We start from the raw sequence: 115,343 nt of genomic DNA on the forward strand, positions 1-115,343 counted from the left end.
GCCCCCCCGCCCGGATGGCGGGGCCGCCCGGGCGCGGGTTCAGCCGCGGCGGGCCGGGCTTCAGTTTTGGCGGGGGGGGGGCCCCCCCCCCCCGGGCCCCGGGGGGGGGGGGGGGCCCCCGGGGGGCCCCCCCCACCACTGCTTTTCCCGGACCTCTCGGCTCGGCGCCGGTCCTCCCGGACCCCTCAGCGCCAGCGCCAGGCGTGGTCGACCGGCCCGATCCCGGCGCCCAGCGCGAAACCCCCGGCGATCGCGCCGGTGATGTACTCCTTGGCCGAGCCCACCGCCTCCGGCAGCGCCTCGCCCTTGGCCAGGCCGGCCGCGATCGAGCTGGCCAGGGTGCAGCCGGTGCCGTGGGTGTGCCGGTTGTCGTAGCGCGGCGCCCGGTACCAGTGCGCCTCCCCCGGCCCGCCGTACAGCAGGTCGGCGGCCTCGCCCTCCAGGTGGCCACCCTTGACCAGCACCCAGCGCGGCCCGAGGTCGAGCAGCGCCTTGGCGGCGTCCAGCATCTGCCCCTCGTTCTCGACGGTCCGGCCGGTGAGCTGCGTCACCTCGTGCAGGTTGGGGGTGGCCAGGGTGGCGACCGGCAGCAGCTTCTCGCGGAGGGTGCCGACGGCCTCGGCGACCAGCAGCGCGTCCCCGTGCTTGGAGACGCCGACCGGGTCGACCACCACCGGGGCGTCCACCCCGGCCAGCAGCCCGGCGACGGTCTCGACCAGCTCGACCGAGGCGAGCATGCCGGTCTTCACGGCCTGCACCCCGATGTCGTCCACCACGCTGCGGAACTGCGCCCGGACGGCTTCGGCGGGCAGTTCCCAGTAACCCTGGACGCCGAGCGAGTTCTGCGCGGTGACGGCGGTGATCACGCTCATGCCGTGGACGCCGAGGGCGAGCATCGCCTTGAGGTCGGCCTGGATGCCGGCGCCGCCACCGGAGTCGGAACCGGCGATCGTGAGCACGCGGGGAGGGGCCACGCGGGGAGGATGGGCAGTCGAAACCATGAGGTCAACCTACCCCTGACGGTTCACAGCACGGCTTCGGACTCCGCCCAGCGGTCCGGCGGCACCGTCTTCAGCCGGGTCACCGCGTCGCCGATCGGCAGCAGCTCGATCCCGGTCCGGCGCAGCGCGGTGAAGTGCCCGAACGCGCCCTGGTGGACGGCCTCCACCGCGTGCCAGCCGAAGCGGGTGGCGAGCACCCGGTCCCGGGCGGTCGGGGTGCCGCCGCGCTGGGTGTGGCCGAGGATGACCGGGCGGGCCTCCTTGCCGAGCAGGTTCTCCAGCTCGTGGGCGAGCCGGTTGCCGATTCCGCCGAAGGTCCGGTGGCCGTACTGGTCGACCTCGCCGTGGTCGAAGCGCATGGTGCCGGGCATCGGCGTGGCGCCCTCGGCGACGGCGATGATGGCGAACTTCTTGCCGCGGGCGAAGCGGTCCTCGACCATCCGGGCCAACGCCTCGATGTCGAAGGGCTTCTCCGGGATCAGGATGCCGTGCGCACCGCCGGCCATGCCCGCGGTGAGGGTGATCCAGCCGGTGTGACGCCCCATCAACTCGACCACCATGACCCGCTGGTGGGACTCGGCGGTGGTCTTCAGCCGGTCGATCGCCTCGGTGGCGACGTGCACGGCGGTGTCGAAGCCGAAGGTGACGTCGGTGGCCTCGATGTCGTTGTCGATGGTCTTCGGCACCCCGACCACCGGCAGTCCGGCGTCGCTGAACTGCTGGGCGGCGGTCAGCGTCCCCTCGCCGCCGATCGCGATCAGCGCGTCGATGCCGATCTCCCGGGCCAGCACCTTCGCGTTCTCCACCGCCCAGGCGATCCGGTCGCGCCGCACCCGGGCCGAGCCCAGGATGGTGCCGCCGAGGGTGAGCAGGCCGGTGACGTCGTCGTGCGAGACCGTCCTGGTGCGGCTCTCGATCAGGCCGAGGAAGCCGTCCAGGATGCCGACGATCTCGTCGCCGTGGACGTCCGTGCCGCGATGGACCACCGAGCGGATCACCGCGTTGAGGCCGGGGCAGTCGCCGCCGCTGGTCAGTACACCGATGCGCATGTCAGCTGTGCTCCCGCTCGCAGGGTTCGGGCCGCCCGCGCCGGACGGAGTGCGTGAGTGGCGGGCGGGCTCGGATGCCGCAAGCCTACGCAAAACGCACCCTCGAAGCCCGTCCGCCGCACGCCCGGACCGTCATGCGTCGCCGCGGCGTCCAGGGCCCATCGGCCGTACTCCGTAGGCTATTCGGCGAAGTGGTCCCAGCCGCCGACCCGGTCCCAGGGCGCGCCGTCCACCGTGACCCGGCCGCTGCGGCTGCCCGTCGGGCGCCCGGTCACCTCGCCCACCACCCGCCAGCGGGCCGGGAGTTGGATGCCGCGCGGGAAGGTCGCGACGATCGCGTGGTCCTCGCCGCCGGAGAGCACCCAGACCAGCGGGTCCACCCCGACCGCCTGGCCGATGTCCGCCATCTGCGCCGGGACGTCGAAGTCCGCGGCCTTCAGGTCGATGTCCACCTCGCTGGCCCGGGCCACGTGGCCGAGGTCGGCGACCAGCCCGTCGCTCACGTCGATCATCGAGGTCGCGCCCAACTCGGCCCCCGCCGGGCCCGCGTGGTACGGGGGCTCGGGCCGGCGGTGCGCCTCGACAAAGGCGCGCGGGGAGCGGAAGCCGCGCTGCAGCACGGTCAGCCCGGCGGCCGACCAGCCCAGCCAGCCGGTCACCGCGACCACGTCGCCGACCTGCGCACCGGCGCGCGTCACCGCCGCACGCCCCTGCAAGTCCCCGAGCGCCGTGATGGCCAGCGTGACGGTGTCGCCGCGCACCACGTCACCGCCGACCACCGTCGCCCCGGCGACCTGGCACTCGTCGCGCAGCCCGTCCATCAGCTCGGTCGCCCACGTGGTGGGCAGGTCGGCGGGGGCGACCAGGCCGAGCAGTATCGCGGTCGGCACCGCCCCCATCGCGGCCACGTCGGCGAGGTTCTGGGCGGCGGCCTTGCGGCCCACGTCGTAGGCGGTGGACCAGTCCCGGCGGAAGTGCCGGTGCTCGATCAGGACGTCCGTGGTCGCCACCACCCGACCGTCCGGAGCCCGCACCACCGCGGCGTCGTCTCCCGGGCCGAGGTCGACCGCGTCGGTGAGCGGTACCCGGGCGGTCAGCTCCCTGATGAGGCCGAACTCGCCGAGCTCGCCCACGGTCCCCTGCATCTGCCGTCCTCTCGCGTTTTCATCCGATCCGGTCCCCGTCGCGCTCCCCCGCGCGCAGCGTACGCCCTTCGGGGGTGCAGAAGTCTCCCCTCCCCGGCCCGCTGCGCGGTAGCGTGGTGATCAGACTGCCGGTGAGCCCGTTTCCACCCCCCGACGCCTGACCGGGCGATCACGGCGGCGATCCCCGTAACCGGCCGCCGGAGGTCCCCGTGGTACAGGCATACATCCTGATCCAGACCGAAGTAGGGAAGGCCACCGCGGTGGCCGAGCTGATCACCAAGATCCCCGGCGTACTCACCGCCGAGGACGTCACCGGCCCCTACGACGTGATCGTCAAAGCCGAGGCCGAGACGGTGGACGACCTGGGCCGCATGGTGGTGGCCGAGGTCCAGAAGGTCGACGGCATCACCCGCACCCTCACCTGCCCCGTGGTCCACCTCTGAGGCCCGGCTCCCGGTAGCGCCCGGCCTCGGTAGCGCCCGGCCTCGGTAGCGCCCGGCTTCGGTCGGGCCCCACTGTCACCGAGGCCCGGTTCCGAGGCCCGGCTACCATCGGCGGGTGGCCAGAGAACTCCGCGTCCCCGAGGCGCTGACCGCCCTGCCGGCGCCGATCCGCTGGCTGGCCGTGCCCGTCGCGCTGACCTGCACGGTCGTCGTGCTGGTCGGCAGCTGGGGGTCGGACGACCGGAAGATCGAAGTCCCGCACCCGAGCGGCAAGGCGGCCGACTACTGCCGGGCCCTGGCCGCCGCGCTGCCGCAGGAGCTGCTCGGGCACGCCCGCAAGGACCCGTCGCCCGCCACGCCGTACGTGGCCGTCTGGGACAGCTCGCCCCGGACGGTCCTGCGCTGCGGCGTCGACCGGCCGGAGGAGCTGGACGGGGAGCACGCCAAGGACCTGTCCCCGACCGTCGACGACCTCACCTGGTGGTCCCAGAAGCTGGACGACGGGAGCTACCGCTTCGTGGCGACCATGCGCGCGGCCTACGTCGAGGTGGTCGCACCGCCCGGCGTCTACGGCAGCCCGCTGGACCCGGCGGCCGCGCTCACCCCGCTGGTCAAGGCCAACATCCCCGGCTGAACCGGACGTACCGAGGGCGGACCGGGAGCTTCCCGGCCCGCCCTCCGCCGTACGGACCGGCTAGCGCAGCCCGGTCGAGCGCCGCAGCGCCGTCTGCAGCAGCCGGTCGATCAGCTCCGGGTACGAGACCCCGCTGGCCTCCCACATCTTCGGGTAGGCCGAGATCGGGGTGAAGCCGGGCATGGTGTTGACCTCGTTGATCATCCAGGTGCCGTCCTCCAGCAGGAAGAAGTCCACCCGGGCGAGGCCCTCGCAGCCGAGCGCCTCGAAGGCCTCGATCGCCTGGCGCTGGATCTCGGCGAGCTCCTCGGCGGTGAGCTTCGCCGGGATCTGCACGTCCGAGGAGTCGATGTACTTGGCCTCGAAGTCGTAGAAGTCGAAGCCGTCGCCGACCAGGATCTCGCCGGCCACGCTGGCCCGCGGGCCGTCCTCGAACTCCAGCACGCCGCACTCGATCTCGCGGCCGGTCACGCCCGCCTCGATGATCAGCTTGGGGTCGTGCCGACGGGCCTCCTCGATCGCGGCGTCGAGGTCGGCCAGGTCCTTCACCTTGGTGATGCCGATGCTGGAGCCGGCCCGGCAGGGCTTCACGAACAGCGGCAGGCCCAGCTCGGCGGCCCGCTCGCGCACCGCGGCGCGGCCCGCCTCGGTCTCCCAGTCGCGCGGGCGCACGATGGTGTAGCGGCCGACGCCCAGGCCGTGCGAGGCCAGGATCCGCTTGGCGAACTCCTTGTCCATGCCGGCCGCGCTGGCCAGCACGCCGTTGCCGACGTAGGGGACGCCGGAGAGCTCCAGCAGGCCCTGCAGGGTGCCGTCCTCGCCCCACGGGCCGTGCAGCAGCGGGAACACCACGTCGACCTCGCCGAGGGCCTTGGGGGCGCTCCCCGGCTCGCTCAGCAGCACCTCCCGGTTGCCCGGGGCGACCGGCAGCGCCACCTGCGCGTCAACGGACTCGGCGACGTGCGCCACGTCCGGCAGCCGGCCGTCGGTGATGGCCATCCGGGCCGGCTCGTCGCTGGTCAGCGCCCAGCGGCCCTCGTGGGTGATGCCGATCGGCAGCACGTCGTACTTGTCGCGGTCGATCGACCTGAGCACACTGCCCGCGGTGGAGACCGAGATGGCGTGCTCGGAGCTGCGCCCGCCGAAGACCAGCGCGACGCGCGGCTTCGGGGCGGACGGGTTCGGGGAGGACTGTTCGATGCTCATATCGGGTTTGAGACTACCGTGCGACGTGTTTCCGGGACGTCAACCGCCCCGGCGACCACGCCTTCCCTGGCCGTCAGCGCCGCCGCTCCGCCTTCGCCGAGCGCGACATCAGCGTCTGCAGCGCCTCCTGGGTCGGCCGTCCGTTGTGCACGACGTCCACCACGGCCTCGACGATCGGCATGTCGACGCCGTTGCGCCGGGCCAGGTCCAGCACCGACTCGCAGGACTTGACGCCCTCGGCGGTCTGGCGGGTCGCCGCGATGGTCTCGGCGAGCGACATGCCCCGGCCCAGGTTCATGCCGAAGGTGTTGTTGCGGGACAGCGGCGAGGAGCAGGTGGCGACCAGGTCGCCCATCCCGGCGAGCCCCGCGAAGGTGTGCGGGTCGGCCCCGAGCACCTCGCCGAGCCGGGTGGTCTCGGCCAGCCCGCGGGTGATCAGCGTCGCCTTGGTGTTGTCGCCGAGCCCCATCCCGGCCGCCATGCCGACCGCCAGGCCGATCACGTTCTTGACCGCGCCGCCGAGTTCGCAGCCCACCACGTCGGTGTTGGTGTACGGCCGGAAGTACGGCGTGTGGCAGGCCGCCTGGAGCCGCTTGGCGACCGCCTCGTCGGAGCAGGCGACGACGCTGGCCGCGGGCTGCCGATTGGCGATCTCCTTGGCCAGGTTGGGCCCGCTGACCACCGCGACGCGCTCCGGGCCGACCTTGGTGACCTCGTCGATCACCTCGCTCATCCGCTTGGCGGTGCCGAGTTCGATGCCCTTCATCAGGCTCACCAGGACGGTCTGCGGCTCGATCAGCGGCGTCCAGGCGGCCAGGTTGTCGCGCAGCGTCTGCGAGGGCACCACCAGCACCGCGAAGTCGGCGCCGGCCAGCGCCTCGGCGGCGTCGGTGGTGGCCCGCACCGTGTCGGGCAGCCGGACGCCCGGCAGGTAGTCCGGGTTCTCGTGCGTGGAGTTGACGGCGTCCACCAGCTCCTGGCGGCGGGCCCACAGCACGACCTCGCAGCCCGCGTCGGCGAGCACCATCGCGAACGCGGTGCCCCAGGAGCCGGTCCCCATCACGGCGCAGCGGGTCACTTGCCGGCCTCCTCGACGCCCGTGCCCGGCGCGCCCTTGGCGCGCCGGCGCTCGGCCAGCGCCGTCGCGGCGCGCTCCCGGGCGGCCTTGCGCATGTCGTAGCGCTCGGCGGGCGGCTCCTCCTCGCGGACCTCGGCCAGCACGGCGGTGATCGCCGTCATGATGTCCTCGGTCGCGTCGGTGAGCACCTGGGTGGTGAGCTCCTGGCCCTGGTACTTGCTCAGGTCCACCGCCGGACCGGCCGCGACGGTCACCCTGTGGCGCGGGAAGAGGTTGAACTTGCCCTTCCCGAAACCGGGCCGGCCGTACGGCGGGATGATCTCGTGCGCGCCCCAGTGGGCGACCGGGATGACGGGCGCGCCCGTCATCAGCGCGACCCGGGCGACGCCGCTCTTGCCGGTCATCGGCCACAGGTCCGGATCCCGGGTGAGCGTTCCCTCCGGATAGAACTGGACGCACTGGCCGCTGTTGACGGCGTCGATCGCGGCCCGGAACGCCTGCGCGGCGTCGGTCGACTCACGGAACACCGGAATTTGGCCGGTCTTGCGCAACATGAATCCGATGAAGGGAATCGAGAACAGCGAGGACTTGCCGAGAATGCGCGGCGGGCGACCGCTGTTGTACTGCCAGTGCGCGTAGATCACCGGGTCGATGATCGAATTGTGGTTCACCGCGGCGATGAAGCCGCCTTCCTTCGGAAGGTGCTCCCAGCCCCGCCAGTCGGGCTTCACCAGGGCGGTCGTCACCGGCTTCACCAGCACGGCCGCGAAGCGGTACCAGATGCCGTAGTCGGCGTTGCCGAACTTGGCGTACGAGCGGCGGGCCACCCCAGCTCCTTCTCATCCGATGCGGCACCCGGAGTGCCGCGGTCATGGCCTCCCGGTGCCGTGCACCGGTGCCAGCGGTGCCCGGGCCACGGGCGCGGAACAGTGTCGCCCGCCCGCTCACCGGCTGTCGAGCGGGCGCGCCAACCCGCCGGGCGGGCGTGATCAAACGCACGTCCGCACAGTTCGGACGGCCTGGCGAGGGCTCCGGGACCGGCGACACAATGACGCCGATGACCCAGGACACCGTACGCCCCAGCGGCCCCGCCGCGCCCGCCGCACCCAGCGCCGGCTGGTCGCTGGTGCTTCCGCTCAAGCCGCTCGCGCTGGCGAAGAGCAGACTCGCCCCGTACGCCGGGCCGCACCGGGCCGACCTGGCGATGTCCTTCGCGCTCGACACCGTCACCGCCGCGCTGGCCACCCCGGGCGTCGGCCGCGTCCTGGTGGTCACCCGCGACGCCGAGGCCGGTGTCCGACTGGCCGCGCTGGGCGCGCTGGTGGTCGCCGACGAGCCCGGCGGCGGCCTCAACCGGGCGCTGGCGCACGGCGCGTCGACCGCCCTGGCGCTCGCCCCGGCGGCGCCACTGGCCGCCCTCTCGGCGGACCTGCCGGCCCTGCGTCCGGCCGAACTGGCCCGGGTGCTGGGCGCGGTGCCGCCGGACGGCCGGGCCTTCCTGCCGGACTCCCCCGGCCTCGGCACCACCCTGCTCGCCTGCGCCCCCGGCCGTCCGCTCTCCCCCGCCTTCGGGGACGGCTCGCGGGCCCGGCACGCGGCCGGCGGGGCGCTCGAACTGCGCCTCCCGGACGTGGAGTCGGTGCGCCGGGACGTCGACACCGGTGCCGACCTCGGCGAGGCCGCTGCGCTCGGCCTCGGCCCGCACACCGGTGCGCTGTTCGCCCGGCTGAGCCTGTCCTGACCCCGGCTCGGGGCTGTGCCCGGGACCGGGCCCGGTCCCGGGCCGGGTCCCGGGGGTGTGCCGACCCGCTCGCTATGCTGCTGACATGCAGGCCACCGCGTTCACCTTCGACCCCGCCACCCGGGCCGGCTCCGTGCTGCTCGACGACGGGACCCCGGTGCCGTTCGACGCGGCCGCCTTCGACGCCGGCGGCCTGCGGCTGCTGCGGCCCGGCCAGCGGGTCCGGATCCGCACCGAGGGCACCGGCGAGGCCCGCCGGGTGGTCTTCGTGACGCTGCAGACCTTCCCCGACCCCGCCGAGGGCTGAGCCCTCGCGGGGCGGCTGCCCGCAGGCCTCCTCCGACCACGGACCATCCGTTCCCCGCGCACGCCGTCGAATCCTGACTAAGCGCCCGGAAATCGGAAGAGCCGCGGCGACCGGTCTCCGCGAATTCACGGAAGGGGTGCCGCGGCTCTTGGCCGAAGGCCGTCCGAGGACGGTCGCGCGGGACTTACTTGGCGGAGGTCTTGCGCGCGGTGGTCTTGCGGGTGGCGGTCTTCTTCGCCGGAGCCGTCTTCTTGGCCGTGGCGGTCGCCTTCTTGGCGGTCGCCGTGGTCTTCTTGGCGGCAGCCGTGGTGGTCGCCTTCTTGGCGGCGGCCGTCTTCTTGGTCGCGGCAGCCGTGGTGGCCGTCTTCTTGGCGGCGGCGGCGGTGGTCTTCGCGGCGGTCTTCTTGGCGGTGGTCGCCTTCTTCGCGGCGGTGGCCGTGGTCTTCTTGGCGGCAGCCGTGGTGGCCGTCTTCTTGGCGGCGGCCTTCTTGGTGGCCGGGGCGGCGGCGGCCGCAGCGGTGGCGGCACGCTTGGTGGCGGCCCGCTTGGCGGCCGGGGTGGCGGCCACACCGGTCTTGCCCGGGGTGAGGGAGCCCTTGGGGGCCTTCTTCACCGAGGGGCCTTCCTTCGGCAGCTTCTTGCTGCCGCTGACCAGGTCCTTGAAGCCCTGGCCGGGGCGGAAGCGGGGCACCGAGGTCTTCTTGACCTTGACGCGCTCGCCGGTCTGCGGGTTGCGGGCGAAGCGCGCGGAGCGCTCCACCTTCTCGAAGGTGCCGAACCCGGTGACCGAGACCCGGTCACCGGCCACGACGGCACGGACCATGGTGTCGAGCACTGCGTCGACGGCCTCTGCGGCAGCCTTGCGACCGCCCAGCTGCTCGGCCACCGCTTCGACAAGCTGAGCCTTGTTCACGTCTTCCCCTTCGGAAACGGGCGCCGGATGATTCCATCCGTTCTTTTCGCACGTTAGGTATGTATCTGCGGACTTTCAATTACCAAACGCGCGAATCACCCTAGTGTCGCAATGGATTTGCGCGTCGGCGACCTCAGCCGAGCGGCGGGCGCCCCTCGTCGAGGTCATGTACAAAGCGACTCAACCGCCTTGCCGCCTCCGGAAGATCGCGCTTGGCGGTCTCGGTGACGATGAGGAGTTGACGGGTGAGAGCGGTCTTTGCATCGGCAGACACGTTCAGCGCATGCACGCGGGCGTGAGCTTGCTTCAACCGCTCGGCCACAAGCGCGTAGAGCGCTACGACTTCCTGGTCGTCCGGCCCCTCAGCTGGCGCGGAGGTGACGTCCGGCCGATCGTCAATTCGGCGTTCGGATGGCCGGCCCATGGAGTCCTCAGCCGCGGGTTCGCCGCCCGCGTACGGAGGTTCATGGTGCCGGTGCATGTACTGATTGTGCCATCTACCCGCAGTTGTACTTGCGCGGGGCCCTCTCCCGCAAAGCCAAATGGGCAATCCGGGGCGGGCCGCGGCGCTAACTCGTGCTCCGGAACGACGGATGGCCCGGCCCCCCCGAGGGGGGCGCGGGCCATGCGGCGGATCGTCAGAATGCTTGTTCTGAGGGGAACTCAGGCGACCGGCAGAGTACGGGGCTTGAAGGCCGGGCGGGTCGTCTCGAAGGCCGCGATGTCGGCCTCGTTCTGCAGCGTGATGCTGATGTCGTCCAGGCCGTTGAGCAGCCGCCACCGGACGTTGTCGTCCAGTTCGAAGGCCGCGGTGACGCCCTCGGCCCGCACTTCGCGGGCTTCCAGGTCAACGGTGATCTCGGCCGAAGGGTCACTCTCGGTGAGCGCCCAGAGCCGTTCCACGGTCTCCTGCGGCAGGACGACCGTCAGCAGGCCGTTCTTCAGGGAGTTGCCGCGGAAGATGTCGGCGAAGCGCGACGAGATGACCGCGTGGAAGCCGTAGTTCTGCAGCGCCCAGACGGCGTGCTCGCGGGAGGAGCCGGTGCCGAACTCGGGGCCGGCCACCAGAACCGTGGCACCCTGCCGCTCGGGCCGGTTGAGGATGAACGACTCGTCCTTGCGCCAGGCCTCGAACAGTCCGTCCTCGAAACCGGACCGGGTGACCTTCTTGAGCCAGTGGGCCGGGATGATCTGGTCGGTGTCCACGTTGCTGCGGCGCAGCGGGACGGCCCGGCCGGTGTGGGTGGTGAACTTCTCCATGGCTCAGGCCTCCACGGCAACGTCGGGGTTCGCCGGCTCGGCGGCGTTCAGATCGGCGGGGGAGGAGAGGCGGCCCAGCACCGCGGTCGCGGCGGCGACCTGCGGGGAGACCAGGTGGGTGCGGCCGCCCTTGCCCTGTCGGCCCTCGAAGTTGCGGTTCGAGGTGGAGGCGCAGCGCTCCCCCGGGGCCAGCTGGTCGGGGTTCATGCCCAGGCACATCGAGCAGCCCGCGTGGCGCCATTCGGCGCCGGCCGCGGTGAACACCTTGTCAAGGCCCTCCTCGACGGCCTGCAGCGCGACCCGGACGGACCCGGGAACCACCAGCATCCGTACGCCGTCGGCGACCCGGCGGCCCTCCAGCAGGGCGGCGGCGGCCCGCAGGTCCTCGATCCGGCCGTTGGTGCAGGAGCCGACGAAGACGGCGTCGACCTTCACCTCGCGCAGCGGGGTGCCGGCCTCCAGGCCCATGTACGCCAGGGCGTTCTCGGCGGCGGCGCGCTCCTGCGGGTCGGCGAAGGAGGCCGGGTCCGGCACGTTCGAGCCCAGCGGGGCGCCCTGGCCGGGGTTGGTGCCCCAGGTGACGAACGGGCTCAGCTCGCTCGCGTCGATGAAGATCTCGTGGTCGAAGACCGCGTCCTCGTCGGTGCCCAGGGTCTTCCAGTACGCGACGGCGGCGTCCCAGTCCTCGCCCTGCGGGGCGTGCGGGCGGCCCTGCAGGTAGTCGAAGGTGGTCTGGTCCGGGGCGATCATGCCCGCCCGGGCGCCGGCCTCGATCGACATGTTGCAGATGGTCATCCGGGCCTCCATGGACAGGCTCCGGATCGCCGAACCGCGGTACTCCAGGACGTAGCCCTGGCCGCCGCCGGTGCCGATCTTCGTGATGACGGCCAGGATCAGGTCCTTGGCGGTGACGCCCTCGGGCAGTTCGCCCTCGACGGTGATCGCCATGGTCCGGAACGGGGCCAGCGGCAGGGTCTGGGTGGCCAGCACGTGCTCGACCTGGCTGGTGCCGATGCCGAACGCCAGCGCGCCGAAGGCGCCGTGGGTGGAGGTGTGGGAGTCGCCGCAGACCACGGTCATGCCGGGCTGGGTCAGTCCGAGCTGCGGGCCGACGACGTGCACGACGCCCTGCTCGACGTCGCCGAGCGAGTGGATCCGGACGCCGAACTCGGCGGCGTTGCGGCGCAGGGTCTCCAACTGCACCTTGGACACCGGGTCGGCGATCGGCTTGTCGATGTCCAGGGTGGGGGTGTTGTGGTCCTCGGTGGCGATCGTCAGATCGGTGCGGCGGACCGGGCGCCCGGCCAGTCGCAGTCCGTCGAAGGCCTGCGGGCTGGTGACCTCGTGGAGCAGGTGCAGGTCGATGAACAGGAGGTCGGGCTCGCCCTCCGCACGCCGCACGACGTGGTCGTCCCAGACCTTCTCTGCGAGTGTCCGTCCCATCGGATTCCCTCCAGCCGGCCGCGTTGCCGGCCTTCTCGTGTCGTCGAGGTCGCTGCGTGCGCCGCCCCCTGCGGGGACGCGTTCGCGAGACCTGCACGCCGGATCGCTGTCCACGATGCGGACACTCGGACGAGGCCCCATCCTGGATGTCTCCCGGGCTGCTGCATCCAGAGTGGCGCTTTTCTCGGAAGATTGAACTTGCGTCTCGCGGAATGAGACTGCAGTCTTAGGGCATGGACAACACTAGCGGCGTCGGCGTTCTCGACAAGGCCGCTCTGGTGCTGAGCGCACTGGAGTCGGGCCCCGCCACGTTGGCGGGGCTGGTCGCCGCCACCGGTCTGGCGCGCCCCACGGCCCACAGACTCGCCGTCGCACTCGAACACCACCGTCTGGTCACCAGAGACATGCAGGGACGCTTCATCCTCGGTCCCCGCCTGTCCGAACTCTCCGCCGCGGCGGGCGAGGACCGACTGCTCGCCACCGCGGGCCCGGTCCTGACCCACCTGCGCGACGTCACCGGCGAGAGCGCACAGCTCTACCGCCGCCAGGGCGAGATGCGGATCTGCGTCGCCGCCGCCGAGCGGCTCTCCGGTCTGCGGGACACCGTCCCGGTCGGCAGCACCCTGCCGATGAAGGCCGGCTCGGCCGCCCAGGTCCTGCTCGCCTGGGAGGAGCCCGAGCGGCTCCACCGCGGCCTGCAGGGCGCCCGCTTCACCGCCACCGCGCTGAGCGGCGTCCGGCGGCGCGGCTGGGCCCAGTCGATCGGCGAACGCGAGCCGGGCGTCGCGTCCGTCTCCGCGCCCGTCCGCGGTCCCTCCAACCGCGTGGTCGCCGCCGTGTCGGTGTCCGGCCCGATCGAGCGCCTGACCCGCCACCCGGGGCGCCTGCACGCCCAGGCCATCATCGAGGCCGCGAACCGGCTCACCGAGGCCCTCCGCCGCAGCTGACCCCCGGCCGCCCGCGGGAAATCCCCCACCCCCTCCCCCACCGAGAATCCGAAAGGGCCCCGCTCGAAACCGAGCGGGGCCCTTCGCTGTCCACTGTGCGGGAAAAGTGTGCGGGAAAAGCAAAAAAGACCCCGGGAACCGGGGTCTTCCTTTTCTGGCTGGGGTACCAGGACTCGAACCTAGACTAAATGAACCAGAATCACTCGTGCTGCCAATTACACCATACCCCAACACAAAGCAAGGGCCGATGGGCGAACCCACCGGCTTCCTGCCCTGAAGTACCCCCGACCGGATTCGAACCGGCGCTACTGCCGTGAGAGGGCAGCGTGCTAGGCCGCTACACAACGGGGGCTTCCTGGCGATCCCTTGCGGGATCCGTACCCCCGACCGGATTCGAACCGGCGCTACTGCCGTGAGAGGGCAGCGTGCTAGGCCGCTACACAACGGGGGCTTTCCAGGTGATCCCTTGCGGGATCCGTACCCCCGACCGGATTCGAACCGGCGCTACTGCCGTGAGAGGGCAGCGTGCTAGGCCGCTACACAACGGGGGCTTGATCTTCATTTGTACTGCTGTACTTGCGTACTGCGCTGGGGTACCAGGACTCGAACCTAGACTAAATGAACCAGAATCACTCGTGCTGCCAATTACACCATACCCCACCAGAGTTGAACCCTCGTCGGGATCTTCTCAGGCGTTGCGCCTCTCGTTCGGTCCCGGCGGGGGGCTTTCGCTCCCTCGTCCGTTCCCTCCCGGGCGGCGCAGAAAGAACATTACCCGACGTCTGCCCTGGCTCCAAAATCGATAACCCCAGGCAGCCGCCGAGCGGCCGTCCGGTGACCTCCGGGTACGCCGCGGGCCCGGCACGGAGCCGGGCCCGCGGTGTGCTCGGCGGCCCGGTCAGGCAGCCGGCAGGGCGTCCAGGGCGGAGCGCAGACGGCGCAGCGTCTCGGGCCGGCCCAGCAGCTCCATGGACTCGAACAGCGGCGGCGAGACCCGGCGGCCGGTGACGGCCACCCGCAGCGGCGTGAAGGCGAACTTGGGCTTGATGCCCAGCCCGTCCACCAGCGCCTCGCGCAGCGCGGCCTGGATCGGCTCCGGGGTGAAGTCCGCGAGCTCCTCCAGCGCCTTGATGCTGGCCGCCAGCACCGGGCGGGCGTCCGCGGTGAGCACCTTGGCGGCGTCGTCCGGGTCGACGGCGAACTTCTCCGGCGCCACGAACAGGAAGCCGGCCATGTTCACGATCTCGCTCAGCACGACCATCCGCTCCTGGGTGAGCGGCGCGACCTTGGCGAGCACGTCCAACTGCTCGGCGGTCGGCTCGGCCGGCAGCAGCTCGGCGGCCTGGAGGAACGGCACCAGGCGCCGCGCGAAGTCCTCCGGGGCCAGCTTGCGGACGTGCTCGGCGTTGATCGCCTCGCACTTCTTCAGGTCGAAGCGGGCCGGGTTGGCGTTCACCTTCGCGATGTCGAAGGCGGCGACCATCTCGTCGATGTCGAAGAGGTCGCGGTCCTCGGCCAGCGACCAGCCCAGCAGCGACAGGTAGTTGAGCAGGCCCTCGGGGATGAAGCCGCGCTCGCGGTACAGGTTGAGCGAGGCCTGCGGGTCGCGCTTGGAGAGCTTCTTGTTGCCCTCGCCCATCACGTACGGCAGGTGGCCGAAGCGCGGGGTGGTGCCGTCGCCGACGCCGATCTCGGCGAGCGCGGCGTACAGCGCGACCTGCCGCGGGGTGGAGGACAGCAGGTCCTCGCCGCGGAGCACGTGGGTGATGCCCATCAGGGCGTCGTCCACCGGGTTGACCAGGGTGTACAGCGGGGCGCCGTTGGCCCGGACAATGCCGTAGTCCGGCACGTTCTCCGGCTCGAAGGTGAGCGTGCCGCGCACCAGGTCGTCGAAGGAGATGGTCTTGTCGGGCATCCGGAAGCGCAGGATCGGCTCGCGCTTCTCCAGCTTGTAGACCGCGACCTGGTCGTCGGTCAGGTCCCGGCAGTGGCCGTCGTAGCCGGAGGGCTTGCCGGCCGCGCGGGCGGCCTCGCGGCGGGCGTCCAGCTCCTCGGTGCTGCAGTAGCAGTGGTAGGCGTGGCCGGCCTCGTGCAGGCGGCGGGCGACGTCGGCGTAGATGTCCATCCGCTGCGACTGGCGGTACGGCTCGTGCGGACCGCCGACCTCCGGGCCCTCGTCCCAGTCGAAGCCGAGCCAGCGCATGGCGTCGAGCAGCTGACCGTACGACTCCTCGGAGTCGCGGGCGGAGTCGGTGTCCTCGATCCGGAAGACCAGCGTGCCGCCGTTGTGGCGGGCGAAGGCCCAGTTGAAGAGGGCGGTGCGGACCAGGCCCACGTGGGGGTTGCCGGTCGGGGACGGACAGAAGCGAACCCGGACGGCCGGGTCAGTGTTAGCCACGCTTGATCACCTTGTTGGCGAGAGTGCCGATGCCTTCGATGGAGACGGCGACCTCGTCGCCGACGTTGAGGGGGCCCACCCCTGCGGGCGTGCCGGTGAGGATGACATCGCCGGGCAGCAGCGTCATGGCCTCGGAGATGTGGACGATCAGCTCGGCGACCGAGCGGACCATCAGGGAGGTGCGGCCGGTCTGGCGGAGCTCGCCGTTGACCGTGCAGGTGACGGCGAGGTCGCTCGGGTCGAGGTCGGTCTCGATCCACGGACCCAGCGGGCAGGAGGTGTCGAAGCCCTTGGCCCGGGCCCACTGGCCCTCGCGCTGCTGGACGTCCCGGGCGGTGACGTCGTTGGCGCAGGTGTAACCGAGGATCACCTCGGGCACCCGGTCCAGCGGCACCTCGCGGCACATCCGGCCGATCACCACAGCGAGTTCGGCCTCGTGCTGGACGTCCGAGGAGAATGGCGGGTACGCGATGCTCTCGGTCGGGCCGATCACCGCGGTGGACGGCTTGAAGAAGGTCAGCGGGACGTCCGGGACCTCGTTGCCCAGCTCCTGCGCGTGCGCCGCGTAGTTGCGGCCGACCGCCACGATCTTGTTCGGGAGCATCGGGCTGAGCAGCCGCACGTCCTGGAAGCGGTAGCTCTCACCGGTGGGCTGGGGCTGGCCGAACGGGTGGCCGGCCAGCGCGTGGACGACCAGCGAGTCGGGCTGGGAAGGGTCGCCCTCCACCACGCCGAAGGAGACGCTGCCGGCGGCAGGGCTCCCTTCCCGGACGGAAAACCTGGCAATGCGCACGGCTGGGATACCCCTCGCTTCGTCGGCCGCCCGGGGCGCGCCCGGGCGCTGGTGGGCGCCCCGCCCGCAGTGGGCGCGGCCCCGTCAATCGGCCTCCAGGCTATCGCGTGGGGCCCCGGCCGACCGCTTAGCCCCTGTTCGGTGCGGTTGGGGCGGGAACGCCGGAGGGCGCCGCCGCCACGGGTGTGACGGCGGCGCCCTCCGGGGAGCGCGTACGGGGTCAGTCGGCCACGACGACGGCCGGGGCGACCATCAGCTGGACGCGGCGCGGGTTCGCGGTGCTGTTCGGCAGCTCGGTGGCGTAGGTCACGACGTCCTCGGGCTTGCGGGCGCCCGGGATCTTGCTGAAGTCCTCGACCGAGGCCAGCGTCGTGCGGCGCGGGTTCGCCGTGGAGCCGCAGGACAGCGTGGACTTGGTGGCCTTCTTCGCCTGGGACATCGAGAGCACCTCGTGGTCGTGGCCGGGCGGATCCGCGGCGGATCGGCACCGGCCTGAGTGATTCCGATTGATTCGGAGGGGTTCTGGGCAGGCTGATCGGTGCCGTGCTCCGGAGACAGCCAAGATTACGAGATCTCTTTCCATAGAGACCGTGACCAAAGCTACACATTGACCTGTGATTTTGCTCACAAAATGCCGAGCAAAACTCAGATATCCGACATATCGTCGCACCGGAATTTTCCGACATTCAGCCCGTAACGGGCATTCCGGAAGGTCTGTGACTCTTGTCGATCTAGGGTCGGGTTGGCATGTATCCGGCGAGTGTCCGAAAAAGGCGGTATTCCGGTCCGGTTACCGCACAGTCAGTGAGATCGCACAAGCACTCGGTAGTGTCGGACGCCTGCTTCCTGCGGCCCTTGTTGGGATTCCCCGGCTGTGCTGGAATGCGACGGACCGTGGGTAGGGAGTGGTCCACCCCGGTGACCCGCTCGCCCGGACCGGCCGGGGAGCGGATGGAAACTCGACACCGTCCAGGCCGTGGCAACACGGCGGGACGCCCGGTCCAGAGGTTGCGACGCCAGTGCAGGGACGTTTCAAAAGGGGTAGCGGCGCCGCGGGAAACCCGGAGTCGCGCGAGCCTGTGGCAGCCCCCCAGCAGGCGGCGGCGCCCGGCGGCCCGGCCGAGCCGATCACGCCCGAGACCGTCGGCCGCCCCGAGGAGGACGGCCAGGAACGGAAGTCCGCCCGGGACAAACTCCGGACCTCCCTGACCCGGCGCCGGGCCACCGGTCTGAACCGGCTCGCGATGCGCAACTGGCGCATCCGCACCCGGCTGATCGCCCTGCTCGCCCTCCCCGTCCTGGTCTCGCTGGTCCTCGGTGGCCTGCGCATCCAGACCTCGATGGAGAACTCGCAGCAACTCGCCCAGATGGCCAACCTGTCCGACCTGGCCAAGAAGGCGACCAACCTCGCGGACTCGCTGCAGACCGAGCGCGACATCAGCGCCGGCCCGATCACGCACGAGCCGAACGCCCAGCTGGACGACGACATCGTCGCCGCCCGCAAGGCCACCGACGACCTGAGCCGCACCTTCACCGCGTCCTCCGACAAGTTCGAGAACCTCGAACTGTCCGGCGGAAAGGCGCTGCTGCTGCAGATCCGCAAGGACCTGAACTCGATTGCGGACACCCGCAGCCTGCCGTACCAGAACAACCAGAACATCCAGTCGACGATCACCGCCTACGACGTGATCATCCGCGACCTGCTGTCCATCACCCAGGACATCGCGCTCGCGTCGAACAACAAGGACCTGGTCGTCTCCACCCGCGCGCTGCAGCAGTTCTCGCTCGCCAAGAACGCGACCTCGCAGCAGCGGGCCCTGATCAGCGCCGCGCTCGCCAACGTCAAGGGCCCCGACCTCAGCCCGAGTGACGAGTCCTTCGGTATCCGCCTGCGCCTGTCGTACGACAACGCGATCGCCAGCTTCAACAACATCTACACCGCGCACGACCTGGACAACCTGCGCAGCCAGCTGAGCTACAACGGCGTGGTCGCCGACGCCGACCGCTACTCGCAGACGATCCTCACCCAGGGCGGGATCCACCAGACCGAGCCGGTCACCTACAAGGACTGGTACGAGAAGGCCAGCGCCAAGATCACCGCCGAGCGCCGGATCGAAAGCAAGCTGATCGAGAACCTCGACGGCAAGGCCCAGGACCTGCAGTCCCAGGCCGACACGGACGCCCTGATCATCGGTGTCGCGGTCGCCCTGGTGCTGCTCGTCGCCCTCGGTGGCGCCGGTCTGATCGCCCGCTCGATGGTGCGCTCGCTGACCCGTCTGCAGAACGCGGCCGAGGACGTCGCCGAGCGCCGGCTGCCCGAGCTGGTCAAGATCCTCTCCGAGAGCGACCCGCACGACGTCGACACCACGGTCGAACCCGTCGCCGTCGACTCCGCCGACGAGATCGGCCACGTGGCGCACGCCTTCGACATGGTGCACAGCGAGGCCGTCCGCCTCGCCGCCGAGCAGGCCCTCCTGCGCGGCAACATCAACGCGATGTTCACCAACCTCTCGCGCCGCAGCCAGGGCCTCATCCAGCGCCAGCTGTCGCTCATCTCCGAGCTGGAGAGCCGCGAGGCGGACCCGGACCAGCTGGCCAACCTCTTCAAGCTGGACCACCTCGCGACCCGCATGCGCCGCAACGGCGAAAACCTCCTCGTCCTCGCCGGTGAGGACCCGGGCCGCCGCTGGACCCGCCCCGTCCCGCTGGTCGACGTGCTCCGCGCCGCCGCCTCCGAGGTGGAGCAGTACGAGCGCATCGAGCTCGCCGCCGTGCCGTCGGCCGAGGTCGCCGGCCGCGTCGTCAACGACCTCGTCCACCTGCTCGCCGAGCTGCTGGAGAACGCCACGTCGTTCTCCAGCCCGCAGACCCGCGTCCGGGTCACCGGCCACGCGCTGCCGGACGGCCGCGTGCTGGTCGAGATCCACGACACCGGCATCGGCCTGAGCCCCGACGACCTCTCCGAGATCAACGAGCGCCTCGCCAACCCGCCGACGGTGGACGTCTCGGTCTCCCGCCGCATGGGCCTCTTCGTGGTCGGCCGCCTGTCGCTGCGCCACGGCATCCGCATCCAGCTCCGCCCCAGCGACTCCGGCGGCACCACCGCGCTGGTCATGCTCCCGGTGGACGTCACCAACTCCGGCGACCGCCGCGGCGCCGGCCGCCCCGGCCCCGCCCAGGGCAAGCAGCAGCGCGGGGTCGCCCCCACGCCGCGCCAGCAGCGCCAGATGCCGCCCGCCCGCCAGAACGGTCCGGCCGCGCTCGGCCAGAGCCCGGCCGGCGGCGCCCCGCAGGGCGGCCGCCCGCAGCTCGGCCAGGGCGGCCCGACGGGCCCGCAGGCCGGTCCCGGTGCCCAGGCCGGTCCGGGTGCGCCCGGCGGCCGCGCCGGTGGTCTGCCGACCCGCCAGGTCGGCAAGGCGCTGCGCGAGACCGCGGTTCCGCAGGGCCAAGGCAAGGGCCAGCACCAGGGCCAGCAGAGCCCGGGCCGGCAGCCCGCGCAGCCGCAGCGGGCCCAGCAGCCGCAGCGGGCCCAGCAGCCGCAGCAGCCCCAGCAGCAGTCGCAGCAGCAGCAGTCGCCGCAGGGCGGCCTGCCGCAGCGCGCCCCGGGCCGCCAGGGTCCGCCGCAGGCCGGGCCGAACGGCCTGCCCCGCCGCGGGCAGCAGCAGCCGGGCCAGCAGCCCGGCCAGCCGCAGCCCGGTCAGGAACGGCCGCGCCCCGGCGGTGACTTCGACGGCGGTCCGGGTCCCCGGACCGGCGAGCAGCCCCAGCACGGCCGCCCCGGCGGTCCCGGTGCTCCGCAGCAGGGTGCCCGTCCGGGCAACCGTCCGCAGGACGGCCTGCCGCAGCGCGCCCCCGGCCGTCAGGGCCCCGGTGCGCCGGGTGCCCCCGGGCGGCCCGGTGCCCAGGGTCCGCGCCGTCCGCAGCGCCCCGGCCCGGACGCGCCGCAGCGCGACCGCCAGCCGCAGCTGCCGCAGCAGGCCCAGCAGCAGCCCCAGCCGCTGCCGTCGGCCGAGCCGGCGCCGGTGGAGAGCACCCAGCAGTTCGCCCGCCCGCGGTTCGAGGCCAGCCAGATCGACCCGCGCGACCCGCTGGGCCTCGGCCTGGTCGAGCCGGTGCTGCCGAACGTGCCGAACCCGGCGCGTCCGGAGCCGGTGCGCCAGGAGCAGGGCCCGCAGCAGCCGCAGCCGCTGCCGTACCAGGAGCCGATGGCGCTGCCGACCGGCCCGTCCGCGGCCACCGGCCGGCAGCCCGGCGACCAGCAGGCCGCCGACCAGCAGCCCTGGTACCCGCAGGGCGACGCCCAGCAGGCGCGGCCGCGGTCCTACCAGCCGCGTCGGCCCGGCACCGCTGCGCCGGAGTTCCAGGAGCAGGGCCACGCCCAGCAGCCTCCCCGGCAGCAGGCCCCGCAGCAGCAGCCCCAGCCGGCTCCCCAGCAGCATGCCCAGCAGCCGCAGGCTCCGCAGCAGCAGCAGGCCCAGCAGCCGGGCGAAGGCGACGCGCCCTGGCGCCCGTCCGCGAACGACGAGCGCTGGCGCCGCGCCGAGCAGGTCCGCGAGCCCTCGACCAACGGCGTCACCATGTCGGGCCTGCCCCGGCGGACCCCGCAGGCCAACCTGGTCTCCGGTACCGCCGAGTCGTCGCCGCTGACCGGTCCGCAGGTCTCCCGGGCCCCCGAGGAGGTCCGCGGGCGCCTGACCAACCTGCGCCGCGGCATCCAGCAGGGCCGCCGGGCCGGGGCCGAACAGGCCGCCAACCAGCCGGGCTTCCCTCATGGTGCCCAGCAGCCCGGATTCGATAGTTTCGGTGGCCGGAGCGACGGCAACGGCGCAGATCACCAGGAGCGTTGAGTTGAACCAGATGAGCCAGGCCGCACAGAACCTGAACTGGCTGATCACCAACTTCGTGGACAACACCCCCGGGGTGTCCCACACCGTGGTGGTCTCCGCGGACGGCCTCCTCCTGTGCATGTCCGAGGGCTTCCCCCGGGACCGGGCCGACCAGCTCGCCGCCGTCGCCTCCGGCCTCACCTCCCTCACCTCCGGCGCCAGCCGGATCTTCGAGGGCGGCGAGGTCAACCAGACCGTGGTCGAGATGGAACGGGGCTTCCTGTTCCTCATGGCCGTCAGCGACGGCTCCGCCCTCGCCGTCCTCGCCGCCCCCGACTCCGACATCGGCCTCGTCGGCTACGAGATGGCCCTGCTCGTCGACCGCGCCGGCGCCGTCCTCACCCCCGCACTTCGCGCGGAACTCCAGGGCAGTCTCCTGCACTGACCGGAACCCGTGCGGATCCACCCACCCGTCCCACCTCCCCGCCGGGTCCGACCCGACCGGACCCGGCGTCTCACTCTCAGCTACCCTCAGGCAGCTGATCCCGCCTCAGCTGGCACCGCCCCAGCTGGAACCGGCTGCTCAAGGCTGCAGCACAAGGAGGACCCATGACCCCGCCCTCGACACCCGCCGGCTCGTACGGCAGCGGGTACGGCAGCGGCTACGGCGGGCAGCAGTCCGACGGCTACGAGCAGCAGCCGCTGGTCCGTCCGTACGCGATGACCGGCGGCCGGACCCGTCCCCGCTACCAGCTCGCCATCGAGGCCCTGATCTCCACCACCGGTTCCGCCGAGCGGACCGGCGGGCTGCTGCCCGAGCACGCCCGGATCGTCAACCTCTGCCGTGAGGTCAAGTCCATCGCGGAGATCTCCGCACTGGCCGGTGTCCCGCTCGGTGTCGCCCGCATTCTCGTCGCCGACCTCGCGGAGGCCGGTCTCGTCGCCATCCACCAGCCCGCCGCCGCGGGCGAGTCGGGCGGAACGCCCGATGTCACGCTGCTCGAAAGGGTCCTCAGTGGACTTCGCAAGCTCTAACGGACCCGCCCGTGCCACGACGTCGGCGAAGATCGTCGTCGCGGGCGGCTTCGGTGTCGGCAAGACCACGCTCGTCGGCGCCGTCTCCGAGATCAACCCCCTGCGCACCGAAGCCGTCATGACCTCGGCCTCCGCCGGCATCGACGACCTCAGCCACGTCTCCGGCAAGACGACCACCACCGTCGCCATGGACTTCGGCCGCATCACCCTCGACGAGGACCTCATCCTCTACCTGTTCGGCACCCCCGGACAGGACCGCTTCTGGTTCATGTGGGACGACCTCGTCCGCGGCGCCATCGGCGCCGTCGTCCTCGTCGACACCCGCCGCCTCGCCGACTGCTTCCCCGCCCTCGACTACTTCGAGAACAGCGGACTGCCGTTCGTCGTCGCCCTCAACGGCTTCGACGGACACCAGCCCCACACCGCCGACGAGGTCCGCGAAGCCCTCCAGCTGGGCCCCGACACCCCCGTCATCACGCTCGACGCCCGCCGCCGCGACAGCGCCAAGAGCGCCCTCATCACCCTCGTCGAACACGCCCTGCTCGCCCGCCTCCGCTGAGCGAGCGGGACCGGGCCCGGGTGGCCCGCCGGACTCCGTACGAAGTCCGGCGGGCCACCGGCGGGTCGCAGGCCGACTACTCGGTGGGCTCCAGCCCGGCGCGGATCAGGCCGTAGGTGTACGCGTCCTCCAGCGCCAGCCAGGAGGCGGCGACCACGTTGTCGGCGACGCCGACGGTGGACCAGGTGGACGTGCCGTCGGTGGACTCGATCAGCACCCGGGTCTTGGACCCGGTGCCGTGCTGGCCCTCCAGGATGCGGACCTTGTAGTCCACCAGCTCGAAGGTGGCCAGCGGCGGGTAGATCCCCTCCAGCGCGGTGCGCAGCGCCTGGTCCAGCGCGTTCACCGGGCCGTTGCCCTCGCCGACGGCGATCCGGCGCTCGCCCTTGGCCCAGAGCTTGACGGTCGCCTCGTTGCCGGAGACCCCGTTCGGGCCCTGCTCGCTGATGGTCCGCCAGGACTCGAGGGTGTAGAAGCGGTCCCGGCTGCCGCGCACCTCGTCGCGCAGCAGCAGCTCGAAGGAGGCGTCGGCGGACTCGTAGGTGTAGCCGAGGTTCTCCTGCTCCTTCACCTTGGCCACCACCCGGCCGGCCAGGTCCCGGTCGGTGGACAGGTCGTAGCCGAGCTCCTTGCCCTTGAGCTCGACGGAGGCCCGGCCGGCCATGTCGGAGACCAGCATCCGCATGGAGTTGCCGACCCGCTCGGGGTCGATGTGCTGGTACAGGTCCGGGTCGATCTTGATCGCGGAGGCGTGCAGGCCCGCCTTGTGGGCGAAGGCCGAGTAGCCGACGTACGGCTGGTGGGTGGAGGGGGCCAGGTTGACCAGCTCGGCGATCGCGTGCGAGATGCGCGTCATCTCGGCCAGCCGGCCCTCGGGCAGCACCCGGCGGTCGTGCTTGATCTCCAGCGCGCCGACCACCGGGAACAGGTTGGCGTTGCCGACCCGCTCGCCGTAGCCGTTGGCGGTGCACTGGACGTGGGTCGCGCCGGCGTCCACCGCGGCCAGGGTGTTGGCGACCGCGCAGCCGGTGTCGTCCTGGGCGTGGATGCCGAGCCGGGCGCCGGGCCGGTAGGTGTCGCAGTACGCGCGGACGTCGGTGACGATCTCCCGGACGTCGGCCGGCAGCATCCCGCCGTTGGTGTCGCACAGCACCACCACGTCCGCCCCGGCCTCGTGCGCGGCCCGGACCACGGCGAGGGCGTACCCGCGGTTCGCCCGGTAGCCGTCGAAGAAGTGCTCGCAGTCGATGAACACCCGGCGGCCCTGGGAGCGCAGGAACTCGACGCTGTCCCGGACCATCTCCAGGTTCTCGTCCAGGGTGGTGCGCAGCGCCAGCTCCACGTGCCGGTCGTGGGACTTGGCGACCAGGGTGACCACGGGGGCGCCGGAGCCGACCAGCGCGGCCAGCTGCGGGTCGTCCGCGGCCCGGCCGCCGGCCCGGCGGGTGGCGCCGAAGGCGACCAACTGCGCGTGCTCCAGCTCCAGCTCGGCGGCGGCGCGGGCGAAGAACTCGGTGTCGCGCGGGTTGGCCCCGGGCCAGCCCCCCTCGATGAAGCCGACCCCGAACTCGTCCAGGTGCCGGGCGATGGCCAGCTTGTCCGCCACCGTCAGGTTGATGCCCTCGCGCTGGGCGCCGTCGCGCAGCGTGGTGTCGAACACGTGGAAACTGTCGTCGGTACGGCTGACCTCGGTCATGACCCCTGGTTCTCCGTTCGGGGAGGCTCGTACTGCTCTGGCCGGATTTCTGGTCCCGGCTCCACTGTCCAGGATCTCGCGCGCGGCCCGGTCTCCCCGAGCCCTTCGTGGGGGCTCTCGGCCGGTCCGGGTGGCTTCGCTCGGTGGGGCGGCGCCCAGGGTGTGGGGCGGGCCGCGCCGCAAAGCAAAAGACCCCTCGCGGGTGCGAGAGGTCTGCGCGCGGGTCTGGACGCTCGTGGTCGCTCCGCATCGGGTCCTGCGGAAGCGGTCACTGCGGACCGGCGCGCCTGCTGCCGATAATCAGCGAAAGCGAGGACACATCGGCAGTCTGGCACAGCGCCCGGGATCCGGCCCACCCGTCTCGCGATGCGGAACGTGGCAGGCCGGAGCCGGTGTGCGCGTTCCGGAATCAGACGATCTTGTGCAGCCAGCCGTGGGTGTCGGGGGTCTGGCCGCCCTGGATCGACAGCAGCGCCTTGCGCAGCTCCATGGTGACGGGGCCGGGCTCGCCGGTGCCGACGGTCCAGTCGGCGGCGGCGGACTTCACCGAGCCGACCGGGGTGATGACGGCGGCGGTGCCGCAGGCGAAGACCTCGGTGAGGGTGCCGTCGGCGTTGCTCTGCTGCCACTCGTCGGTGGAGATCTTCCGCTCCTCGACGGCGTAGCCGAGGTCGCCGGCGAGCCGGAGCAGCGAGTCACGGGTGATGCCGGGCAGCAGGGCGCCGGACAGCTCCGGGGTGACGATCTTCGCGTCCTTGCCCTCGCCGAAGACGAAGTACAGGTTCATGCCGCCCATCTCCTCGACCCACCGGTGCTCGGCGGCGTCGAGCCAGACCACCTGGTCGCAGCCCTTCTCGGCGGCCTGCGCCTGGGCGACCAGCGAAGCGGCGTAGTTGCCCGCGCACTTGGCGGCGCCGGTGCCACCGGGCGCGGCCCGGACGTACTCCTTGGAGAGCCAGACCGAGACCGGCTTGATGCCGCCCTGGAAGTAGGCGCCGGCCGGCGAGGCGATGATCATGAAGAGGTAGGAGTTGGCCGGGCGGACACCCAGGCCGACCTCGGTGGCGAACATGAACGGACGCAGGTAGAGGCTCTGCTCCGGCTCGTTCGGGACCCACTCCTGCTCCTGCTGGACCAGCAGCTCCACGGCCTCGACGAAGGTCTCGACCGGCAGCTCGGGCATCGCCAGACGGCGGGCCGAGGCCTGGAAGCGGGCGGCGTTGGCCTCCGGACGGAAGGTGGCGATGGAGCCGTCGGCCTGGCGGTAGGCCTTCAGGCCCTCGAAGATCGCCTGGCCGTAGTGCAGGGTCATGTTCGCCGGGTCGATCTCCAGCGGCGCGTACGGCGCCAGCTGGGCGTCGTGCCAGCCCAGGCCCTCGGTCCAGCGGATGGTGACCATGTGGTCGGTGAAGACCCGGCCGAAGCCGGGGTTGGCCAGCCGGGCCTCGCGCTCCGCTGCGGGCAGCGGGTGGGCGGAGGGCTTGAGGTCGAACGTGATGGGCGCCTGGGTGGGCGTGCTCATGGCTGTTTCCTTCACCGTGGGGTTGGTCCGGGCCGCCACCGCCGCAGGGACGTTTCAGCGATCGAACGCCGGAACGGACGCACAGCGACACGGCCCACTGTCGATACTCGCATCCAGAGGGCCGTGCCGAACAGCTGCCCGCTCCTTTGAGAGCTGCAAGCTGCGGTTATGCGGTCCGGCCCACCTGGCCGGAAACCTTGTCGGATCCGGCCCGTCGGCCGGAAGTCCGCTCCTGGATCCGGCCCGTCAGCCGGCGGATACTCGGCCGGCGAGCGCGTCGCCGACCTCGGAGGTGCTGCGGGTGCCGGAGCGCTCGGCCAGGTCCGCCGCGACGACGGCCTCGACCTTGGCGGCCTCGGCGGCGAAGCCGAGGTGCTCCAGCAGCATGGCGACCGACAGCACGGTGGCGGTCGGGTCGGCCTTGCCCTGGCCGGCGATGTCCGGCGCCGAGCCGTGCACCGGCTCGAACATCGACGGGAACTCGCCGCTCGGGTTGATGTTGCCGCTCGCGGCCAGGCCGATCCCGCCGGTGACGGCGGCGGCCAGGTCGGTCAGGATGTCGCCGAACAGGTTGTCGGTGACGATCACGTCGAAGCGCTCGGGCTGGGTGACGAAGAAGATCGTCGCCGCGTCGACGTGCAGGTAGTCGGTGGTGACCTCGGGGAACTCCTTGCCGACCTCGGCGAAGATCCGCGTCCACAGGTGCCCGGCGTGCACCAGCACGTTGTTCTTGTGCACCAGGGTGAGCTTCTTGCGCGGCCGCGCCTGGGCCCGGCGGTAGGCGTCGCGCACCACGCGCTCGATGCCGTACGCGGTGTTCAGGCTGACCTCGGTGGCCACCTCCTGCGGCGTCCCGGTGCGCAGCGAGCCGCCGTTGCCGACGTACGGGCCCTCGGTGCCCTCGCGGACGACCACGAAGTCGATGTCGGGCGCGCCGGCCAGCGGGGACGTCACCCCGGGGAAGAGGCGACCCGGACGCAGGTTGATGTGGTGGTCGAAGGCGAAGCGCAGCTTGAGCAGCAGCCCGCGCTCCAGCACCCCCGACGGCACACTCGGGTCGCCGATGGCACCCAGCAGGATCGCGTCGTGCGACTTCAGTTCCGCCAGCACGTCGTCCGGCAGCGTCTCCCCCGTCCGGTGGTAGCGCCGGGCCCCGAGGTCGTACTCGGTGGTCTCCAGCTTCACATCGGCGGGAAGCACGGCGCCCAGGACCTTGAGGCCTTCGGCCACCACTTCCTGGCCGATGCCGTCACCCGGGACAACTGCGAGACGAATGGTGCGAGACATGCTCGGACCCTACTCCGGCGTCCCAGGAGCTGACACCTGGCGTCCACCATCCGGACGGGTCAGGTCGGCACGGGTCAGGTCGGGGCGGGTCGGCTCAGGTCAGCTCAGGTCAGGTCGATCTCGACCGGGAACGGCTGATCGACCTTCAGCTGCTTGTGGTGGATGCCGGTCAGACCGTAGGCCCTGGTGGCCGGGTCCAGCTCGTACACGTAGACGATCGGGCGGCCCTCGTCGTCACCCTCCACCCGCCAGAAGTGCAGGATGCCGGCCGCAGCGTACTTCCGGGGTTTGGTGTCACGATCCCGCTCCTGCGACTCCTGGGACACCACCTCCACGGCCAGCAGCACGTCCTCCGCTTCGCACATCGTCTGCCTCGGCCCGGTATCGCCCCGCTCGTCGACCACGATGAGGTCGGGCTCGGGCCGGTCGCGCCGGTTCAGCTTGACCGTCATCTCCCGCCACACCTCCCACCCCGCCGGGACAGCGCCCTCCAGCGCCCGTTCCAACCTGCGCAACGTCCGCATGTGGAACTTCGTCTGTGCGCTCATGAAGATCAGGCTCCCGTCGAGCAGCTCGGTGTGCGGCGGGAGATCAGGCAGCCGGTCCAGGTCCTCGGCGACGTAGCCGCTGACAGGAGGCCGGATCCAGTCGGGGTACGGCGCGACGCTCACGGTTCCTCCCATACGGGCATCCTGACGGCCCTCTCAGGCTACTCGGCCAAGCCTTCCCGGACGCCACTCCTTTGAAGGAGCGCGTACGTCGGATCCCGCGCCGGGGGCGCGCTTAGGGTGGCGAAGTCCGGGGTCACTGGCAGAACGGGGCGCGTGGGTGAGGGGCGAGCGGCGGCGGGAGGTGCTGGTCTGCGGGGGCGCGGCCGGGCTGGCGATGGCCGGGTACGCGCTGGCGGCCGGACTGCGCGGGCGGTGGCCCGCCGGGGCGGAGGCGGTCGCGGTGCCGTACCACGCCCACCTGTGGGACCTGCTGCACGGGGAGACCCCCGGGGACCTGCTGTTCAACTGGAACAGCGGGTACGGCGTCCCGTTCCTGGCCGACTTCTTCGCCTACCTGATGAACCCGTTCTCCTGGCTCACCGCGCTCCTCCCCCGCGACCGGGGCGAACTCGCCGTCCTCCTGGTCACCCTCGCCACCATCGGCCTCGGCACCGCCCTGATGGCCCACCTGCTCGGCCGCCTCCACCCCGGCCCGCACCGGCTGCGGGTGCTCGCCGCCGTCGGGTACGGGCTGTGCGCCTGGGTGCTGGACGTCGGCGGGGCCGCGCCGATGTGGCTCTGGGGCCTGGTCTCGCTGCCGCTGCTCGGCCTCGCCGCCGACTGGTGCCTGCACGAGCGGCGCTGGGTGGCCGGCGCCCTCTGCGTCGCCCTGGCCTGGGCCGGCAACCTGTACACCGCCGCGCTGGCCACCCTGGCGGCCGGACTCCTCTTCGCCGTCCGGCTGGCCGCCACCTCGAGGCCGTTCCGGCAGCGGGTCCGGGCGACCGGCCGGGCCGTCACCATGGCCACGGCCGGGGTGCTGCTCGCCTCCCCGGTGCTGTTCGTCGCGGTCCTGGCCGCGCGGGGCGCCCAGCCCGAGTCCCCGGTCCAGCCGCTCGGCCCGTCCGGCCTCGGCGGCCACCTCGCCCAGCTGCTGCCCGCCACCCACGGCGGACGGGCACTGCCGGACGTGGCGATCGGCCTGTTCGGGCTGCTGCTGGTGTGCGGGCTGCCGTTCAACCGGCGGGTGCGGCCGCGCGAGCGGGCGGCCTGGTGCGCGGCGCTGGTGCTGGTGGTGCTCGGCTTCTTCTGGACCCCGACCGTCCTGGTCTGGCACGGTCTGGCGATCCCGGCCGGCGGCCCGTACCGGGTCGCCTTCGTGCTCAGCGGGCTGCTGGTGCTGGCCGGCTGGGTGTCGCTGGCGCACCGGCCGGACCCGCTCACCCTGCTGGGCGGCGCCGCCGTGGTCACGGTGATCGCCGCGCTGGCGGCTACCCGACAGTCGGTCCGCCCGGCCACCTGGGTGCTGCTGACCGTCGGCGGCACCGTCCTGCTCGCCGCGCTGTGGATCCTGGACCGCCGGCACCCCGACCGCCGGGCGAACACCCTCGCCACCTGGGTGATCGGCGGCGCGGTGCTCGGCAACGCCGTCTGGTCCGGGTACGCGGCGCTCGGCGCGGCCCCCTCCGACAGCGTCCCCCCGGCGGCGGTGCGGGCCGGGCACGCGGCGGTCCGCACCGCCGACGACTGGCCGCACGGCCGCAGCGACCCCGGCCCGCACACCTTCACCACCAACGACCCGCTGCTGCTGGGCGGCCAGGGCGGCGGCTACTTCAGCGGCTACCTGCCGACCGTCACCGCCCTGCTGCTGCACGACCTCGGCGCGGGCTGGACGGCCGGCGGGCGGCAGACCGCGAGCGTCACCGACCCGGTCGGGCAGGCGCTGTTCGCTGTCCACGCCCACCTGGACGACGGTCCGCCACCGTACGGCTTCGCCCCCGGCCGGGCTGCCGCACCGCCGCTGGTCACCGTTTTGGCGCCGACCGCCCGGCCGGACACCTCCTCGGTCTGGTCCCGACAGGAGTCGCTGCTCGGCAGCCAGGTGTACGACGCCCCGCTGCCCGTCCCGGCCGGCGGCCCGGCGCCCACCCTGCACGGCACCAGCGGCTGGTCGGTGCCGCCCGGCGACGAGGGCACCGTCCTCACCGCCGCCTGCACACCCGGCTCGACGGCGTTCTTCCAGGGCGTCTGGTACCGGGGCACGGTCAGCGGCCTCGGCACCAGCTACCGCAGCGACGGCGAGCAGCCCACCACGGCCGTGGCGATCCACCGGCTGGGGACCGTCCCGGCGGACGGGGTGGTCCGGGTGACGCTGCGGTCCGACACCGTCAGCCAGGTCCCCGCCCGCCCGATCGGCTGCCTGCGCACCGGCGCCCTGGACGCCGCCGTCGCCCGCCTCACCGCCACCGGCGCCACCCGCGTCGACGCCGACGGGCACACCCTCTCGGCCGCCCTCCCGGCGGGCTCCACCGGCACCGCGCTGCTCTCCGTCCCCGCCACCGAGGGCTGGACCTGCGCCGTCGACGGCGGCCGCTACGCCGCCCCCACCCCGGTCCTGGGCATGATCGGCGTCCCCCTCGGCCCCGGTGCCTCCCGGATCGCCTGCTCCTTCCGCCCGCCCGGCCTCACCGACGGCCTCACCGTCACCTCCGCCACCGCCGCCGCCCTCGCCCTGGTCGCCGTCTTCGCCCGCCTCACCCGCCGCCCCACCCGCACCCCCCGCCGGGACCGCCGCGCCGCCCAGGCGGCCCCGAACCCCGAGGAGGCCCCGAACGCGTAGGGGCGGCCTGCCGTGGTCGGCGGGCCGCCCCTGCGGTCGGGTGCCGGGGGTCAGGGCAGGGTCAGCACCTGGGCCCGCCGCTCGCCCGGGTTGAGGTGGTGCAGCAGCAGGAGCCGGGAGCTGTCGCCCGGCGTGCGGTGCACGTCGAGGACGGTGCCCGGGCCCACGGGGGCGAGCACCGCAGGGGGGCCGATGAGGCCGGCCCGGGCGGCGAGGGCCGGGTGCAGGACGTCCAGCGGGACGACCGGTCGGGTGCCGCGCAGGCCGATGGCGGCGTAGGCCTCGGCCGGGTCCGGTGTACCGGAGGCGGCGACGCCGGTCCAGACGCCGTAGTGGACGGTGCTGTGGCCGGGGCCGACGCCGGGCAGGGCGCCCAGTCGGACGGGCAGGACGAGCACGTCGCTGTCCAGCAGCGCGGTGTCGGTGTCGCCCCAGCGGGCGTTCAGCGGCTGGACGTCGAGCTCGGCTCCGGTGCGGGCGTCGAGGGCGCGGGAGACCAGGACATCGCTGCCGCGCAGCCGGTCGGCCTTGAGGATGACGTCGGTGCTGCCGTCCCCGTCGGTGTCCAGCCCGACCCGCACGCCGTACAGCCCGACCGGGGTGGCCGCAGGGGCCCACAACTGCGCTCCCACGTACAGCAGTTCGTGGTCGACGGCGGCGCCGACCGCTCGCAGGTTCGCGGACCGTTCGCCGGGGTGCTCGACGCAGACGTCCTGCGCGGGGCCGGTCTCCTCCCCCGCGTCCTCGGGCCGGATGCCCGCGCCCGGCCCGACGGCGGCGCCGCTGCCGGGCGGGCAGTCGGCCCAGCGCGCTCCTTCGCCGCCGAGGGCGAGGGCGGTGACCAGTCCGGGCGTGGCGCCGGGCGCGGCGCTGCCGCCGACCGTGACAAGGGTGCCGTCCCGGGCGGTCCGGACGGTGGCCGTCGCCGCGAGGTCGCTCGCGGGCCGTGGGGCGGCGAGCACCGGGATCCGCAGCCGGGGCAGGGTGTCGTTCGCGAGCGGCGTCAGCAGCACCCGTCCCGAGAGCTCGCCCCGGTAGCTGCGGGCCCTGCCGCCCTGCACGGTGTCGATGGTGGGGTCGGGCGCGCGGCCCAGCTCCCCGGGGACGGAGAGCGTCACCCGTACCCGTGCGGTGCCGCCCGCGGGGACGTCGACCCGGGCCGGGGCCACCTCGAAGGAGGCGCCGGGCAGTTCGGTGGCCGCCGCGTAGCCGGTGCGGTAACTCAGCGGCGAGTCCGCGTGGTTGCGGACCTCGATGTCACGTACGAGCGCCGTCGGCCCGCCGACCTCGACCGGCCCGAAGGAGATTCCGACGCCGCCCTCCTCGGTGCCCTCGCCCGCCGAGTAGGCGACGACGGGCGTGCGGACCGCCCGGTCCGCCTGGACCCGGCCGGCCCCGGTGCGCTCGGGCCCGTAGACCGGCCCGCTGTGGTCGTCGCCGAGGTAGGTGTCCGTGGCGGTGTTCATCAGCGCGGCTTTGAGCTGCTCGACCGGCCAGTCCGGGTGCGCGGCACGGACCAACGCGGCGAGCCCGGCGACGTGCGGGGCGGCCATGGAGGTGCCGTTCTCGCGCTGGCCGCCGGTGCCGCTGCCGACCAGGGCGGACCAGATGGTCTCGCCGGGGGCCGCCAGGTCGGGCTTGACCACGCCGGGCACGCCGATGCCGCGGGAGGTGAAGTCGGTGAGGGTGTCGGCCCGGGCGGGCTGGTTCTGCACGACGGAGCCGTGCAGCGGGTTGGCGGGGGCGGCGAGCCGGACCCGGACCGGCCCGGCGGCCGCGGCCTGCCGCAGCCGCTCGCCGTCGGCGTGGGCCAGCAGGACGGCCGGGATGCGGTCGTTGCCCGCGATCTCGGCGAGGTGGTCGGTGTCGGCGGCGTACAGCGCGCCGATCGCTCCGGCGTCGGCGGCGTGGTCGGCGCGCGGGCCGGAGTTGCACGGCCGGTCGGCCTCGCTGGTCTTCCAGGCGAGTAGGGCGATCTTCCCGGCCAGCCGCTGCCGGTCGGCTTCGCTGAAGGCGGTGCAGCCGTCCGACTGGTCGGCGGGCAGGGCGAGTTCGCCGCTGACGTCGGCGGTGGCCCAGCCCCGGTAGCGCTCGCTCCAGTGCGCCGGGACGACTCCGGCCGTGGCGGCGGGGTCGAGCACGGTGATGCCGTCCACGTCGGCGTGCCCGTGGACGGAGGCGGCGACGGTGATCGCCCGGGCGGCGGTGCCGGGGCTGCCGCCGATGCCGTACACGTCGCCCTCGTTGCCCGCGGCCGCGACCACGGCGGTGCCCAGCGCGGCGAGCCGGTCGACGGCCAGCGCGTCGGTGTCGTCGGTGCTGCCGAAGCGGCTGCCGAGCGAGAGGTTGACGACGTCCAGCCGGTCGCCCAGGTCGCCGTCGCCGTCCGGGTCGGCGGCCAGGTCGAGGGCTTGGGCGAGGCGGTCGGTGGAGCCGTCGCAGCCGAACACCCGGATCGCGTACAGCTGGGCGCCGGGGGCGGCGCCGGGGCCGACCTTGAACGAGGCCGGGTCGAGCCCGGGGCCGTACGGACCGGCGTAGGGCCGGCCGTCGGCGGTGACGCCGTACCCGGCCGCGGTGCCGGCGACGTGGGTGCCGTGCCCGTTGCGCACGCAGTCGATCGGGTTGTCGCTGGGGTGCGGCACGGGCTGGTGGTGCGGGGAGGCCGGGTCGGGGTCGTAGTCGTCGCCGACCAGGTCCTTGCCGCCGACCACCTTGGCGTTGGGGAAGAGCGCGGGCGGCGCGGGCTTGCCGCGCTCGACCGAGCGGAACGCCTCCTCGGTGCCGGGGCCGCCGAAGTCCGCGTGGGTGTAGTCGATGCCGCTGTCGATGATGCCGATCCGCACGCCCTGCCCGGTGTTGCCGGCGGGCGCGGAGTCACCGGCCCAGACCTGCGGGGCGCCGGTCAGCGGGACGGAGTAGGCGTTGTCGCGCCGCTTGTTGACGATCGGGTGGACGGCCCCGACGCCGGGCAGCGCCCGCAGCGCGGGCAGCCGGTCGGCGGGCGCACTGACGGCGAGGCCGGTGAGCAGGGTGCGGGTGCGGTAGAGCTCGCGGGCGGCGGGCGCCGCCCGGTGGACGGCCCCGGCGAGCCGGTCGAGCGCGTCCCCGGCCCGGCCCCGCTGAGCGGCGCCGGCCTGCGCGGCCTCCCGGCGGACGGCCTCCGGGGAGCGCCGCTCCCGCCGGGCCCCGTCGGCGGCGCGCCGCCAGGCGGGGCCGGCCGCCTCGGTGGTGAGTTCGAGCAGGACGGAGGCCGTTCGGCCGACCCCCGGCGGCCCGGCGGCTGGCGGTCCCGCGGTCGGTTGGCCGCCGGCCGCCGGGGTGGCGGCGAGGACGGCGCTCCCGGCCAGCAGGGCCAGGGTGAGGCCGATCCGGGCGACGGGTCGGTGGACGGGTGGCAGACGCACTGGGCCCTCTCCCCCGGCCGGGGGACTGATCCGCACCGCGTGCCGCTGACGCCCGCCCGCGCGGACGTCGATCACCCTTCCGGGGGCCCCAAATTAGGATGATCGCGCCAGCCCGGGCGAGCAACGTCCCTCGAACGGGCCGGGGTTGCACCCGACGGGGTGACACACCGTCAATCCGTTCGGCCCAGTAGGCCGATGAACGCCACCCGCGGTGCCGCTCAGAGGTGGCCGGTCGCACCGCCGTTGTCACGGCGGTCCAGCGAGCGCTGCAGGGCGGCGGCCGCGAAGGTGTTCCGCTCGGCGGACCGGCGGCGGCGCGGGGCGCGGACGGAGGTGGCGGCGGGGGCGGGAGTGGCGTGGCGGTCGGCGGTGGAGGGCATACCGGGCTCCTTGGAAGCGGCGCGCTGGAGGACGCGACAAGAGGGTGGAGACGGAGGTGCCGCACGGCGTCCCAAGAGGGGTGGCGGCAGGTGGCGGGAGGGAACGCGCGGGAGCAGGGATCGCCTGCCCGTGAGGGCGCACGCGCACACGGGCCGCGGGCCCTGGCTACAGGGGCGGCACACCGTATGGCTCTTCCACGGTAAGGCCCCGCCCCGGCCGTGTCTGCACGAATACTTGGATTTCCTAGTATCTGAGACGGGACCCACCCGGGAGAACGCAGCAGGGCCCGGACCACCGTACGAACGGCGGTCCGGGCCCTGCTCGGGCCGGAAGGATCAGCCCAGGTCGACCGAGCGCGCGAAGCGGGCGCCGATCTCGGCGGCGATCACCGACAGCACCTCCTGCGGGATCTCGCTGTCCACGGTGATGGAGGCCAGCGCGCCGCCGCCGTCGCGGGCGACCTGCATGCCGGCGATGTTGATGCCGGCGTCGCCGAGGTGGCGGCCGAGCACGCCGACCACGCCGGGGCGGTCCTCGTACTTGAAGAAGGCCATGTGGTCGGTGAGCGCCACGTCCACGTCGAAGGCGTCCACGCCGACGATCTTCTGGGTCTGCTTGGGGCCGGCCAGCGTGCCGGAGATGGCGATCTCCTCGCCGTTCCCGAGCGTGCCGCGCACGGTGATCACGTTGCGGTGCTCGGGGCTCTCGCTGGAGGTGGTCAGGCGGACCTCGACACCGCGCTCCTGGGCGAACAGCGGGGCGTTGACGTAGGACACCGTCTCCGCCACCACGTCCTCGAACACGCCCTTCAGCGCGGACAGTTCGAGCACCTTCACGTCGTGCTGGGTGATCTCGCCGCGGACCTCGACGTCGAGCCGGACGGCCACCTCGCCGGCCAGCGCGGTGAAGATCCGGCCGAGCTTCTCGGCCAGCGGCAGGCCCGGGCGGACGTCCTCGGCGATCACGCCGCCCTGGACGTTCACCGCGTCCGGTACGAGCTCGCCGGCCAGCGCGAGGCGCACCGACCGGGCGACCGCGATGCCGGCCTTCTCCTGCGCCTCGTCGGTGGAGGCGCCCAGGTGCGGGGTGGCGACCACGTTGTCGAAGCCGAACAGCGGGGAGTCGGTGCACGGCTCCTTGGCGTACACGTCCAGGCCCGCGCCGGCCACCCGGCCGTCGCGCAGGGCGCTCGCGAGCGCCTCCTCGTCCACGATGCCACCGCGGGCGGCGTTCACGATGCGCACGGTCGGCTTGACCTTGTGCAGCGCCTCGTCGCCGATCAGGCCGATGGTCTCGGGGGTCTTGGGGAGGTGGACGGTGATGAAGTCCGAGGCCTCGAGCAGCTCCTCGAGGGTGACCAGCTTGACGCCCATCTGCGCGGCGCGGGCGGCCTGGATGTAGGGGTCGTACGCGACGATCTTCATCCCGAACGCGGACATCCGCTGGGCGACCAGGACGCCGATCCGGCCGAGGCCGACGACACCGAGGGTCTTCTCGCTGAGCTCGACGCCGGTGTACTTGTTGCGCTTCCACTCGCCCTGCTTGAGCGCGGCGTTGGCCGGCGCGATGTTGCGGGCGACGGAGATCAGCAGGCCGCAGGCGAGTTCGGCGGCGGTGACGATGTTGGAGGTCGGCGCGTTGACGACCATCACACCGGCCTTGGTGGCGGCGGCGACGTCCACGTTGTCCAGGCCGACGCCGGCGCGGGCGACCACCTTGAGCTTGCGGGCGACGGCCAGCGCCTCGGCGTCCACCTTGGTGGCGGAGCGGATCAGGATCGCGTCGACGTCGGCGATCGCGGTGAGCAGCTCGGTGCGGTCGGCGCCGTTGCAGTGGCGGATCTCGAAGTCGGGACCGAGGGCGTCGACGGTGGCGGGCGACAGCTCTTCGGCGATCAGAACGACGGCGGTCTTGGATGTCACAGTGCTCACGACAGTGTGTCCTTAACTCTGCGGTTCCCCCGGCACGAAGGTGGCGTGGAAGGGCGGGGGAAGGTGGCATGCCGCGTAGGTAGACGCACGACGCTGTGGGCCTGACGCGCACTCGGAGTGTATCGACGGGCTGGGTGCCAGGCTGCTCCCGTCCGGCGAAATCACCCGGACGAGAGCAGCCTACTTGTACAAGGAAGTTACGAGATCGGGCCGCCGGAACGACCCGGAAATGCTCAGGCCTTGTCGTCGACCCAGCTCATCAGCGAGCGCAGCTTCTTGCCGGTGGTCTCCAGCAGGTGGCCCTCGTCGGCCTTCTTGTACTCGTGGTACTTGGGCAGGCCCGCCTTGTACTCGGCGATCCAGGTGTTGGCGAAGGTGCCGTCCTGGATCTCGGCGAGGACCTTCTTCATCTCGGCCTTGGTGGCGTCGGTGATGATCCGCGGGCCGGTGACGTAGTCGCCCCACTCGGCGGTCTCGGAGACCGACCAGCGCATCTTCTCCAGGCCGCCCTCGTACATCAGGTCGACGATGAGCTTCAGCTCGTGCATGCACTCGAAGTAGGCGATCTCCGGCTGGTAGCCGGCCTCGACCAGGGTCTCGAACCCGGCCTTCACCAGGGCGGCGGTGCCACCGCAGAGGACGGCCTGCTCACCGAACAGGTCGGTCTCGGTCTCCTCGGTGAAGGTGGTCTTGATGACGCCGGCCTTGGTGGCGCCCAGGCCCTTGGCGTACGACAGCGCCAGGGCGAAGGCCTTGCCCGAGGCGTCCTGCTCGACGGCGACGATCGCCGGGACGCCGCGGCCCTCCTCGTACTGGCGGCGGACCAGGTGGCCCGGGCCCTTCGGGGCGACCATGCAGACGTCGACGTCCGCCGGGGGCTTGATGAAGCCGTAGCGGATGTTCAGGCCGTGGCCGAAGAACAGGGCGTCGCCGGCCTTCAGGTGCGGGGCGATGTCCGCCGCGTAGACGTCGGCCTGGATCGGGTCCGGGACCAGGATCATGATGACGTCGGCCTCGGCCGCCGCCTCGGCCGGGGTGACGACGCGCAGGCCGGCCTCCTCCGCCTTGGCGCGGGACTTGGACTCCGGCTTCAGGCCGACCCGGACGTCCGCGCCGGAGTCGCGCAGGGACAGCGCGTGGGCGTGGCCCTGGCTGCCGTAGCCGATGACCGCGACCTTGCGGCCCTGGATGATGGACAGGTCGGCGTCGTCTTCGTAGAACAGCTCGGCCACGGGGGCACATCTCCTTGCGTGATGGGTGCCGGGTACGCGGTGCCTACCGTATTCGCACCCGGCGGGGGTATGAGTCTTTGCTCGAGGGGTGCCGCGCGTCGGCGCGCCGTCGGAAGGACGGTGGCGGGCGACGGGCGGGTGGGACGCGCGGGTTACGCGCTGCGGTCCAGGGCGCGCAGCGACCGGTCCGTGATCGAACGGGCGCCGCGGCCGATCGCGACCAGGCCGGACTGGACCAACTCCTTGATGCCGTAAGGCTCCAGCATCCGGAGCATGGCCTCCAGCTTGTCCGAACTGCCGGTGGCCTCGATGGTCACCGCGTCGGGCGACACGTCGACGGTCTTGGCACGGAACAGCTGGACGATCTCGACGATCTGCGACCGGGTCTCGTTGTCGGCGCGGACCTTCACCAGGACCAGTTCCCGCTGGATCGCAGCGGCCTGGTCGAGTTCGACGATCTTTATCACGTTCACGAGCTTGTTGAGCTGCTTGGTGACCTGTTCCAGCGGGAGGTCCTCGACGTTGACCACGATCGTCATCCGGGACACGTCCGGGTGCTCGGTCGGGCCGACGGCGAGGGAGTCGATGTTGAAGCCCCGACGGGAGAACAGCGAGGCGATGCGGGCGAGCACGCCGGGCTTGTTCTCGACCAGGACGGAGAGGGTGTGCTTGGACATGTGGTTCCTCAGTCGCTCTGGATGGGGGCGGTTCAGTCGTCGTCGCCGAAGTCGGGACGGACGCCCTTGGCGAACTGGATCTCGTCGTTGCTGGTCCCGGCCGCGACCATCGGCCAGACCATGGCGTCCTGGTGGACGATGAAGTCGATGACGACCGGGCGGTCGTTGATCTCCATCGCCTGCTTGATGACGGCGTCGAGGTCCTCGGGGCGCTCGCAGCGCAGGCCCACGCAGCCCATCGCCTCGGACAGCAGGACGAAGTCGGGGATCCGGGTGCCCTGGGCCGGCGGCTCGATGCCGTCGTGGCCCGGGCCGGCGTGCAGCACGGTGTTGGAGTAGCGCTGGTTGTAGAACAGCGTCTGCCACTGCCGGACCATGCCCAGCGAGCCGTTGTTGATGACCGCGACCTTGATCGGGATGTCGTTCAGGGCGCAGGTGACCAGTTCCTGGTTGGTCATCTGGAAGCAGCCGTCGCCGTCGATGGCCCAGACCGGGGTCTGCGGGCGGCCGGCCTTGGCGCCCATCGCCGCGGGGACGGCGTAGCCCATGGTCCCGGCACCGCCGGAGTTGAGCCAGGTGCCGGGCTTCTCGAAGCGGATGAACTGCGAGCTCCACATCTGGTGCTGGCCCACGCCCGCCGCGTAGATCGCCTCGGGGCCGACCAGCTTCCCGATCCGCTCGATGACCTGCTGCGGCGAGAGCTCGCCGCTCGGGGCCGGCTCGTAGCCGATCGGGTAGGTCGTCTTCCACTCGTCGAGCTTCTCCCACCACTCGGCGTAGTCGCCCTTGTGGCCGGCGTCGAACTCGGCCTGGACGGCGACGATCAGGTCGGCGAGCACCTCGCGGGCGTCGCCGACGATCGGCACGTCGGCCGGGCGGTTCTTGCCGATCTCGGCCGGGTCGATGTCGGCGTGGACGACCTTGGCGTACGGGGCGAAGCCGTCCAGCTTGCCGGTGACGCGGTCGTCGAAGCGGGCGCCGAGGGTGAACAGCAGGTCGGACTTCTGCAGGGCGGTGACGGCCGGGACGGAGCCGTGCATGCCGGGCATGCCCAGGTGCTGCGGGTGGCTGTCCGGGAAGGCGCCGAGCGCCATCAGGGTGGTGACCACCGGGGCGCCGGTCAGCTCGGCGAGGATCCGCAGCTCGGCGGTGGCCTGCGCCTTGATGACGCCGCCGCCGACGTAGAGCACCGGGCGCTTCGCGCCGACCAGCAGCTTCGCGGCCTCGCGGATCTGCTTGGCGTGCGGCTTGGTGACCGGGCGGTAGCCGGGCAGGGCGGTCTCGACCGGCCAGCGGAACGTGGTGGTCGCCTGCAGCGCGTCCTTGGCGATGTCGACCAGGACCGGGCCGGGGCGGCCGGTGGCGGCGATGTGGAACGCCTCGGCGATCACCCGGGGGATCTCGGCGGGGTCGGTGACCAGGTAGTTGTGCTTGGTGATCGGCATCGTGATGCCGCAGATGTCCGCCTCCTGGAAGGCGTCGGTGCCGATCGCCTTGGAGGAGACCTGGCCGGTGATGGCGACGATCGGCACGGAGTCCATGTAGGCGTCGGCGATCGGGGTGACCAGGTTGGTCGCGCCCGGGCCGGAGGTGGCCATGCAGACCCCGACCCGGCCGGTGGCCTGGGCGTATCCGGTGGCGGCGTGGCCGGCGCCCTGCTCGTGGCGGACCAGGATGTGGCGCACCTTGGCGGAGTCCATCAGCGGGTCGTACGCGGGAAGGATGGCCCCGCCCGGAATGCCGAAGACGGTGTCCGCGCCTACGGCCTCCAGCGAGCGGATGAGCGACTGGGCGCCGGTCATGGTCTCGACGACGTGCTGGGGAGCGTTGGCGGCCGGGTTGTCCCCGCGGCGGGGGGATGCGGCGTGCTCGGTCATCTGCCTGTCTCTTCTCGGGTTTTGCCGACCCGGCTGCGGGCCCCGGTGCTGCGAGGTGGGGTCCCGGTCCGGGTCGATCGCCGGCTCTGCCTCAATCGTCCCGCTCATTCCGACGAGTCGGAGGTTCTCGGGGGGTCGAGGCCAGGGGTCTTGCGGGGTGGAACAGCGTCAGTGCAACAAAAAACCCCTCGTGCCCAAGGGCATGCGAGGGGTGGCGCGTCGGTCTGTCACGAGCAGGGCGAGCGAGCCCTGTCAGCCGACGCGCCCGCCAAGTACGAGAATTCGGGTGCGCATGGCAACGACCATCCTCCCGTCCAGGGTGGCGTGTCAAGCAGGTGGGATGACCGTCTCGCCATGCGGACCACCTGCCGGACCAGTAGTGGCCCGGTGTTCGGGCAGGTCAGCGCCCCCGTGGTGACGTACGACACGTCCCGGCGCGGAGTCCGGGCGGCCACTCGTCCGGGTGTCGGCGGCCGGGTATCCGCGCCGGGCGGAGAGCGGGCCGAGCGGCTTCGGCAGCGGGTAGCCGCGGCGGGCCAGCGCGCGGCGCAGCCGGGGTTCGTCCAGCGTCGGCGCGAAGGCCGAGCCCTGGGCCTGCCCGCAGGCCAGCTCCTGCAGCACGGCGACCTGGCGGGGCAGGTCCACCCCCTCGGCGGCGGTGGCCATCCCGAGGTCGCGGCCGAGCCGCAGGGCGTGCCCGGCGAGCGTGCGGGCGAGCGAGGACTCGCCGAGGTCCTGGACCAGGGTGCGGTCCAGCTTGAGGCCGTCCAGGGGCAGCCGGGCGAGGGCGCCGAGCGAGCCGCTGCCGGCGCCGTAGCCGGCCAGCCAGGTGGAGACGCCGAGCCGGCGCAGCGCGGCCAGCCGGCGGCCGAGTTCGTCGGCGAGCGAGTCCGGTCCCATCCGGGCCACCTCGATCACCAGCTCGCCGGCCGGCAGGCCGCTGTCGCGCAGCGCGGCGGCCACCGTCTCGTACAGCCCGGGCGAGCAGAGCCGCTCGGCGGAGAGCCGGACAGCCACCGGGACGGGTTCCGGTACGCCTCGGCCGCGGCCCAGGCCGCGCCGGGCGGCGGCCGCGGTGACCGCCTCGTGGACCAGCCAGCGGGAGAACCGGGTGGACGCGTCGCCGTGCTCGGTGGAGCGCAGGAACTCGGCCGGGGTGAGCAGCAGGCCGCCCGCCGAGCGCCAGCGGGCCTGCGCCTCGACACCGGCCACGGTGCCGTCGGCGAGGTCCACCACGGGCTGGTGGAGCAGGGTGAAGCCGCCCTCCCGGACGGCCAGTCTCAGCCGTTCCTCCAGCTCGGTGCGGCGCTCCAGGTCGGCCCGCATCGCGGGGGTGTAGAGCACCACGCGGCCCTTGCCCTCGGACTTGGCCCGGTACATCGCGAGGTCGGCGTTGCGCATCAGTTCGTCGGCGGCGGCTCTGGGGTCGCCGGCCGGGCCGCGCTCGGGGGTGCCGAAGGAGATGCCGATGCTCGCGGCGACGCCGAGTTCGGCACCGCCGATCCAGTACGGCTCGGAGAGTGCGACGCGCAGCCGTTCGGCCAGCTCCTGGACCTGGAGGCGGCCGAGCGGGCCGCAGACCAGCGCGGCGAACTCGTCGCCGCCGAACCGGGCCACGGTGTCCCCGCAGCGGACGGCGCCCTGCAGCCGGCGGGCGGCCTGCACCAGCAGCTCGTCGCCGACCTGGTGCCCGGCGGAGTCGTTGACCGCCTTGAAGCCGTCCAGGTCGAGGAAGAGCACGGCGATCCCGGCGCCCGCCTCGCCCTGCTGGCCGCGGGCGCCGAGGGCGGCCCGCAGGCGCTGGGTGAACAGGGCCCGGTTGGGCAGGTCGGTGAGCGGGTCGTGGAAGGCGTTGTGCTGCAACTGGGCCTGGAGCATGACGCGTTCGGTGACGTCCCGGCTGTTGAGCAGCAGCCCGTCGCGGTGCCGGCTGACCGTGGACTCGACGTGCAGCCACTCGCCGCCGCCGGAGCTGATCCGGCACTCCACCCGGGCGGAGGGTTCGGCGGTGCCGGGGACGCGGTGGGCGGTGAGCCGGACCCGCGCGAGGTAACGGCGGACCTCGGAGAGCACCCGGTCCACGTCCTCGGGGTGGACGAGGTCCAGCAGGTTGCCGCCGACCAGCTCCTCCGGGTCCCGCCCGTACACGCCGAGCGCGGCCGGGGAGACGTAGGAGAGCACGCCGTTGCCCCCGGCGATCATGATGACGTCGCTGGAGCCCTGCACCAGGGAGCGGAAGTGCGCCTCCTTGTGGGCGAGTTCCTGGGCCAGCGACAGGTTGTCGAGCAGCATCACGCCTTGCCTGAGGATCAGCGCCAGCCCGACGGTGCACGCGGCCGCGGCCACCACGCGGTCCAACGCACGCCCGCCGAGGGCGTTGTAGAGGATGCCGGCGGTGCAGACCGCGGCGGCCGCGTACGGGGTGAGCACGCTGAAGGTGGTGGCCACCCGGCGGCGCGGCAGGCCGCCGGCCGAGGGGTGCTCGCGCAGTGGGCGGCGCCAGCGCTGGGACCACGGCGCCCAGGCCAGCAGCAGGCTGCCGGAGAACCAGCCGGCGTCCAGCAGTTCGCCGGAGTGGTAGCTGCTGCGCAGCTCCGGGGAGGTGAACAGGGCGTCGCACAGCACGGTGACGGCGAGCGCCAGCATCGCGGTGTGCACCGCCGCCCGGTTGCCGTCCCGGCCGCCGAAGCGCAGCCCGACCACCAGGCTGACCAGCAGGATGTCCAGCACCGGGTAGGCCAGGTTGAGGGCCAGCCGCAGCGGGGAGCCGTCCTCGCCGGCCGCGATCCGGCCGAGCGCCAGGCTCCAGCTGAGGGTGAACAGCGAGCCGGCGATCAGCCAGCCGTCGAGCAGCAGGCAGAGCCAGCCGGCCGCGGAGCGCGGGCGCTGGGCGAGCACCAGGACGCCGGTGATGGCAAGCGGGGCGAACAGCAGGAAGGCGTACTCGGCGAGCGAGTCCTGGGGCAGCGGGGTGCGCACGACCAGCTCGTACCAGCCCCAGGTGCCGTTGCCGAAGGCGACCATGAGCGAGGAGAGGCCGAACAGCAGCCAGGCCGGGCGGGCGTGCCCGCCGACCGTGCAGCCGTACACCAGGCAGGACAGCGCGGCCGCCAGGGCCGCCGCGGCCAGGCCGAAGTCGCCCATGAAGATGGACAGTCGGCGGGATCCCCAGCCGGCGGCGGCGCCCATGGCGTAGGCCAGGCAGAGTGCGCCCAGGACGAGCCCGGGCAGCGTGCGGCTCTCCAGGAGCCGGCGCAGCGGGCCGCGCCGGGCGGGCGCGGGCATGTCGACGGCGGACGTATCGGCGGGCGGCGCGCCCGGGCGTCCGGCTCCGGGCAACACCGTATCGGTGGAGCTCACTCGGCCTCTCCCCCTCCGGCCCGGGGCCTCGCGCCCCGGCCACGGGCCACCGGACGCGCACCTCTCGGCCGTACGCGGTGACCTGGCGCCCCGTCAGGACGGTGGCCCAGGGGGTGGGCGGCCTGCCGGTCGCCGCACCGCACCGATGCTCCCAAAATGGACCCTACACCAAATCCGTCACTCAATGACACACACACTCAACTTAGAGTAATGGCGCAAGGGTGGGGAAATGCCCTCGATTCCGACGGATCGGCCCGGTTGGCGGCGGCGCGCGGGCGGGGGCTCACGCGGCGCGCACGGGATCACACGGGAGCACACGGCAGCGCCCCGCGGCCGGGACCGGACCGCCCTCGAGCGGTCCGGCCCCGGCGGCGGGGCCGGGTCTCAACGGCCGGACGGTGCCGGATCGTCCGGGAACAGCCGCAACCGGTGTGCCAGCGCGGCTGCCTCGCCCCGGCCGCCGACCGCGAGCTTGCCCAGGATGTTGGAGACGTGCACGCTTGCGGTCTTCGGAGAGATGTACAGCTCCTCGGCGATCTGCCGGTTGGTCCAGCCGCGCGCGAGCAATCGGAGCACGTCCCGCTCACGGGGGGTCAGGTTGAAGGAGTCCCCGACGGACGCGGCCGGAGCCGGCTCCGCCGCCGCCCGCTCGGCGGGGGCCAGGCTCAGCCCGGCCCGCTCGGCGAGGCCCGCGATCTGCGCCCCCAGCGTCCGGTCGTCCCGTACGGCCGCCAGTTCGGCCGCCTCGCGCAGCAGTTCGGCCCCGGCCTCGCGCCGCCCGGCCAGCACCTCGGCCTCGGCGGCCCGCAGCAGGGCGAGCGCCAGCGGGAACGGCAGGCCGGTCGGCCGCAGCGCCTCGAGCGCGGCGCCCCACAGCGCGGGGGTGTCGGCGCCCTCGGCGCGGGCCAGTTCGGCCTCCAGCAGCCGGGCCCAGCCATGGTGCAGCGGCGCCCTGGGCCGCAGCACGGCGGCCGCCTCCCGGATCGCGGCCAGCGCCTCGGCCCGGCCCGCCGCGGCCTGCGGCAGGCCCCGGATGTCCGCCTCCACCCCGGCGGCCTCTGCCAGCAGCGGGTAGACGTCGGACTCGTGGCCGAGCCGTCCGCCCTCCGCCAGCGCGGCGAGCAGTTCGGCCCGGGCTTCCAGCGGTCGGCCGCCGAGCGCGGCGAGCCGCACCGCCAGCCGGCTGATCGGCACGCTGTGCTGGACCTGGCCGACCCGGTTGGCCGACCGGGCCTGCGCCAGCATGGTCGCCGCGGTGGGCAGGTCGCCCTGCAGCAGGGCGAGTTCGCCGCGCATCCGGTCCAGGAACTCGGCGTGGGTACCGCTCAGGCTGGTCAGCTCGCAGGCGGCGAGCACCTCGGCGGCCTCCCCGACCCGCCCGAGGTCGGTCAGCGCCTCGACCAGGTTGCCGGTCAGGATGGTGCCGACGTTGCGCAGCAGGCCGTTGCCGTCCGCGAACTCCAGGCCCTCGCGGGCCAGCCGGACGGCGTCCTCGGCCCGGCCCAGCCCGCGCTGCATGCTGGCCAGGTTGTTGATGCCGCGCAGCAGCAGGTCGGGCACGCCCAGCCGGCGGGCCCGCTCGACCGCCCCGGCGAGCTCGGCCAGCCCGCCCTCGGCGTCGCCGTGCACGTCGTAGCGCAGGCCGCCGAGGGTCATCCGGGCGTGCACCTCGACCGCGTGCGCGCCGACCTGCTCGGCGATCCGGATCGCCCGCTCGGCGAGTTCGAGGTGCTCGGGCCCGGGCTGCTTGAGCATCGCCGAGCCGGCGCCGAGCGCGAGCACCTCGGCCTGCACGGCCGACGGCGGCAGCGGTTCCACCAGCCGCAGCGCGTGGCCGATCTCCGCCTCGTCGCCGGAGCGGCGCAGGCTGCCCAGCATCCGGGCCCGGTTGATCCGGAACCAGGCCGCGCGCACCGGGTGCACCGTCTCGTCGACCAGCCGCACCCCGCGCTTGGCCAGGCTCAGGCCGCGCTCGCGATCGCCGCAGCGCCGGGCCGCGACCACCGCCTCGGCCAGCACGTCCTCCAGCTGGATCCGGTCGCACTCCTCGTCGGCGGCGCTGTGGTCGCAGGAGCCCGGCGGGTAGGTCTCGGCCCAGTCGTAGGGGCGCAGGGTGTGCGCCAGTACCTCCTCGGAGACCATGTCCCACAGCTCCAGGGCCCGTTCCAGCATGCCCAGCTGCTCGGCGAAGGCGTTGCGGCGGCGGGCCGCGCGGGCGGCCTCCAGGGCGGTCGGCAGGGCGCGGGCCGGGTCGTGCGCGTGGTACCAGTAGTTGGCCAGCCGGGCGGGCAGCGCGTCGCAGGAGACCAGTTGCGGCTGGGCCTCCACGGCGAGCGCGAACTTGCGGTTGATCCGGTGGCGTTCGCCGGGCAGCAGGTCGTCCGAAACCGCCTCGCGGACCAGCGCGTGCCGGAACCGGTAGCCCTCGCCCTCGCTGTCCGGACGCAGGATGTTGGCGCCGACGGCCGACCGCAGCGCCTCGATCAGCGCCTCCTCGTCGTCGTCCAGGACGGCGGCCAGCAGGGCGTGTTCGACGTGCGAGCCGCCCTCGGCGGCGATCCGCACCACCCGCTGGGCCTCCTCGTCCAGGCCCTCGACCCGCACCAGCAGGATGTCCCGCAGCGAGTCGGTCAGCCCGGCGCCGCAGCCGTCCTCGAAGGCGGTGGCCAGCTCCTCGACGAAGAAGGGGTTGCCCTCCGAGCGGCGGTGGATCCGGTCCACCAGCTGGCGGTCGGGGGTGGCGGTGCCGAGGATCCCGGCCAGCTGGGCGGCCACCTCGCGGCGGACGAACCGCGCCAACTCCAGCCGCTGGACGGTGCGCAGCCGATCGAGCTCGGCGAGGAAGGGGCGCAGCGGGTGCCGGCGGTGCAGGTCGTCGCTGCGGTAGGTGGCGACCAGCAGCACCCGGGAGCGGTGCAGGGTGCGCACCAGGAAGGCGAGCAGTTCGCGGGTGGAACGGTCGGACCAGTGCAGGTCCTCGACGGCGAGGACGAGGGTACGCTCCGCGCCGAGCCGTTCGAACAGCCTCGCGGTGTGCTCGAACAGCCGGGCCCGGCCGTACTCGTCGTTGGGTTCGCCGTCGGCCTCGCCGAACTCGGAGATCAGGCGGGCGAGATGGCCCTCGCTGCCGGCCGCCGCGGCCTCGAACTCGGCGCCCAGTGAGCGGTGCAGCCGGCGTAGTGCGGCGGCCAGCGGCGCGTAGGGCAGGCCCTCGGCGCCGACCTCCAGACAGCTGCCGAGCGAGGTGACCGCGCCCCGGTCGGCGGCACGCTGCAGGAACTCCTCCAGCAGCCGGGTCTTGCCGACGCCGGCCTCGCCGCCGATCAGCACGGCCTGCGGGCTGCCGGTGCCCGCCCGGCGCAGCGCGTCGGTCAGTTCGGTGATCTCGCTGCCACGGCCGACGAAGACGGGGCTGACCGATATCTGCTGCATGGAGGCGAGCATGCCATAGCCGGTGGGGACCGGCCGAGGGGTTATCTCCCCTGGCGAACGCCCGGAGGGGGAGACGCTCACTCGCAGCGTCTCCCCCTCCGTAACTCCGTCGGCACCGCCCTGGTGCCGCACCGTCAGCATTCGGGCTGACGCACGGGGCGCCGCTGGAAGCGGGTGGCCACCGGACGCTGCCGCAGGCGGCGCGCCTCCTTGGCCTCGCGCACCAGGCGCTCGTGCTCGGCGCGGGCCACGAGCTCGTGGGCGTGTTGCTGGAAGGTCTGGTACTCGATCACTTCAGGTCCCCTTTGTGGGTTCTCACTGCTGTCTTGCTGACAGGTAAGAGCTTCCTCTCCCAGTGGGGGGTGCGGCATCGGGAGCGTGCCCGATCTTCGGGGGCCCGGAGGCCTTAGATCGGGCGCCGGGAAAGGTTTAAGGCCCGGCCTCACCCCATTACGGGGGTGAGACCGGGCCTTAGACCTTACTTAGAGGGCCTTAGATGCCTTAGGCGCCTTAGGAAGGAAGGGTCGACAGCCTAGGTGCCCTGGGAAGAAGCCGCTCAGGCGGAGCCGCCCGGCTTCTCCAGGCCGTGCTTACTGTCCTTCCACGCCCAGCTTCTCGAGGATCAGGTCCTTCACGCGGGCGGCGTCGGCCTGGCCGCGGGTGGCCTTCATGACCGCGCCGACCAGCGCGCCCACGGCCTGGACCTTGCCGTCGCGGATCTTGGCGGCGATCCCCTCGTTCTCGGCGATCGCCTGGTCGACGGCGGCGCCCAGCGCGGAGTCGTCCGAGACCACGGCCAGGCCGCGCTTCTCGACGATCTCGTCCGGCTCGCCCTCGCCGGCCAGCACACCCTCGATGACCTGGCGGGCCAGCTTGTCGTTCAGCTTGCCCTCGGCGACCAGCGCGGCGACCCGGGCGACCTGCACCGGGGTGATCGGCTGCTCGCTCAGCTCGGTGCCGGTCTCGTTGGCACGGCGGGCCAGCTCGCCCATCCACCACTTGCGGGCCTGGTCGGCCGGGGCACCGGCCGCGATGGTCTCCTGGATCGGCCCCACCGCACCGGCGTTGAGGACGGACTGCATGTCCTTGTCGGACAGCCCCCACTCGGCCTGCAGCCGGGCGCGGCGCACCCGCGGCAGCTCGGGCAGGGCGGCGCGCAGCTCCTCGACCCACGCGCGGGCGGGGGCCACCGGCACCAGGTCCGGCTCGGGGAAGTAGCGGTAGTCCTCGGCGTTGTCCTTGATCCGGCCCGAGGTGGTGCTGCCGTCGTCCTCGTGGAAGTGACGGGTCTCCTGGACGATGGTGCCGCCGTCGCTCAGCACGGTGGCGTGCCGACGGATCTCGTACCGGGCGGCCCGCTCCACGCTGCGCAGCGAGTTGACGTTCTTGGTCTCCGAGCGGGTGCCGAACTTCTCGGTGCCGTTCGGGCGCAGCGACAGGTTGACGTCGCAGCGCATCTGGCCCTTGTCCATCCGGGCCTCGGAGACGCCGAGGGAGCGGATGACCTCGCGCAGCTCGGCGACGTACGCCTTGGCGACCTCGGGGGCGCGCTCGCCGGCCCCCTCGATCGGCTTGGTGACGATCTCGATCAGCGGGATGCCGGCCCGGTTGTAGTCGAGCAGCGAGTGGGTGGCGCCGTGGATGCGGCCGGTCGCGCCACCGACGTGGCTGGACTTGCCGGTGTCCTCCTCCATGTGGGCGCGCTCGATCTCCACGCGGAAGGTCGAGCCGTCCTCGAGCTGCACGTCGAGGTAGCCGTTGAAGGCGATCGGCTCGTCGTACTGCGAGGTCTGGAAGTTCTTGGGCATGTCCGGGTAGAAGTAGTTCTTCCGGGCGAACCGGCACCACTCGGCGATGTCGCAGTTCAGCGCCAGGCCGATCTTGACGGCCGACTCCACGCCGACCGCGTTGACCACCGGCAGCGAGCCCGGCAGGCCCAGGCAGGTCGGGCAGGTCTGGCTGTTCGGCTCGGCGCCCAGCTCGGTCGAGCAGCCGCAGAACATCTTGGTCTTGGTACCGAGCTCGACGTGGACCTCAAGGCCCATCACCGGGTCGTACGACGCCAGAGCGTCCTCGTAGGAGACCAGGGTCATGACGCTCACAGCGTCCCTTCTCAACTAAAGACTCGGGAGGTACGGGCCCGGCCGCCGCTCGCGCGGAGCCGGGCCTGGGCGCTCGGCTCAGCCCAGCAGCACGTCGTCGGAGCCCAGCCGGCGCAGCTCGCGCACCAGCAGGGCGGTGCCGGTGATCAGCGCGGCGGCGCCGACCAGGGCGTTGACCAGCTTGAGGGTGTCGCTCTCCTCGCGGGCCTTGCGGACGTCCTTGGCGATGGAGACCGCGCCGAAGGCGCTGGTGCCGATGGACAGCCACAGGCCGGGCTTCGAGTGCTTGAAGCCCTTCAAGGAAGTCGACTGGGCCTTCGCCTTCTCGATCTTGCTCACAGTGCCGGTGCCTCCTCCAGCAGGGTGTGCCCCCACTTGTCGTTGAGTGCGGCCTCGACGGCGCCGCCCACGCGGTACAGGCGGTCGTCCGCCATCGCGGGTGCGATGATCTGCAGGCCGACCGGGAGATTGTCCTCCGGCGCCAGGCCGACCGGCAGCGACATGGCCGCGTTGCCCGCCAGGTTCGACGGAATCGTGCACAGGTCGGCCAGGTACATCGCCATCGGGTCGTCGGCGCGCTCGCCGATCGGGAAGGCGGTGGTCGGCGTGGTCGGCGAGACCAGCACGTCCACGCCGGCGAAGGCCGCGTCGAAGTCCCGCGAGATGAGCGTGCGGACCTTCTGGGCCGAGCCGTAGTAGGCGTCGTAGTAGCCCGAGGAGAGGGCGTAGGTGCCCAGGATGATGCGGCGCTTGACCTCGTCGCCGAAGCCGGCCTCACGGGTCAGCGCGGTGACCTCCTCGGCCGAGCGGGTGCCGTCGTCGCCGACCCGCAGGCCGTAGCGCATCGCGTCGAAGCGGGCCAGGTTGGAGGAGCACTCGCTCGGCGCGATCAGGTAGTACGCCGGCAGCGCCAGGGTGAACGACGGGCAGGAGACCTCGACGACCTCGGCGCCCAGCTCGCGCAGCAGCTCCACCGACTCGTTGAAGCGCTCCATCACGCCGGCCTGGTAGCCCTCGCCGGCGAACTCCTTGACGACGCCGATCCGCATGCCGCGGACGTCGCGCATCTTCGCGGCCTCGACCACGGCCGGGACCGGCGCGTCGATCGAGGTGGAGTCCAGCGGGTCGTGCCCGGCGATGGCCTCGTGCAGCAGCGCCGCGTCCAGCACGGTGCGGGCGCACGGGCCGCCCTGGTCCAGGCTGCTGGAGAAGGCGACCAGGCCGTAGCGGGACACCGAGCCGTAGGTCGGCTTGACGCCGACGGTGCCGGTGACGGCGCCGGGCTGGCGGATCGAGCCGCCGGTGTCGGTGCCGATCGCCAGCGGGGCCTCGAAGGCGGCCAGCGCGGCGGCCGAACCGCCGCCGGAGCCGCCGGGGATGCGGGTGAGGTCCCACGGGTTGCCGGTCGGGCCGTAGGCGGAGTTCTCGGTGGAGGAGCCCATCGCGAACTCGTCCATGTTGGTCTTGCCGAGGATGACGACGCCGGCGTCCTTGAGACGGGAGGTCAGCGTGGCGTCGTACGGCGGGATCCAGCCCTCGAGCATCTTGGAGCCGCAGGTGGTGGGGACGCCCTTGGTGGTGAAGACGTCCTTCAGCGCGAGCGGGACGCCGGCCAGCGGGCCCAGCTCCTCGCCCTTGGCACGCTTCTCGTCGACGGCCTTGGCGGCGGCCAGCGCGCCCTCGGTGTCGACGTGCAGGAAGGCGTTGACCTTCTTGTCGACGGCCTCGATGCGGTCCAGGTGCGCCTGCGCGACCTCGACGGCGGACACCTCGCCCTTGGCGATGGCGCCCGCGGTCTCGGCGGCGGTGTAGCGAATCAGCTCGGTCATCTCGGTCAGTCCTCCCCGAGGATCTGCGGCACACGGAAACGCTGCTCTTCGGCGGCGGGGGCGCCGGACAGCGCCTGCTCCGGGGTGAGCGAGGGCCGCACCTCGTCCGCGCGCATGACGTTGGTCAGCGGCAGCGGGTGGGAGGTCGGCGGGACGTCCTGTCCGGCGACCTCGGAAACGCGGGCGACCGCGCCGATGATCACGTCGAGCTGCTCGGCGAAGTGGTCCAGCTCTTCGGGCTTCAGCTCAAGACGCGACAGCCGGGCGAGGTGGGCGACCTCCTCGCGCGTGATGCCAGGCATGCAGCGATCCTCAGGGTGAGTTCTGGTGAGACCCGGCGGTGCCTTGCGGGCGGTGCCGGGCCCGGGCAGGAGCAGCCGGGTTCGGCGCTCCGTCCTCATGGTCTTTGGACCCATCCTATGGGGCCCGGCCCGGCCACCGGCCAACGAGTGAGCCGCGGCGCCCGTCACCGCCGAGCCGGCGCCCCCACCGCCGCGTCCGTCACTGCGACCGGAAGCGGGCCCAACTCTGCGCGCTCGGCGCCTTGATCTCCATCTGCGCGGCCTGCGCCGCCTGGACCACCGGCGGCAGCACGGGGGGCATCACCGGCGGCAGCACGGGCGGGAGCGTCGGCGGCAGCACGGGCGGGATGGCCGGCTGGACGATCGGCTTGCCCTGGACCGGCATGCCCTGGACCGACTGGAAGCCGGCGCGCAGCTGGGGCGGCGCGCCCAGTCGCTCCACCGGCGGGGCGCCGGTGCGGTGCACCAGCAGCCAGGCGGTGGCCTGCTCGGCCGGCATCGCGGCCGACACCAGCCAGCCCTGGACGGCGTCCACGCCCATGCAGTGCAGCCGCTCCCAGGTCTCGTCGTCCTCGACGCCCTCGGCGACCACGGTCAGGCCCAGCGAGTGGGCGAGCTCCACCGAGCAGCGCACCACCGCCGCGTCGTGGTCGTCGATGACCATGCGGGAGACGAAGGAGCGGTCGATCTTCAGCTCGCCGACGGGCAGGCTGCGCAGCCGCACCAGCGAGGAGTGCCCGGTGCCGAAGTCGTCCAGGGACATCCCCACGCCGTAGCCACGCAGTTCGGCGAGGGTGTCGGCGGCCCGCCGGGAGTCGTCCAGCAGCAGCCGCTCGGTGATCTCCAGCTGGAGCGCGTGGGCCGGCACCTGGTGGCGCACGAGGTGGCCGGCGACGCGCTGGGCGAAGCCGGGGTTGAGCACGTCCCGCGGCGAGACGTTGACCGCGACCTGCACCTGCAGCCCCTGGTCGCGCCAGTAGGCGAGCTGGCCGACCGCGGCCTCCAGCACGTAGTCGGTGAGCCGGGGCATCAGGCCGCTGGACTCGGCGAGCCCGACGAACTCGTCCGGCGAGACCCGGCCCTGGCCGGGGCGGTCCCAGCGCAGCAGGGCCTCCAGGCCGACCACCCGGCCGTCGAAGGCCACTTTCGGCTGGTAGTGCAGCTGTACCTCGCCGGTCTCCAGGGCCCGGCGCAGGTCCCCGAGCAGTCCGATCCGGTAGGGGGTGTCGGCGTCCTGGGTCTCGTCGTACTGGGCGACGCCGCTGCAGCCGCGCTGGGCGTGGCCCATCGCGACGTCCGCGCGGCGCAGCAGCGACTCGGCGTCCTGGGCGTGCTGCGGGTAGACGCAGACGCCGGCGCTGGCCTCCAGGACGAGCAGCAGCCCGTCCAGCCGGATCGGGGCGGCCAGTTCGGCGATCAGTGCCTTGGCGACACGTTCCAGGCTGTCCGGGCAGTTGATGCCGGGCAGCAGGACGGCGAACTCGTCGCCGCCCATCCGGGCCACCATCGGGCGGCCGCGCCGGTAGTGCCGGGGCAGCCCGGCGAAGACGTCGTCGATGGACTCCCGGGTGGCGCTGCCGGCCGGTCCGCCGGAGCGCAGCGCGCGGTGCAGTCGGCGGGAAATGTGAACCAGCAGGCGGTCACCGGCCGTATGACCAAGTGTGTCATTGAGTGATCGGAAGCGGTCGAGGTCAAGCAGGATGAGACCGACGCTGAAGCCCGGGTCGCATTCGGCGATCGCCTCCTGGGCGGCCAGCAGGAGGGCCTGACGGTTGGGCAGGTCCGTCAGCGGGTCGGTCAGTTGGTCGCGGGCGCGGTCCCGGGCGATCCGCCAGGCCGCGACCAGCACGGCCAGGGGCACCGCGAACAGCGGCAGCAGCTCGGGTTCGTACCGGTAGACCAGGACGGCCAGCGGGATGAGCGGCGCAGCTCCGGCCAGCAGCACGCCGAGCAGCAGGACCGCACCTGCCACCCCCTGCGGCGGGCGTGTGGGCGCACCGCCGGTCGTACGATCCATAAGCCCTGTCCTCCGTCGGGCCCGCCCCGTCAGGCCGCCTTACGGTGAGGCACCGTGCCGGTACCGACAGCTGCCGGGCATGGAGCGACCCCGAGGAGCACCGGCACAGCCGGTGCCCCCACCCCTGCTGACATTCTGTTGCGCTCCAGGGTATGCCGGGGTCCACCCGGTGGGCAGACTTTCGGACAACCGGAAACGCGCTGACCCGCCCGAGTGTCACACAGTGACACAATGCCCGCTTTCACTGCACGGCACCCGGTGACGTTGCATCAGGACGATAACAACACGGATTCGGCCACCCGCCGCTCGGGTCGGCCCCGGGTCAGCCCTCGGCGGGCGCCTCCGACGGCTCGGCGGCCTCCTCCGGCTCCGGAAGTCCCAGGTGGGCGCGGGCGGCGGCCGGTCCGCCGGCCAGCAGTGCGGCGAAGCCCGCGTCGTCCAGGACCGGCAGTCCGAGCTGAACAGCCTTGTCGTACTTGGACCCTGGGTTGTCACCAGCGACCACAAAATCGGTCTTCTTCGAAACCGAACCGGTCACCTTCGCTCCGCGCGAGGTCAGCGCCTCCTTGGCGCCGTCCCGGGTGTGGCCGGCCAGGGTGCCGGTCACCACGACGGTCAGACCCTCCAGCGGGCGCTCCGCCTCCTCCTCGTCCGCGAACTCCTCGACGAAGCGGACACCCGCGGCACGCCACTTCTCCAGGATCTGCCGGTGCCACTCCTCCTGGTACCACTCGACCACCGACCGGGCGATGATCGGCCCGACCCCCTCGACCGCGGCCAGCTCCTCCTCGGTGGCCGAGAAGATCCGGTCCAGGTCGCGGAACTCCCGGGCCAGCTCCTGGGCCGCGACCGGCCCCACGTGCCGGATCGAGAGACCGTTGAGGAACCGCCAGAGCGGACGTTCCTTCACCTTCTCGAGGTTCTCCAGCAGGATTGCGGCGGTCTTCTTGGGCTCGCCCTTCTGGTTGGCGAAGAAGGTGGCCTTCTTCTCCTTGCCGGTCCGGTCGTCCAGCTTGGGCATGCCGGTCTTCTGGTCGCGCACCAGCACCTGGATCGGCAGCAGCTGCTCCATCGTCAGCCCGAAGATGTCACCCTCGTCCCGCACCGGCGCCTCCGTCGGCTCCAGCGGCTGGGTCAGCGCGGTGGCCGCGACGTAGCCGAGGCCCTCGACGTCCAGCGAGGAACGGCCGCCCAGGAAGGCGATCCGCTCCCGGATCTGTGCCGGGCAGAACTGGGCGTTGGGGCAGCGCAGATCGATGTCCCCCTCGGCCATCGGGCGCAGCTCCGCCCCGCACTCGTGGCAGTGCGAGGGCATCACGAACTCCTGCTCGGTGCCGTCCCGCAGGTTCTCCACCGGGCCGAGGATCTCCGGGATCACGTCACCGGCCTTGCGCAGCACGATCGTGTCGCCCAGCAGCACGCCCTTGGCCTTGACGACCTGCTGGTTGTGCAGCGTCGCGTACTGCACCATCGAACCGGCCACCTTCACCGGCTCGGCCAGCACCGCGAACGGCGTCGCCCGGCCGGTGCGGCCGATGCCGACCCGGATCTGGGCGAGCCTGCCGGTGACCTCCTCCGGCGGGTACTTCCAGGCGATCGCCCAGCGCGGGGACTTGGAGGTGGCGCCGAGCCGGCCCTGCAGGGCGATCTCGTCCACCTTGACCACGACGCCGTCGATCTCGTGCTCGACCGAGTGACGCTGCTCGCCGAAGTGCCCGATGAAGGCCCGCACCTCGTCGAGGGTCTTCACCACCTTGTTGTGCCGGGCGGTGGGCAGGCCCCAGTCGTGCAGCAGTCGGTAGGCGTGCGACTGGTTGTCGATGTCGAAGCCGATCCGGGCGCCGATGCCGTGCACCACCATGTGCAGCGGGCGGGAAGCGGTGACCAGCGGGTCCTTCTGGCGCAGCGAACCGGCGGCGGCGTTGCGGGGGTTCATGAACAGCCGGATCATCGCCCGGGGCCGCTTGCCCTCCTTGGCGCGCTCCTCGTTCTCCAGGCGGCGGCGCTCGTTCTCCGCCACGAACGAGGCGTTGAGCGCCTCGAAGGCCTCGGTCGGGAAGTAGACCTCGCCGCGGATCTCCACCAGCTCGGGGATGTCGTCGCCCTTGAGTTGGTGCGGGATCTCCTTGATGGTGCGGACGTTGGCGGTGATGTCCTCGCCCACCCGGCCGTCACCGCGCGTCGCCGCCTGCACCAACTGGCCGTTCTCGTAGGTGAGGTTGACGGCCAGGCCGTCCACCTTGAGCTCGCACAGGTAGTGGTAGTCGATGCCGTGCAGCTCGCTCGCGACGCGCTCGGCCCAGGCGGCGAGCTCCTCGTCGTCCATCGCGTTGTCGAGGCTGAGGAGGCGCTCGCGGTGCTCCACCTCGGCGAACAGCTCGGTGGGGGCGCCGCCGACCTTCTGGGTGGGCGAATCCGGGGTGGCCAGGGCCGGGTGCTCGGCCTCCAGCGCCTCCAGCTCGCGCATCAGGGCGTCGAACTCGGAGTCGGTGACGACCGGCGCGTCCTGCTCGTAGTACCGGACGCGGTGGTCGGTGACCTCCTGCGCCAGCTCGGCGTGCCGCCGCCGTACCTCCGCCGGGACGTCCTTGCCCTCGACAGCCGTCACCGCAAGCCCTCCTACGTTCTCATTCCGGGTTGTCCACCAGGCTCTGCGCCGCCCGCACGCTCTGGGACAGCGCCTTGCGCGCGTACGCCGGGGAGGCCCCGGCCAGCCCGCAGGTCGGCGTCACCAGCACGCGACGGCCCAGCAGCTCCGGGGCGAACCCGAGCCTGCGCCACAAGGTCCTGACACCCTGGACACTACCGGCCGGGTCGGACACCGCCTGGTCAGTGGAGGGGACGACACCGGCGAGGATCATCGTGCCCGCCTCCACGGCCTCGCCGAGGTCGTCGTCGGACCGCTCGGTGAGGAGCGCGAAGTCGAGGGAGACGCCGGCCACCCCGGCGCGGCGCAGCAGCGGGATCGGGACCTCGGGGGCGCAGGAGTGCACCACGACCGGCGCGTCGAGGTTGGTGATCACCTCCCGCAGCACCTCCTCGGCCACCTGCCGGTCCACGGCGCGCAGCCGCTGGAAGCCGCTGGCGGTCTTCACCGAGCCGGTCAGGACGGCGGGCAGCGAGGGCTCGTCGAGCTGGAGGACCACCTGGGCACCGGGTACGCGCTTGCGGACGTCCGCGAGGTGGCGGCGCAGGCCCTCGGTGAGCGAGCCGGCGATGTCCCGGCACGCGCCGTGGTCGGAGAGCGCCTTCTCGCCGTACTTCAGCTCGATGCTCGCCGCCAGCGTCCACGGGCCGACGGCCTGGACCTTCAGCGCGCCCTGGTAGCCCTGGGTGAACTCCTCCAGGGCGTCCAGGTCCTCGCCGAGCCAGGAATGGGCGCGCTTGGTGTCCCGGCCGGGCCGGTCGGTGAACCGCCAGCCGCTGGGCTCGGTCTGCGCGAACAGCTCGACGAGGAAACCGGCTCCGCGCCCGATCATGTCGGCGCCGGGGCCGCGCGCGGGCAGCTCGGGCAGGAACGGCAGGTGCTCCAACGCGCCGGTGGCCGTCTTGGCGGCCTCACGGGCGTCGACACCGGGCAGCGAGCCGACACCGGTGGCGGCGCCGCGCAGGTCGGGGAAGGGGTGGGGAGTGCTCACCCGTCCGAGCCTAGTGCGCGGCGCCTGCCGGGTCGGTCAGTACCCGGGGCGGACGGTGATGTCCGTGATCTCCGCGTCCCGGGAGGTGTCCAGGGCGGCCAGGACCGCCTTGGCCACGGACTCGGGCTCGATCCAGCGCTCGGCGTCGTACTCCTTGCCCTCCTGCTGGTGCACCTTGACCTGCATCGCGGTGGCGGTGCGGCCGGGGTAGACCGAGGTGACCCGGACGCCGCCCGCGTGCTCCTCGGCGCGCAGCGAGTCGGCCAGCGCCTTCAGGCCGTGCTTGCTGGCCGCGTACGCCGACCACTCGGCGTGGGCGTTCAGGCCCGCACCGGAGTTGACGAAGACCACGTGGCCCTTGACGAGGCGGAGGGAGGGCAGCAGGAGGCGGGTCAGCTCGGCGGGGGCGACCAGGTTGACGTTCAGCGTCTCCTGCCAGGCCTTCACCGGCAGGTCGCCGACCGTGCCCAGCTCGACGACGCCCGCGACGTGCAGCAGGGAGTCCAGCTCGATCGGCAGCGCCTGGTGCCCGAAGGCCCAGGACAGCTTGGCCGGGTCGCCGAGGTCGCCGACCAGGGTCTTCGCCCCGGGGAAGCGCTCCCGCAGCTCGGCGGCGCGGCGGGCGTCGCGGGCCAGTAGCCAGAGGTCGTCCCCGCGCTCGGCGAGCTTCCCGGCCAGGACGGCGCCGATGCCGGAGCCGGCGCCGGTGATCAGATGTGCAGCCATGGCTCCGATCCTCTCAGGCCTTGAGCTGCGCAAAAACCTCGGCGGGCGTGTCGGCGAAGGTGATCAGCTCGGCGAGCGGCCGGGGCAGGAAGCCCTCGGCGTCCATCCGCTCCAACTGCGTCCGCAGGCCCGAGTAGAAGCCCTCGGTGTCCAGGACGACCACCGGCTTCTCGAACATCCCGTGCTTCTTGAGCTCCAGCACCTCGGTGACCTCGTCCAGCGTGCCCAGCCCGCCCACCAGGACGACGATCGCGTCCGCCCGGGCCGCCAGCTCGGCCTTCCGCTCGGCCAGGTCGCCGGTCATGACCAGCTCGTCGGCGCCGACGTAGCCCTTGTGCTTCAGCATCTCCACCATGACCCCGACGAGCTTTCCGCCGGCCGCCTTCACCTCGTCGGCCAGCAGGCCCATCAGGCCGGCGTTCGAGCCGCCCCACACCAGGGTGTGCCCGCCCTCCCCCAGGAGCCGGGCGAACTCGGCGGCGGGGGCGGTGTAGCGGTCATCGAGCGAGTACGCGGAGCAGAAAACGCAGATATTCATAGTGCTGATTGGTCTATCACGCCCCGGCGCCCCCGCTCACCGGCATTACGGCGACCACGGGCAACCCCTGAGGTGCTGCGCGTGCGCCACCTTGAGATATCCGATCTGATCACGGCCGTGGATCCGTGCGACGGCCGCCGGCTCCCGGTCTCTCGCGACGAGGTCGTCCGGCGGCTGCGCGAGAACGGGGACCGACGCGCGGCCCGGGTCGTCGCCGGGCTGCCCGTCGACCGGGACGGCGCACTCGACCCCGTGGCGGTGGACCGGCTGCTCGTCAGCGCGCGTACGAACTCCAGCGGCTGAGCGCGGCGGCGGTGCTGCTCTCGCTCGCCGCCTACATCACCCTGCCGTTCCGCGCCGGCACCCTGGCGATGGTCATCGGCCTCGGCCCGCTGACGCTGCTGCGGCCGGCCGCCGTCGCCACCGCCTGCGTCGGTGCCCTGCTGAACGGCGGCGGCGCGGCGGCCCTGCTGGTCGGTGTGGTCGCGGGCGCGGCGGTGCTGTGCGTCGAGCCGTTGGTGCACCGGCGCTGGTACCGCGAGGTGCAGTAGAGCCCGGCTCCGGAGCTCAGTCCTGGTACGGAACGAGCTCCGACAGGCTCAGCGTGAAGCCGAACGGCTCCGGAATGCCGATCGCGTCGCCGAACTTCCGGTCGCTGCGGGTGTGGTACCGGTCGTGGTTCGGATCGGAGAACAGCGTCACCGTCTGCTGGCGCGGGTCCACGATGAGGTAGAGCGGGATGCGCATCGCCGCGTAGTCGTACAGCTTGTCCATCCAGTCGTTCCCCGGATTGGACGGTGAGACGATCTCCACGGCGATCAGGGCTTCCGCAGCCGGAGCCTTGTTGCCCGCCCCGGAGAGGACCTCCACCGGCAGGTACGTCAGGTCCGGCTCGCGCCCCTTGGAGACGTCCGGGCTGACGATTTCGCTCCGCTCCGTGGGGAGGTAGCCGTCAGGAGCGTGCTGCTCGAACTGCCTGCGCACCTGGGCCATGTTGAGCTGATGGATGTTGGACGGCGACGCCTGCATGATCAGCGTGTCTCCGGACCATTCGATCCGGACGCCTTCCGGGGCAATCCGCTCCAACTCCTCGATGAAGTCCCGGTGCTGCTCGTAGAAGGTCATGCCGTCCTCTCCGGGGGGTGCGCCTCGGGCATCGTAGCCGCCGGATCCGTCACGCGGGTGAAGGCCCGGCGGTAGGAGCAGGACGGGACTCCCCGGCGCCATCACTCATGCTCAAGACCACCTCTCGCGGCGAAGCGCGCAGGAGGCCCCTGTCCACTCGCCCTGGGTGGCGGCTGATCACGGGTGCTGGAAGAGCACCTCGGGGTTCGCTGCCGAGGGGCCGTCGAGGAGGGGCTGGTGGATTCCCTTCAGGGTCCGGTCGAAGAAGGCTCCGACGTACTCCCGGGTCAGCTGCATCCCGCGCTCCGGCGAGGTGGTCAGGTCCGGGGGGAGGGGAAGGCCGGCCTCGGCGGCCAGGATGGGGACGTCCGTGAAGCCGGCGTGCGCCGTGCCGGCGACGGCCAGCCAGGGCTTGTAGCCGTCCCAGCCCGCCCAGGTCTGTCCCCAGGACGGGTCTCCGCTGCCGGCGGAGTGGTCGCTCTGCTTCCCGAGCAGGAGGAAGGAGCGTCCCTTGAGGCTGTCGGTCGGGGTCGGCGGGAAGAACGTTCCGTCCATGTTCACTCCGGCGAGGATCCGCTGGTCCTCGGCCATCGCCGTCAGCGTTGACGCGCCGCCGATCGAGTGTCCGGCCATGCCGATGCGGCTGCGGTCGATCAGGTGGGCCAGGCGCCAGGCCGGGTGGTGCCCGGTCAGCTGGTCCAGGACGAACGACACGTCCTTCGCGCGGCTGTCGGGGAGCGTGTCCGGTGCCCCGGTCTCGCACAGGGCGCATCCGGGGGTGCTGCCGTCGGCGAGCGTCTCGCCGGAGTCCTCGTAGGGGTGGCCGACCAGGGCCACGACGTAGCCGTGGGCGGCCAGGTCGGTCGCCAGGCCGGTCAGTGTGGCGCGGGGGTTCTCGAAGCCCGGGGAGAGGACCACCAGCGGGAACTTCCCGCCTGCGGCCTTCGCGTCGGTGTAGGCGTAGGTCCTGAGGTCCGCGAGGTCCTGCGGCTGGAGTCCGGTCCCCGGCGGAACCCGGGTCGCCACGAAGCCCTGCGCCTCGCCGAGGCTCATGTACGGGGCGGGCGCGCCGGTGTCCTGCCGGGCCGGGTAGAACATCGACACCGTCAGCTGCCGGGGCCCGGCGGAGGGTACCCAGGGGTCTGTGCGGGCCCGGTCGGTCAGGTGCAGGACCTCCTCGCCGGCCGCGTACGGCCCGGTCGGGCGGGGCAGTTCGCCGTGGAAGGCGGCCGGGGTCGAGGCGTCGGCGACAGCGGCGGGCGCGGTGGCGGACGGCGGCGACGACAGCGAAGGCGACGACGACAGCGACGGCGACGAGGCCATGGCGGCCCCGGCCGGCGGGAGGGGCAGGGCGAGGGCGAGGGCCGCGATGGCCGCGATACGGCGGGTTCGGTTCATGGCCCTGAGATTAGGTTTGCGGCCCGGACCGTCGAATCAGCCCGACGAATGCAATCTCCGGCCGTGGTCATCCGCGGGATTCAGCGGCGTCATCCAATGGGATGACCACGGCCCCGCCCACCCCACGCCCGCACCCGCGCCCCCGAACCGGCGGCGCGGGCGGGACAGGCGGGTGTGCTCAGGCGTTGACGGCCGGGCGTTCGGTGGTGGCGATGGTGGCGGAGCCGACGACGCGGGTGCCGTCGTACAGCACCACGGCCTGGCCGGGGGCGATGCCGCGGGCCGGGGTGTCGAGGCGGACGTGGAGCTCGCCGTCGACCACCGAGGCGTCCACCGGCACCTCCTCGCCGTGGGCGCGCAGTTGGGCGGTGTAGCGGCCGTCGGCCAGGGGCTCGGTGCCGCACCAGCGGGGGCGGATGGCGGTGAGCGCGGTGACGTCGAGGCCCTCGACCGGGCCGACGGTCACGGTGTTGTTCACCGGGGAGATGTCGAGGACGTACCGCGGCTTGCCGTCCGCCGCCGGGCGGCCGATGCGCAGGCCCTTGCGCTGGCCGATGGTGAACCCGTACGCGCCGTCGTGCTCGCCGAGCTTGGTGCCGTCGGTGTCGAGGATGTCGCCGGTCGCGGTGCCGAGGTGCTTGGCGAGGAAGCCCTGGGTGTCGCCGTCGGCGATGAAGCAGATGTCGTGGCTGTCCGGCTTCTTCGCGACCGCGAGGCCGCGGCGCTCGGCCTCCTCGCGGATGACGTCCTTGGTGGTGTCGCCGAGCGGGAAGAGGGAGTGGGCGAGCTGGTCGGCGTCGAGGACGCCGAGCACGTACGACTGGTCCTTGGCGGCGTCGACCGCGCGGTGGAGTTCGCGCGAGCCGTCCGGCAGGTCGACGATCCGGGCGTAGTGGCCGGTGCAGACGGCGTCGAAGCCGAGGGCGACGGCCTTGTCCAGCAGCGCGGCGAACTTGATCTTCTCGTTGCAGCGCAGGCACGGGTTGGGGGTGCGCCCGGCCGCGTACTCGGCGACGAAGTCGTCGATGACGTCCTCGCGGAAGCGCTCGGCGAGGTCCCAGACGTAGAACGGGATGCCGATCACGTCGGCCGCTCGCCAGGCGTCCCGGGAGTCCTCGATGGTGCAGCAGCCGCGCGCGCCGGTGCGGAAGGACTGCGGGTTGGCGGAGAGCGCCAGGTGGACGCCGGTCACCTCGTGCCCCGCTTCGACGGCGCGGGCGGCGGCGACGGCGGAGTCGACTCCGCCGGACATCGCCGCGAGCACGCGCAGACGGCCAGTGGACGGAGTGGTCGGGGCACCCGGGAAGTCAGTCATGATGCCAATAAGCGTACGGGTTGAACCGACTGTTCCCCGAGCCGATATCGGCGCCCCCTCGGCGCACCCTCGGCGCCGCATCAGCCCCGTGTCAGCGCCGCACCGATGCCAGCCCGGCGTTGCGCGCCCGCTGGACGACCGGGCCGATGGCTTCCGCGATCGCCGTGACGTCCTCCGGCACCGAGGTGTGCCCGAGCGAGAACCGCAGCGAGGCACGGGCCAGCAGCGGGTCGACGCCCATCGCGAGCAGGACGTGGCTGGGCTGCGGCACCCCGGCCGTGCAGGCGGAGCCGGTGGAGCACTCGATCCCCGCCGCGTCGAGCAGCATCAGCAGGGCGTCGCCCTCGCAGCCGGGGAAGGAGAAGTGCGCGTTGGCGGGCAGTCGGCCCTCGGCGGCCGGGTCGCCGTTGAGGACGGCGTCCGGCACGGCGGCCAGGACGGAGGCCACCAGTTCGTCGCGCAGCGTGCCGAGGGCCACCGCGTGCTCCTCGCGGTGCTCCACGGCCCATGTCGCGGCGGCCGCGAAGCCGGCGGCGCCGGGGGCGTCCAGGGTGCCGGAGCGTACGTCGCGTTCCTGGCCTCCGCCGTGCAGCAGCGGTACGGGTGCGGCGCCCCGGGAGAGCAGCAGCGCGCCGATGCCGAACGGGCCGCCGATCTTGTGACCGGTGACGGTGAGCGCGGTGAGCCCCGACTCGGCGAAGGAGACCGGGACCTGACCGAGCGCCTGCACCGCGTCGGCGTGCATCGGGATGCCGTACTCGGCGGCGACGGCGGCGAGTTCGTGTACCGGCTGGATGGTGCCGACCTCGTTGTTGGCCCACATCACGGTGACCAGGGCGACCGACGAGGGGTCGTGTTCGATCGCGGCGCGCAGCGCCTCGGGGTGCACCCGGCCCAGGGGGTCCACCGGCAGGTACTCGACGCAGGCGCCCTCGTGTTCGGAGAGCCAGTGCACCGCGTCCAGCACCGCGTGGTGCTCGACCGGGCTGCACAGCACCCGGGTGCGGGCCGGGTCGGCGTCCCGGCGGGCCCAGTAGAGGCCCTTGACCGCCAGGTTGTCGGACTCGGTGCCGCCGCCGGTGAGCACGATCTCGCTGGGGCGGGCGCCGAGCGAATCGGCCAGCGACTCGCGGGCCTCCTCGACCACCCGGCGGGCTCGGCGGCCGGCCGCGTGCAGGGACGAGGCGTTGCCGACCACCCCCAGGTGCGCCGTCATCGCGGCGATCGCCTCGGGCAGCATCGGCGTGGTCGCCGCATGGTCCAGGTATGGCATAACCATCCGATTGTAGAGGGCTGTACGGGGCGGCCCTCCAGGCCTGCGCATCGATCCGGCCATCGCGCGTACGGGCCGATACCCGACCGCACCCGAACAACCGGGCACCCACCGCTGGTCTGTACCAATTCCGGACGGCGGCGTCCGGCACTGGTTTGTACCACTACGCCCCCCAGCGGTTAGCCTGACGCACACTTCCAAGCCGGATCCACAGGGGGCGCCATGACGCAGTCGGTCGACCGCGCGCTGACCCTGCTCGGCGCGCTCGGTGAGGCACCGCTCTCCCTCGACCAGGCCGCGAGCACCCTCGGGGTGCACAAGTCCACCGCGCTGCGGCTGCTGCGCACCCTGGAGGAGCACGGCTTCGCCCGGCGCCAGCCCGACCTGCGCTACCGGCTCGGCGGCCGGGTGCTCTCGCTGGCCCACCGGGCCCTGGAGGACTTCGACGTCCGGCAGGTCGCCGCGCCGTACCTGGCCGCGCTCAACGCCCGCAGCGGGTTCACCGTCCGGCTCGCGGTGCTGCACGACGGCGAGGTGCTGTACCTGGACGAGGTGGCCGGGCCGTCGGCCGCCGGGCCGTCCCGGATCGGGCGCCGCGCCCCGGTGACCGGTACGGCGGTCGGCCGGGTGCTGCTGGCCGGGCTGCCCGCGGACGGGCCGTGCGAGGAGGCCGAGCTGGCGGCGGTGCGCCGCCGGGGCTGGGCGGCGGAGTCCGCCGAGCACCGGGAGCCGGTGACCTGTGTGGCCGCGCCGGTCGCGGGCAGCGGCGGGCGGACGGTCGCGGCCTGCGCGCTGAGCGCCCCGGCCGGCGAGGTGCCGCCGGCCGAACTGGCCCGGATGGTGCCGGAGCTGCTCTGCACGGCCGAGGCGATCTCGCTCGCGTACGGCGGCTCGCCTACTCCTCGCTGGTGCGAGAACCGTTGCGGTGCCAGGCCCGCGGGGCGCGCCAGCCGTACCTCAGGGCGAGCATCCGCAGGCCGAAGGCGGTGAGCGCGGCGGCGGTGCCGGTGACGCCGGTGAGCCGGTCCGCGCCGATCAGCGCGGCGACCAGCGCGGCACCGACCAGGGCCGGTACGGCGTAGATCTCCCGGTCCCAGCGCAGCAGCGAGGGAATCTCCCCGGCCAGCACGTCGCGGATCACGCCGCCGCCGGCCGCGGTGACCATGCCGAGCGCGATCGCCGCGACCGCGCCGAGTCCGTAGTCGTGCGCCTTGGCGGTGCCGGTGACGCAGAACAGCCCGAGCCCGAGGGCGTCCAGGGTCTGCACCGCGCGGTTGATCCGCTCGACCTCGGGGTGCAGGAAGAACACCACGAGCGCGGCGACGAGCGGGGTCACGAAGTAGCCGAGGTTGGTGAAGGCGGCGACCGGGGTGGCCCCGATCACCAGGTCGCGCATCACCCCGCCGCCGAGGGCCGTGACCTCGGCCAGCACACAGATCCCGAAGATGTCCATGTTCTTGCGGACGGCGAGCAGGCCCCCGGAGAGGGCGAAGACGAAGATGCCGACGAGGTCCAGCGACTGCTGCACGTCGGAGGGGAAGATCTGCGAGGTCACCGTCCCCTTTGTACCTGATGGGCCGGGATGCCCCCGCACCGGTGACGAAATCCGCCCGCCCCGATCGGCCGGGGCGGGCGGACTTCGTCGTCGGTGGCTCAGGCCTGCTCGGAGCCCGCGTCCGCGGCGCCCGACGGCGTGTTCTCGGGGCTGCGCCTTAGTTCCCCTCGCCGTTCTCGGGGCTGCGCCTTAGCTCCCCTCGCCGTTCTCGGGGCTGCGCCTTAGCTCCCCTCGCCGTTCTCGGGGAAGTGGCAGGCCACCTGGTGCCCGGTCTTCAGCGCCGTCAGCGGCGGCTCCTGGGTGGAGCAGATGTCCTGGGCCTTCCAGCAGCGGGTGCGGAAGCGGCAGCCGCTGGGCGGGTTGATCGGGGAGGGGACGTCGCCGGTGAGCAGGATCCGGTCGCGGCCGCCGCGCTGGCGGCGGCGCGGGTCGGGGACGGGCACGGCGGACATCAGCGCGTTGGTGTACGGGTGCATCGGGGTGCGGTAGAGCGAGTCCCGGTCGGCGATCTCGACGACCTTGCCGAGGTACATCACCGCGACCCGGTCCGAGACGTGCCGGACCACCGAGAGGTCGTGCGCGATGATCAGGTAGGTCAGGCCGAGCTCCTTCTGGAGGTCGTCCAGCAGGTTGACCACCTGGGCCTGGATCGACACGTCCAGCGCCGAGACCGGCTCGTCCGCGATGATCATCTTCGGCCGCAGCGCGAGTGCCCGGGCGATGCCGATGCGCTGGCGCTGGCCGCCGGAGAACTCGTGCGGGTAGCGGTTGTAGTGCTCGGGGCTGAGGCCGCACAGCTCCAGCAGTTCCTGGACGGCCTTCTTGAGCCCGCCCTCGGGCACCGCGTTCTGCAGCTTGAACGGCGCGCCGACGATGGTGCCGACGGTGTGCCGGGGGTTCAGCGAGGAGTACGGGTCCTGGAAGATCATCTGGATGTCGCGGCGCAGCGGCCGCATCGCCCCGACGCTCAGGTGGGTGATGTCGGTGCCCTCGAACTCGATCGTCCCGCCGGTCGGTTCGTCGAGCCGGGTGACCAGTCGGCCCATGGTCGACTTGCCGCAGCCGGACTCGCCGACGACACCGAGCGTCTCGCCGGCGTTGACGGTGAAGTCGATGCCGTCGACGGCCCGGACCGCGCCGGTCTGGCGCCGCATCAGCCCGCTGCGGATCGGGAAGTGCCGGGTCAGGCCGGTCACCTTCAGCAGCGGCTCGCGGTCGGGTGCGGGTGCCGGTGCGGGGATCGAGGCCGCCTGGGTGTCCGTCATCGGTTCTCTCCAGAAAGGTGGTACGAGGCCGGGCTCACAGCCGGGGCGCGATCTCTTCGGCGAAGATGCGGTGCCGCTCGTCGGCCGGCAGGTGGCAGGCCGCGAAGTGCCCGGGTACGGCCTCGGCCAGCACCGGGAGCTCGCTGGTGGAGCGTCCCTCGGTCAGGGCGGCGTACGGGCAGCGCGGGTGGAAGGCGCAGCCCGTCGGCACGTTGATCAGGCTGGGCGGGGTGCCCTTGACCGGGACGAGCCGGTCCTGCAGTTCCCGGTCCAGGCGCGGCATCGAGCCCAGCAGGCCCCAGGTGTAGGGGTGTTCGGGCGCGTCGAAGAGGGTCTCGGCCGGTCCGCGCTCGACGCACTTGCCGCCGTACATGACCAGGATGTCGTCGGCCAGTTCGGCGACCACTCCGAGGTCGTGGGTGATGATGATGACGGCGGAGCCGAACTCGTCCTGGAGGTCGCGGATGAGGTCCAGGATCTGCGCCTGGACGGTGACGTCCAGGGCGGTGGTGGGCTCGTCGGCGATCAGCAGCGAGGGGTCGTTGACCAGGGACATGGCGATCATCGCGCGCTGGCGCATGCCGCCGGAGAACTGGTGCGGGTAGTCGTCGATCCGGCGGTCGGGCTGCGGGATGCCGACCCGGTCGAGCATCTCGATCGCGCGGGCCCGGGCCTGCTTCTTGTTCGCCTCGGGGTGGTGGACCCGGTAGGCCTCGACGATCTGCTGCCCCACCGTGTAGTAGGGGTGCATCGCGGTCAGCGGGTCCTGGAAGATCATCGCCATTTCGCGGCCGCGCAGTTGGCGCACCCGGTCCGGGCCGGCGGCGATCAGGTCCTCGCCGTTGAGCCGGATCTCGCCGCTGATCCGGGCCCGCTTGGAGCGGTGCAGGCCCATGATGCCGAGCGAGGTGACGGACTTCCCGGAGCCGGACTCGCCGACGATGCCGAGGGTGCGGCCCTTGTGCAGGTCGAAGCTGACCCCGTCCACCGAGCGGACCAGGCCGTCGTCGGTGTCGAAGTGGATCCGCAGGTCGCGCACGGAGAGGAAGGGGTCACCGGTCGGGGCCTGCGCAGTGGCTTCCGTGGTCTTCTGGAGCTCGGTCACGAGAGCCTCACCCGGGGGTCGACGAGGGCGTACAGGAGGTCGACCACGAGGTTGCAGGCGACGATGAAGAAGGCGGCGAGCAGGGTGACGCCGAGGATCTTGGGCAGGTCGTTGTCGGAGATCGCCTGGACGGCGAACTGGCCGACGCCCTGGAGCGAGAAGACCTGCTCGGTGATCAGCGCACCGCCGAGCAGCAGCCCGAGGTCCATGCCGAAGATGGTGACGATCGGGGTGAGCGCGGCGCGCAGCCCGTGCCGGGTGACGACCTTGCGCTCGACCAGGCCCTTGGCCCGGGCGGTGCGGATGTAGTCCTCGCTCATGGTCTCCAGCATTCCGGCGCGGGTGAGCCGGGCGTAGAGCGCGGAGTAGAGGAAGGCCAGCGAGATCCAGGGGAGGATCAGGTTGCGGGCCCACATCAGCGGGTTGTCGGTGAAGTCGACGTACTGCAGGTTGTCCAGGATCGGCCACTCGTAGCTGAACAGCGTGAGCAGCAGCGCGCCGGTGAAGAAGACCGGCAGCGAGACGCCGGCGAGGGCGATGCCCATGGAGAGCCGGTCGAAGATCGACTTCGGCTTGAGGGCGGAGACGACGCCGGTGGCGACGCCGGAGACCAGCCAGAGCACGGCCGCGCCGGCGGCCAGCGAGATGGTGACCGGGATCCGCTTGGACAGCTCGGGCCAGACCTCCAGGTGGTTCTTGAAGGAGTAGCCGAAGCAGGGCACGTGGCAGGTGGCCGGCTCCGGCCCGAACTTGTACTCGGCGCCGCTGACCAGGCCCCTGAGGAAGTCCCAGTACTGGGCGTACAGCGGCTTGTCGAGGCCGAGGTTCTGCTTGACTGCGGCGATCGCCTCGGGTGAGGGGTTCTTCCCGATGTACTGGGCGGCCAGCTGGTCGGCCGTTTCGCCGGCGACGCGCGGGAGCAGGAAGAAGATCGCGAAGGTGACCGCGCTGACGACCAGCAGCAGCAGCACCGCCGAGAAGATCCTGCGGATGATGTAGGCAAACACAGTTGGGCGGCTCCGGCGGCCCGCCGTCGTCCGGGGTCTTCCGGACGACGGCGGGCGCCGCTGCCTTCACCTGCCTTCAGGGATGCGGAGCCAGGCTCTTACTTGGTGGTGCCGATGTTCAGGGAGTCGTACTCACCCGAGAACGCCGGGTTGGAGGCCATGTTGGTGGCGTTGTCCGGGCGGTACAGGAAGACCTTGAAGTAGGTCAGCGGGACGATGACCGCCTGGTCCATGACCTTCTTGTCGATGTCGCCGTAGATCTTCTCGCGGGCGGCCTTGTCCGGGTTGACGGCGGCGTCGTCGATCAGCTGGTTGACCGCCGGGTCGTTCAGCTGGGACAGGTTGCTGTTGCCGGAGGCCTTGATCGCGCGGCCGTCGACGATCTGCTGCAGGAAGCCGTAGCCGGTCGGCCAGTCGGCACCCCACTGCATCATCATCAGGCCGATGTTGTGGTCCTGGGTGAACTGCGGGGCACCGGCGCTGTCGGTCAGGTACTTGCCCTGCGGGTACTGCTGGATCTCGGCGTTGATGCCGACCTTCTTCAGCGCGGCCTGGATCGAGGTCGCGGCGGCGACCTCGGTGGCGCGCTCGGTGCGGGCGGAGATGACGGTGTTGATGCTGTCCTTGCCGCAGGCCTTCAGGGCGTCCTTGGCCTTGGCCTCGTCACCCTTGTTGTCCTTGGTCTCGAACTGGTTGAAGTCCTGGTGGCCCGGGATGTCCGGCGGGAGCACCGTGTTGGCGATCTGGCCGCGGATCGGGCCGCCCTCGGCGGTCTGCACCGAGACCTTGTCGATCGCGAACTGGACGGCCTTGCGGCAGTCGACGTTGTCGAACGGCGCGACCTTGGAGTTGATCGCCAGGTAGACCAGGCGGCCGCCGTAGGCGTTGTCGGTGCTGGCCTTGAGCTTCGGGTTCTGCAGGATCTGCGCCTGGGTCTGCGGGTCGACGCCGCCACCCACCAGGTCGACCTGGGCGTTGCCGGCCAGCAGGTCCTTGTCGATGGTGGCCTGGTCGATGTTCATCTTGAGCTGGATCTTGTCCGGCAGCTGCTTCCGGATCGGGTCCGTGCTCTTGTCCCAGTTGGTGTTCGGCACCAGGGTGGCCTGCTTGCCGTCCTCGTAGGACTCGAACTTGAAGGAGCCCGAGGACACGATGTGCTTGACGTAGTCGGCACCGGTGTCCTTGGCCTGCGGGACCGGCGCGGTCTGCGGGGCGCTCACCAGGTAGTCGAAGTCCGCGAACGGGTGCTTCAGGTGGAAGACGATCGTGCTGTCGTCCGGCGTCTCGATCGACTTCAGGTCGCCGGTCTTGTCCTTGTACGGACCCGCGTACGGCGTGTCGTTGTCGACCAGCAGGTCGTGGAAGTAGGTCGGGCCGTTGGAGTTCACGTCCGGCGCGAAGTTGGAGCGCTCGACGGCGTACTTGACGTCCTTCGAGCTGATCGCGGTGCCGTCGTCGTACTTCAGGCCCGCACGCAGCTTGTACGTCCAGGTCAGGCCGTCCGCGCTGGGCTGGCCCATCGACTCGGCGAGGTCCGGGACGAGCTTGTTGCCCTCCTCGCCGGCGGCCGGGTTGAACGTGGTCAGCGGACGGGCGTACAGGCGCGAGAAGTTGTAGATGTACGCGTAGTACGTGTTGCCCGGGTCGAGCGAGTCCGGGGTGCCCTTCATCTCGAAGGTGACCGTCCCGCCCTTCTTGTCCGAGGCGTTGACGATGTTCTTGGTGGCCGCGTTGGCTCCGCCGCCGCCCGAGGCGGAGGACGAGGAGGACGAGTCGCCGCTCTTCGACGAGCTGGAACAGCCGGTGACAACCAGGACCGCGGCGGCAGCCGCCGCGGTCAGGGCGACGGTACGGGACCTACGCATGGGTGAGATCAACCCCTTGAGGATGTGGAAAAGGTGGAGGGTCCTGACGCAGGGTCAGTTGCTCTTGGGATCGAGGGCGTCGCGCAGCCCGTCGCCGAGCAGGTTGAAGGCGAGCACGGTAAGGAAGATCGCCACACCGGGGACCACCATGTACTGGGGGTCCACCTGGTAGTACCGGATCGCGTCCTGGAGCATCCCGCCCCAGGAGGCCTGCGGAGGCTGGATGCCGACACCGAGGAAGCTCAGCCCGGCCTCGAAGAGGATGTTGGTCGGGATCAGCAGGGTCGAGTAGACCAGGATCGGACCGACCAGGTTGGGCAGCAGCTCCTTGAACAGGATGAACGGGCCCCGGGCGCCCAGGCTGCGGGCCGCGTGGACGAACTCCCGCTCGCGCAGCGAGAGGGTCTGGCCGCGCACGATCCGGCCCATGTAGGGCCAGTTGAAGAAGCCGATCACGAAGATCAGCACCAGGATGTGCAGCGGCAGGCCGTGCAGGCCGAACGCACCGCCCTGCAGCGAGGTCGAGATCGCGATCGCGAAGAGCAGCAGCGGGAACGCCAGGAAAACGTCCATCACACGGCTGATCAGGGTGTCCACCCAGCCGCCGTAGTAGCCGGCCATGATGCCGAGCACGGTGCCGATGGTGTTGGACAGCACGGTCGCGCCGAAGGCGACCAGCAGGGAGACCCAGGAGCCCTCGATCACGCGGGTCAGCAGGTCGCGGCCCTGCAGCGGGTCGACGCCGAGCGGGTGGGACCCGCTCATGCCGCCCCAGTCGCCGAGCGGCAGGCCGCCGAGGTCGGCGTCCAGCAGGTCCTGGTGGAGGGCGTCCGGGTCGAGCCCGAACATCGACTCGATCGGCTTGGCCAGCACGGCGAGCAGGATCAGCAGGATCACCACGACGCCGCCGGCGACGGCGGCCTTGTCCCGCTTGAAGCGGGTCCAGGCGATCTGGCCGAGGGAGCGGCCCTCGATCTTCTTGGCCGGGCTCGCGGCGGCGGGTGCCTCCGGCTCGTTCCCGGCGGTTGTGACGGATGCGGTCATGGTCAGTTGGTCCCCTCGCCGACGGTGGCCGGCCCACGGGTGCCGGGCGCCGGCTTCGGCGGTGCGGCTGCGGACGTGCGGAGGTGCGTAGAAGCGGGTGGGCGCGGCAGTGCGTCGTGCACAGGCACTGCCACCACGCGGGATGGGCGTCGCGTGGTCGAACGGGTCGGCGTGCGCGCTCACCTTTGTGGGGTTCCAGTACGCGCGGTGCGTTGCGCAGAACTCTCTGCCATCCGAACTGGCTTACGCCAGACCTGACAACCGACAGATGCCCAACTGTGATCTGCAGGCATGCATCTCCCGGGCCTTCGGCATATCCCTCTTCACACGTCTGTAACATGCATGTCAAGATGGCCGGACGGCGCAATTCGGAAATTCGTCCGGAAAGCATCGAAGCCGACTTGACGGACAATCAAGTCGGCTTCGGCTTCGGCCTCACGGCCCGGGATTTACGGCGGGAACGGGCCCTGAAGGACCGGGTTCGGCAGGACCGGGTTCGGCAATCAGCGCCCGGGGTAGCCGGGCCACGGCCGCTGCGGCTGTTGGGGCTGGGGCTGCTGCTGCCAGCCCTGCGCGGGCGGCTGCGTGCCGTAGGCCCATCCCGGCGTCGGCTGCCCCGACATCGACTGCCCCGGGTACGCGGGCGGCGGCACCGGCGGGTACGGACCGGTCGCCGGGCGGCCGGCCTCCCGGTCGAAGAACGGCCGCGCGTTGGCGCGCATCCACAGCGCCACCGGGTCGTACTCGTCCGACATCGCCACCGTGGACACCGCGAGCCCCTCCGGGGCCACCGCGATCGCCCGCTGCATCAGCGCGCGCACCGCCTCCACCGCGGGCGGCGAACTCTCGTACAGGTCCAGGCCGATCGCCAGGTACGGCTCCCCCACCGCCGGCTGCACCCACGCCCGGCGCAGCGCCCGGACCGCGCGCACCTCGCCGGCCTGCCGCTCCAGCAGCGCGAAGAACGGCTGGGCGTTGACCTGCGGCTCGCTCAGCTTCAGCGGACCGGCCGGCAGCCGGTCCAGGCCCGCGGCGACCCGCCGCAGGTCGGCCCAGGGCACGCCGACGCCGCCGCCGGGCGCGTGCGGGTTCAGCCACAGGCCCCAGCGGGTGCGGTACAGCGAGCCGGCGATCTCCCGGCCGGAGACGACCTCGTGGGCCCGCCCCCAGCCGGAGGCGGCCAGCTGCTCGGGCGAGGTGACGGCCGGCGCGTAGCCGTGGCCGCTGATCTCCATGTTCCCGTACTGCGCGTCAGGACTGCCCGGCGTGCCGTGCCAGAGCAGCATCCAGACCCGGCCGTCCGCCAGCGCGTGCAGCAGGCGCTCGTACGCGTCGTAGCGCTCCGGCGCGACCTCGCGCAGGGCGTGCTCCAACACGCCGGGATCCGCTCCCGGGCGCCCGGCCGGTGCCTGGCCCCAGGGCCCCGGCACCCCGCCCGCTCCCGTTCCCGCACTCATGCGCCCACCTCGCCGCGCCTCTTTCCTCGAACCACCGGCCGTCGGCCGTCTGCACGCACCCTATGGCGCGGCACCGGCCACCGCCACGGCGACGTGCCTTGGATACGAACCCCGCTCACACCCGCGTGTAGAAAGGCATGACCCGGGTGAGCAGCCACTCGACCACCGGGTCGTCGGCGAGGTCGAGCAGTACGAGGTGGACGCCGCCCGGCAGCGGCGCGGTTCCCAGCGCTCGGCCGAGCGCGTCGTTCACCGCGGCCGGGTCGGCCGGGGCCGCCGGATCCAACTGGACGCCCACGAACATCACGGTCGGCTCGCCCTCGATGCTGGCCAGCGCCCGGCGGGCGGTCAACACCCCGGGAAGGGCCGACAGTTCGGCCCGGCAGGCGGCCAGGAAGTGCTCCGGGTCCTCGCCCGGCACCGGCTCGCGCAGCGCCACCCGGCCGCCGGTAGGCGCCGCCGGGTCCTCGGCGGCCTCCCACCGGTCCTGGCGCGGACCGCGGCGCAGCTCGGCCACGCCCTGCGGCGGCACCGGGATGCCCACCGCCGCGTCCGGGTTCACCGCGATGCCCACGCCCAGCGGCAGCCCGCGGGCGAACTCCCAGACCGGCGCGATCGCGAAGGCCATCCCCGGCGCCTGCTGCAGGAACACCTCCTGCGAGGAGAACACCGGTACGTACGGGTCGCCGCCCAGTTCGATGGTCGGCAGGTCCAGCGACTGCCCCTGCGGGTCGGCCCCGCCGGGCAGCGGCACCCACACCTGGCTGCGGGCCAGCACCTCGATCACCCGCGGCGTCGCGCCCGGGTCGCCCAGGGCCGCGGTCAGCACCTGCTCCAGCTCGTTGGCCGGCCACGTGCCGCCCGCCGGCGCCCCCTCCGGGCCGCCCCACCCCTGCTGCTGCTCCACCGGGTACCCCATGCGCCGCCGATTCCGCCCTCTGCCGGTCGGCCGCCCTCTGCTGCGCCGACGCGGAGCAGTCTAGGGCTCGTGTTCGCCTCTGTGTCGTGTGACCGGCTCCCCCCTAGTCGTGTGACCGGCTCCCCTCTCACCGTGTGACCGGGTCCCCTCTCCCTTCCTCGTCCGGGACGTGCCATGATGTGCGCGTCCGACGGCATGCGCCGCGGGCCCCACAACTCCATACCGGCCGCTCGAACCCGCGCGGGAGAGCCCGGAGTGCCGCACCAGTGAGTGAGTGGCACAGCCGGCGCCGAAGGAGCAAGTCCTCCCCGGAATCTCTCAGGCCCCCCTACCGCACGGGTTAGGCACATCTGGAAAGCGGCGCGCGGCCCTGTCGCGCGCCCACCCACGGTGCAAGCCGCCATGCTGTCCTGGATGCTGGAAACAGCTGCGGGCCGGCGGGCGGTGAAGCTCTCAGGTTCGACGACAGATGGGGAGACCCACGCCGCCGCATGCCCGCGCGCAGGGTCGGCCCCCGAGAGGGTCCGGTCCGGCGCGTGCACCCATGAGTGCCCCGACCGAGGAGTTCCTGGCCATGTCGTCCCTCCGCCTGACCGCGCTCGACGCGCTGCACCGCGCCCTCGGCGCGACCATGACCGACTTCGCCGGCTGGGACATGCCGCTGCGCTACGGCAGCGAGCGCGAGGAGCACCTCGCCGTCCGCACCAAGGCCGGCCTGTTCGACCTCTCCCACATGGGCGAGATCACCGTCACCGGTCCGCAGGCCGGCGAGATGCTGGACCACGCGCTGGTCGGCTTCGTCTCCGCGCTGGGTGAGCTGCGCGCCCGCTACACCATGATCTGCGCCGAGGACGGCGGCATCCTGGACGACCTGATCGTCTACCGCCTGCGCGAGGACGCCTTCCTGGTCGTCGCCAACGCCTCGAACGCCCAGCTGGTCCTCGACGAGCTGATCGCCCGCGCCAAGGGCTTCGACGCCGTCGTCACCGACGACCGCGACACCTACGCGCTGATCGCCGTCCAGGGCCCGGAGTCCACCGCGATCCTGGCCGAGACCACCGACGCCGACCTGCCCGGCCTCAAGTACTACGCGATCCTCCCGGCCCACGTGGCCGGCCGCGAGGTGCTGCTGGCCCGCACCGGCTACACCGGCGAGGACGGCTTCGAGATCTTCTGCCACCCGGTCGACGCCGAGGAGATCTGGCAGGCGCTGACCGCCGCCGGCGAGGGCCGCGGCCTGGTCGCGTGCGGCCTTTCCTGCCGCGACACGCTGCGCCTGGAGGCGGGCATGCCGCTGTACGGGCACGAGCTGTCCACCGACCTCACCCCGTTCGACGCCGGCCTGGGCCGCGTCGTCCGCTTCGACAAGACCACCAACGAGGGCGCCTTCGTCGGCCGCAAGGCGCTGGAGCAGGCCGCCGCCGCGGCCGAGGCCAACCCGCCTCGGGTGCTGGTCGGCCTGCTCTCCGAGGGCAAGCGCGTCCCGCGCGCCGAGTACACCGTGGTCTCCGCCGACGGCGCCCCGATCGGCCGGATCACCTCCGGCGCGCCGTCCCCGACGCTGGGACAGCCGATCGCGATGGCCTACGTCGACGCGGCCCACGCCGCCCCCGGCACCACCGTCGCGGTGGACGTGCGCGGCAAGCACGAGCCGGTCCGGGTCGTGGCGCTGCCGTTCTACAAGCGCGCCCGCTGAGCGCCCGCCGAGCGCCCCGCCGACACCCGCCTTTCCCCATACCCGCACGTCGAAGCCGTCCACGCGGCGGCCCGCTTCGCCGTACCCGCTTCCCATCCTGGAGAATGACGCCATGAGCAACCCCCAGCACCTGCAGTACACCAAGGAGCACGAGTGGCTCACCGCCGCTGAGGACGGTGTCTCCACCATCGGCATCACCAAGCACGCCGCCGACGCGCTCGGTGACATCGTCTACGTGCAGCTGCCGGCCGTCGGCGACGCCGTGACCGCCGGCGAGACCTGTGGCGAGCTGGAGTCCACCAAGTCGGTCAGCGACCTGTACTCCCCGGTGACCGGCGAGGTCGTCGAGGTCAACCAGGACGTCCTGGACGACAACGGCCTGGTCAACAGCGCCCCCTTCGAGGGTGGCTGGCTGTTCAAGGTGCGCGTGGAGTCCACCGACGAGCTGCTCAGCGCGGACGAGTACGACGCGCTCACCCACAGCAGCTGACCCGCTCGTGATCGGGCGGGCCGCAGCACGGCGGCCCGCCCTCCCCCGCCGTCCCTCCGCTCTCCTCCCCGGGAAGACCACACCATGACGGTTCTCAACCAGTCCCTGCACGCCCTCGACCCGGAGATCGCCGCCGCGGTCGACGCCGAGCTGCACCGCCAGCAGACCACCCTGGAGATGATCGCCTCCGAGAACTTCGCCCCGGTGGCGGTCATGGAGGCCCAGGGCTCGGTGCTCACCAACAAGTACGCCGAGGGCTACCCCGGCCGTCGCTACTACGGCGGCTGCGAGCACGTCGACGTGGTCGAGCAGATCGCGATCGACCGCATCAAGGCCCTGTTCGGCGCCGAGCACGCCAACGTGCAGCCGCACTCGGGCGCGCAGGCCAACGCCGCCGCGATGTTCGCGCTGATCCAGCCGGGCGACACCATCCTGGGCCTGGACCTGGCCCACGGCGGTCACCTGACCCACGGCATGAAGATCAACTTCTCCGGCAAGCTCTACAACGTGGTCGCGTACCACGTCGACGAGAAGACCGGCCAGGTCGACATGGCCGAGGTCGAGCGCCTCGCCAAGGAGCACCAGCCGAAGCTGATCATCGCCGGCTGGTCCGCCTACCCGCGCCAGCTGGACTTCGCCGAGTTCCGCCGGGTCGCCGACGAGGTCGGCGCGCTGCTCATGGTGGACATGGCGCACTTCGCCGGCCTGGTGGCCGCCGGGCTGCACCCGAACCCGGTGCCCTACGCGGACGTGGTCACCACCACCACCCACAAGACCCTGGGCGGCCCGCGCGGCGGCGTCATCCTGTCCAAGGCCGAGTACGCGAAGAAGATCAACTCCGCGGTCTTCCCCGGCCAGCAGGGCGGCCCGCTCGAGCACGTGATCGCCGGCAAGGCGGTCGCCTTCAAGGTCGCGGCCTCGGAGGAGTTCAAGGAGCGCCAGCAGCGCACCCTGGACGGTGCCCGGATCCTGGCCGAGCGCCTGCTGCAGGCCGACGTCGCCGAGGCCGGCGCGTCCGTCCTGTCCGGCGGCACCGACGTGCACCTGGTCCTGGTCGACCTGCGCAACAGCGAGCTCGACGGCCAGCAGGCCGAGGACCGCCTGCACGAGGTCGGCATCACCGTCAACCGCAACGCCATCCCGAACGACCCGCGCCCGCCGATGGTCACCTCGGGCCTGCGTATCGGCACCCCGGCCCTGGCCACCCGCGGCTTCCAGGCCGAGGACTTCCGCGAGGTCGCCGACATCATCGCCGAGGCGCTCAAGCCCGCCTTCGACGAGACCGTCGCCGACGCCCTGAAGGCCCGCGTCACCGCGCTGGCCGAGAAGTACCCGCTGTACCCGAACCTCTGATCACTTCGGTGATCGTCCGGGCCGGGTGACCGGCCTCACCCCGCCGCGACACCTGGGGCTCCGGGGCACCGCGCACACTGGTAAGTGCGCGCGGTGCCCCGAGCCGTGTCGGCCCCCCGCCCGCAAGTACTTCCACGAGACCAGACAAGGACGTCCCCCGTGGCCATCAGCGTCTTCGACCTCTTCTCCATCGGCATCGGCCCCTCGAGCTCCCACACCGTGGGCCCGATGCGCGCCGCCCGGATGTTCGCCCGCCGACTGCGGTCCGAAGACCTGCTGACCCAGGTGACGGGCGTGCGTGCCGAGCTGTACGGCTCGCTGGGTGCCACCGGCCACGGCCACGGCACCCCGAAGGCCGTCCTGCTGGGCCTGGAGGACAACTCGCCCCGCACCGTCGACGTCGACCAGGCCGACAAGGACGTCGAGCGGATCACCGCCGAGAAGAAGCTCCACCTGCTCGGCGAGCACTCCATCGACTTCGACCCCGACAGCCAGCTCGTGCTGCACCGCCGCCGGTCGCTGCCCTACCACGCCAACGGCATGACCCTCTGGGCGTACGCGGCCGACGGCTCCACCCTGCTGGAGAAGACCTACTACTCGGTCGGCGGCGGCTTCGTCGTCGACGAGGACGCGATCGGCGCCGACCGGGTCAAGCCGGACGACACCGTGCTGAAGTACCCCTTCCGCACCGGTGACGAGCTGCTGCGGCTCAGCCGGGAGACGGGGCTCTCCATCTCCGGCCTGATGCTGGAGAACGAGAAGGCCTGGCGCAGCGAGGAGGAGATCCGCACCGGGCTGCTGGAGATCTGGTCCGTGATGCAGGACTGCGTGCGGGCCGGCATGACCCGCGAGGGCATCCTGCCGGGCGGCCTCAAGGTCCGCCGCCGGGCCGCCGCTGCCGCGCGCACGCTCCGCGCCGAGGGCATCGGGCCGGCCAACGCGATGGAGTGGGTGACCCTCTACGCGATGGCGGTCAACGAGGAGAACGCCTCCGGCCGCCGGGTGGTCACCGCGCCGACCAACGGCGCGGCGGGGATCATCCCGGCCGTCCTGCACTACTTCCTGAACTTCATCCCGGGCGCCGACGACGACGGCATCGTCCGCTTCCTCCTCGCGGCCGGCGCCATCGGCATGCTGTTCAAGGAGAACGCCTCCATCTCCGGCGCCGAGGTCGGCTGCCAGGGCGAGGTCGGCTCCGCCTGCTCGATGGCCGCGGGCGGCCTCGCCGAGGTCCTCGGCGGCACCCCCGAGCAGGTCGAGAACGCCGCCGAGATCGGCATCGAGCACAACCTCGGCCTCACCTGCGACCCGGTCGGCGGCCTGGTCCAGATCCCCTGCATCGAGCGCAACGGCATGGCGTCGGTCAAGGCCATCACCGCGGCCCGGATGGCGCTGCGCGGCGACGGCCGGCACCACGTCTCGCTGGACAAGGCGATCAAGACGATGAAGGAGACCGGGGCCGACATGAAGATCAAGTACAAGGAGACCTCGCGCGGCGGCCTCGCCGTGAACGTCATCGAGTGCTGACCGGGCACTGACCGCGCGCCGGTCACGACGCCCCGGCCCCCGGGTGGAGCCCCCTCCACCCGGGGGCCTTCGCATGCCCGCTGCGCGTTTCACCGCGCACTTCCCCTTGCGCATTTTTACTGGCCGACGGACCGTCAGCAGGTCCATAATCTCGGCGAGTTGGTTCACGCCAGAGGGGGAGGCGGATGACCTTCCAGCCCGGGCCGGTGCGGCCCGCCGAGCCGCCGTCCGTTCCACCGCCACCGCCGGCGCCACCGCCGACATCGTCGGGAACACCGGGATCGCCGGGATCGCCGTACGCGAGGTCCGAGGCCACCCGGCTGCTCTGCGCCGGGGTCTACCTCGACCCGGACTACCGCCGGCGTGTCATCACCGAACTGGTCGAGCACGACGAGCGCTCCGTCCCGCCGTCCCTGGGCTTCGACCTGGTCACGGTGCTGGCGCACGCCCTCCGGGCCCGGGCACTGGAGGCTCGCACGGGCGCGGTGCTCGCCTTGGTCTGGTTGGGCTTCTTCTGCACCGAGTACTGGCCGCTGCTCCAGCACCCACCGTCCGCCGCCGACTGGAAGTCCTACGGGGAAGGACTGACCGGCGGGTACTACGGCGACGATCCGTACGGCCAGGAGTCGGCGGCCGACACCGTGTTCGGCGTGCTCTCGCACTACATGCCACCGTTCACGGCGACCTTCGCCGTCCTGTACGCCCTGGTCTGCCTGCTGTCCTGGTACGCCAAGCCCGCGGAGGTCCGGGAGTACGCGCTCTACGCCCCAGCCGCCCCCACCACGCCCGGCGGCTCCCGGGCGTCCGAGGCCCGGCGCGCCGCCGGCGGGCTCCTCTCCGTCCTCGCCGTGATCGCCCAGATCCTCTACTGGGCACTGGCGCTGGCCACACTGAAGGAGGGGGCCTGGCAGGGCACGCTGTTCCCGCTGGCGCTCGCCGCGACAGTGGGCTGGCACCGCCTGCACGTCGCCCAGGTCCTCCGCCGGGAGCTGACCCGCGAGAACTTCCCCAAGCATCCGCGCCGGCTGCCGGCCCGGCCGCGCTACCCGGCGCTGCAGCGGGCCATCGCCGACGAGCAGTACTCGCAGCTCGTCGTCTACGATCCGGCCGATCCCTTCCTCGGCGCCGGACTCCCGTTCAGCGTCTGGCGGTTCACCCTGGAGCTGAGGCGCCGCAAGGACGCCCCGGCGGCCGCCGAGGAGGGCCTGACCGCCCGGGCCGTACTCGACCTGGTCATCCCGCGCCTGGCCGCCTTGCGGCAGGCCGCCGCCGACACCAGCCTGGACCGCCTGCGGGACCTGGAGATCGAGCACGTCGTCTACCTCCCGTACGGCCCGGCGCGCGGCGAGGTCCCGCGCGGGCCCGAGGAGATCGCCCGGCACATCGCCGAGGCGGTCGACGAGGGCGGCGAACGGCGCCGGCACTTCCTGCGGGTCCGGGTCGGCGCCTGGGACGAACAGGTGGTGCTGACGGTGCAGTTGCGGGTGCACACCCAGGGGAACCTGCTGATGGTGGAGGTCGTCCCGCACGTGCTCGGGCCGGTCCGGCGTGACTACGAGCTGCTGGCGGACGCGGTGGCCCAGCAGGGCACCCGACCGGGACGCCGCGGCCCGGCGATGTCCGCGTTCACCGCCGGGCCGGCCGCGCTCCGCTCGCTGCTGCGCCCGGGCGGACGCCGGGCCACGGGCGGCACGGATGACGACGACCAGCTGGTGGTGGCCGCCCGCCCGGTCGTCTCCTTGCGCGAGGCCGCCACCACGTCGACCATCTCGATCTTCCAGGAGCTGGACGTCATACGGTACTTGAAGTCGATCGAGGAGCGGATCATCGAGGGCGTGCGGGTCGCGCTGGAGCGGTCGGGGTACGAGACCGACCGCTTCGAGCAGACCGTGATCCAGGTGATGGAGGGCGGGGTCCACATCGGTTCGATGAGCGGCGGCGCCGTCGCCACCAACGGGGGCACGGCGCAGTCGGGCGCAGTGGCGGCTCCGCCGTCCGGCGGGAAGCCCTCCTAACGACGCGGATTCGCGTCCTTGACAGGGAGTTGAGATTTCCGATGAACGAGGAGCAGGACGTGCCGCAGGACGCGGAGAGCACTCCCCCGGCACCGGCGAGCGGCGGGGTGTCGAGCAATGGGGCCTCGAACGGTGGGGTGTCGATCGGCGCGATGACCGGCGGGGCCGTCGCCGCGGGCTCCGGCACCCGGGCGGAGGACCGCTCGCAGCGGGCCGGGGCGCCCGACCCACTGCCGGACCTGCGCGGTCTGACGGTGCCCGCCCCGGCGCCCGGCGGGGTCTCGATCGGCGCGATGACCGGCGGGGCGGTCGCCACCGGTCAGGACTCGACGGCCGTCGACGCCTCGATCCGCCTCGACGCCTCGGCCCGTGAACTGCTCGCGGCGGTCCGCGAGTTGCGGGGCCACCTGCCGATGTTCACCCGGGTCGAGGGCAACGGCGTGGCCGAGGTGGAGCAGGAGCTGGACGCCGTCGGCACGGCCCTCGAACAGACCGGCACGGCCCCGCGCACCCGGCTGGAACGGCTCCGCGACCTCCTGCGGAGCTCGACCACGGTAGTCTCCGGACTCGCCTCGGCGCTGGCGGTCGTCGAGGCGATCGAGCAGTTCCTGCACTGAGCGGGGACCGGGGAGCACAGGGGGAGCAGGGATGACGGGCAAGTACTGGGACAAGGACGGCCAGCAGTGGGTGGACCACCTGCCGGCGGGCAGGGCGGCCACGCCTCCGCCTCCGGCGGCTCCCCCGGCCACGCCTGCGCCCCCTCCGCCGACGGCCCCGCCCTTCGCGCCTCCGGTCGGGCCGCCTCCGGTCGCACCACCGCTGATCGCACCACCGCTGATCACACCGCGCGCCCCTCGACCGGGGCGCCCGCCGTCCGCCGGAACGCGGCGGTCCCGGCGGGTGCTGGTGGCCGCCCTCGCCGGGGCGCTCCTCGGCGTGCTCGCGGGCGGCGGCGGGTACCTGCTGACGCGGCACGAGGGCGGGAGCAAGCCGACCGGCGCGGCGACCCTGACGGGCACGCCACCGGTCACGGCGTCCGGCTCCCCCTCGTCGTCCCCCACGGCCTCGGAGTCACCCTCCGCCACGCCCTCGCCCACGCCCACCACCCCGGCGCCCGCGCCGACCCCCACCGGGCTGCACCTCAACCGGGTCCAGGACCCGAACGGGTTCACCCTCCTCGTCCCGGACGGGTGGCAGCGGAGGGAGCAGAACGGCTCCACGTTCTACGAGACCCCGAACCAGTCCAGCCTGGTCCAGGTGTTCTCCATGACCACCCAGTCCCCCTATGAGCAGGCCAAGTCGATCGACGCCAACCTCGCGGAGACCAAGGCGTCCGCGGGCTACCGCCGTCTCCGGCTGGAGCAGACCGCCAACGGCACCGCCGAGCTGGAGTACTCCTACAACCACGCCGAGACCGGCACCGTCCGACGCGCGGTCGACCACGTCCTGGTCGGCCCCGACGGCGTCGCCTACTCGGTCATCGTGGCCGGCCCGGAGGGCGACTGGCCCACCCTCCTCCAGGCCCTCCGGGACGCGGAGCTCACCGGCTTCTGCTTCACCGCCCAGTGCCCGGCGGCCACCGGCTGACCCCCGCCCGCCAGGCCCGGCCCCCCGTCCGCCGACCCGGACCCCGCCGACCCTGACCCCCGAACCGTCGTCCGCCGCCGGTCGGCTCAGGCCGCGAACGGGTGGGCCTGCCGGGCGGTGCGCAGCGCCTGCGCCCACCAGGTGAGCTGGTCGAGCATGGTCTTGGCGGCGGCGTCGGCGGCGGGGTCGATGGCCTTGCCATCGGCGTCGAAGCAGTGGGCGGCGCCGTGGAAGCTGACCGTGTTGCGGATCGTCGCCGCGTTCAACTCGGCCATGACCACCCGCAGTTGCTCGACGGCGCGGAGCCCGCCGGAGAGGCCGCCGTAGGAGACGAAGGCGATCGGCTTGCCGTGCCACTGCCGGTTGTGCCAGTCGATGGCGTTCTTCAGCGCGGCCGGGAAGCTGTGGTTGTACTCGGGCGTGACGATGACGAAGGCGTCGGCAGCCTCCAGCCGGGGCGACACGGCGGCCAGCAACTCGGCGTCGCCCGGCGACGGTTCGCCGCCGAAGGACGGGAGGGTGGTCGGCAGCGGGGTCTCCACCAGATCGACCAGGTCGGTGGTCGCGTCGCCGCGGGCGTCGAGGTGGCCGAGCAGCCAGTCGGCGACGACCGGGCCGAAGCGGCCGTCGCGGGTGCTGCCGACGATGACCGCGATCTGCAGGTTCTGCTCCGTGGACATGGGGGTCCCCCTCCGGGATGTGATGGACGGCGCGATGTCGCGTACGGCGATGTGTACGGCGTATCCGACAGATACAACGTACACATTGGCGCGTATGCCGTCCACTGTAGATACGACGTACGCTTCAGATACGCCGTACACGCCCGGGTGATACGGTGAGGAACACCGCAGTCGGAAGGAGCCCGCCCCATGCCCGCTCAGCAGGCACCCGCCGGGGGCACCCCCGCGGCCGGCGACGACAAGGCCCAGGTCTCACTCTGGGAGCGCCTCGCCCGTCCGGCCCCCGCGCCGCGCACCACACTGACCCCGCAGCGGATCGCCGAGGCCGCGGTCGCCATTGCCGACGCCGAGGGTCTGGACGCCGTCACCATGCGCCGCCTGGCCGGAGAGCTCGGCGTCGCCCCCATGGCCGCCTACCGGTACGTCTCCGGCAAGGACGAACTCATTGAGCTGATGGTCGACTTCGTGTACGGCCGGCTCCCCCTGGACACCCCGGCCGACGGCTGGCGGGACGCCATGCGCTCGCTGGCCGTCCACCTCCGGGCGATGACCCTGGCCCATCCGTGGACGGTCCGGACGGCCACCCCGTTCTCCCTCACCCCCAACCAACTCGCCGTCCCCGAGCGCGCGTTCGCAGCCCTGGCCGGGCACGGCCTGGACGCCGACACCACCATGGCGGTGTTCCGCGCCGTCAGCGGCTACGTGCACGGCTCGGTCGCCGCCGAGGTCGCCCTGGAGAACCTCCGCCGGGAGCACGGCTGGTCCGACGGCGACCAGACCCGGGCCGGCCTCGCCCCGCGGATGACCTGGCTGATGAACACCGGCCGCTACCCCAGCTACGAGCGCTACCTGTACGAGGCCACCCGCAAGGACGACCCCGACTGGCAGTTCGAGACCGGCCTCGACTGCGTCCTCGACGGCATCACCGCCCACTTCGGCATCTGACCGCCCCCGCCGCGCGGGAAGTCGGCCGGTCCGACTTCCCGTGCGGCGGCAGTGCACTTACCGGCGGGCGGGGAGCGCGAGGAAGGCCAGCCCGCCGGCCAGCACCGCGAGCCCGCACCAGGAGACGGCCGGCAGCCGCTCCCCCAGCGCCGCCACGCCCAGCACGGCGGCGACGGCGGGCTCGGCGAGGGTCAGCGTCGTGGCGGTCTGCGCGGTGGCGTGCCGCAAGCCGTGACCGAACAGCCGGTACGCGAGGCAGGTGGTGACCACGGCGAGGTACAGCACGATCCCCGCGCCCCGCACCGAGAGCAGCCACCCCACCGGCCCGAGGGCCACCACCGGCAGCACCAGCAGCGCCGCCCCGCCGAACATCGCCCCCATCACCCCGCCGGACGGGCGCCCCACCGCGATCAGCCGCCCGCCGACCAGCGAGTACACGGCGTACGAGAGCCCGGCCAGCACCGCCAGCAGCACCCCGAGGCCGTCCACCGCAGCGCCGCCCCCGGCGAGTTCGGGCCCCAGCACCAGCACCGCACACCCGAGGACGGCCATCGCCGTGGCCCCGGCCCAGCGCCCGCCCGGCCGCCCCTGCCCGGCGAGCCACCCGAGCAGCCCGGTGAACACCGGCGCGCTGCCCAGCGCGATCACCGTCGCCACCGCCACCCCGGTCCGGCTCACCGCCGGGTAGAAGGTGACCGGGTACCCCGCCACCGCGACCGCGCCGAGCGCGAGTTGCCACCGCTCGCGCGGCCCGCAGGCCCGGGGCAGGGTGCGGACTGAGCGGTCGGACAGGAACAGCAGCAGCCCGCCGAGCACCAGCCCGGCAGCCCCGATCCCCGCCGCGGGGGCGCCCCCGGGAGCCAGCGAAGCCGCCGTCCCGGTCGTGCCCCAGAGCACGGCGGCGAGCAGGATCGGCACCGGGCCGCCGAGCGCGCGGGGGCGGGCGCGACGGAGAGCCGTGGGCAGGGGACGGGCAGGCGAGAACAAGCGATTCGGCACAGTCGTGAACTTCCGTCGTCGAGGACCATCGGGAAACTGGTTCCGAGAACGGACGCACGCCATCAGCCCACGGCGGCCGCCATCAGGCCGAGCCGGGGTCGCGGGGGATCAAGCCACCGGAGCGCGCGCCCGTCAGGCGCTGAGCGGCGGCAGTACGACGTGCCAGTACAGGTTCACGGGTCGATGGTACTGACCCGTCACGGCTGCGTCTCTTCGCCTCCGATGGCGAGCGCGAGCTTCCACATGCCAGTGGAGGGATTGACCTCGTGCTCGTTCCCAGGCTCAGCCAGTTGCTTCGCCCGGCTGGCGGCCAACCGCCAGTGCGGCTTGTAGAGGTCGAACTTCATACCGGCCTTCTCATATCCGGTCGGGAAGATTTTCTCAAGCGCTGGCACAAGTTCCTTGAACGACCGAGCCGGGCGGCGATACTCCGCGAAGTGCAGCAGGAGCCACACTTCGAAGCAGGGATTTGAGAACGCCACCTCGATATTCTTCTTCCGCGCCTCGGCCACCACCTGCCCCAGGTCAGGGAATTCGTCGACATCGAGAACGCGCCACACCTCGTCGTACTCACCGCCGGCCTGGTCACGCAGAAGCTCGGCATGATCAACGACCTGGGAGGGTGACCTCGGATGTTCAACGACCCTCAGGGAGACCGCTGAATTCCGGGCGCTCGACTTCAGCCCCTGAAGGTAGTCGCGCTCAGTCGCCTTCGCGCCGCAGACCACCAGCAGCCTCTGCCTCGGCTCCCGCTGTCCCGCCCGCCTGGCCAGTGAGGTGTCAAAACAGGGACGCTTGCGTCCGCTCGGCTTGGCAGCCCTTGCCATCGTTGTCCCCCCGCGCCGCCACGGCACTGGCAAAATTGTCGTCGATGTACGGCACGCCGCCGTAGCTCCCGCTGAGATACCGCCGCTCGCGGTTCTCCTCCTGGCGTGGCTTGAAGTCGGCGAGGGCGACCAATTCGGTCTCGCCGTACTCGTTCTTCTCCACGAACCAGACCTGGTCGCGCCGCAGGATCTCTTCACCGTCAGCTCGTCCGAGCAGGCTGGCATCATGGGAGGTGAAGATCAGCTGAGCACCATTCGGATTAGTCGCGGAATTCTGGAAGAGCCCGATCAGGCGTGCGGTCAGAATCGGGTGGAGGCTCGAATCGATTTCATCCACCACGAAGGTCCCGCCCCATCGGAGCACCGACATGAATCGGGGCGCCTGCCGCAGCAGAGCCTGCGTTCCCTCGGACTCGTCGGACAGATCCATCCTGACGATCCCGTCACGCCCGCGATGCCCTATCCACGGGCGCATGACCTCACGCGGACCTCGCTCTTCAAGGTCCGCCAGCACTCGCTGCGGGATGCGCGAACCGTACCTCTTCCGCAACTGCTCCTCATCAAGCAGCACACGCTCCGTACCGCATTCCGCGATCCCTAGGTCCGCGGCCTGCAGCAGGCCGATGAGCTCGGGATGCCGATCCAGGTTCTCAAGGATTCGCGTTGTGCCGAGCATGCCCATGCGCCGACTGAACAGGAGGCTACGGGCGAACCAGTCGTACACCGGCCGGAAGTCCTGCTGCCGTGACCGGGCCGCGAGGGACATGAAGAGGACGTTGGGCTCAGTGATGTTCTCAACCAGCTCCAGCTCGCGCCGGTGCTGTGAGTCACCGATCTCCACCCCGTCGACCGAACGCTCGAAGATCTTGCGCTTCCTGCCATGAGGGAAGCTGTGTAGCCATTCGTCGACCACCCGGTTGTCGTCCACGCTGAACCCGTAGGTGTAGCGGATTCCGTCGATCAGCAGGTCGGCCACGTACCAGGACGGTTCGCTGCGCGCGGCTTCGTCGAGGCGGAACGGTTGGCGGGTCACGCCCCCGTCCGGCTCCGCGTCACGGTACGAGTCGACGACCATCCTGCTCATGTACGCCAGCGCATCGATGACGTTCGACTTGCCGGCGGCATTGGCTCCGAAGATGCCCACCACAGGCACCGCTTCCCAGTGCGTTCCCGGAGGCCTGTCCGCGTCGTAGACCGGGTTGAGCTGTAGTGATTGCTCGTCCCTGATCGAGCGGTGGTTCGCGACCCTGAAGTTCAGCAGCATCTGTGATCCCCCCTTCGCGGGTTTCCAGCCTCTTCTGTGCAAGTGAATCGCGCAAACAGGCCTTCGGCAAGCCTGGAATGGCTGCCACACGCCAGTGACCTCCCCGGAACCCGCAGACCTCACACGCGGAGCCCCCGAGGGCACAAGCAGGGGGACGCAAACGGGTGATTTCGCCACAGTTACGAGTAACCGCCGCCAGGCCGCGTGGGAAGTCGGCTGGGCCGACTTCCCGCGCGGGTGGCGGGGTGGTCAGTCGTGCGGGTTGGCCGGGGTGGGGAGGGCGAGTTCGCACCAGGTGGTCTTGCCGATGCAGCCCTCACCCCGGGGGTGGGCGCCCCAGGAGGTGGCGAGCGCCGCGACGAGTTCGAGGCCCCGGCCGGACTCGTCCTCCGGGGTGGCGTGGCGGAGGGTCGGGAGCTCGGGGTTCGCGTCGGAGACCTCGATGCGGAGCAGGGAGGAGGTGGGAAGGAGAACTCGGACGCCGATCATCCGGTCACGCGGGGACCGGGCGTGGCGGCAGGCGTTGGTGACGAGTTCACTGAGGAGGATCAGCGCGGTCTCCGCCGAGTCGACGGGCACCTCCCACTCGAAGGCCATCCGGAGGAAGCGGATCCGGGCACGGCCGGCGCTGCGGGGCAGGCGGGGGAACATCCACTCGACGGCGTCGACGGGCTGAGTGAGCATCAGAATCCTTGAGGGGGTTTACGGACGGCTTCACTCACAAGGGCTGAGTTCGGCCACTTCACCCTTCAAGGGTCGACAGACGGGCATAGCCTCAGGAGTTACACCGCTGGTACAGCGCGAGCTTGAACCGCCCTTTGACCAGGGCAGGGAGGGGTACCGGGCCGTGAGCACACCGAAGGAAAACCCGATGTCGTGGAAGTACTGCGGTGATCAGCTCAAGCGGTGGCGTGCTCAAGCGGGCGTGAGCCGGGAGCAGTTGAGCGCAGCGGCGTGCTACGACATCGAGAGCGTGCGGTCGATGGAGGCGGGGAGGCGAAAGCCGTCGCTCAAGTTGCTTCAGGCTGCGGATGAACTATGCGATGCGAAGGGCATGATCGTTGGGGCTGCTGACTTCCTGGCGCCCGAGAAGTTCTCGTCATACTCACGGGGATACACAGAGGCCGAGCGTGAAGCGATCGCGTTCCATGCTTACTCGGCCCTCCTGATCCCAGGCCTGCTCCAGACAGAGGAGTACGCCCACGAGACAATCAGCAACTCATACCCGCCGCTTGATGACGAGACTGTCGCCGCCCGCGTTTCCGGTCGGATGCAGCGACAGGAGAGGCTGCGAAAGCGCCCGACCGTGCTTCACGGCTTCGTGATCCACGAAGCCGCGCTCAGAGCAGCCGTCGGCACCAAGGACCTCATGAAGCGGCAGCTCAATCACCTCCTCGACGTCGGTGAACTCCGCAACGTATCCATTCAGGCGCTTCCGATCGACCGAGCCGCCTACGCGGCGCTCAACGGCCCCATGGTCCTGCTGGAAACCCCAGACCATGAACAACTCGCCTATGTCGAGGGGCAGGGCACAGGCATCCTGCACGGTGAGCCTGAGCGAGTGAACCTGCTGGCGCAACGCCATGGAATGATCCGCACGCAGGCCCTCAGCATTGAGGAGTCGAAGGCCTTCATCAGACGGGTGGCGGAAGAGCTATGAGCACCATGCTTCAGTGGTTCAAGTCCAGTTACAGCACCACGGACGGCGGCGAGTGCGTCGAGGTGGCCATCTCCTGGGCCAAGTCCAGCTACAGCGACCTCGACAGTGGCAACTGCGTCGAGGTCGCGTCCTGCCCCTCCGTCATCCACGTCCGGGACTCCAAGGACAAGGCCGGCCCGGCCCTCACTTTCTCCCCCGAGGCGTGGTCCGCGTTCGTCGCCTTCGCCCCCGAAGCTCAAGCCGCCGAAGCCGAGTGACCCCTTAGTTGAATGGGTGGGCAACCACCTTCCAACCACCCCTGTGCGCAGCAGATATGACTTATCGTCATCACTTCGCCACAGTCGGTTCCTCCGTGTAGCGTGCGCACTAATGAATCGACCCCCGCCGGTGCTCCAACACCGAACGGGGGTCTGACCGGCACGATCGAAACGAGCTCGATCCTGTGGCTACCCACGACTCTACCGCCATGGCCTCCCCCGGGTACGGCAAGCAGTCCGCGCCGGAGCAACTCCACCGCTGCGCGTCCGACTTCGCGCACCTTCCGGCGCGCGAGGCGTACCTCGCCTCGCTCATCGACCACCTGCCCGACGGCGCCGCCATGGACGTCAAAACGCTCGCCGCCATGAACCCGCACTACGGGCAGATGGCCTGTCGCACGGCGCTCAACAACCTCTCCGCCGCAGGTCACCTGCGCCGCGTCCGCGAGCGCGTGAACGCCGACCGCCCCCAGTGGGTGTTCCGGACGTACTTCTCCCGGACGCCGCGCAGCGACGCCTGGTGGAACCACTTCATCGCCACCGGCGAAAGCCCCCGGGAGTCAACGGAAAACGCGCCCGATCCCCCGAAGGAGCGACGCGCCTCCCCTGTCTCCCCCGCCTACGCCGCGCTCGCCGGCCTCGGCATCGCGGACGCCCGTCTCCCGCTCTCCGGCGCCGACTGCGCGGCCCTGGAACCGCTGGCCGCCGAGTGGCTGGCCCGGGGCACCACCCTGGCCCTCTTCACGGCCGCTCTCACCGCAGGCCTGCCACCGGAGGGCGTCCACAGCCCGGTGGCGTTCACCCGCCGTCGTCTGCTCGACAAGATGCCCCCGGAGCGCTCGCGCCCCGAACCGCAACCCACCCGCATCATCGAGTGCACCGACTGCCGCACCCCCTGCCGCCCGCATGCCCTCCTGGGCGGCCTCTGCCGCGCCTGCCGTGGCACCCCCAAGGCACCGCCGCCGCCCCGCCGACACCTCTCCCCCGCGGCCGTCCGCACACACGCCGCCCGCGCCCGCCAAGCGATGAGCACATCATCGCGATCATGAATATTCACAGGTGGCGGCGTTAACCTATGCAAAATCCAAAGGTGAACTAGGTTACAAACCTTGCATTCCAAGCCGTCCGGTTTGCCCACATGCTGAGATCCATGCGATAGTCAAGGCATCGAACTTCGGCGGGCCCGACCTGGCACTGCCGACGCCCATCGCGCGGGCACGCACCCCCTTGGCCGGCGCGATGACTTGCAGGGGCCCCCATCCGCCGGACCACGGCGCTCTCGGGGGCCCTGCGTGTATCCGGACCCGAGAGCGCGGCTCAGGGCCGCTCGCGCACCTTGAGCTCGAACCAGACCCCTTTGCCCCGGGGCAGCAGGTCCGCGCCCCAGCGGTCGGAGAGGTCGTCGACGATCTTCAGCCCCCGCCCGCGCTCGTTCACCGGCCTGGGCTCGGCGAGGATCATGCAGGGCAGCGCCCGGGAGGAGTCGCGGACCTCGACCCGCAGCCAGCCCGGTTTGCGGCTGACGTGCAGGCCGATGGTGCGCCCTGCGGCGTGCCGCACCGCGTTGGCCACCAGCTCGCTGGTGAGCAACTCACCGGCCTCCAGGTACGGGTGGAGGTCCCAGGACTCCAGGACGGACAGCACCAGCCGGCGGGCCACCGGGCCCGACTCCGGCCGGGACGGCAGCCGTACCTCGTTCGGCGAGGACTGATCGCACAGCCTGCCGGAATACATCTCCTCCAGCTCCTCGGAGCTGAGCCGCTCCAGCGCCGAGAGCGATCCCTGGACGTCGATCCAGGACGCCTCGGCGACCGTGCCGGCCCCGGGAACTGATGACTGATCTGTTTCGCCCCAACCCGCCATGCGGACCATCATTGCGGAACGCAAGCAGGCGCGTACGGACAATGAGCAAACGATCTCCCCCGAGTCGGCATATGCCGGATGCAAGAGGGGGCCGACCCGGACCGACTTCCGTCAAGCCCGAGTTGACCCCCCGACCGCTCCTACCAGGAGCCCCACGGCACGTTCCAGCCGCTCAGCCCGTTCGACGGGTCGAGCGTCTCCTTCTTGGTCGAGTTCTTCACGACCACGACGTCCCCGACCATCGAGCCGCTGTAGAACTTCCCCATCGAGGTGCTGTCCCCGCCGCCCTTGACGTCCTTGAGCCCGACGCAGCCGTGGCTGACGTTGTCCTCACCGAAGACGTTGCTCCAGTAGTTGCCGTGCACGTACGTCCCGCTGTCGGTGAGCCGGATCGAGTGCGGCACCTGGAGGTCGTACGGCGCACCGGTCATGCCGGGCAGGGTGCTGGACTGCATCCGCACCACGCCCTCCTTGGCCATGACGACCATCGTGCCGTTCCAGGTCGCGTGTTCGGGCGAGCCGGCGGTGATGTCGATGTCGCTGGACTGCCCGCTCTGGACGACCGTCATCTTGTGCGCGGCGGCGTCAACCGTCGAAATCTGGGATCGCCCGATCGTGAAGGGCTCGTCCCGGTCACCGCCGTACACCCCGGGGGCGATCTCGACGCTCTTGAGGCGGTAGTGCACGACCACCTTGGTGCCGGGCGCCCAGTACTGCTCGGGGCGGAAGTCCAGCCGGCGGTCGCCGAACCAGTGGCCCTTGACCACGGTGCCGTTGTCGGCCTGGAAGGTGATGCCCCTGAGGACCTCGTCCTTGTTCTTGACGTCCTTGCTGAAGTTCACCGAGACGATCATGCCGACGCCGTACGTGGCGTCGTTGTCCACGTTGTCCGAGGCCTTGGCGAGCGCCGTCGGGGTCAGCGTGGTGAAGTTGCTGTCGGCCGTGGCGACCGCGCCGTCGGCGTCCGCGGCCATCGCGCTGACCTGGTAGGCGGTGCCCACCGCCAGGGCGGCCGACGGGGTCCAGGAGGCGCCGTCGGCGGAGATGGTGCCGGGGACCTCCTGGCCCGTCCGGTCGCTCACCTTGACGGTGGTGAGCTTGCCGCCCGTCGCACCGACCTTGATCGCGTTCGGCGCCACGTCCACCGAGCCGGCCTTGGGCTCGATGTTCACCGCGGCCTTCGAGACCTTCGGCGCCGTGCCGGTGGGCGCCGCCGCGGGCTTGGATGCGGCCGCACCGGCCCCCAGGTCGGCCTTGGCCGCGCTGCCGCCCCCACTGCCGCCGCTGCCACCGCCGCAGGCGGCCGTCAGCGCCATCGCCCCGCCGACCAGGCCGGCGGTAACCACTCTGCGTATCGACCTCAACGTCGATTCCCTCTCTCTGGACTCCCCGAACTCCCCGTGAACCCGCGACGGTCCTACGACGGACCTGCGACGGACCCGACCGGATACACGCACCCGGCCATCGGAAAGGTTGCGACATGCGCGGGGCTTCCCGCCCCGGAAAGCCGAGCGGCCCGACCCCAACGGGTGAGGATCGGACCGCTCGGCGACAAACTCACCGGAGTGCCCGGACTAGCCGAGCCAACCTCCGGGTAGGGACTACCAGTTGGCCCAGTCCACGTTCCAGCCGCCGAGCCCGTTGGAGGGGTCGACGGTCTTCTCCTTGGTGTTCACGACCTTGATGACGTCACCGACCATCGAGTCGTTGAAGAACTTGCCCGCCACCGAGGTGTCGCTGCCGCCCTTGACGTCCTGCATCGACACGCAGCCGTGGCTGGCGTTGGACTTGCCGAAAGGATTCGCCCAGTAGTTGCCGTGCACGAAGGTGCCGGAGGTGGTCAGCCGCATCGCGTGCGGCACGTCCTGGATGTCGTACTCGCCGCCGAGGCCGACGGTCTGCGAGTTCATCCGGGTGACCTTCTCCTTGGACATGACCACCATGGCCCCGCCCCAGGACGGCGTGGCGTCCGCGCCGAGGGTGACCGGCACGGTGGTGCTCTGGCCGCTCCGCTCGATGGTCATCTGGTGCGACTTGGCGTCCGCGGTGGAGATCTGCGAACGGCCGATGGTGAACGGCTCGTCCTTGTCCACGTCGCCGTAGATGCCCGGGGCGACCTCGACGTTCTTCAGCCGGTACTTGACGGTCACCTTGGTGTCCGGCGCCCAGTACTGCTCCGGGCGGAAGTCGACCCGCTTGTCGCCGAACCAGTGGCCCTTCACCACGGTGCCGTTGCCGGTCTCGAAGGTGATGCCCTTGAGGACGGCGTCCTTGTTCTTGACCGCCTTGTTGAACTCCACCGAGACGATCATGCCGACGCCGTAGGTGGCACCGTCGCTGATGTTGTCGTTGGTGGAGATCTTCTTGTCCGGCGTCAGGGTCGTGAACGAGGTGGTGGACGCGGCCACCAGGCCCGCCCCGTCCTTGGCCTGCGCGTTCACCTTGTACGCCATGCCGACGGCGAGCGCCGCCGCGGGCTTCCAGCCGGTGCCGTCCGGGGCGATCGCACCCTCGACCGGCTTCCCGTCCTTGTCGGTCACCTCGACCGTGGTGAGCTTGCCGTTCGAGACGGACACCTGCAGCCCGGTCGGCTGGACGTCCTGGGCACCGTCCTTCGGCTCGACCGCGATCACCGCGGCCGAGGTCTTCGGCGTCCCCGAACCGCCCCCGTCCGCCGAGGCCGGCGCGCTGGCCGCGTTGCCCCCGCCGGATCCCCCTGAGCCGCCGGAGCCACTGCCCTTGTCGTCGTTGCAGGCCGCGGTGAGCAGCAACACCCCACCCATGGCCAACGCCATCGCGTAGCGGCTGGTGGTACGTATCGCGGCGCCGGCCGTCTTACCCGTCTTCACGGTTTCTCCCCTCCCGGTATTCACTCTCTTGACGCGTTGAGTGCCCCCATGAGTTGCACCGGGCGCCGATCTTTCGCGCCTGGCTGCGGACGCGTCGGAGCAGGATAACTGGGCTGTTCGAGTGAATTCGCAGGGGTGTCGAGCGGAACCGAGCAGAACCGGGTGAAGGTGGGTGAACCGGGCGTGACGGCGCGACGGGCGCCCGCGGCTAGCGCAGCGCGCTCCCGGCCACCCACTGCTCCCAGAGCATGTTCCAGCCGTTCAGCCCGTTCTGCGGCGGCACGAAGTCCCCGGACGGGCCCTTCACCTCCACCACGTCCCCCGCGATGGTGTGCTCGAACAGCCAGCCCGCCGGGGTGTCCTTGCTCGTGCCGCCCTTGGCGTCGGCCAGGCCGATGCAGCCGTGGCTGGTGTTGGCGGTGCCGAACACCTTGGGGTCCGCCCAGTAGTTGCCGTGGAGGAAGGTGCCGGAGGTGGTCAGCCGCATCGCGTGCGGGACGTCCTTGATGTCGTACTCGTCGCCCATGCCGACGGTCTGCGAGTTCATCCGGGTCACCTTGTACTTCTCCGACACCACCATCACCCCCCGGTAGGTGGAGTGGTCGGGGCTGCCGCCGGAGACCTTGAGCACCCGCACCACCTTGCCGCCCTGGCCGGTCCGGACGGTCAGGGTGTGCGCGTCCAGGTCCACGGTGGAGACCTGCGCCCGGCCGACGGTGAAGCGCAGGTCCCGGCTCTGGCTGCCGAACTCGCCCGGCGCGCCCTGCACGTCCTTCAGCCGCAGCGCCACCGAGACCTTGGTGCCGGCCGCCCAGTACTGCTGCGGGCGGAAGTCCAGCCGCTGGTTGCCGAACCAGTGCGCGGCCACCGCCACCGGCGGGTCCGCACTGACCTGGACGGCCTTCTCCACCGCCGCCCGGTCGGCGATCGGGCGGCTGAAGCGCAGCGAGACCGGCATGCCGACGCCGACCGTGGAACCGTCCTCCGGGGTGAAGAAGGCGACGAAGGTGTGCGCCCGGGCGACGGTCGAGAACGCCGAGTGCTGGGCGGCCTTCTGGCCCTGGTCGTCCTCGGCGACGGCGTCCAGGGTGAACGCGGTGCCCAGCGGCAGCGGGCCGTCGGGCCCCCAGCCCGCGCCGTCCGGGGTGATCGTGCCGGGCACCTCGGTGCCCTTGGCGTCGGCCAGCCGGACCGACACCAGCCGGCCCTGCGCGGCACCCACCCGGACCGCGCCCTCCGGCTGCACGTCCTGCGCGCCGTCGGCCGGCTGCACGGTGAGCACCGCCCGGGACGGCGCCTCCGCCGGGGGCGCGGTGGGCGCCCCGGAGCCGACCGCGTCCCCGTCGGGCGCGGCCGGGGAGCCGCCGCTGCCGCAGCCCGTGAGGACGGCCAGACAGCAGGCCACCACCGCCGCGCCCCGCGCCCACACCCGTCCTCGGCACCGCATCCCGGGGCCTCCCACTGTTCGCGTCCGACGCCCGGAACAACGACGGGCGCCGACCCGGGGACACGCCGAGCGGCCCGGAATCCCGCCATCCACCGGCGATCCCCTGCCCGCCATCCGCCGGTAAGCCCCCGTTCAGCGGCTTCCGATCTGCGCAATCCGGGAAAGAGGAAGTGAACGGGGTCCGGGACACCCCGCCCAGGGAGGGTACGGCCATGGCGTCAGGGCAGGAGCTGGAAGCCGGGGTAAGGCCGGACGGCGGCCCGCACACCGTCGAGCCATCAGTCGAGCCACCGCGGCCCGGCAGCTGGCAGCCGCTCGGCGCCCGCTTCCGGACCGACCAAGTCGGCGGCCGGGGCACCAACTTCGCGCTCTGGGCGGCCGGCGCCGAGGCCGTCGAGCTGTGCCTCTTCGACGAGGACGGCCGGGAGAGCCGGCACCGCCTCACCGAGCAGGACTTCCAGATCTGGCACGGCTTCCTCCCCGGCGTGCGCCCCGGCACCCGCTACGGCTTCCGCGTGCACGGCCGGTGGGACCCGTGGACCGGCGCCCGCTGGAACCCGGCCAAACTGCTGCTGGACCCGTACGCCCGCGCCGTCGACGGCTGTTACACCTCGCACGACGCCGCCTGCGCCGCCGTCCGCAACTGGCCGGAGGCCGACGTCGCCGACACCGTCCGGGACAACCGCGACTCCGCGCCCTACGTGCCCAGAGCCGTGGTCGTCCACGATGACGACGACTGGTACGACGACCACCGCCCGAAGACCCCGTGGGCCGAGACGGTCCTCTACGAACTGCACGTGCGCGGCTTCACCATGCGCCACCCCGAGATCCCGCCGCACCTGCGCGGCACCTACGCCGGCCTCGCCCACCCCGCCGCGATCGCCCACCTCACCCGCCTCGGCGTGACCGCCGTCGAGCTGCTGCCGGTCCACCAGTACGCCACCGAGGACCACCTCCAGGCGCGCGGCCTGGTCAACTACTGGGGCTACAACACGGTCGGCTACTTCGCCCCGCACGCCGGCTACTCCGCCTCCGGCTCGCGCGGCGGCCAGGTCGGCGAGTTCAAGCGGATGGTCCGCGCCCTGCACGCCGCCGGGATCGAGGTGATCCTGGACGTGGTGTTCAACCACACCGCCGAGGCCGGCGAGCTCGGCCCGATGCTCTCGCTGCGCGGCATCGACAACGCCGCCTACTACCGCCTCCCGCCGAACCGCCCGCGCGGCTACGCCGACTACACCGGCTGCGGCAACACCCTGGACACCCGCCGCCCGCAGGTGATCCGGCTGATCACCGACTCGCTGCGCTACTGGGTCGCCGAGATGGGCGTGGACGGCTTCCGCTTCGACCTCGCCGCCGCCCTCGCCCGCGGCGGCCCGCGCGGCGGCGACGACGTGGACATGGACCACCCGTTCCTCGCCGCCGTCTCCCAGGACCCGCTGCTCAGCCGGGTGAAGCTGATCGCCGAGCCGTGGGACGTCGGCCCGGGCGGCTACCAGGTCGGCGGCTTCCCCCCGCTGTGGGCCGAGTGGAACGACAAGTACCGCGACACCGTACGGGACTTCTGGCGCGGCGCCCGCCCCGACGTGCGCGAGCTCGGCTACCGCCTCTCCGGCTCCTCCGACCTCTACCAGCGCGGCGGCCGCCGCCCGTACGCCTCCGTCAACTACGTGACCGCGCACGACGGTTTCACCCTGCGCGACCTGGTCTCCTACGACCGAAAGCACAACGAGGCGAACGGCGAGGCCAACCGCGACGGCACCGACGACAACCGCTCGTGGAACCACGGCGTCGAGGGCGAGACCGCCGACCCGGCGGTCCGCGCGCTGCGGCTGCGCCAACTGCGCAACCTGACGGCCACCCTGCTGCTCTCCACCGGCGTCCCGATGCTCACCGCCGGGGACGAGCTGGGCCGCACCCAGGGCGGCAACAACAACGCCTACTGCCAGGACAACGAGGTCAGCTGGCTGGACTGGTCACTGCTGGCGGAGCCCGGCTGGCGGGAGCTGACCGAGCTGACCGCCCGGCTGATCCGGCTGCGCCGCTCCCACCCGGTGCTGCGGCAGCGGGCGTTCTTCTCGGGCCGGGCCGCCACCCCCGGCGGCCAGCCCGACCTGGCCTGGTTCACCCCGCTGGGCAAGGAGATGACCGAGGCCGACTGGTTCGCGCCGACCGCCTGCCTGGGCATGCTGCTGTCCGGCACCGCGATGTCCGAACGGGACGACACCGGACGGCCGCTGCGGGACGACAGCTTCCTGCTGCTGCTCAACGCGGGCCACCAGGCCACGGTGTTCACCCTGCCCGGTGAGCCCTGGGCGGCGCCCGAGGCCCCGTACGAGACGGTGATCGACACGGCCGAGACTCCGGTCGGCACGGCCGGGGCAGCAGTCGGCACGGCCAGGGCGGCAGTCGGCACAGCCGGGGCGGCGGGAGGCACGGCCGGGGCGGCGGGAGGCACGGGCGAGCCGTACCCGCACGGCGCCGTCGTCCTGGGCGGGCGCTCACTGCAGCTGCTGCGCGCGCCCGCCCCCGGGGCCTAGGGGCCCGGCTCAGCCCCGGGCGTGCCCGAGCTCGACGTTCTCCAGCACGCCGATCGCGTCCGGCACCAGCACCGCCGCCGAGTAGTAGGTGCTGACCAGGTAGGAGGCGACCGCCTTCTCGTCGATGCCCATGAAGCGGACGTTCAGACCCGGCTCGACCTCGTCCGGGATGTTGATCTGGGTGAGCCCGACCACGCCCTGGTTGTCCTCGCCGACCCGCATCGCGATGAACGCGCTGGTCTGCTGGTCGGACACCGGGATCTTGTTGCACGGGAAGATCGGCACCCCGCGCCAGGTCGGCCGGCGCTTGCCGAGGACGTCGACGGTGGCCGGGTAGACACCGACCTTGTTGCACTCCCGCTCGAAGGCGGCGATCGCCCGCGGGTGGGCGAACAGGTAGTCGGTGTCCCGGCGCAAGCTCAGCAGCTCGTCCAGGTCGTCCGGGGTGGGCGCCCCGGAGCGGGTCTGGATCCGCTGGTCGAAGTCGGTGTTGCCGAGCAGGCCGAACTCCGGGTTGTTGACGAGCTCGTGCTCCTGCCGCTCCCGCAGGGCCTCGATGGTCAGCCGCAGCTGCTCCTCGGTCTGGTTCATCGGCTTGTTGTAGAGGTCCGCGACCCGGGTGTGCACCTTGAGGACGGTCTGCGCGACGCTCAGCTCGTACTCGCGCGGCCTCAGCTCGTAGTCCACGAACGCGCCGGGCAGCTCGTACTCGCCCTCGTGGCCGGCCGACAGGTCGATCCGCGCCTCGCCGTGCTCGTTCTGGGCCTGCGCGGCGTCGGCGGCGAAGCCCAGCAGCTGCTCGCGCAGTGAGTCCGAGCGGTCGACCAGCTCCTGGAAGACCGCCCAGGGCAACGCCATCGCGACACCCGACGTCGCCGCCTTCACGGTGTACGGCCAGGTGCCGTTCGGCTCGGTGAGCGCCTCGTCGCCGATGTGGTCGCCGTCCGCGAGGGAGCCGAGCACGGTCTGCTCGCCGTACTTGCCGGTGCCGATCCGGTCCACCTTGCCGTGCGCGACGAGGAACACCTCCTCGATCGGCGCACCCTCCTGCACCAGCACGTCGCCCACCGCGAAGTCCCGCTGCACGAACCGGCGGGCCAGCTCCTCCAGGACCGCGTCGTCCTCGTAACCGTGCAGCGCCGGCACCTCGCGCAGCGAGGGGGCGACCACGCTCACCGTGGAACCGGCCTTGGCGAAGCCCACCCGGCCGCGCCCGGCGGCGAAGCTGAGGCGGCGGTTGACCCGGTAGGTACCCGCGCTGACCTGCACCCAGGGCAGCATCTTCAGCAGCCAGCGGGAGGTGATCTCCTGCATCTGCGGCTTCGACTTGGTCGTGGTCGCCAGGTTCCGCGCCGCGGTCGTGCTGAGGCTGAGCTGGGCCCGGACTTCCACGGTCGCGCGGCCTGGGCCGGGGGCCGCGGTGGGTTCGGTTTCCACCGTCATGTGCACACTCCTGTCACTCACGTATCAATGAACATCCGTCAGGAGATTCCATCGGCCGATCGGGTGGGGCTCGCAAGAGGCGCCCGGCGCATTCGTCCCTGCACGAACCGCCGCACACGCCCCGCGCCCGCCCGCGCACCACCCGTCCGAGTGGCCGGTTCTCGCCGGACAGCACCGACAGGGGCGAAAAACCGGATGAGAAGTGACGGCCTCTCCGCCTACCCTCACCGCGATGGCCGAGAACCGACATGACACCGACAACCCGCCCGCCGACGGGACCGTGACCGCGCGCCCCCGCTCCACGGTCCGCTCGCTGCTGCGCCTGTGGCCGTACGCGCGCGCCGTCCGCGGCCGGCTGGCCGTCTCGGTGACGGCCGCCACGCTCGGCATGCTGAGCACGCTCGCCGTCCCGGTGCTCCTCGGCCGGATCGTGGACGGTCCGCTCGCCACGCACGACCTGGCCGCCCTCCGGCCGCTGGTCGGCCTGCTGCTGCTCCTTGGGCTCTTCGAGGCCGGACTCTTCTACACCCGCCGGGTGGTGCTGGCCCGCCCGCTGGCCGGGCTGGAGACGGCCATGCGCGGCGACCTCTTCGCCAAGCTCCAGCGGCTGCCGGTCTCCTTCCACGACCGCTGGGGCTCCGGCCAGCTGCTCTCCCGGGCCACCGCGGACATGTACACCATGCGGCTGTTCCTGGCCTTCCCGTTGGTCTTCCTGATCGTCAACTCGGTGATGTTCCTGGCCGGCGCGGTGGTGATGTTCACCCAGGACTGGCGGCTCGCGCTGATCGCCCTGGTGCCCGTCGTCCCGCTGTTCCTGCTCACCCGGCGCTTCGAGTCCGGCTACTCCGGCGCCTCCCGCCTCGCCCAGGACCAGAACGGCGACCTCGCCACCGTGGTCGAGGAGTCCGTCCTCGGCATCCGGATCCTCAAGGCCTTCGGCCGTCACCGCTCGATGGCCGAGCGCTTCCGCGCCCAGTCCCAGGAGCTGCGCCGCACCGAGCTGCACAAGGCCCACCTGCTCGCCAACCTCTGGTCCGTCATCATCGGTCTGCCCGAGATCGCCCTCGGCTGCGCCCTCGCCGCCGGCGCCTACCTGGTCGCCCACGACGAGCTGAGCGCGGGCGCCCTGGTCGCCTTCCTCTCCACCGCGCTCGCACTGCGCTGGCCGGTGGAGTCGCTCGGCTGGCTGCTCGCCTACGCCAACGAGGCCGCCACCGCCACCGACCGCTTCTTCGAGGTGCTGGACGAGCCGGACACCCCGGACCCGGGCACCGCCACCGGGCTCGGCGCCCGGGACGGCATCCGCTTCACCGGCGTCCGCTTCCGCTACCCCGACGCCCCGGCCGGCAGCCCCGACCTGCTGACCGGCATCGACCTGCACATCCGCAGCGGCGAGACGATGGCCCTGGTCGGCGCCACCGGCAGCGGCAAGACCACGCTCACCGCGCTGCTCCCCCGGCTGTACGAGGCCACCGCCGGCACCATCACGCTGGACGGCCGGGACCTGCGCGACCTGCCCCGGGAGCGGCTGCGCGAACTCGTCGCGGTCGCCTTCGAGGAGCCCACCCTGTTCTCCGCCACCGTCCGGGAGAACGTCCTGATGGGCGCCCCGGGCGCGAGCGGGGAGCAGCTGCGCTCCGCGCTCGCCACCGCCCAGGCCGGCTTCGTGGACAAGCTCCCCGAGGGCGCGGACACCGAGGTCGGCGAGCAGGGCCTGAGCCTGTCCGGCGGACAGCGCCAGCGCCTCGCGCTGGCCCGCGCAGTGGTCGGCGACCCGGCCTTCCTGGTGCTGGACGACCCGCTCTCCGCCCTGGACGTGCACACCGAGGCCCTGGTCGAGCGGGCACTGCGCGAGGTCCTCGGCACCACCACCGCCCTGGTGGTCGCCCACCGCCCCAGCACCGTGCTGCTCGCGGACCGGGTCGCGGTGCTGGCGGACGGCCGGATCGAGGCCGTCGGCACCCACCAGGAGCTGCTGCGCGACTGCGCGCACTACCGCGAACTGATGTCGGGCGAGGCCGCCCTCGTGCCCGAAGGAAGTGCAGCCCCGTGACCACGACCGCCGATCCCACGAAGGCCGACCCCGCGAAGGGCGAGCCCGCGACGGCCGATCCCACGAAGGCCGCCCGGTCCGCCGAGGAGGAACTGCCCCCGCCCCCGGCCGACGAGGAGGACATCCCCGTCCCGCCCGGCGCGCCCCGGGCGCTGCTGCGCTCGCTGCTCGGCCCGCACCGGGCCCGGATCACCGTCGCGATGGTGGTGATCCTGGTCCAGCAGGCCGCCCTGCAGTCCGGCCCGCTGCTGGTCGCGGTGGCCATGGACCGCGCCATCCCGGCGCTGCGCGAGCACGACTCCGGCCCGCTCGTCGCGGTCATCGCCGCGTACCTGTTCTGCGCGCTGCTCAGCCCGGTGCTGCAGTGGGCGTTCATCAAGATCAGCGCCCGGGTCAACCAGGACATCCTGCTGGAGCTGCGCGGCCGGATCTTCCGGCACGCCCAGCGGCTGAGCCTGGACTTCCACGAGCGCTACACCTCGGGCCGGATCATCTCCCGGGCGACCAGCGACATCGACGCGCTGCGCGAGCTGCTCTCCGAGGGTCTGCAGGAGCTGCTGACGGTCTTCCTGTCGGTCTGCTACATCTCGGTGCTCCTGCTGGTGCTGGACTGGCGGCTCGGCCTGGTCTCGCTGGTGTCGGCCGTGCCGCTGGCCCTGATCGCCCGTTCCTTCCGCAGCCGCTCGCGCCGGGTCTACCGCCGCTCCCGCACCTCGGCCGCCTCGCTGATCGTCCGCTTCACCGAGACGATGAACGGCATCCGCCCGGTGCAGGCCTTCCGCCGCGAGAAGGCCAACGACGCCGCGTTCGCGCTGGTCAACCGGCAGTCCGCCACCGCGACCGCGGACGGCCTGCTGGAGATCGCCCGCTACGTCGGCCTCTCCCGGGCCACCGCCAACCTGTGGGTCACCGGCGTGGTGCTGTTCGGCGCCTACCTGGTCGTGGACGACACGCTGGAGGTGGGCGCGCTCACCGCCTTCGTGCTCTACCTGCGCCGCCTCTACGACCCGATCGACCAGCTGGCGATGTTCCTGAACAGCTACCAGTCGGCCGCCGCCGCGCTGGAGAAGATCGCCGGCCTGCTCGCCCACGAGCCGACCGTCGCCGAACCGGCCGAGCCGAAGGAGCTGCCGCAGGCCGCGAGCGGGCGAATCACGGTCAAGGGCCGGGAGGTGTCCTTCGAGCGGACCCGCTTCGCCTACCCCACCGGCAGGGAGGTGCTGGCGCCCTTCGACCTGCTGATCCCGGCCGGGCAGACGGTCGCGGTGGTCGGCGCGACGGGCGCGGGCAAGTCGACGCTCGCCAAGCTGCTGGCCCGCTTCTACGACCCGAGCGACGGCCGGATCCGGCTGGACGGCGTGGACCTGCGCGAGCTGGCCACCCCCGAGCTGCGGCGCGGGGTGGTGATGGTGACCCAGGAGTCCTTCCTGTTCTCCGGCACCGTCGCCGAGAACATCGCGATCGGCCGCCCCGGCGCCACCCGCGAGGAGGTCGAACAGGCCGCCCGTGACATCGGCGCGTACGGGTTCATCGCCGAGCTGCCGGACGGCTTCGACACCGACGTGCGCAAGCGCGGCGGCCGGATCTCGGCCGGCCAGCGCCAACTGGTGGCCTTCGCCCGCGCCCTGCTGGCCGACCCGGCGGTGCTGATCCTGGACGAGGCGACCAGTTCCCTGGACGTTCCGGGCGAGCAGGCCGTCCAGCGGGCGATGCGCACGGTGCTGGCCGGCCGGACGGCGGTGATCATCGCGCACCGCCTCTCCACCGTGGAGATCGCCGACCGCGTCCTGGTGATGGACCAGGGCCGGATCGTGGAGGACGGCTCCCCGCAGGAGCTGATCGACGGCGCCGGCCGCTTCGCCACCCTCCACCGGGCCTGGCGGGACAGCCTGGTCTGAGGGGACCCGGCCGGTCCGAGGGGACCCGGTCCCCGACCCATGAATGTGCCCGTCCGGGTGCGCCGTTACGCACCCGGCCGGGCCGCCCCCCGGTGGAACCGTCAGTCCACGGTCACCGCGTAGGCGGTGTGCCAGTCGGGCGAGGGGCAGTCCTCCTGCGCGGCCACCACGTCCAGCGTTCCGCCGGGCAGCACCTGCCCGGCGACGGCCGCCGGGTCGATCACCACGGCCGGGTCGATGAAGGTCGCGTCGAGGCCGGCCGGGATCCCGTAGGAGCTGCCGGTGCCGAAGTAGGTCAGGGTGACCGGCGGGTCGGCCGACTGCACCACGCCCGGCGACGGGAAGTGCACGACCACCTGGGTCGTGTCGCTGGTGGCCGCCGGGCCCCGGTTGGTGACCTGCACCTCCAGGATCCCGGTCTCGCCCGGGACCACCGGGCCCTGCGGCGGGCAGAGTTCGACGGACAGCCGCGCGGTCGCCGGGGGCGCCGCGAGCGGGCCGGTGGCGGCCTGGGCCGGCCACGCCACGAGGACGACGGAGAGCGCGGCGAGGGCGGCCGCGCGGACGGTTCGCATCAGGAGCATCACGCTCCCCCCGCCCGACACGCGGGGCAACCGGATGACTGCCGTCCGTGGCGGACGGGCGGCAGTCATCCGGCGCGCCGTCAGCGCAGCAGCCCCGCGTCCATCCCGGCCGACTCGGCCGGCAGGGCGACCAGCCCGAGCTCGGCCGGGGAGGCCAGCCGCGGGTGCGCGGGCAGCACGCGGACCGTGTAGCCGAACGGGCCGGTCCGGCACAGCTCCAGCGCGCCCTCGTAGCGGGTGCGGCCGTCGAGGTCGGGCCCGCCGACCGGTTTGAGGGCGAGCAGGCAGGCGTCCGAGATGCCGTCCGACTCGTCCACCCGGCCGGAGACCACCTGGACCTCGACGTCATCCGGATCCAGCGTGCCGAGCGCGACCTGCACCCGCAGCGCCAGCGAGCTGCCCAGCTCCTGGGCCTCGGCCGGGCAGTCCGCCTCGACGTGCTCGACCCGGACGGCCGACCAGGCCTCCCGGACCTTCGCCTTCCACCCCGCCAGCTCCCGCGCGGTGATTCGCCCGCTCACCTCCGGGCGCTCGCCCGCCGCGCGCCCGCCCGCCGCCAGCTCCCGCTGGGCCAGCGCCGCCGGGGCGTACAGCCGTTCGACGTACTCGCGGACCATCCGCCCGGCGAGCACCTTGGGCCCGAGGGTGACCAGGGTGTGCCGGACCATGGCGATCCAGTGGTGCGGCAGCCCGTCCGCGTCCCGGTCGTAGAACCGGGCGGCGACCTGGTCCTCGATCAGGTCGTAGAGGGCGGCCGCCTCGATGTCGTCGCGCCGCTCGGCCTCGCCGCTGTCCGGGTCGGGCACCCCGCCGCTCTCGTCGGCGGTGGGGATCGCCCAGCCGTTGCGGCCGTCGTACCACTCGTCCCACCAGCCGTCCAGGACGGACAGGTTGAGGCAGCCGTTGAGCGCGGCCTTCATCCCGGAGGTGCCGCAGGCCTCCAGCGGGCGCAGCGGGTTGTTGAGCCAGACGTCGCAGCCCGGGTAGAGGTGCCGGGCCATCGCCATGTCGTAGTCCGGCAGGAAGACGATCCGGTGCCGGACGGCCGGGTCGTCGGCGAAGGCGACCATCTGCTGGATCAGCCGCTTGCCGCCGTCGTCGGCCGGGTGAGCCTTGCCGGCCACCACGATCTGCACCGGCCGGGTGGGGTGCAGCAGCATGGCGCGCAGCCGCTCCGGGTCGCGCAGCATCAGGGTGAGCCGCTTGTACGAGGGCACCCGGCGGGCGAAGCCGATGGTGAGCACGTCGGGGTCGAGCACCGAGGAGACCCAGCCGAGCTCGGCCTCGCCGGCCCCGCGCTGGTGCCAGGAGGCGCGCAGCCGGCGGCGGGCCTCGTCCACCAGCTGGGCGCGCAGGGTGCGGCGCAGGTCCCAGATCTCGGTGTTGCCGATCGCCTCCAGGCCGGTCCAGCGGGTGGCCTCGCCGGTGGTCATCGCCTCCTCGGCGCGCTCGGCGCCGATCCCGGCGGCGCCGAGCCGGACCACCGCCGGGTCGATCCAGGTGGCGGCGTGCACGCCGTTGGTGACCGAGGTGATCGGCACCTCGGAGGGGTCGAAACCGGGCCAGAGGCCGTTGAACATCGAGCGGCTGACCTCGCCGTGCAGGGTGGAGACCCCGTTGGCGCGCTGGGCGAGCCGCAGGCCCATGGCGGCCATGTTGAACAGTTTCGGGTCCCCGCCGCGCCAGGTCTCGGCGCCGAGCGCGAGCACCTGGTCGACCGGGACGCCGGGCAGCGCGGTGTCGCCGCCGAAGTGGCGGGCGACCAGCTCGCGGTCGAAGCGGTCGATGCCGGCCGGGACGGGCGTGTGGGTGGTGAAGAGGGTGCCGGCCCGGACGGACTCCAGGGCGGCGGCGAAGTCGAGGCCGGCCGCATCCTCGGCGACCAGCTCGCGGATCCGTTCGACGCCGAGGAAGCCGGCGTGGCCCTCGTTGGTGTGGAAGACCTCGGGGGCGGGGTGCCCGGTGAGCCGGCAGTAGGCGCGCACCGCCCGTACGCCGCCGATGCCGAGCAGCATCTCCTGGAGCAGCCGGTGCTCGCTGCCGCCGCCGTACAGCCGGTCGGTGACGTCGCGCTCGGCGGGCGAGTTGGCCTCGATGTCGGAGTCGAGCAGCAGCAGTGGCACCCGCCCGACCTGGGCCTTCCAGATCCGGGCGGCCAGGGTGCGGCCGCCGGGCAGGACGAGGTCGACCCGGCTGGGGGTGCCGTCGGGTTCCCGGAGCGGGCTGACGGCGAGCTCGTCCGGGTCCAGCAGCGGGTAGCGCTCCTGCTGCCAGCCGTCCCGGCCGAGGGACTGCCGGAAGTAGCCGTGCCGGTAGAACAGCCCGACGCCGATGATCGGGACGCCGAGGTCGCTGGCGGCCTTGAGGTGGTCGCCGGCCAGGATGCCGAGCCCGCCGGAGTACTGGGGCAGCGCGGCGGCGATGCCGTACTCGGGCGAGAAGTAGGCGATCGCGGCGGGCAGTGGGGCGGCCCCGGTCTCCTGCTGCCGGGCCTGGTACCAGCGCGGGCCGGTCAGGTAGTCGCGCAGGTCGTCGGCGAGGTCGCCGAGTCTGCGCAGGAACCGCCGGTCGGCGGCGAGCGCGGCGAGCCGGGCGGCCGGGACCTCCCCGAGCAGGCGCACCGGGTCCTCGCCGGTCGCGGCCCAGACCTCCGGGTCCACGGACCGGAAGAGGTCCCTGGTCTCGGGGTGCCAGGACCAGCGCAGGTTGAGGGCCAGCTCGTGCAACGGCTGGAGTTGTTCGGGCAGGACGGTGCGGACGGTGAATCTGCGGATTGCCTTCACGGCGTGAAGCGTAGCCGCGGCGGTCGGCCCGACAGTGCGTCAAGTGGGCTATTGGGCATCCGTTCGGCCTATTGATGAGATCGCATTCGGCGCATTGGTCTGCACGGGGGGCGCGCGAGGCGCACTTTTCCGGGGGCCGCGCTACCAATACGTGAACTCTGCGGTACGAATCCATTTCCGATGGCGCATCCGCTCGGGAGAAGGTCCGAAACTCCTGTCGTACCGGTGCAAAAACCTTGTCGCCGATGCGAGGATGACCGAAGGTCGTTGATGCTGTGGGGAGTACGGCGACGGGTGGCGTCCCCCTCGAAGCAGCACGTCCGAATCCTTTTTCGCGTTGGCTGTTCCCGTCCGCTTTAGCCCATTCGGCGATCACCGCTCGTCGACGCGTGTCCTTGTGCCCGGCCTGCTCGTTCACGGGTGGACCGGGCCGCCCGGGGGCGTGCCCCCGGAGGCGCGCGCCGGGACGCGCACGGGCTCCGGGGCGTCCCGCCACCGACTCGGCGGGCGCCGGGCAGGTTGCCGGGGACAGCGGCGCGGGCAGGCTCCGGTCGCACGTCCTCCCCACCCAGCAGTCCTCCCGGTACTCCCCTGGCCCGACCCCGGCCCGCGGGAGCTGCCGCCGATCTCGGGCAGGAGCTTGGCATGCACGGCGACACGCGGGACCAGTCCACACCTGTGGCCGAAACCCTCGACACAGCGGTCGCGGAATCCGCCGGACGGATGGATTCTGACACTCGGACAGATCCGGCGATGCCCGCACCCAGGGCGGCCGGGGCGGTCCGTACCGGATCCTCCGAATCCCAACCCCCCGCAGAGCAGCCCTCAGCAGCACAGCCCTCAGCGGTACAGCCCTCCGCAGCGGCCCCACAACCCGGGGCCGAGGAGGACCGGACCGCGGCACCCCGCAGGCGCACCACCACGCGCCGCACCACCGCCACCGCGTCGGCCGCCACCCCGAAGGCCGGCGACGGGGCCGACCCCGCACCGCGCCGGACGACCGCCGCGAAGAAGGCGGCCGCTCCGAAGGCGACCGCTGCGAAAGCGACCGCCCCGAAGGCGACCGCCGCGAAGGGTGCCGCCAAACCCGCTGCCAAGTCCGCTGCCAAGCCCTCCGCCCGCAAGACAGAGAGCGACACCGTGATCGGCCGCATCCCCGTCCTGGACGTCAGTCCCCTCGTCGACGCCGGCCGCCGCCCGGCCAAGGCGGTCGCCGGCGAGACCTTCCTGGTCACCGCGACCGTCTTCCGCGAGGGCCACGACGCCGTCAACGCCAACGTGGTGCTGCGCGACCCGCGCGGCCGCAGCGGCCCCTGGACGCCGATGCGCGAGCTCGCCGAGGGCACCGACCGCTGGGGCGCGTACGTCACGCCGACCGCGCCCGGCCGCTGGTCGTACCTGGTGGAGGCGTGGAGCGACCCGATCGCCACCTGGCGCAGGACCGCCTCGGTGAAGCTGCCCGCCGGGATCGACACCGCGCTGGTCCTGGAGGAGGGCGCCCGGCTGTTCGAGCAGGCCGCGGCCGGCGTGCCGAAGAAGGAGGGCCGCGCCGACGTCCTGGCCGCCGCCGACGCGCTGCGCGACTCGACCATGCCGCCGCTGTCCCGGCTGGCCGCCGCCCTGGCCCCCGAGGTGCTGGAGCTGCTGGCCCGTCACCCGCTGCGCGAACTGCTGAGCGCCTCCCGCCCGCTGCCGCTGCAGGTGGACCGGGAGCGCGCGCTGTTCGGCTCCTGGTACGAGTTCTTCCCCCGCTCGGAGGGCGCCGCGGTGGACCCGAGCGGCGTCGAGGCGCCGCGCCCGGGCACCCTGCGCACCGCCGCCGAACGGCTGCCCGCCATCGCCGCGATGGGCTTCGACGTGGTCTACCTGCCGCCGGTCCACCCGATCGGCCGAGCCTTCCGCAAGGGCCCGGACAACACCCTGACGACCGGTCCGCACGACGTCGGCTCGCCCTGGGCTATCGGCTCCCCCGAGGGCGGCCACGACGCGGTCCACCCCGACCTCGGCACCATCGAGGACTTCGACCACTTCGTCGCCGAGGCCCAGGCGCTGCACCTGGAGGTGGCGCTCGACTTCGCCCTCCAGTGCTCCCCCGACCACCCCTGGGTGAACAAGCATCCGGAATGGTTCAGCCACCGCGCGGACGGCACCATCGCCTACGCCGAGAACCCGCCGAAGAAGTACCAGGACATCTATCCGATCAACTTCGATCAGGACATGGATGGAATCGTCAAGGAAACCCTCAGGCTCCTCCGATTCTGGATGTCCCACGGCGTGCGGATCTTCCGGGTCGACAACCCGCACACCAAACCGGTGCTGTTCTGGGAGAAGGTGCTCGCCGACATCGCCCGAACCGACCCGGATGTCGTGTTCCTGGCGGAGGCCTTCACCCGCCCGGCGATGATGCACACCCTGGCGAAGATCGGTTTCCACCAGTCGTACACGTACTTCACCTGGCGCACCACCAAGCAGGAACTCACCGAGTACCTCACCGAGCTCACCGGTGACGCGGCCGCCTACATGCGCCCCAACTTCTTCGCCAACACCCCGGACATCCTGCACGCCTACCTGCAGCACGGCGGCCGCGCCGCCTTCGCGATCCGCGCCGTGCTCGCCGCCACCCTCTCCCCCAGCTACGGCGTCTACGCCGGCTACGAGCTGTACGAGAACGAGCCGGCCCACCCGGGCTCCGAGGAGTACCTGCACTCGGAGAAGTACGAGCTGCGCCCGCGCGACTGGAACCGCACCGACACCCTCGCCCCGCTGCTGACCGTGCTGAACCGGCTGCGCCGGCGCCACCCCGCCCTGCAGCAGCTGCGCGACCTGCGCTTCCACCCCACCGACAACGACCAGGTGCTCGCCTACTCCAAGACCGCGACCACCCCCGAGGGCCTCACCGACCAGGTCATCACCGTGGTGAACCTCGACCCGCACCACGTGCAGGAGGCCACCGTCACGCTCGACGGCGACGGCCCGTACGCGGTGCACGACGAGCTCACCGGCGCCGTCTACACCTGGGGCCGGCGCAACTACGTCCGGCTCGATCCCTCAGCCGAGCCGGCTCACCTCCTCACGGTTCGGAGGAACCCAGCGTGACAGTGAACGAGCCCGTCCCCGACACCTTCCCCGAGACCTCCAAGAAGAAGCTCGACCCCGAGTGGTTCAAGCGTGCGGTCTTCTACGAGGTGCTGGTGCGGTCCTTCCAGGACAGCAACGGCGACGGGGTCGGGGACCTCAAGGGGCTCACGGCCAAGCTCGACTACCTCCAGTGGCTCGGGATCGACTGCCTCTGGCTCCCCCCGTTCTTCGCCTCGCCGCTGCGCGACGGCGGGTACGACGTGTCCGACTACACCTCGGTGCTGCCGGAGTTCGGCGACCTCGCCGACTTCATGGAGTTCGTCGACGCCGCGCACGCCCGCGGCATGCGCATCATCATCGACTTCGTCATGAACCACACCAGCGACCAGCACCCGTGGTTCCAGGCCTCCCGGACGGACCCGGACGGGCCGTACGGCGACTTCTACATGTGGGCCGACGACGACAAGCAGTACCCGGACGCCCGGATCATCTTCGTCGACACCGAGACCTCCAACTGGACCTACGACCCGGTCCGCAAGCAGTACTACTGGCACCGCTTCTTCTCGCACCAGCCGGACCTCAACTACGACAACCCCCGGGTCCAGGACGAGATGATCGCCGGGCTGCGGTTCTGGCTCGACCTCGGCATCGACGGCTTCCGGCTGGACGCGGTGCCGTACCTCTTCGCCCGCGAGGGCACCAACTGCGAGAACCTGTCGGAGACCCACGAGTTCCTCAAGCGGGTCCGCAAGGAGATCGACGCCGACTACCCCGACACCGTGCTGCTCGCCGAGGCCAACCAGTGGCCGGAGGACGTCGTCGACTACTTCGGCGACTTCACCTCGGGCGGCGACGAGTGCCACATGGCGTTCCACTTCCCCGTGATGCCGCGGATCTTCATGGCGGTGCGCCGCGAGTCCCGCTACCCGGTGTCCGAGATCCTCTCCAAGACCCCGCAGATCCCCAACGGCTGCCAGTGGGGCATCTTCCTGCGCAACCACGACGAGCTGACCCTGGAGATGGTCACCGACGAGGAGCGCGACTACATGTACGCGGAGTACGCCAAGGACCCCCGGATGCGCGCCAACGTGGGCATCCGCCGCCGGCTCGCCCCGCTGCTGGAGAACGACCGCAACCAGATCGAGCTGTTCACCGCCCTGCTGTTCTCCCTGCCCGGCTCGCCGGTCCTCTACTACGGGGACGAGATCGGCATGGGCGACAACATCTGGCTCGGCGACCGGGACGGCGTGCGCACGCCGATGCAGTGGACCCCGGACCGCAACGCGGGTTTCTCCTCCGCCGACCCGGGCAGGCTCAGTCTGCCGCCCATCATGGACCCGGTGTACGGCTACCAGGTGACCAACGTCGAGGCGCAGCAGAGCAGTTCGAGTTCGCTGCTGCACTGGACGCGTCGCATGATCGAGATCCGCAAGCTCAATCCGGCGTTCGGCCTCGGCAGCTACGCCGAACTGCCGTCCAGCAACCCCGCCGTGCTGGCCTTCGTGCGCGAGTACGAGGGGGACCTGGTCATGTGCGTGAACAACTTCTCGCGGTTCGCGCAGCCGACCGAGCTGGACCTGCGGCAGTACGGCGGGCGGTACCCGGTCGAGCTGATCGGCGGGGTGCGCTTCCCGTCGATCGGTGAGTGGCCCTACCTGCTCACCCTGGCCGGGCACGGCTTCTACTGGTTCCAGCTCCGGCAGCCCCCGCGCCTGAGCGGGACCAGGCGGTCGAAGTAACGATCCGCCGCGCCTCGCCGCACGCACCACGTCAGCACCACCAGACCCTCCGGGGGCGCCAGTTGAACCCCAGCGCCCCCGGAGTTCTCTGCACCACCGCGTACGGAGAACAGCCCAACGGCCACCCACACGAAGGCGTGACACCCGAGCCAAACTCGCGTGCCGCGACCGCCGCGCCGCCGAAATCCGGAAGACTGACGGACCCGGCCACGACCCGTCGGGCAGTCCGCGTGCTTCCGGGGAAAGGGAGTCATGTCCGAAACCTCCCGCTCTCAAGCCCATGTGCAGCACGACGCCCCGGCCGGCTCCACCGCGCCGACCGGCGCGCGGGGCTCCGGGGCCCGGAGAACCACCCTGGGGGTCAGCGAGCTCGTCCAGGCAGCACTGCCGCTGATCGCCGCGTGGCTGCCCACCCAGCGCTGGTACGCCGGGAAGGGACGGCCCATCACCGGCCTCACGCCGGTGGTCGGCACCCCGCTGCAGGTCGGCGACCCGGCCCTGCTGCACCTGCTGCTACGGGTCGAGCACGCCACCACGGCCGGCGCCCCGCACGGCGACATCTACCAGCTGCTGCTCGGCATCCGCTCCCAGGGGCTCGGGGACATCGGGCCCGGCGCGGTGCTCGGCCGACTCAGCCAGGGCCCGTACGACGGCGCGACCCTCTACGACGCGGTACACGACGCCGAACTCACCGGGCGCCTGCTGGAGCACCTCGCCACCGGTGACCGCTTCGGCTCGCTGTCCTTCCGCCGCACCCCCGGCTCCGGTCTGCCCGCCAACCTCCCCGGCCGCGCCTCCACCGCCGAGCAGTCCAACAGCTCGGTCATCTTCGGCACCTCGTACATCCTCAAGCTGTTCCGCCGCATCCACCCCGGCACCAACCCCGACCTCGAACTCTCGCTCGCCCTCTCCCGGGCCGGCTCCACCCGCATCCCCCGGGTCGCCGCCTGGTTCGAGAGCCGGATGGAACGCGCCGAACCCGCCACCCTCGGCCTGCTCCAGCGCTACCTGCCGGACGCCGAGGACGGCTGGGAACTCGCCCTCGACCAGGTCGGCCGGCTCAAGGGCGACCGCTCCCCCGGCAACTTCGCCATCGAGGCGCACCGGCTCGGCCGGGCCACCGCCGAGGTGCACCGGGTACTGGCCCGCTCGATGCCGGTCGCCCGGCTCGACCGCGCCCAGACCGGTCGGCTGGCCACCACGATGGCCGACCGGCTGGACAGCGCCGTCGCCGCCGTCCCCGGACTACTGCGCTTCCGGTCCGCGCTGCGCGCCGCCTTCCAACAGCTCGCCGACGCCCACCCGGACGGCCTGCCGGTCCAGCGCATCCACGGCGACCTGCACCTCGGGCAGGCGATGCGGACCCCGCACGGCTGGGTGCTGCTGGACTTCGAGGGCGAGCCGGCCAAGTCGGTCAACGAGCGCCGCGAACCGCAGCCCGCCCTGCGCGACGTCGCCGCGATGCTCCGGTCCTTCGACTACGCGGCCGCCCACCTGCTGGCCGGCGGCCCGGTCGACCCGGAACTGGCCCATCTCGCCGCCGCCTGGGCTCAGCGCAACCGCACCGCCTTCTGCGCCGGCTACACCGCCGGGGGCGGCGCCGACCCGGCCGCCTCGCCGGAGCTGATGCGGGCGCTGGAGATCGACAAGGCGGTGTACGAGGTGGTGTACGAGGCCCGGCACCGGCCGAGCTGGCTGCCGATCCCGCTGGCCGCGATCAACCGGCTCGCCCTGTCCGTCTGACCCCGCGTTCCCCGTCCCGCCCGCCCGCCCGCCCGCCACGAGTTCGCCCACCCCCCGCCGCAGGAGGACCACGCCGTGACGCCGCTCGACCCGACCGGCCGCCCCAACCGCACAGTTCCGGCCACCTTCCTGGCCGGCGCCTCCGACCTGCCCCGAGCCGAAGGGCGCGCCGACGCCGAAAGGGAGAAGCGAGGGAGCGACGCAGGAGCGACGGAGCGCCGACCGTCGGCGCCGGATCAAGAGCGCCCGGAGGCGAGCGGGCGAATCACAGTCCTGCGCCTGCCCGAGGCGCCGCTGCCGCCGTCCGAGGTGGACCGGTTGGTGAGCGGGCACCACCACGACCCGCACGCGCTGCTCGGCGCGCACCCGGTGCACGGCGGCACGGCGATCCGGGTGCTGCGCCCGTTCGCCGAGCGGGTGGTCGTCGAGACCCCCCAGGGCCCGGCCGAACTCACCCACCAGCAGGGCGGCTTGTTCACCGGCCTGGTGGCCGGCCGCGAACTGCCCGACTACTCCCTGCTGGTGACCTACCCGGACGGCGAGCCGCTGCGCCAGCAGGACGGCTACCGCACCCCGCCCACGCTCGGCGACCTGGACCTGCACCTGATCTCCGAGGGCCGGCACGAGCAGCTGTGGCGGGCGCTCGGCTCGCACGTGCGCACCGTCGACGGCGTGGCCGGCACCGCGTTCGCGGTCTGGGCGCCGAACGCCTCCGGGGTGCGGCTGATCGGCGAGTTCAACCACTGGGACGGCACCGGGCACCCGATGCGCTCGCTCGGCTCGTCCGGCATCTGGGAGCTGTTCGTCCCGGGCCTGGCCGAGGGCACCACGTACAAGTACGAGGTGCACACCCGGCAGGGCTGGGTGCTCGACAAGGCCGACCCGCTGGCCCGGGCCGCCCAGTGCCCGCCCGGCACCGCCTCGGTGGTCACCTCCTCCGCCTACGTGTGGCAGGACGACGAGTGGATGGCCCGCCGGGCCCGCACCACGCACCACCGGGCGCCGATGTCGGTGTACGAGCTGCACCTGGCCTCCTGGCGCCCGGACCTCACCGACTACCGCGCCATCGCCGAGGAACTCCCCCGCTACCTCCAGGAGTTGAACTTCACCCACGTGGAGTTGATGCCGGTGATGGAGCACCCCTTCGGCGGCTCCTGGGGGTACCAGGTGTCCGGCTACTACGCCCCCACCGCCCGGCTCGGCGGGCCGGACGACTTCCGGTACCTGGTGGACGCCCTGCACCGGCACGGCATCGGCGTGATCGTCGACTGGGTGCCCGCGCACTTCCCCAAGGACGACTTCGCGCTCGCCCGCTTCGACGGCGAGCCGCTGTACGAGCCCGCCGACCCGCTGCGCGCCGAGCACCCCGACTGGGGGACGCTGGAGTTCGACTACGGCCGCAAGGAGGTGCGCAACTTCCTGGTCGCCAACGCGGTCTACTGGTGCGAGGAGTTCCACATCGACGGCCTGCGGGTGGACGCCGTCGCCTCGATGCTCTACCTCGACTACTCCCGCGAGGGCGGCGCCTGGACGCCCAACCAGTACGGCGGCCGGGAGAACCTGGACGCTGCCTCCTTCCTGCAGGAGATGAACGCCACCGTCTACCGGCGCTGCCCCGGCGTGATCACCATCGCCGAGGAGTCCACCGCCTGGGACGGGGTCACCCGCCCCACCGACGCCGGCGGCCTCGGCTTCGGGCTGAAGTGGAACATGGGCTGGATGCACGACTCCCTGGTCTACATGTCCAAGGAACCGGTGCACCGCAAGTACCACCACAACGAGATCACCTTCTCGATGGTGTACGCCTACTCGGAGAACTACATCCTGCCGATCTCGCACGACGAGGTCGTCCACGGCAAGCAGTCCCTGGTCTCCAAGATGCCCGGCGACTGGTGGCAGCAGCGCGCCAACCACCGCGCCTACCTGGGCTTCATGTGGTCCCACCCGGGCAAGCAACTGCTGTACATGGGGCAGGAGTTCGCCCAAGGCGCGGAATGGGACCACGAGCAGGGCCCGCAGTGGTGGGTGCTCGACGAACAGTGGCCGGCCCACCGGGACCACCTCGGGGTGCGCCGCCTGGTCCGCGACCTCAACCGGCACTACCTCGACACCCCGGCCCTGTGGGAGCTGGACACCACCCCGGACGGCTTCCGCTGGCTCGACGGCGGCGCCGCCGACGACAACCTGCTCTCCTACGTCCGCTACGCGGCCGACGGCACCCCGCTCGTCGCGGTCTGCAACTTCTCCCCGGTCGTCCGGCACGCCCGCCGGGTCGGCCTGCCCCGCCTCGCCGGCCGCGACCAGCTGTGGGAGGAAGTGCTGAACACCGACGCCGAGGAGTACGGCGGCGGCGGCATCGGCAACTCCCACCCGGTCAAGGCCGACCCCGTGGAGTGGGACGGCCAGCCCCGCTCCGCCGAACTGATCCTCCCCCCGCTCGCCACCCTCTGGCTCCGCCCGGCCTGAGCACCTAGGCTCCCCGCCTGAGAGTGATCGTCAGCAGGCGGGGGGCTTGCACATGTGGCTGTGGACGGTGCTGGGGTGGATCTACCTCTTGGTGCCCTTCGCCTGTTGGGCGGCGGTGGTCCGCACCCGGGCGGTCGGGGCGGCGGTCTTCGCCGTCCTGGCCGGCCTGG

General features: G+C 72.2%; 90 protein-coding genes, 5 tRNA genes, 1 pseudogene and 1 riboswitch (1 of these 97 running past the window's edge). Of the genes and pseudogenes, 32 read left to right on the plus strand and 64 right to left on the minus strand.

Annotated elements, in window-relative coordinates; all coding sequences use genetic code 11:
- Nucleotides 1–185 precede the first annotated feature (185 nt).
- From thiD to ACZ51D_RS03575, 3 genes are all read right to left on the minus strand, one after another.
- Nucleotides 186–1,001 (minus strand): bifunctional hydroxymethylpyrimidine kinase/phosphomethylpyrimidine kinase, encoded by an 816-nt coding sequence (thiD, locus tag ACZ51D_RS03565; protein ID WP_465626510.1) that lies wholly within the window; start codon nt 999–1,001, stop codon nt 186–188.
- Between the two features lie 23 nt (nt 1,002–1,024).
- On the minus strand, nt 1,025–2,050 hold the full coding sequence (locus ACZ51D_RS03570; protein WP_465626512.1) for an ATP-dependent 6-phosphofructokinase: 1,026 nt from the start codon (nt 2,048–2,050) through the stop codon (nt 1,025–1,027).
- A gap of 179 nt (nt 2,051–2,229) precedes the next feature.
- Nucleotides 2,230–3,195 carry a thiamine-phosphate kinase gene (locus ACZ51D_RS03575; RefSeq protein WP_360509545.1) on the minus strand — a complete coding sequence of 322 codons (966 nt, stop codon included), beginning with the start codon at nt 3,193–3,195 and terminating at the stop codon, nt 2,230–2,232.
- 209 nt (nt 3,196–3,404) lie between these two features.
- On the opposite strand from ACZ51D_RS03575, the gene ACZ51D_RS03580 reads away from it, so the two are divergent.
- Nucleotides 3,405–3,638 carry an Lrp/AsnC family transcriptional regulator gene (locus ACZ51D_RS03580; protein ID WP_465626513.1) on the plus strand — a complete coding sequence of 78 codons (234 nt, stop codon included), beginning with the start codon at nt 3,405–3,407 and terminating at the stop codon, nt 3,636–3,638.
- Between the two features lie 115 nt (nt 3,639–3,753).
- A complete protein-coding gene (locus tag ACZ51D_RS03585; protein WP_465626515.1) occupies nt 3,754–4,272 on the plus strand; it encodes a DUF3515 family protein in 519 nt (172 codons plus the stop codon).
- 60 nt (nt 4,273–4,332) lie between these two features.
- On the opposite strand, the gene ACZ51D_RS03590 is transcribed toward ACZ51D_RS03585, so the two are convergent.
- From ACZ51D_RS03590 to ACZ51D_RS03600, 3 genes are all read right to left on the minus strand, one after another.
- Complete coding sequence (locus tag ACZ51D_RS03590; RefSeq protein WP_465626517.1) at nt 4,333–5,478, minus strand: D-alanine--D-alanine ligase family protein; 1,146 nt, start codon at nt 5,476–5,478, stop codon at nt 4,333–4,335.
- Between the two features lie 73 nt (nt 5,479–5,551).
- Nucleotides 5,552–6,556: an NAD(P)H-dependent glycerol-3-phosphate dehydrogenase gene (locus ACZ51D_RS03595; protein WP_360262030.1), complete on the minus strand. Its 1,005-nt coding sequence runs from the start codon at nt 6,554–6,556 to the stop codon at nt 5,552–5,554.
- Nucleotides 6,553–7,383, minus strand: a complete 831-nt coding sequence (locus ACZ51D_RS03600) for a lysophospholipid acyltransferase family protein (RefSeq protein WP_465626519.1) — start codon at nt 7,381–7,383, stop codon at nt 6,553–6,555. Before ACZ51D_RS03600 ends, ACZ51D_RS03595 begins: the two co-directional genes overlap by 4 nt.
- Nucleotides 7,384–7,613: 230 nt before the next feature.
- Here ACZ51D_RS03600 and cofC point away from each other — a divergent pair, with 230 nt between their 5' ends.
- Both cofC and ACZ51D_RS03610 read left to right on the plus strand, forming a co-directional pair.
- Nucleotides 7,614–8,297, plus strand: a complete 684-nt coding sequence (gene cofC / locus ACZ51D_RS03605) for a 2-phospho-L-lactate guanylyltransferase (protein ID WP_360509536.1) — start codon at nt 7,614–7,616, stop codon at nt 8,295–8,297.
- 85 nt (nt 8,298–8,382) lie between these two features.
- Nucleotides 8,383–8,604: a hypothetical protein gene (locus ACZ51D_RS03610; RefSeq protein ID WP_030257846.1), complete on the plus strand. Its 222-nt coding sequence runs from the start codon at nt 8,383–8,385 to the stop codon at nt 8,602–8,604.
- A gap of 184 nt (nt 8,605–8,788) precedes the next feature.
- Here ACZ51D_RS03610 and ACZ51D_RS03615 read toward each other — a convergent pair whose 3' ends face one another.
- The 4 genes from ACZ51D_RS03615 to leuC form a co-directional block, all read right to left on the minus strand.
- Complete coding sequence (locus ACZ51D_RS03615; RefSeq protein WP_360509533.1) at nt 8,789–9,517, minus strand: HU family DNA-binding protein; 729 nt, start codon at nt 9,515–9,517, stop codon at nt 8,789–8,791.
- A gap of 133 nt (nt 9,518–9,650) precedes the next feature.
- Nucleotides 9,651–9,998, minus strand: coding sequence for an SCO5555 family protein (locus ACZ51D_RS03620; protein WP_396289940.1), 348 nt, complete (start codon nt 9,996–9,998; stop codon nt 9,651–9,653).
- Nucleotides 9,999–10,180: 182 nt separating this feature from the next.
- Nucleotides 10,181–10,777 (minus strand): 3-isopropylmalate dehydratase small subunit, encoded by a 597-nt coding sequence (gene leuD, locus ACZ51D_RS03625; protein WP_465626522.1) that lies wholly within the window; start codon nt 10,775–10,777, stop codon nt 10,181–10,183.
- A 3-nt stretch (nt 10,778–10,780) separates the two neighbouring features.
- Nucleotides 10,781–12,220 carry a 3-isopropylmalate dehydratase large subunit gene (gene leuC / locus ACZ51D_RS03630; protein WP_465626524.1) on the minus strand — a complete coding sequence of 480 codons (1,440 nt, stop codon included), beginning with the start codon at nt 12,218–12,220 and terminating at the stop codon, nt 10,781–10,783.
- A gap of 233 nt (nt 12,221–12,453) precedes the next feature.
- Between leuC and ACZ51D_RS03635 the strand changes: the two genes are divergently transcribed.
- Entirely contained in the window at nt 12,454–13,167 is a 714-nt protein-coding gene (locus tag ACZ51D_RS03635; RefSeq protein WP_030246527.1) for an IclR family transcriptional regulator, read from the plus strand.
- A gap of 155 nt (nt 13,168–13,322) precedes the next feature.
- Here ACZ51D_RS03635 and ACZ51D_RS03640 read toward each other — a convergent pair.
- The 8 genes from ACZ51D_RS03640 to ACZ51D_RS03675 form a co-directional block, all read right to left on the minus strand.
- A tRNA-Gln gene (locus ACZ51D_RS03640) sits at nt 13,323–13,397 on the minus strand.
- A gap of 49 nt (nt 13,398–13,446) precedes the next feature.
- Nucleotides 13,447–13,519, minus strand: a tRNA-Glu gene (locus ACZ51D_RS03645).
- A 26-nt stretch (nt 13,520–13,545) separates the two neighbouring features.
- Nucleotides 13,546–13,618, minus strand: a tRNA-Glu gene (locus ACZ51D_RS03650).
- Nucleotides 13,619–13,645: 27 nt separating this feature from the next.
- Nucleotides 13,646–13,718: transfer RNA gene (locus ACZ51D_RS03655), tRNA-Glu, on the minus strand.
- Between the two features lie 37 nt (nt 13,719–13,755).
- A tRNA-Gln gene (locus tag ACZ51D_RS03660) sits at nt 13,756–13,827 on the minus strand.
- A 238-nt stretch (nt 13,828–14,065) separates the two neighbouring features.
- Nucleotides 14,066–15,565 carry a glutamate--tRNA ligase gene (gene gltX / locus ACZ51D_RS03665; protein ID WP_465626526.1) on the minus strand — a complete coding sequence of 500 codons (1,500 nt, stop codon included), beginning with the start codon at nt 15,563–15,565 and terminating at the stop codon, nt 14,066–14,068.
- The gene (locus ACZ51D_RS03670; protein ID WP_465626528.1) at nt 15,558–16,358 is read right to left on the minus strand and encodes a fumarylacetoacetate hydrolase family protein; all 801 of its coding nucleotides are present in this window, start codon (nt 16,356–16,358) and stop codon (nt 15,558–15,560) included. Before ACZ51D_RS03670 ends, gltX begins: the two co-directional genes overlap by 8 nt.
- Nucleotides 16,359–16,578: 220 nt before the next feature.
- A complete protein-coding gene (locus tag ACZ51D_RS03675) occupies nt 16,579–16,797 on the minus strand; it encodes a hypothetical protein (protein WP_360509523.1) in 219 nt (72 codons plus the stop codon).
- Nucleotides 16,798–17,437: 640 nt separating this feature from the next.
- Here ACZ51D_RS03675 and ACZ51D_RS03680 point away from each other — a divergent pair.
- From ACZ51D_RS03680 to ACZ51D_RS03695, 4 genes are all read left to right on the plus strand, one after another.
- Nucleotides 17,438–21,205 (plus strand): nitrate- and nitrite sensing domain-containing protein, encoded by a 3,768-nt coding sequence (locus ACZ51D_RS03680; RefSeq protein WP_465661080.1) that lies wholly within the window; start codon nt 17,438–17,440, stop codon nt 21,203–21,205.
- Nucleotides 21,206–21,215: 10 nt separating this feature from the next.
- A complete protein-coding gene (locus ACZ51D_RS03685) occupies nt 21,216–21,629 on the plus strand; it encodes a roadblock/LC7 domain-containing protein (protein ID WP_030248297.1) in 414 nt (137 codons plus the stop codon).
- A 164-nt stretch (nt 21,630–21,793) separates the two neighbouring features.
- A complete protein-coding gene (locus tag ACZ51D_RS03690; protein ID WP_360510186.1) occupies nt 21,794–22,219 on the plus strand; it encodes a DUF742 domain-containing protein in 426 nt (141 codons plus the stop codon).
- Entirely contained in the window at nt 22,200–22,778 is a 579-nt protein-coding gene (locus tag ACZ51D_RS03695) for a GTP-binding protein (RefSeq protein ID WP_465661082.1), read from the plus strand. The genes ACZ51D_RS03690 and ACZ51D_RS03695 overlap by 20 nt, the downstream gene beginning before the upstream one ends.
- Nucleotides 22,779–22,854: 76 nt before the next feature.
- Here the strand turns inward: ACZ51D_RS03695 and cimA are convergent, their stop codons facing one another.
- The 4 genes from cimA to ACZ51D_RS03715 form a co-directional block, all read right to left on the minus strand.
- Complete coding sequence (cimA, locus tag ACZ51D_RS03700) at nt 22,855–24,474, minus strand: citramalate synthase (protein ID WP_465617765.1); 1,620 nt, start codon at nt 24,472–24,474, stop codon at nt 22,855–22,857.
- A gap of 409 nt (nt 24,475–24,883) precedes the next feature.
- On the minus strand, nt 24,884–25,996 hold the full coding sequence (locus tag ACZ51D_RS03705; RefSeq protein ID WP_465661084.1) for a branched-chain amino acid aminotransferase: 1,113 nt from the start codon (nt 25,994–25,996) through the stop codon (nt 24,884–24,886).
- Between the two features lie 246 nt (nt 25,997–26,242).
- Nucleotides 26,243–27,283, minus strand: coding sequence for a 3-isopropylmalate dehydrogenase (locus ACZ51D_RS03710; RefSeq protein WP_465617761.1), 1,041 nt, complete (start codon nt 27,281–27,283; stop codon nt 26,243–26,245).
- Between the two features lie 104 nt (nt 27,284–27,387).
- Nucleotides 27,388–27,966, minus strand: coding sequence for a Uma2 family endonuclease (locus ACZ51D_RS03715; protein WP_360498794.1), 579 nt, complete (start codon nt 27,964–27,966; stop codon nt 27,388–27,390).
- Nucleotides 27,967–28,111: 145 nt separating this feature from the next.
- Between ACZ51D_RS03715 and ACZ51D_RS03720 the strand changes: the two genes are divergently transcribed.
- The gene (locus ACZ51D_RS03720) at nt 28,112–30,613 is read left to right on the plus strand and encodes a YfhO family protein (RefSeq protein WP_465661086.1); all 2,502 of its coding nucleotides are present in this window, start codon (nt 28,112–28,114) and stop codon (nt 30,611–30,613) included.
- A gap of 50 nt (nt 30,614–30,663) precedes the next feature.
- On the opposite strand, the gene ACZ51D_RS03725 is transcribed toward ACZ51D_RS03720, so the two are convergent.
- From ACZ51D_RS03725 to ACZ51D_RS03810, 18 genes and pseudogenes are all read right to left on the minus strand, one after another.
- Nucleotides 30,664–34,020, minus strand: coding sequence for a S8 family peptidase (locus ACZ51D_RS03725; protein WP_465661088.1), 3,357 nt, complete (start codon nt 34,018–34,020; stop codon nt 30,664–30,666).
- A gap of 218 nt (nt 34,021–34,238) precedes the next feature.
- Nucleotides 34,239–34,400: a hypothetical protein gene (locus tag ACZ51D_RS03730; RefSeq protein WP_465617754.1), complete on the minus strand. Its 162-nt coding sequence runs from the start codon at nt 34,398–34,400 to the stop codon at nt 34,239–34,241.
- A 336-nt stretch (nt 34,401–34,736) separates the two neighbouring features.
- Nucleotides 34,737–36,323 (minus strand): phosphoglycerate dehydrogenase, encoded by a 1,587-nt coding sequence (gene serA / locus ACZ51D_RS03735; protein WP_396287769.1) that lies wholly within the window; start codon nt 36,321–36,323, stop codon nt 34,737–34,739.
- Nucleotides 36,324–36,565: 242 nt separating this feature from the next.
- On the minus strand, nt 36,566–37,564 hold the full coding sequence (gene ilvC, locus ACZ51D_RS03740; protein WP_360498784.1) for a ketol-acid reductoisomerase: 999 nt from the start codon (nt 37,562–37,564) through the stop codon (nt 36,566–36,568).
- A 152-nt stretch (nt 37,565–37,716) separates the two neighbouring features.
- Nucleotides 37,717–38,241 carry an acetolactate synthase small subunit gene (ilvN, locus tag ACZ51D_RS03745; protein WP_238951331.1) on the minus strand — a complete coding sequence of 175 codons (525 nt, stop codon included), beginning with the start codon at nt 38,239–38,241 and terminating at the stop codon, nt 37,717–37,719.
- Between the two features lie 32 nt (nt 38,242–38,273).
- The gene (locus ACZ51D_RS03750) at nt 38,274–40,118 is read right to left on the minus strand and encodes an acetolactate synthase large subunit (RefSeq protein ID WP_360498782.1); all 1,845 of its coding nucleotides are present in this window, start codon (nt 40,116–40,118) and stop codon (nt 38,274–38,276) included.
- Nucleotides 40,119–40,445: 327 nt separating this feature from the next.
- Nucleotides 40,446–43,403 (minus strand): putative bifunctional diguanylate cyclase/phosphodiesterase, encoded by a 2,958-nt coding sequence (locus ACZ51D_RS03755; protein ID WP_465661405.1) that lies wholly within the window; start codon nt 43,401–43,403, stop codon nt 40,446–40,448.
- 459 nt (nt 43,404–43,862) lie between these two features.
- Nucleotides 43,863–46,910 carry a helix-turn-helix transcriptional regulator gene (locus ACZ51D_RS03760; protein ID WP_360498781.1) on the minus strand — a complete coding sequence of 1,016 codons (3,048 nt, stop codon included), beginning with the start codon at nt 46,908–46,910 and terminating at the stop codon, nt 43,863–43,865.
- 134 nt (nt 46,911–47,044) lie between these two features.
- Complete coding sequence (locus tag ACZ51D_RS03765; protein ID WP_360498779.1) at nt 47,045–47,203, minus strand: hypothetical protein; 159 nt, start codon at nt 47,201–47,203, stop codon at nt 47,045–47,047.
- Nucleotides 47,204–47,500: 297 nt separating this feature from the next.
- Nucleotides 47,501–49,003: an Asp-tRNA(Asn)/Glu-tRNA(Gln) amidotransferase subunit GatB gene (gene gatB / locus ACZ51D_RS03770; protein ID WP_465617789.1), complete on the minus strand. Its 1,503-nt coding sequence runs from the start codon at nt 49,001–49,003 to the stop codon at nt 47,501–47,503.
- 87 nt (nt 49,004–49,090) lie between these two features.
- On the minus strand, nt 49,091–49,351 hold the full coding sequence (locus ACZ51D_RS03775; protein ID WP_360498777.1) for a hypothetical protein: 261 nt from the start codon (nt 49,349–49,351) through the stop codon (nt 49,091–49,093).
- Nucleotides 49,348–50,841: an Asp-tRNA(Asn)/Glu-tRNA(Gln) amidotransferase subunit GatA gene (gene gatA / locus ACZ51D_RS03780; protein WP_360498775.1), complete on the minus strand. Its 1,494-nt coding sequence runs from the start codon at nt 50,839–50,841 to the stop codon at nt 49,348–49,350. Before gatA ends, ACZ51D_RS03775 begins: the two co-directional genes overlap by 4 nt.
- Before the next feature lie 5 nt (nt 50,842–50,846).
- On the minus strand, nt 50,847–51,143 hold the full coding sequence (gatC, locus tag ACZ51D_RS03785; protein WP_030057414.1) for an Asp-tRNA(Asn)/Glu-tRNA(Gln) amidotransferase subunit GatC: 297 nt from the start codon (nt 51,141–51,143) through the stop codon (nt 50,847–50,849).
- Between the two features lie 199 nt (nt 51,144–51,342).
- A pseudogene (locus ACZ51D_RS03790) lies at nt 51,343–53,097 on the minus strand (putative bifunctional diguanylate cyclase/phosphodiesterase); the annotation flags it as partial.
- Nucleotides 53,098–53,482: 385 nt separating this feature from the next.
- The gene (ligA, locus tag ACZ51D_RS03795) at nt 53,483–55,768 is read right to left on the minus strand and encodes an NAD-dependent DNA ligase LigA (protein WP_465617748.1); all 2,286 of its coding nucleotides are present in this window, start codon (nt 55,766–55,768) and stop codon (nt 53,483–53,485) included.
- 19 nt (nt 55,769–55,787) lie between these two features.
- Nucleotides 55,788–56,798 carry a methionine synthase gene (locus ACZ51D_RS03800; RefSeq protein ID WP_360498771.1) on the minus strand — a complete coding sequence of 337 codons (1,011 nt, stop codon included), beginning with the start codon at nt 56,796–56,798 and terminating at the stop codon, nt 55,788–55,790.
- A gap of 36 nt (nt 56,799–56,834) precedes the next feature.
- A complete protein-coding gene (locus ACZ51D_RS03805; protein ID WP_465661090.1) occupies nt 56,835–57,524 on the minus strand; it encodes an SDR family oxidoreductase in 690 nt (229 codons plus the stop codon).
- A gap of 13 nt (nt 57,525–57,537) precedes the next feature.
- A complete protein-coding gene (locus tag ACZ51D_RS03810; protein ID WP_465661092.1) occupies nt 57,538–58,062 on the minus strand; it encodes an LOG family protein in 525 nt (174 codons plus the stop codon).
- 81 nt (nt 58,063–58,143) lie between these two features.
- On the opposite strand from ACZ51D_RS03810, the gene ACZ51D_RS03815 reads away from it, so the two are divergent.
- Both ACZ51D_RS03815 and ACZ51D_RS03820 read left to right on the plus strand, forming a co-directional pair.
- Complete coding sequence (locus tag ACZ51D_RS03815) at nt 58,144–58,365, plus strand: P-loop NTPase family protein (RefSeq protein WP_465617742.1); 222 nt, start codon at nt 58,144–58,146, stop codon at nt 58,363–58,365.
- An 11-nt stretch (nt 58,366–58,376) separates the two neighbouring features.
- Entirely contained in the window at nt 58,377–58,613 is a 237-nt protein-coding gene (locus ACZ51D_RS03820; protein WP_465617740.1) for a hypothetical protein, read from the plus strand.
- Nucleotides 58,614–58,629: 16 nt separating this feature from the next.
- On the opposite strand, the gene ACZ51D_RS03825 is transcribed toward ACZ51D_RS03820, so the two are convergent.
- The 4 genes from ACZ51D_RS03825 to ACZ51D_RS03840 form a co-directional block, all read right to left on the minus strand.
- Entirely contained in the window at nt 58,630–59,187 is a 558-nt protein-coding gene (locus tag ACZ51D_RS03825) for a Uma2 family endonuclease (RefSeq protein WP_465661094.1), read from the minus strand.
- 177 nt (nt 59,188–59,364) lie between these two features.
- Nucleotides 59,365–60,585, minus strand: a complete 1,221-nt coding sequence (locus ACZ51D_RS03830; RefSeq protein ID WP_465661096.1) for an alpha/beta hydrolase family protein — start codon at nt 60,583–60,585, stop codon at nt 59,365–59,367.
- A 178-nt stretch (nt 60,586–60,763) separates the two neighbouring features.
- Nucleotides 60,764–61,900, minus strand: a complete 1,137-nt coding sequence (gene mnmA, locus ACZ51D_RS03835; RefSeq protein ID WP_465617734.1) for a tRNA 2-thiouridine(34) synthase MnmA — start codon at nt 61,898–61,900, stop codon at nt 60,764–60,766.
- A 91-nt stretch (nt 61,901–61,991) separates the two neighbouring features.
- Nucleotides 61,992–63,173, minus strand: a complete 1,182-nt coding sequence (locus ACZ51D_RS03840; RefSeq protein WP_465661098.1) for a cysteine desulfurase family protein — start codon at nt 63,171–63,173, stop codon at nt 61,992–61,994.
- 222 nt (nt 63,174–63,395) lie between these two features.
- Here ACZ51D_RS03840 and ACZ51D_RS03845 point away from each other — a divergent pair, with 222 nt between their 5' ends.
- Nucleotides 63,396–64,163: an IclR family transcriptional regulator gene (locus tag ACZ51D_RS03845; RefSeq protein ID WP_465661100.1), complete on the plus strand. Its 768-nt coding sequence runs from the start codon at nt 63,396–63,398 to the stop codon at nt 64,161–64,163.
- Here ACZ51D_RS03845 and ACZ51D_RS03850 read toward each other — a convergent pair.
- From ACZ51D_RS03850 to ACZ51D_RS03885, 8 genes are all read right to left on the minus strand, one after another.
- Nucleotides 64,069–64,728, minus strand: coding sequence for a trimeric intracellular cation channel family protein (locus tag ACZ51D_RS03850; protein ID WP_360498757.1), 660 nt, complete (start codon nt 64,726–64,728; stop codon nt 64,069–64,071). The two genes, ACZ51D_RS03845 and ACZ51D_RS03850, sit on opposite strands and share 95 nt — an antisense overlap.
- A 221-nt stretch (nt 64,729–64,949) precedes the next feature.
- The gene (locus ACZ51D_RS03855; RefSeq protein ID WP_360498755.1) at nt 64,950–65,993 is read right to left on the minus strand and encodes an ABC transporter ATP-binding protein; all 1,044 of its coding nucleotides are present in this window, start codon (nt 65,991–65,993) and stop codon (nt 64,950–64,952) included.
- Between the two features lie 34 nt (nt 65,994–66,027).
- Nucleotides 66,028–67,098: an ABC transporter ATP-binding protein gene (locus ACZ51D_RS03860; RefSeq protein ID WP_360498753.1), complete on the minus strand. Its 1,071-nt coding sequence runs from the start codon at nt 67,096–67,098 to the stop codon at nt 66,028–66,030.
- Nucleotides 67,095–68,105: an ABC transporter permease gene (locus tag ACZ51D_RS03865; protein WP_360498751.1), complete on the minus strand. Its 1,011-nt coding sequence runs from the start codon at nt 68,103–68,105 to the stop codon at nt 67,095–67,097. The genes ACZ51D_RS03860 and ACZ51D_RS03865 overlap by 4 nt, the downstream gene beginning before the upstream one ends.
- Nucleotides 68,106–68,203: 98 nt before the next feature.
- A complete protein-coding gene (locus ACZ51D_RS03870; protein ID WP_360498749.1) occupies nt 68,204–69,970 on the minus strand; it encodes an ABC transporter substrate-binding protein in 1,767 nt (588 codons plus the stop codon).
- Nucleotides 69,971–70,024: 54 nt separating this feature from the next.
- Nucleotides 70,025–71,014: an ABC transporter permease gene (locus ACZ51D_RS03875; protein WP_360498747.1), complete on the minus strand. Its 990-nt coding sequence runs from the start codon at nt 71,012–71,014 to the stop codon at nt 70,025–70,027.
- 503 nt (nt 71,015–71,517) lie between these two features.
- Entirely contained in the window at nt 71,518–72,471 is a 954-nt protein-coding gene (locus ACZ51D_RS03880; RefSeq protein WP_465617725.1) for an enhanced serine sensitivity protein SseB C-terminal domain-containing protein, read from the minus strand.
- Nucleotides 72,472–72,586: 115 nt separating this feature from the next.
- Entirely contained in the window at nt 72,587–73,390 is an 804-nt protein-coding gene (locus tag ACZ51D_RS03885) for an enhanced serine sensitivity protein SseB C-terminal domain-containing protein (RefSeq protein ID WP_360498745.1), read from the minus strand.
- A gap of 231 nt (nt 73,391–73,621) precedes the next feature.
- Nucleotides 73,622–73,734, plus strand: a riboswitch (glycine riboswitch).
- A 230-nt stretch (nt 73,735–73,964) separates the two neighbouring features.
- Between ACZ51D_RS03885 and gcvT the strand changes: the two genes are divergently transcribed.
- From gcvT to ACZ51D_RS03920, 7 genes are all read left to right on the plus strand, one after another.
- Nucleotides 73,965–75,086: a glycine cleavage system aminomethyltransferase GcvT gene (gene gcvT, locus ACZ51D_RS03890; protein WP_465661407.1), complete on the plus strand. Its 1,122-nt coding sequence runs from the start codon at nt 73,965–73,967 to the stop codon at nt 75,084–75,086.
- A 112-nt stretch (nt 75,087–75,198) separates the two neighbouring features.
- Nucleotides 75,199–75,576 (plus strand): glycine cleavage system protein GcvH, encoded by a 378-nt coding sequence (gene gcvH / locus ACZ51D_RS03895; RefSeq protein ID WP_360498743.1) that lies wholly within the window; start codon nt 75,199–75,201, stop codon nt 75,574–75,576.
- Nucleotides 75,577–75,660: 84 nt separating this feature from the next.
- A complete protein-coding gene (gene glyA, locus ACZ51D_RS03900) occupies nt 75,661–76,929 on the plus strand; it encodes a serine hydroxymethyltransferase (RefSeq protein ID WP_465617723.1) in 1,269 nt (422 codons plus the stop codon).
- Between the two features lie 159 nt (nt 76,930–77,088).
- Nucleotides 77,089–78,456, plus strand: coding sequence for an L-serine ammonia-lyase (locus ACZ51D_RS03905; protein ID WP_465617721.1), 1,368 nt, complete (start codon nt 77,089–77,091; stop codon nt 78,454–78,456).
- A 185-nt stretch (nt 78,457–78,641) separates the two neighbouring features.
- Nucleotides 78,642–80,471, plus strand: coding sequence for a hypothetical protein (locus ACZ51D_RS03910; protein WP_465661102.1), 1,830 nt, complete (start codon nt 78,642–78,644; stop codon nt 80,469–80,471).
- Nucleotides 80,472–80,512: 41 nt separating this feature from the next.
- Nucleotides 80,513–81,088 (plus strand): hypothetical protein, encoded by a 576-nt coding sequence (locus tag ACZ51D_RS03915; RefSeq protein ID WP_465661104.1) that lies wholly within the window; start codon nt 80,513–80,515, stop codon nt 81,086–81,088.
- Between the two features lie 283 nt (nt 81,089–81,371).
- A complete protein-coding gene (locus ACZ51D_RS03920; RefSeq protein ID WP_465617715.1) occupies nt 81,372–82,058 on the plus strand; it encodes a hypothetical protein in 687 nt (228 codons plus the stop codon).
- Between the two features lie 86 nt (nt 82,059–82,144).
- Here the strand turns inward: ACZ51D_RS03920 and ACZ51D_RS03925 are convergent, their stop codons facing one another.
- Nucleotides 82,145–82,738, minus strand: coding sequence for an NADPH-dependent FMN reductase (locus ACZ51D_RS03925; RefSeq protein WP_465661106.1), 594 nt, complete (start codon nt 82,736–82,738; stop codon nt 82,145–82,147).
- Between the two features lie 189 nt (nt 82,739–82,927).
- Here ACZ51D_RS03925 and ACZ51D_RS03930 point away from each other — a divergent pair, with 189 nt between their 5' ends.
- Nucleotides 82,928–83,683, plus strand: a complete 756-nt coding sequence (locus ACZ51D_RS03930; RefSeq protein ID WP_465661108.1) for a TetR/AcrR family transcriptional regulator — start codon at nt 82,928–82,930, stop codon at nt 83,681–83,683.
- Nucleotides 83,684–83,740: 57 nt separating this feature from the next.
- On the opposite strand, the gene ACZ51D_RS03935 is transcribed toward ACZ51D_RS03930, so the two are convergent.
- The 4 genes from ACZ51D_RS03935 to ACZ51D_RS03950 all read right to left on the minus strand — a co-directional run bounded on the left by ACZ51D_RS03935 (nt 83,741) and on the right by ACZ51D_RS03950 (nt 87,457).
- Nucleotides 83,741–84,682: a DMT family transporter gene (locus ACZ51D_RS03935; RefSeq protein WP_465617710.1), complete on the minus strand. Its 942-nt coding sequence runs from the start codon at nt 84,680–84,682 to the stop codon at nt 83,741–83,743.
- Nucleotides 84,683–84,879: 197 nt separating this feature from the next.
- Nucleotides 84,880–85,509, minus strand: a complete 630-nt coding sequence (locus ACZ51D_RS03940; protein ID WP_465661109.1) for an RloB family protein — start codon at nt 85,507–85,509, stop codon at nt 84,880–84,882.
- Nucleotides 85,463–86,773 (minus strand): AAA family ATPase, encoded by a 1,311-nt coding sequence (locus ACZ51D_RS03945; protein WP_465617706.1) that lies wholly within the window; start codon nt 86,771–86,773, stop codon nt 85,463–85,465. The genes ACZ51D_RS03940 and ACZ51D_RS03945 overlap by 47 nt, the downstream gene beginning before the upstream one ends.
- Before the next feature lie 249 nt (nt 86,774–87,022).
- On the minus strand, nt 87,023–87,457 hold the full coding sequence (locus ACZ51D_RS03950) for an ATP-binding protein (protein ID WP_465661111.1): 435 nt from the start codon (nt 87,455–87,457) through the stop codon (nt 87,023–87,025).
- 163 nt (nt 87,458–87,620) lie between these two features.
- Here ACZ51D_RS03950 and ACZ51D_RS03955 point away from each other — a divergent pair, with 163 nt between their 5' ends.
- From ACZ51D_RS03955 to ACZ51D_RS03965, 3 genes are all read left to right on the plus strand, one after another.
- Nucleotides 87,621–88,433: a helix-turn-helix domain-containing protein gene (locus ACZ51D_RS03955; protein ID WP_465661112.1), complete on the plus strand. Its 813-nt coding sequence runs from the start codon at nt 87,621–87,623 to the stop codon at nt 88,431–88,433.
- Nucleotides 88,430–88,690 carry a DUF397 domain-containing protein gene (locus ACZ51D_RS03960; protein WP_465661113.1) on the plus strand — a complete coding sequence of 87 codons (261 nt, stop codon included), beginning with the start codon at nt 88,430–88,432 and terminating at the stop codon, nt 88,688–88,690. Before ACZ51D_RS03955 ends, ACZ51D_RS03960 begins: the two co-directional genes overlap by 4 nt.
- Before the next feature lie 209 nt (nt 88,691–88,899).
- Nucleotides 88,900–89,739 (plus strand): hypothetical protein, encoded by an 840-nt coding sequence (locus ACZ51D_RS03965; RefSeq protein ID WP_465661115.1) that lies wholly within the window; start codon nt 88,900–88,902, stop codon nt 89,737–89,739.
- A gap of 268 nt (nt 89,740–90,007) precedes the next feature.
- Here ACZ51D_RS03965 and ACZ51D_RS03970 read toward each other — a convergent pair whose 3' ends face one another.
- The 4 genes from ACZ51D_RS03970 to ACZ51D_RS03985 form a co-directional block, all read right to left on the minus strand.
- Complete coding sequence (locus tag ACZ51D_RS03970) at nt 90,008–90,553, minus strand: ATP-binding protein (protein WP_465617698.1); 546 nt, start codon at nt 90,551–90,553, stop codon at nt 90,008–90,010.
- 140 nt (nt 90,554–90,693) lie between these two features.
- Nucleotides 90,694–91,899 (minus strand): L,D-transpeptidase, encoded by a 1,206-nt coding sequence (locus ACZ51D_RS03975; protein WP_465661116.1) that lies wholly within the window; start codon nt 91,897–91,899, stop codon nt 90,694–90,696.
- A gap of 255 nt (nt 91,900–92,154) precedes the next feature.
- A complete protein-coding gene (locus tag ACZ51D_RS03980; RefSeq protein WP_465617694.1) occupies nt 92,155–93,402 on the minus strand; it encodes a L,D-transpeptidase in 1,248 nt (415 codons plus the stop codon).
- A gap of 208 nt (nt 93,403–93,610) precedes the next feature.
- The gene (locus ACZ51D_RS03985) at nt 93,611–94,849 is read right to left on the minus strand and encodes a L,D-transpeptidase (RefSeq protein ID WP_465617692.1); all 1,239 of its coding nucleotides are present in this window, start codon (nt 94,847–94,849) and stop codon (nt 93,611–93,613) included.
- Between the two features lie 212 nt (nt 94,850–95,061).
- On the opposite strand from ACZ51D_RS03985, the gene glgX reads away from it, so the two are divergent.
- A complete protein-coding gene (gene glgX, locus ACZ51D_RS03990; protein WP_465617690.1) occupies nt 95,062–97,386 on the plus strand; it encodes a glycogen debranching protein GlgX in 2,325 nt (774 codons plus the stop codon).
- Nucleotides 97,387–97,395: 9 nt separating this feature from the next.
- Here the strand turns inward: glgX and ACZ51D_RS03995 are convergent, their stop codons facing one another.
- Entirely contained in the window at nt 97,396–98,829 is a 1,434-nt protein-coding gene (locus ACZ51D_RS03995; RefSeq protein ID WP_465617688.1) for a family 2B encapsulin nanocompartment shell protein, read from the minus strand.
- Between the two features lie 232 nt (nt 98,830–99,061).
- On the opposite strand from ACZ51D_RS03995, the gene ACZ51D_RS04000 reads away from it, so the two are divergent.
- Both ACZ51D_RS04000 and ACZ51D_RS04005 read left to right on the plus strand, forming a co-directional pair.
- Complete coding sequence (locus ACZ51D_RS04000) at nt 99,062–100,882, plus strand: ABC transporter ATP-binding protein (RefSeq protein ID WP_465661118.1); 1,821 nt, start codon at nt 99,062–99,064, stop codon at nt 100,880–100,882.
- Nucleotides 100,879–102,780 carry an ABC transporter ATP-binding protein gene (locus ACZ51D_RS04005; RefSeq protein WP_465617684.1) on the plus strand — a complete coding sequence of 634 codons (1,902 nt, stop codon included), beginning with the start codon at nt 100,879–100,881 and terminating at the stop codon, nt 102,778–102,780. The genes ACZ51D_RS04000 and ACZ51D_RS04005 overlap by 4 nt, the downstream gene beginning before the upstream one ends.
- Before the next feature lie 101 nt (nt 102,781–102,881).
- Here the strand turns inward: ACZ51D_RS04005 and ACZ51D_RS04010 are convergent, their stop codons facing one another.
- Together ACZ51D_RS04010 and glgP are read right to left on the minus strand one after the other, a co-directional pair.
- Nucleotides 102,882–103,364 (minus strand): hypothetical protein, encoded by a 483-nt coding sequence (locus ACZ51D_RS04010; RefSeq protein ID WP_465617682.1) that lies wholly within the window; start codon nt 103,362–103,364, stop codon nt 102,882–102,884.
- 80 nt (nt 103,365–103,444) lie between these two features.
- Nucleotides 103,445–106,147, minus strand: coding sequence for an alpha-glucan family phosphorylase (gene glgP, locus ACZ51D_RS04015; protein ID WP_465617680.1), 2,703 nt, complete (start codon nt 106,145–106,147; stop codon nt 103,445–103,447).
- A gap of 1,140 nt (nt 106,148–107,287) precedes the next feature.
- Between glgP and ACZ51D_RS04020 the strand changes: the two genes are divergently transcribed.
- From ACZ51D_RS04020 to ACZ51D_RS04040, 5 genes are all read left to right on the plus strand, one after another.
- Nucleotides 107,288–109,243, plus strand: a complete 1,956-nt coding sequence (locus ACZ51D_RS04020; RefSeq protein WP_465617785.1) for an alpha-1,4-glucan--maltose-1-phosphate maltosyltransferase — start codon at nt 107,288–107,290, stop codon at nt 109,241–109,243.
- A complete protein-coding gene (treS, locus tag ACZ51D_RS04025) occupies nt 109,240–110,964 on the plus strand; it encodes a maltose alpha-D-glucosyltransferase (protein ID WP_360498703.1) in 1,725 nt (574 codons plus the stop codon). The genes ACZ51D_RS04020 and treS overlap by 4 nt, the downstream gene beginning before the upstream one ends.
- Before the next feature lie 252 nt (nt 110,965–111,216).
- Nucleotides 111,217–112,707 (plus strand): maltokinase N-terminal cap-like domain-containing protein, encoded by a 1,491-nt coding sequence (locus ACZ51D_RS04030; RefSeq protein ID WP_465617678.1) that lies wholly within the window; start codon nt 111,217–111,219, stop codon nt 112,705–112,707.
- Between the two features lie 75 nt (nt 112,708–112,782).
- Complete coding sequence (glgB, locus tag ACZ51D_RS04035; protein WP_465661120.1) at nt 112,783–115,173, plus strand: 1,4-alpha-glucan branching protein GlgB; 2,391 nt, start codon at nt 112,783–112,785, stop codon at nt 115,171–115,173.
- 46 nt (nt 115,174–115,219) lie between these two features.
- Nucleotides 115,220–115,343, plus strand: partial view of a hypothetical protein gene (locus ACZ51D_RS04040; RefSeq protein WP_465617674.1) — the 5' portion only. Its footprint extends 551 nt past the window's final position; only the first 124 of its 675 coding nucleotides appear in the window; the start codon lies at nt 115,220–115,222; its stop codon lies beyond the right edge, outside the window.

It is taken from the genome of Kitasatospora sp. NPDC033851, assembly GCF_055576085.1.

Coding starts and splice junctions, on each gene's coding strand:
- ACZ51D_RS03915 (WP_465661104.1), top strand. CDS start 80,513: ATGAACGAGGAGCAGGACGTGCCGCAGGACGCGGAGAGCACTCCCCCG.
- gatA (WP_360498775.1), bottom strand. CDS start 50,841: ATGACCGAGCTGATTCGCTACACCGCCGCCGAGACCGCGGGCGCCATC.
- gcvH (WP_360498743.1), top strand. CDS start 75,199: ATGAGCAACCCCCAGCACCTGCAGTACACCAAGGAGCACGAGTGGCTC.
- ACZ51D_RS03880 (WP_465617725.1), bottom strand. CDS start 72,471: ATGAGTGCGGGAACGGGAGCGGGCGGGGTGCCGGGGCCCTGGGGCCAG.
- ACZ51D_RS03760 (WP_360498781.1), bottom strand. CDS start 46,910: ATGCAGCAGATATCGGTCAGCCCCGTCTTCGTCGGCCGTGGCAGCGAG.
- thiD (WP_465626510.1), bottom strand. CDS start 1,001: ATGGTTTCGACTGCCCATCCTCCCCGCGTGGCCCCTCCCCGCGTGCTC.
- ACZ51D_RS03570 (WP_465626512.1), bottom strand. CDS start 2,050: ATGCGCATCGGTGTACTGACCAGCGGCGGCGACTGCCCCGGCCTCAAC.
- ACZ51D_RS03910 (WP_465661102.1), top strand. CDS start 78,642: ATGACCTTCCAGCCCGGGCCGGTGCGGCCCGCCGAGCCGCCGTCCGTT.
- ACZ51D_RS03620 (WP_396289940.1), bottom strand. CDS start 9,998: ATGCACCGGCACCATGAACCTCCGTACGCGGGCGGCGAACCCGCGGCT.
- ACZ51D_RS03995 (WP_465617688.1), bottom strand. CDS start 98,829: ATGACGGTGGAAACCGAACCCACCGCGGCCCCCGGCCCAGGCCGCGCG.
- ACZ51D_RS03940 (WP_465661109.1), bottom strand. CDS start 85,509: ATGGCAAGGGCTGCCAAGCCGAGCGGACGCAAGCGTCCCTGTTTTGAC.
- ACZ51D_RS03960 (WP_465661113.1), top strand. CDS start 88,430: ATGAGCACCATGCTTCAGTGGTTCAAGTCCAGTTACAGCACCACGGAC.
- mnmA (WP_465617734.1), bottom strand. CDS start 61,900: ATGACTGACTTCCCGGGTGCCCCGACCACTCCGTCCACTGGCCGTCTG.
- leuC (WP_465626524.1), bottom strand. CDS start 12,220: ATGGGACGGACACTCGCAGAGAAGGTCTGGGACGACCACGTCGTGCGG.
- ACZ51D_RS03855 (WP_360498755.1), bottom strand. CDS start 65,993: ATGACGGACACCCAGGCGGCCTCGATCCCCGCACCGGCACCCGCACCC.
- ACZ51D_RS03985 (WP_465617692.1), bottom strand. CDS start 94,849: ATGCGGTGCCGAGGACGGGTGTGGGCGCGGGGCGCGGCGGTGGTGGCC.
- cimA (WP_465617765.1), bottom strand. CDS start 24,474: ATGACCGAGGTCAGCCGTACCGACGACAGTTTCCACGTGTTCGACACC.
- ACZ51D_RS04010 (WP_465617682.1), bottom strand. CDS start 103,364: ATGCTCCTGATGCGAACCGTCCGCGCGGCCGCCCTCGCCGCGCTCTCC.
- ACZ51D_RS03685 (WP_030248297.1), top strand. CDS start 21,216: ATGAGCCAGGCCGCACAGAACCTGAACTGGCTGATCACCAACTTCGTG.
- ACZ51D_RS03965 (WP_465661115.1), top strand. CDS start 88,900: ATGGCCTCCCCCGGGTACGGCAAGCAGTCCGCGCCGGAGCAACTCCAC.
- ACZ51D_RS03845 (WP_465661100.1), top strand. CDS start 63,396: ATGACGCAGTCGGTCGACCGCGCGCTGACCCTGCTCGGCGCGCTCGGT.
- ACZ51D_RS03885 (WP_360498745.1), bottom strand. CDS start 73,390: ATGGGGTACCCGGTGGAGCAGCAGCAGGGGTGGGGCGGCCCGGAGGGG.
- ACZ51D_RS03875 (WP_360498747.1), bottom strand. CDS start 71,014: ATGACCGCATCCGTCACAACCGCCGGGAACGAGCCGGAGGCACCCGCC.
- ACZ51D_RS03930 (WP_465661108.1), top strand. CDS start 82,928: ATGCCCGCTCAGCAGGCACCCGCCGGGGGCACCCCCGCGGCCGGCGAC.
- ACZ51D_RS03690 (WP_360510186.1), top strand. CDS start 21,794: ATGACCCCGCCCTCGACACCCGCCGGCTCGTACGGCAGCGGGTACGGC.
- ilvN (WP_238951331.1), bottom strand. CDS start 38,241: ATGTCCAAGCACACCCTCTCCGTCCTGGTCGAGAACAAGCCCGGCGTG.
- ACZ51D_RS03755 (WP_465661405.1), bottom strand. CDS start 43,403: ATGCCCGCGCCCGCCCGGCGCGGCCCGCTGCGCCGGCTCCTGGAGAGC.
- ACZ51D_RS03705 (WP_465661084.1), bottom strand. CDS start 25,996: ATGAGCACGCCCACCCAGGCGCCCATCACGTTCGACCTCAAGCCCTCC.
- cofC (WP_360509536.1), top strand. CDS start 7,614: ATGACCCAGGACACCGTACGCCCCAGCGGCCCCGCCGCGCCCGCCGCA.
- ACZ51D_RS03830 (WP_465661096.1), bottom strand. CDS start 60,585: ATGAACCGAACCCGCCGTATCGCGGCCATCGCGGCCCTCGCCCTCGCC.
- ACZ51D_RS04000 (WP_465661118.1), top strand. CDS start 99,062: ATGGCCGAGAACCGACATGACACCGACAACCCGCCCGCCGACGGGACC.
- ACZ51D_RS03950 (WP_465661111.1), bottom strand. CDS start 87,457: ATGCTCACTCAGCCCGTCGACGCCGTCGAGTGGATGTTCCCCCGCCTG.
- ACZ51D_RS03675 (WP_360509523.1), bottom strand. CDS start 16,797: ATGTCCCAGGCGAAGAAGGCCACCAAGTCCACGCTGTCCTGCGGCTCC.
- ACZ51D_RS03715 (WP_360498794.1), bottom strand. CDS start 27,966: ATGGGAGGAACCGTGAGCGTCGCGCCGTACCCCGACTGGATCCGGCCT.
- ACZ51D_RS03610 (WP_030257846.1), top strand. CDS start 8,383: ATGCAGGCCACCGCGTTCACCTTCGACCCCGCCACCCGGGCCGGCTCC.
- ACZ51D_RS03805 (WP_465661090.1), bottom strand. CDS start 57,524: ATGGCTGCACATCTGATCACCGGCGCCGGCTCCGGCATCGGCGCCGTC.
- glyA (WP_465617723.1), top strand. CDS start 75,661: ATGACGGTTCTCAACCAGTCCCTGCACGCCCTCGACCCGGAGATCGCC.
- ACZ51D_RS04030 (WP_465617678.1), top strand. CDS start 111,217: ATGTCCGAAACCTCCCGCTCTCAAGCCCATGTGCAGCACGACGCCCCG.
- ACZ51D_RS03575 (WP_360509545.1), bottom strand. CDS start 3,195: ATGCAGGGGACCGTGGGCGAGCTCGGCGAGTTCGGCCTCATCAGGGAG.
- ACZ51D_RS03710 (WP_465617761.1), bottom strand. CDS start 27,283: ATGTCTCGCACCATTCGTCTCGCAGTTGTCCCGGGTGACGGCATCGGC.
- gcvT (WP_465661407.1), top strand. CDS start 73,965: ATGTCGTCCCTCCGCCTGACCGCGCTCGACGCGCTGCACCGCGCCCTC.
- leuD (WP_465626522.1), bottom strand. CDS start 10,777: ATGGAGAAGTTCACCACCCACACCGGCCGGGCCGTCCCGCTGCGCCGC.
- ACZ51D_RS03870 (WP_360498749.1), bottom strand. CDS start 69,970: ATGCGTAGGTCCCGTACCGTCGCCCTGACCGCGGCGGCTGCCGCCGCG.
- ACZ51D_RS03635 (WP_030246527.1), top strand. CDS start 12,454: ATGGACAACACTAGCGGCGTCGGCGTTCTCGACAAGGCCGCTCTGGTG.
- ACZ51D_RS03825 (WP_465661094.1), bottom strand. CDS start 59,187: ATGACCTTCTACGAGCAGCACCGGGACTTCATCGAGGAGTTGGAGCGG.
- ACZ51D_RS03730 (WP_465617754.1), bottom strand. CDS start 34,400: ATGCCCTCCACCGCCGACCGCCACGCCACTCCCGCCCCCGCCGCCACC.
- ACZ51D_RS03750 (WP_360498782.1), bottom strand. CDS start 40,118: ATGACCGAGCACGCCGCATCCCCCCGCCGCGGGGACAACCCGGCCGCC.
- ACZ51D_RS03590 (WP_465626517.1), bottom strand. CDS start 5,478: ATGAGCATCGAACAGTCCTCCCCGAACCCGTCCGCCCCGAAGCCGCGC.
- ACZ51D_RS03925 (WP_465661106.1), bottom strand. CDS start 82,738: ATGTCCACGGAGCAGAACCTGCAGATCGCGGTCATCGTCGGCAGCACC.
- ACZ51D_RS03970 (WP_465617698.1), bottom strand. CDS start 90,553: ATGGCGGGTTGGGGCGAAACAGATCAGTCATCAGTTCCCGGGGCCGGC.
- ACZ51D_RS03810 (WP_465661092.1), bottom strand. CDS start 58,062: ATGAATATCTGCGTTTTCTGCTCCGCGTACTCGCTCGATGACCGCTAC.
- gatB (WP_465617789.1), bottom strand. CDS start 49,003: ATGACCCTGGTCTCCTACGAGGACGCTCTGGCGTCGTACGACCCGGTG.
- gatC (WP_030057414.1), bottom strand. CDS start 51,143: ATGCCTGGCATCACGCGCGAGGAGGTCGCCCACCTCGCCCGGCTGTCG.
- glgX (WP_465617690.1), top strand. CDS start 95,062: ATGGCGTCAGGGCAGGAGCTGGAAGCCGGGGTAAGGCCGGACGGCGGC.
- ACZ51D_RS03840 (WP_465661098.1), bottom strand. CDS start 63,173: ATGCCATACCTGGACCATGCGGCGACCACGCCGATGCTGCCCGAGGCG.
- ACZ51D_RS03945 (WP_465617706.1), bottom strand. CDS start 86,773: ATGCTGCTGAACTTCAGGGTCGCGAACCACCGCTCGATCAGGGACGAG.